Annotated in this window: 92 protein-coding genes, 3 tRNA genes, 1 other RNA gene, 3 pseudogenes and 1 CRISPR repeat array (2 of these 100 running past the window's edge); of the genes and pseudogenes, 40 read left to right on the top strand and 59 right to left on the bottom strand. The window is 61.4% G+C overall.

Annotated elements, in window-relative coordinates:
• A protein-coding gene (locus tag ACKFRT_RS05020) for a branched-chain amino acid aminotransferase (RefSeq protein WP_408925978.1) crosses the window boundary here: on the bottom strand, positions 1 to 1042 show its 5' portion. Its footprint begins 128 nt before the window's first position; 1042 of the gene's 1170 nt are visible here — the first part of the coding sequence; it begins with the start codon at positions 1040 to 1042; its stop codon lies beyond the left edge, outside the window.
• Positions 1043 to 1217: 175 nt separating this feature from the next.
• Here ACKFRT_RS05020 and ACKFRT_RS05025 point away from each other — a divergent pair, with 175 nt between their 5' ends.
• Positions 1218 to 2909: a leucyl aminopeptidase gene (locus ACKFRT_RS05025; RefSeq protein ID WP_408925979.1), complete on the top strand. Its 1692-nt coding sequence runs from the start codon at positions 1218 to 1220 to the stop codon at positions 2907 to 2909.
• Between the two features lie 56 nt (positions 2910 to 2965).
• Here the strand turns inward: ACKFRT_RS05025 and ACKFRT_RS05030 are convergent, their stop codons facing one another.
• The gene (locus ACKFRT_RS05030; protein ID WP_296213646.1) at positions 2966 to 3373 is read right to left on the bottom strand and encodes an oxidoreductase; all 408 of its coding nucleotides are present in this window, start codon (positions 3371 to 3373) and stop codon (positions 2966 to 2968) included.
• 187 nt (positions 3374 to 3560) lie between these two features.
• Here ACKFRT_RS05030 and sucB point away from each other — a divergent pair, with 187 nt between their 5' ends.
• The 4 genes from sucB (at position 3561) to ACKFRT_RS05050 (ending at position 8991) form a co-directional block, all read left to right on the top strand.
• Complete coding sequence (gene sucB, locus ACKFRT_RS05035) at positions 3561 to 5756, top strand: 2-oxoglutarate dehydrogenase, E2 component, dihydrolipoamide succinyltransferase (protein ID WP_408925980.1); 2196 nt, start codon at positions 3561 to 3563, stop codon at positions 5754 to 5756.
• A 497-nt stretch (positions 5757 to 6253) separates the two neighbouring features.
• Positions 6254 to 7018 (top strand): lipoyl(octanoyl) transferase LipB, encoded by a 765-nt coding sequence (gene lipB / locus ACKFRT_RS05040; protein ID WP_408925981.1) that lies wholly within the window; start codon positions 6254 to 6256, stop codon positions 7016 to 7018.
• Between the two features lie 26 nt (positions 7019 to 7044).
• Positions 7045 to 8094 (top strand): lipoyl synthase, encoded by a 1050-nt coding sequence (lipA, locus tag ACKFRT_RS05045; RefSeq protein ID WP_408925982.1) that lies wholly within the window; start codon positions 7045 to 7047, stop codon positions 8092 to 8094.
• 117 nt (positions 8095 to 8211) lie between these two features.
• Positions 8212 to 8991, top strand: coding sequence for a DUF4191 domain-containing protein (locus ACKFRT_RS05050; protein WP_408925983.1), 780 nt, complete (start codon positions 8212 to 8214; stop codon positions 8989 to 8991).
• 37 nt (positions 8992 to 9028) lie between these two features.
• On the opposite strand, the gene ACKFRT_RS05055 is transcribed toward ACKFRT_RS05050, so the two are convergent.
• Positions 9029 to 9505, bottom strand: a complete 477-nt coding sequence (locus tag ACKFRT_RS05055) for an RDD family protein (protein WP_408925984.1) — start codon at positions 9503 to 9505, stop codon at positions 9029 to 9031.
• Positions 9506 to 9659: 154 nt separating this feature from the next.
• Here ACKFRT_RS05055 and glnA point away from each other — a divergent pair, with 154 nt between their 5' ends.
• Positions 9660 to 11096: a type I glutamate--ammonia ligase gene (gene glnA / locus ACKFRT_RS05060; RefSeq protein ID WP_408925985.1), complete on the top strand. Its 1437-nt coding sequence runs from the start codon at positions 9660 to 9662 to the stop codon at positions 11094 to 11096.
• Positions 11097 to 12055: 959 nt separating this feature from the next.
• Here glnA and ACKFRT_RS05065 read toward each other — a convergent pair.
• The 5 genes and pseudogenes from ACKFRT_RS05065 to ACKFRT_RS05085 all read right to left on the bottom strand — a co-directional run bounded on the left by ACKFRT_RS05065 (position 12056) and on the right by ACKFRT_RS05085 (position 19344).
• A pseudogene (locus ACKFRT_RS05065) lies at positions 12056 to 12711 on the bottom strand (VIT1/CCC1 transporter family protein).
• 123 nt (positions 12712 to 12834) lie between these two features.
• Positions 12835 to 13950 (bottom strand): DUF3322 domain-containing protein, encoded by a 1116-nt coding sequence (locus tag ACKFRT_RS05070; RefSeq protein ID WP_347934146.1) that lies wholly within the window; start codon positions 13948 to 13950, stop codon positions 12835 to 12837.
• Positions 13937 to 17287 (bottom strand): ATP-binding protein, encoded by a 3351-nt coding sequence (locus ACKFRT_RS05075; protein WP_408925986.1) that lies wholly within the window; start codon positions 17285 to 17287, stop codon positions 13937 to 13939. The genes ACKFRT_RS05070 and ACKFRT_RS05075 overlap by 14 nt, the downstream gene beginning before the upstream one ends.
• Positions 17284 to 17871, bottom strand: coding sequence for a DUF4194 domain-containing protein (locus ACKFRT_RS05080; RefSeq protein WP_034978096.1), 588 nt, complete (start codon positions 17869 to 17871; stop codon positions 17284 to 17286). The genes ACKFRT_RS05075 and ACKFRT_RS05080 overlap by 4 nt, the downstream gene beginning before the upstream one ends.
• The gene (locus ACKFRT_RS05085) at positions 17872 to 19344 is read right to left on the bottom strand and encodes a DUF3375 domain-containing protein (protein WP_408925987.1); all 1473 of its coding nucleotides are present in this window, start codon (positions 19342 to 19344) and stop codon (positions 17872 to 17874) included.
• 279 nt (positions 19345 to 19623) lie between these two features.
• Here ACKFRT_RS05085 and ACKFRT_RS05090 point away from each other — a divergent pair, with 279 nt between their 5' ends.
• Complete coding sequence (locus ACKFRT_RS05090; protein ID WP_408925988.1) at positions 19624 to 19995, top strand: carboxymuconolactone decarboxylase family protein; 372 nt, start codon at positions 19624 to 19626, stop codon at positions 19993 to 19995.
• A 48-nt stretch (positions 19996 to 20043) separates the two neighbouring features.
• Here ACKFRT_RS05090 and ACKFRT_RS05095 read toward each other — a convergent pair whose 3' ends face one another.
• Positions 20044 to 21957, bottom strand: a complete 1914-nt coding sequence (locus ACKFRT_RS05095; RefSeq protein ID WP_408925989.1) for a hypothetical protein — start codon at positions 21955 to 21957, stop codon at positions 20044 to 20046.
• 214 nt (positions 21958 to 22171) lie between these two features.
• Between ACKFRT_RS05095 and ACKFRT_RS05100 the strand changes: the two genes are divergently transcribed.
• The 3 genes from ACKFRT_RS05100 (at position 22172) to ACKFRT_RS05110 (ending at position 26924) form a co-directional block, all read left to right on the top strand.
• Complete coding sequence (locus ACKFRT_RS05100) at positions 22172 to 23779, top strand: MFS transporter (protein WP_297666280.1); 1608 nt, start codon at positions 22172 to 22174, stop codon at positions 23777 to 23779.
• A gap of 143 nt (positions 23780 to 23922) precedes the next feature.
• On the top strand, positions 23923 to 24792 hold the full coding sequence (locus tag ACKFRT_RS05105; protein ID WP_239201278.1) for an ATP-binding cassette domain-containing protein: 870 nt from the start codon (positions 23923 to 23925) through the stop codon (positions 24790 to 24792).
• Positions 24792 to 26924 carry a YhgE/Pip family protein gene (locus tag ACKFRT_RS05110; protein ID WP_408925990.1) on the top strand — a complete coding sequence of 711 codons (2133 nt, stop codon included), beginning with the start codon at positions 24792 to 24794 and terminating at the stop codon, positions 26922 to 26924. Before ACKFRT_RS05105 ends, ACKFRT_RS05110 begins: the two co-directional genes overlap by 1 nt.
• A gap of 19 nt (positions 26925 to 26943) precedes the next feature.
• Here the strand turns inward: ACKFRT_RS05110 and ACKFRT_RS05115 are convergent, their stop codons facing one another.
• From ACKFRT_RS05115 to ACKFRT_RS05135, 5 genes and pseudogenes are all read right to left on the bottom strand, one after another.
• A complete protein-coding gene (locus tag ACKFRT_RS05115; RefSeq protein ID WP_408925991.1) occupies positions 26944 to 27555 on the bottom strand; it encodes a DUF421 domain-containing protein in 612 nt (203 codons plus the stop codon).
• 162 nt (positions 27556 to 27717) lie between these two features.
• Positions 27718 to 29010 (bottom strand): hypothetical protein, encoded by a 1293-nt coding sequence (locus ACKFRT_RS05120; RefSeq protein WP_408925992.1) that lies wholly within the window; start codon positions 29008 to 29010, stop codon positions 27718 to 27720.
• Between the two features lie 61 nt (positions 29011 to 29071).
• Positions 29072 to 30291, bottom strand: a pseudogene (locus tag ACKFRT_RS05125) (IS30-like element IS1513 family transposase).
• Positions 30292 to 30310: 19 nt separating this feature from the next.
• Positions 30311 to 30760 (bottom strand): annotated as a pseudogene (locus ACKFRT_RS05130) (helix-turn-helix domain-containing protein); the annotation flags it as partial.
• Positions 30761 to 31002: 242 nt separating this feature from the next.
• Positions 31003 to 31797, bottom strand: a complete 795-nt coding sequence (locus ACKFRT_RS05135; RefSeq protein WP_408925993.1) for a fructosamine kinase family protein — start codon at positions 31795 to 31797, stop codon at positions 31003 to 31005.
• Positions 31798 to 31894: 97 nt separating this feature from the next.
• Between ACKFRT_RS05135 and ACKFRT_RS05140 the strand changes: the two genes are divergently transcribed.
• The 5 genes from ACKFRT_RS05140 to ACKFRT_RS05160 all read left to right on the top strand — a co-directional run bounded on the left by ACKFRT_RS05140 (position 31895) and on the right by ACKFRT_RS05160 (position 36438).
• Entirely contained in the window at positions 31895 to 32371 is a 477-nt protein-coding gene (locus ACKFRT_RS05140; RefSeq protein WP_011273306.1) for a cupin domain-containing protein, read from the top strand.
• Positions 32372 to 33038: 667 nt separating this feature from the next.
• Positions 33039 to 34148, top strand: coding sequence for a biotin synthase BioB (bioB, locus tag ACKFRT_RS05145; protein ID WP_408925994.1), 1110 nt, complete (start codon positions 33039 to 33041; stop codon positions 34146 to 34148).
• 19 nt (positions 34149 to 34167) lie between these two features.
• Complete coding sequence (locus ACKFRT_RS05150; protein ID WP_408925995.1) at positions 34168 to 34443, top strand: hypothetical protein; 276 nt, start codon at positions 34168 to 34170, stop codon at positions 34441 to 34443.
• 72 nt (positions 34444 to 34515) lie between these two features.
• Entirely contained in the window at positions 34516 to 35037 is a 522-nt protein-coding gene (locus ACKFRT_RS05155; RefSeq protein ID WP_408925996.1) for an SRPBCC family protein, read from the top strand.
• A 15-nt stretch (positions 35038 to 35052) separates the two neighbouring features.
• Complete coding sequence (locus ACKFRT_RS05160; RefSeq protein ID WP_408925997.1) at positions 35053 to 36438, top strand: hypothetical protein; 1386 nt, start codon at positions 35053 to 35055, stop codon at positions 36436 to 36438.
• Here the strand turns inward: ACKFRT_RS05160 and ACKFRT_RS05165 are convergent.
• Complete coding sequence (locus ACKFRT_RS05165) at positions 36371 to 37639, bottom strand: nitrate/nitrite transporter (RefSeq protein ID WP_408925998.1); 1269 nt, start codon at positions 37637 to 37639, stop codon at positions 36371 to 36373. The genes ACKFRT_RS05160 and ACKFRT_RS05165 overlap by 68 nt on opposite strands.
• 43 nt (positions 37640 to 37682) lie before the next feature.
• Between ACKFRT_RS05165 and ACKFRT_RS05170 the strand changes: the two genes are divergently transcribed.
• On the top strand, positions 37683 to 38471 hold the full coding sequence (locus ACKFRT_RS05170) for a sortase (protein ID WP_408925999.1): 789 nt from the start codon (positions 37683 to 37685) through the stop codon (positions 38469 to 38471).
• Positions 38472 to 38567: 96 nt separating this feature from the next.
• Here ACKFRT_RS05170 and ACKFRT_RS05175 read toward each other — a convergent pair whose 3' ends face one another.
• Both ACKFRT_RS05175 and ACKFRT_RS05180 read right to left on the bottom strand, forming a co-directional pair.
• The gene (locus ACKFRT_RS05175) at positions 38568 to 41630 is read right to left on the bottom strand and encodes a bifunctional [glutamine synthetase] adenylyltransferase/[glutamine synthetase]-adenylyl-L-tyrosine phosphorylase (RefSeq protein WP_408926000.1); all 3063 of its coding nucleotides are present in this window, start codon (positions 41628 to 41630) and stop codon (positions 38568 to 38570) included.
• Between the two features lie 52 nt (positions 41631 to 41682).
• A complete protein-coding gene (locus tag ACKFRT_RS05180; RefSeq protein ID WP_408926001.1) occupies positions 41683 to 43020 on the bottom strand; it encodes a glutamine synthetase family protein in 1338 nt (445 codons plus the stop codon).
• A gap of 135 nt (positions 43021 to 43155) precedes the next feature.
• Between ACKFRT_RS05180 and panB the strand changes: the two genes are divergently transcribed.
• On the top strand, positions 43156 to 44016 hold the full coding sequence (gene panB / locus ACKFRT_RS05185) for a 3-methyl-2-oxobutanoate hydroxymethyltransferase (protein ID WP_408926002.1): 861 nt from the start codon (positions 43156 to 43158) through the stop codon (positions 44014 to 44016).
• A gap of 399 nt (positions 44017 to 44415) precedes the next feature.
• On the opposite strand, the gene ACKFRT_RS05190 is transcribed toward panB, so the two are convergent.
• The 9 genes from ACKFRT_RS05190 to ACKFRT_RS05230 all read right to left on the bottom strand — a co-directional run bounded on the left by ACKFRT_RS05190 (position 44416) and on the right by ACKFRT_RS05230 (position 51985).
• Positions 44416 to 45114 (bottom strand): hypothetical protein, encoded by a 699-nt coding sequence (locus tag ACKFRT_RS05190; protein ID WP_408926003.1) that lies wholly within the window; start codon positions 45112 to 45114, stop codon positions 44416 to 44418.
• 100 nt (positions 45115 to 45214) lie between these two features.
• Positions 45215 to 45625 carry a DUF202 domain-containing protein gene (locus ACKFRT_RS05195; protein ID WP_408926004.1) on the bottom strand — a complete coding sequence of 137 codons (411 nt, stop codon included), beginning with the start codon at positions 45623 to 45625 and terminating at the stop codon, positions 45215 to 45217.
• Complete coding sequence (locus ACKFRT_RS05200; RefSeq protein WP_408926005.1) at positions 45626 to 46072, bottom strand: YidH family protein; 447 nt, start codon at positions 46070 to 46072, stop codon at positions 45626 to 45628.
• Complete coding sequence (locus ACKFRT_RS05205; RefSeq protein ID WP_408926006.1) at positions 46062 to 46250, bottom strand: SPOR domain-containing protein; 189 nt, start codon at positions 46248 to 46250, stop codon at positions 46062 to 46064. The genes ACKFRT_RS05200 and ACKFRT_RS05205 overlap by 11 nt, the downstream gene beginning before the upstream one ends.
• Before the next feature lie 38 nt (positions 46251 to 46288).
• Positions 46289 to 47878, bottom strand: coding sequence for an RNB domain-containing ribonuclease (locus ACKFRT_RS05210; RefSeq protein ID WP_408926007.1), 1590 nt, complete (start codon positions 47876 to 47878; stop codon positions 46289 to 46291).
• A gap of 51 nt (positions 47879 to 47929) precedes the next feature.
• An RNA gene (gene rnpB / locus ACKFRT_RS05215) (RNase P RNA component class A) lies at positions 47930 to 48394 on the bottom strand.
• A 13-nt stretch (positions 48395 to 48407) separates the two neighbouring features.
• On the bottom strand, positions 48408 to 49874 hold the full coding sequence (locus tag ACKFRT_RS05220; protein ID WP_408926008.1) for a histidine phosphatase family protein: 1467 nt from the start codon (positions 49872 to 49874) through the stop codon (positions 48408 to 48410).
• A gap of 98 nt (positions 49875 to 49972) precedes the next feature.
• On the bottom strand, positions 49973 to 50719 hold the full coding sequence (locus tag ACKFRT_RS05225) for a zinc ribbon domain-containing protein (RefSeq protein ID WP_408926009.1): 747 nt from the start codon (positions 50717 to 50719) through the stop codon (positions 49973 to 49975).
• A gap of 33 nt (positions 50720 to 50752) precedes the next feature.
• On the bottom strand, positions 50753 to 51985 hold the full coding sequence (locus ACKFRT_RS05230) for a Nif3-like dinuclear metal center hexameric protein (RefSeq protein WP_408926010.1): 1233 nt from the start codon (positions 51983 to 51985) through the stop codon (positions 50753 to 50755).
• Positions 51986 to 52051: 66 nt separating this feature from the next.
• On the opposite strand from ACKFRT_RS05230, the gene ACKFRT_RS05235 reads away from it, so the two are divergent.
• Both ACKFRT_RS05235 and ACKFRT_RS05240 read left to right on the top strand, forming a co-directional pair.
• Positions 52052 to 52768 (top strand): HAD hydrolase-like protein, encoded by a 717-nt coding sequence (locus ACKFRT_RS05235; protein WP_408926011.1) that lies wholly within the window; start codon positions 52052 to 52054, stop codon positions 52766 to 52768.
• Between the two features lie 129 nt (positions 52769 to 52897).
• Positions 52898 to 53407, top strand: coding sequence for a low molecular weight protein-tyrosine-phosphatase (locus tag ACKFRT_RS05240; protein ID WP_408926012.1), 510 nt, complete (start codon positions 52898 to 52900; stop codon positions 53405 to 53407).
• A 752-nt stretch (positions 53408 to 54159) separates the two neighbouring features.
• On the opposite strand, the gene ACKFRT_RS05245 is transcribed toward ACKFRT_RS05240, so the two are convergent.
• From ACKFRT_RS05245 to ACKFRT_RS05255, 3 genes are all read right to left on the bottom strand, one after another.
• A complete protein-coding gene (locus tag ACKFRT_RS05245; RefSeq protein ID WP_408926013.1) occupies positions 54160 to 55401 on the bottom strand; it encodes an SURF1 family protein in 1242 nt (413 codons plus the stop codon).
• Positions 55402 to 55577: 176 nt separating this feature from the next.
• Positions 55578 to 55653, bottom strand: a tRNA-Val gene (locus tag ACKFRT_RS05250).
• Positions 55654 to 55871: 218 nt separating this feature from the next.
• Entirely contained in the window at positions 55872 to 56351 is a 480-nt protein-coding gene (locus ACKFRT_RS05255) for a DUF3052 domain-containing protein (RefSeq protein ID WP_408926063.1), read from the bottom strand.
• A gap of 255 nt (positions 56352 to 56606) precedes the next feature.
• Between ACKFRT_RS05255 and aceE the strand changes: the two genes are divergently transcribed.
• The gene (gene aceE / locus ACKFRT_RS05260; protein ID WP_408926014.1) at positions 56607 to 59363 is read left to right on the top strand and encodes a pyruvate dehydrogenase (acetyl-transferring), homodimeric type; all 2757 of its coding nucleotides are present in this window, start codon (positions 56607 to 56609) and stop codon (positions 59361 to 59363) included.
• Here the strand turns inward: aceE and ACKFRT_RS05265 are convergent.
• The gene (locus tag ACKFRT_RS05265) at positions 59360 to 60373 is read right to left on the bottom strand and encodes an alpha/beta fold hydrolase (protein WP_408926015.1); all 1014 of its coding nucleotides are present in this window, start codon (positions 60371 to 60373) and stop codon (positions 59360 to 59362) included. The two genes, aceE and ACKFRT_RS05265, sit on opposite strands and share 4 nt — an antisense overlap.
• 161 nt (positions 60374 to 60534) lie before the next feature.
• Here ACKFRT_RS05265 and ACKFRT_RS05270 point away from each other — a divergent pair, with 161 nt between their 5' ends.
• Both ACKFRT_RS05270 and ACKFRT_RS05275 read left to right on the top strand, forming a co-directional pair.
• Positions 60535 to 60882 carry an acyl carrier protein gene (locus ACKFRT_RS05270; RefSeq protein ID WP_408926016.1) on the top strand — a complete coding sequence of 116 codons (348 nt, stop codon included), beginning with the start codon at positions 60535 to 60537 and terminating at the stop codon, positions 60880 to 60882.
• A complete protein-coding gene (locus tag ACKFRT_RS05275) occupies positions 60879 to 61739 on the top strand; it encodes a serine hydrolase domain-containing protein (RefSeq protein ID WP_408926017.1) in 861 nt (286 codons plus the stop codon). Before ACKFRT_RS05270 ends, ACKFRT_RS05275 begins: the two co-directional genes overlap by 4 nt.
• 66 nt (positions 61740 to 61805) lie before the next feature.
• On the opposite strand, the gene ACKFRT_RS05280 is transcribed toward ACKFRT_RS05275, so the two are convergent.
• From ACKFRT_RS05280 to ACKFRT_RS05295, 4 genes are read right to left on the bottom strand one after another with little or no spacing between them, the layout of a single operon-like run.
• Positions 61806 to 62744, bottom strand: a complete 939-nt coding sequence (locus tag ACKFRT_RS05280) for an amino acid ABC transporter permease (RefSeq protein WP_408926018.1) — start codon at positions 62742 to 62744, stop codon at positions 61806 to 61808.
• Positions 62744 to 63430 (bottom strand): amino acid ABC transporter permease, encoded by a 687-nt coding sequence (locus ACKFRT_RS05285; protein WP_293791814.1) that lies wholly within the window; start codon positions 63428 to 63430, stop codon positions 62744 to 62746. Before ACKFRT_RS05285 ends, ACKFRT_RS05280 begins: the two co-directional genes overlap by 1 nt.
• A 17-nt stretch (positions 63431 to 63447) precedes the next feature.
• Positions 63448 to 64344: a glutamate ABC transporter substrate-binding protein gene (locus ACKFRT_RS05290; RefSeq protein ID WP_408926019.1), complete on the bottom strand. Its 897-nt coding sequence runs from the start codon at positions 64342 to 64344 to the stop codon at positions 63448 to 63450.
• A 20-nt stretch (positions 64345 to 64364) separates the two neighbouring features.
• Complete coding sequence (locus ACKFRT_RS05295) at positions 64365 to 65093, bottom strand: amino acid ABC transporter ATP-binding protein (RefSeq protein WP_408926064.1); 729 nt, start codon at positions 65091 to 65093, stop codon at positions 64365 to 64367.
• A 190-nt stretch (positions 65094 to 65283) separates the two neighbouring features.
• Here ACKFRT_RS05295 and ACKFRT_RS05300 point away from each other — a divergent pair, with 190 nt between their 5' ends.
• From ACKFRT_RS05300 to ACKFRT_RS05345, 10 genes are all read left to right on the top strand, one after another.
• The gene (locus ACKFRT_RS05300) at positions 65284 to 65961 is read left to right on the top strand and encodes a nitroreductase (protein WP_408926020.1); all 678 of its coding nucleotides are present in this window, start codon (positions 65284 to 65286) and stop codon (positions 65959 to 65961) included.
• 270 nt (positions 65962 to 66231) lie between these two features.
• Complete coding sequence (gene cas3 / locus ACKFRT_RS05305; protein ID WP_408926021.1) at positions 66232 to 69084, top strand: CRISPR-associated helicase Cas3'; 2853 nt, start codon at positions 66232 to 66234, stop codon at positions 69082 to 69084.
• Between the two features lie 124 nt (positions 69085 to 69208).
• On the top strand, positions 69209 to 70879 hold the full coding sequence (casA, locus tag ACKFRT_RS05310; RefSeq protein ID WP_408926022.1) for a type I-E CRISPR-associated protein Cse1/CasA: 1671 nt from the start codon (positions 69209 to 69211) through the stop codon (positions 70877 to 70879).
• A 9-nt stretch (positions 70880 to 70888) separates the two neighbouring features.
• Entirely contained in the window at positions 70889 to 71536 is a 648-nt protein-coding gene (casB, locus tag ACKFRT_RS05315) for a type I-E CRISPR-associated protein Cse2/CasB (protein WP_408926023.1), read from the top strand.
• 25 nt (positions 71537 to 71561) lie between these two features.
• On the top strand, positions 71562 to 72692 hold the full coding sequence (gene cas7e / locus ACKFRT_RS05320) for a type I-E CRISPR-associated protein Cas7/Cse4/CasC (RefSeq protein WP_408926024.1): 1131 nt from the start codon (positions 71562 to 71564) through the stop codon (positions 72690 to 72692).
• Positions 72692 to 73399 (top strand): type I-E CRISPR-associated protein Cas5/CasD, encoded by a 708-nt coding sequence (gene cas5e, locus ACKFRT_RS05325; protein ID WP_408926025.1) that lies wholly within the window; start codon positions 72692 to 72694, stop codon positions 73397 to 73399. Before cas7e ends, cas5e begins: the two co-directional genes overlap by 1 nt.
• Positions 73396 to 74070, top strand: a complete 675-nt coding sequence (gene cas6e / locus ACKFRT_RS05330; protein WP_408926026.1) for a type I-E CRISPR-associated protein Cas6/Cse3/CasE — start codon at positions 73396 to 73398, stop codon at positions 74068 to 74070. The genes cas5e and cas6e overlap by 4 nt, the downstream gene beginning before the upstream one ends.
• A gap of 15 nt (positions 74071 to 74085) precedes the next feature.
• On the top strand, positions 74086 to 75027 hold the full coding sequence (cas1e, locus tag ACKFRT_RS05335; protein WP_408926027.1) for a type I-E CRISPR-associated endonuclease Cas1e: 942 nt from the start codon (positions 74086 to 74088) through the stop codon (positions 75025 to 75027).
• Positions 75024 to 75347 (top strand): type I-E CRISPR-associated endoribonuclease Cas2e, encoded by a 324-nt coding sequence (gene cas2e / locus ACKFRT_RS05340; RefSeq protein WP_408926028.1) that lies wholly within the window; start codon positions 75024 to 75026, stop codon positions 75345 to 75347. The genes cas1e and cas2e overlap by 4 nt, the downstream gene beginning before the upstream one ends.
• A gap of 102 nt (positions 75348 to 75449) precedes the next feature.
• A CRISPR array of direct repeats spans positions 75450 to 78466; the repeat unit is 28 nt; unit sequence GTGCTCCCCGCGCCAGCGGGGATGAGCC.
• 25 nt (positions 78467 to 78491) lie between these two features.
• Positions 78492 to 78725 (top strand): antitoxin VbhA family protein, encoded by a 234-nt coding sequence (locus ACKFRT_RS05345; protein ID WP_408926029.1) that lies wholly within the window; start codon positions 78492 to 78494, stop codon positions 78723 to 78725.
• A 260-nt stretch (positions 78726 to 78985) separates the two neighbouring features.
• On the opposite strand, the gene ACKFRT_RS05350 is transcribed toward ACKFRT_RS05345, so the two are convergent.
• Positions 78986 to 79062 (bottom strand) — tRNA-Ile (locus tag ACKFRT_RS05350).
• A 234-nt stretch (positions 79063 to 79296) separates the two neighbouring features.
• On the opposite strand from ACKFRT_RS05350, the gene ACKFRT_RS05355 reads away from it, so the two are divergent.
• Positions 79297 to 79369, top strand: a tRNA-Asn gene (locus tag ACKFRT_RS05355).
• Positions 79370 to 79458: 89 nt separating this feature from the next.
• Here the strand turns inward: ACKFRT_RS05355 and ACKFRT_RS05360 are convergent.
• Positions 79459 to 82281, bottom strand: a complete 2823-nt coding sequence (locus tag ACKFRT_RS05360; RefSeq protein ID WP_408926030.1) for an exonuclease domain-containing protein — start codon at positions 82279 to 82281, stop codon at positions 79459 to 79461.
• A 258-nt stretch (positions 82282 to 82539) separates the two neighbouring features.
• Here ACKFRT_RS05360 and ACKFRT_RS05365 point away from each other — a divergent pair, with 258 nt between their 5' ends.
• Positions 82540 to 83151 (top strand): Ltp family lipoprotein, encoded by a 612-nt coding sequence (locus ACKFRT_RS05365; RefSeq protein ID WP_408926031.1) that lies wholly within the window; start codon positions 82540 to 82542, stop codon positions 83149 to 83151.
• 46 nt (positions 83152 to 83197) lie between these two features.
• Here ACKFRT_RS05365 and ACKFRT_RS05370 read toward each other — a convergent pair whose 3' ends face one another.
• From ACKFRT_RS05370 to ACKFRT_RS05385, 4 genes are all read right to left on the bottom strand, one after another.
• Positions 83198 to 83476: a metal-sensitive transcriptional regulator gene (locus tag ACKFRT_RS05370; protein WP_034967151.1), complete on the bottom strand. Its 279-nt coding sequence runs from the start codon at positions 83474 to 83476 to the stop codon at positions 83198 to 83200.
• Positions 83476 to 85620 carry a heavy metal translocating P-type ATPase gene (locus ACKFRT_RS05375; protein WP_408926032.1) on the bottom strand — a complete coding sequence of 715 codons (2145 nt, stop codon included), beginning with the start codon at positions 85618 to 85620 and terminating at the stop codon, positions 83476 to 83478. Before ACKFRT_RS05375 ends, ACKFRT_RS05370 begins: the two co-directional genes overlap by 1 nt.
• A gap of 25 nt (positions 85621 to 85645) precedes the next feature.
• Positions 85646 to 86287, bottom strand: coding sequence for an MBL fold metallo-hydrolase (locus ACKFRT_RS05380; protein WP_408926033.1), 642 nt, complete (start codon positions 86285 to 86287; stop codon positions 85646 to 85648).
• A 78-nt stretch (positions 86288 to 86365) separates the two neighbouring features.
• Entirely contained in the window at positions 86366 to 87466 is a 1101-nt protein-coding gene (locus ACKFRT_RS05385) for an S-(hydroxymethyl)mycothiol dehydrogenase (protein ID WP_408926034.1), read from the bottom strand.
• A 131-nt stretch (positions 87467 to 87597) separates the two neighbouring features.
• Between ACKFRT_RS05385 and ACKFRT_RS05390 the strand changes: the two genes are divergently transcribed.
• Positions 87598 to 87912, top strand: a complete 315-nt coding sequence (locus ACKFRT_RS05390) for a hypothetical protein (RefSeq protein ID WP_408926035.1) — start codon at positions 87598 to 87600, stop codon at positions 87910 to 87912.
• Positions 87913 to 88008: 96 nt separating this feature from the next.
• Here the strand turns inward: ACKFRT_RS05390 and ACKFRT_RS05395 are convergent, their stop codons facing one another.
• Positions 88009 to 88674 carry a hypothetical protein gene (locus ACKFRT_RS05395; RefSeq protein WP_408926036.1) on the bottom strand — a complete coding sequence of 222 codons (666 nt, stop codon included), beginning with the start codon at positions 88672 to 88674 and terminating at the stop codon, positions 88009 to 88011.
• 267 nt (positions 88675 to 88941) lie between these two features.
• Here ACKFRT_RS05395 and ACKFRT_RS05400 point away from each other — a divergent pair, with 267 nt between their 5' ends.
• Positions 88942 to 90846, top strand: a complete 1905-nt coding sequence (locus ACKFRT_RS05400) for a hypothetical protein (protein ID WP_408926037.1) — start codon at positions 88942 to 88944, stop codon at positions 90844 to 90846.
• A gap of 280 nt (positions 90847 to 91126) precedes the next feature.
• Here the strand turns inward: ACKFRT_RS05400 and dnaG are convergent, their stop codons facing one another.
• Positions 91127 to 93100, bottom strand: a complete 1974-nt coding sequence (dnaG, locus tag ACKFRT_RS05405) for a DNA primase (RefSeq protein ID WP_035002039.1) — start codon at positions 93098 to 93100, stop codon at positions 91127 to 91129.
• A gap of 168 nt (positions 93101 to 93268) precedes the next feature.
• Here dnaG and ACKFRT_RS05410 point away from each other — a divergent pair, with 168 nt between their 5' ends.
• The gene (locus ACKFRT_RS05410) at positions 93269 to 95038 is read left to right on the top strand and encodes a GMC oxidoreductase (protein WP_408926038.1); all 1770 of its coding nucleotides are present in this window, start codon (positions 93269 to 93271) and stop codon (positions 95036 to 95038) included.
• Between the two features lie 10 nt (positions 95039 to 95048).
• Positions 95049 to 95522 carry a ribonuclease domain-containing protein gene (locus ACKFRT_RS05415; RefSeq protein ID WP_408926039.1) on the top strand — a complete coding sequence of 158 codons (474 nt, stop codon included), beginning with the start codon at positions 95049 to 95051 and terminating at the stop codon, positions 95520 to 95522.
• A 52-nt stretch (positions 95523 to 95574) separates the two neighbouring features.
• Here the strand turns inward: ACKFRT_RS05415 and ACKFRT_RS05420 are convergent, their stop codons facing one another.
• Both ACKFRT_RS05420 and ACKFRT_RS05425 read right to left on the bottom strand, forming a co-directional pair.
• Positions 95575 to 96873 carry a deoxyguanosinetriphosphate triphosphohydrolase gene (locus ACKFRT_RS05420; RefSeq protein ID WP_408926040.1) on the bottom strand — a complete coding sequence of 433 codons (1299 nt, stop codon included), beginning with the start codon at positions 96871 to 96873 and terminating at the stop codon, positions 95575 to 95577.
• Positions 96874 to 96913: 40 nt separating this feature from the next.
• A complete protein-coding gene (locus ACKFRT_RS05425) occupies positions 96914 to 97537 on the bottom strand; it encodes a YdcF family protein (protein WP_367116718.1) in 624 nt (207 codons plus the stop codon).
• Positions 97538 to 97587: 50 nt separating this feature from the next.
• Here ACKFRT_RS05425 and ACKFRT_RS05430 point away from each other — a divergent pair, with 50 nt between their 5' ends.
• Positions 97588 to 99582 carry a TPM domain-containing protein gene (locus ACKFRT_RS05430; RefSeq protein WP_408926041.1) on the top strand — a complete coding sequence of 665 codons (1995 nt, stop codon included), beginning with the start codon at positions 97588 to 97590 and terminating at the stop codon, positions 99580 to 99582.
• 228 nt (positions 99583 to 99810) lie between these two features.
• Here ACKFRT_RS05430 and ACKFRT_RS05435 read toward each other — a convergent pair whose 3' ends face one another.
• The 3 genes from ACKFRT_RS05435 to ACKFRT_RS05445 form a co-directional block, all read right to left on the bottom strand.
• Entirely contained in the window at positions 99811 to 101391 is a 1581-nt protein-coding gene (locus ACKFRT_RS05435; protein ID WP_408926065.1) for an inorganic phosphate transporter, read from the bottom strand.
• Positions 101392 to 101584: 193 nt separating this feature from the next.
• Positions 101585 to 102196: a hypothetical protein gene (locus ACKFRT_RS05440; RefSeq protein ID WP_408926042.1), complete on the bottom strand. Its 612-nt coding sequence runs from the start codon at positions 102194 to 102196 to the stop codon at positions 101585 to 101587.
• Positions 102197 to 102198: 2 nt separating this feature from the next.
• Positions 102199 to 103578, bottom strand: a complete 1380-nt coding sequence (locus ACKFRT_RS05445) for a glycine--tRNA ligase (protein ID WP_408926043.1) — start codon at positions 103576 to 103578, stop codon at positions 102199 to 102201.
• Between the two features lie 669 nt (positions 103579 to 104247).
• On the opposite strand from ACKFRT_RS05445, the gene ACKFRT_RS05450 reads away from it, so the two are divergent.
• Positions 104248 to 104682, top strand: a complete 435-nt coding sequence (locus ACKFRT_RS05450; RefSeq protein WP_408926044.1) for a Fur family transcriptional regulator — start codon at positions 104248 to 104250, stop codon at positions 104680 to 104682.
• A 46-nt stretch (positions 104683 to 104728) separates the two neighbouring features.
• On the opposite strand, the gene ACKFRT_RS05455 is transcribed toward ACKFRT_RS05450, so the two are convergent.
• The 12 genes from ACKFRT_RS05455 to hrcA form a co-directional block, all read right to left on the bottom strand.
• A complete protein-coding gene (locus ACKFRT_RS05455) occupies positions 104729 to 105829 on the bottom strand; it encodes a VIT1/CCC1 transporter family protein (RefSeq protein ID WP_296215571.1) in 1101 nt (366 codons plus the stop codon).
• Between the two features lie 116 nt (positions 105830 to 105945).
• Positions 105946 to 106617, bottom strand: a complete 672-nt coding sequence (locus ACKFRT_RS05460; RefSeq protein ID WP_408926066.1) for an isoprenyl transferase — start codon at positions 106615 to 106617, stop codon at positions 105946 to 105948.
• 170 nt (positions 106618 to 106787) lie between these two features.
• On the bottom strand, positions 106788 to 107537 hold the full coding sequence (recO, locus tag ACKFRT_RS05465; RefSeq protein ID WP_408926045.1) for a DNA repair protein RecO: 750 nt from the start codon (positions 107535 to 107537) through the stop codon (positions 106788 to 106790).
• Between the two features lie 33 nt (positions 107538 to 107570).
• The gene (locus ACKFRT_RS05470; RefSeq protein ID WP_408926046.1) at positions 107571 to 107957 is read right to left on the bottom strand and encodes a DUF4282 domain-containing protein; all 387 of its coding nucleotides are present in this window, start codon (positions 107955 to 107957) and stop codon (positions 107571 to 107573) included.
• A 3-nt stretch (positions 107958 to 107960) separates the two neighbouring features.
• Positions 107961 to 108671 carry a DUF4282 domain-containing protein gene (locus tag ACKFRT_RS05475; RefSeq protein WP_408926047.1) on the bottom strand — a complete coding sequence of 237 codons (711 nt, stop codon included), beginning with the start codon at positions 108669 to 108671 and terminating at the stop codon, positions 107961 to 107963.
• Positions 108672 to 108859: 188 nt separating this feature from the next.
• The gene (gene era / locus ACKFRT_RS05480) at positions 108860 to 109816 is read right to left on the bottom strand and encodes a GTPase Era (RefSeq protein ID WP_408926067.1); all 957 of its coding nucleotides are present in this window, start codon (positions 109814 to 109816) and stop codon (positions 108860 to 108862) included.
• Between the two features lie 64 nt (positions 109817 to 109880).
• Positions 109881 to 111302, bottom strand: coding sequence for a hemolysin family protein (locus ACKFRT_RS05485; RefSeq protein ID WP_296215495.1), 1422 nt, complete (start codon positions 111300 to 111302; stop codon positions 109881 to 109883).
• Between the two features lie 35 nt (positions 111303 to 111337).
• On the bottom strand, positions 111338 to 111895 hold the full coding sequence (gene ybeY / locus ACKFRT_RS05490) for an rRNA maturation RNase YbeY (protein ID WP_296215497.1): 558 nt from the start codon (positions 111893 to 111895) through the stop codon (positions 111338 to 111340).
• Between the two features lie 77 nt (positions 111896 to 111972).
• On the bottom strand, positions 111973 to 112968 hold the full coding sequence (locus tag ACKFRT_RS05495) for a PhoH family protein (RefSeq protein WP_296215499.1): 996 nt from the start codon (positions 112966 to 112968) through the stop codon (positions 111973 to 111975).
• 11 nt (positions 112969 to 112979) lie between these two features.
• On the bottom strand, positions 112980 to 113783 hold the full coding sequence (locus tag ACKFRT_RS05500) for a 16S rRNA (uracil(1498)-N(3))-methyltransferase (protein WP_408926048.1): 804 nt from the start codon (positions 113781 to 113783) through the stop codon (positions 112980 to 112982).
• Between the two features lie 3 nt (positions 113784 to 113786).
• Positions 113787 to 114932: a molecular chaperone DnaJ gene (gene dnaJ / locus ACKFRT_RS05505; RefSeq protein ID WP_408926049.1), complete on the bottom strand. Its 1146-nt coding sequence runs from the start codon at positions 114930 to 114932 to the stop codon at positions 113787 to 113789.
• A gap of 76 nt (positions 114933 to 115008) precedes the next feature.
• Positions 115009 to 115343 carry the end of a heat-inducible transcriptional repressor HrcA gene (gene hrcA, locus ACKFRT_RS05510; protein ID WP_296215504.1) on the bottom strand. The gene runs 691 nt beyond the window's last position, so 335 of the gene's 1026 nt are visible here — the last part of the coding sequence; its start codon lies off the right edge, out of view; the stop codon is at positions 115009 to 115011.

Consider the following 115343-nt stretch of genomic DNA (forward strand, 5'->3'; position numbering starts at 1 on the left):
CCTGGAACTCGCCGGACTCGTCCTTGACGGTGCCTACCGGGGTGACGACCGCGGCGGTGCCGCAGGCGAACGCTTCGGTCATGGCGCCGGACTTCGCGGCCTCCTTCCACTCGTCGGTGGAGATGCGGCGCTCCTCTACCTTGTAGCCCAGGTCCTGCGCCAGTTCCAGTAGGGAAAGGCGCGTAACGCCCGGCAGTAGCGAACCGGACAGCTCGGGGGTAACCAGCGTGACGTCGTCGGCACTGCCGAAGACGAACGCCAAGTTCATGCCACCCATTTCCTCGATGTACTTGTGCTCAGCTGCGTCCAGCCATACCACCTGGTCGCAGTCCTCCTTCTCGGCGGAAGCCTGGGCCGCCAGAGAGGCCGCGTAGTTGCCGGCGAACTTCGCCGCGCCGGTGCCGCCGGGAGCCGCTCGGGTGTAGTCGGTGGAAAGCCATACGCTCACCGGGTTAATGCCTCCGGAGAAGTAAGCGCCCGCCGGAGAGGCGATAACGAAGTAGGTGTAGCTGCTGGCCGGGTGCACGCCCAGACCCACCTCGCGGGAGATCATAAAGGGGCGCAGGTACAGCGACTCCTCGCCGCCTCCCTGTGGCACCCAGCGCTGGTCGATGTCCACGATCTGGCGCAAGGATTCCAGGAACAGCTCTTCCGGCAGCTCCGGCATGGCGATGCGAGCCGCGGAGTTCTGGAAGCGGCGAGCGTTCTGCTCCGGGCGGAAGGTGACGATCTTGCCACCTTCGCCACGGTAGGCCTTCAGCCCCTCGAAGATGGCCTGGCCGTAGTGAAACACGCTAGAGGCCGGATCCATCTGGATCTGCTGGTAGGGCTCCACGCGGGCATTGTGCCACCCCTCGTCGGCGTTCCAGTCGATGGCGACCATGTGGTCGGTGAAGTACTTGCCGAAGCCCGGGGCGCTCAGGATCTCGGCGATCTGCTCCTCCGTCGCCGGGTTCTGGTTGCGGGTCACGGTGAACTCCACCTGGGAGCCGCTGCGCTGTGCCGGAGTGTTCGTCTGGGGGTTTTCCTTCGGTGTAGTCATGAGTCCCAGAGTACTCTGCCGATTCCCCGTCAGTGTGAGGGGCTTAACAATTGCAGGGGGTTTGTCGCCCTTCAGTCGTCGCACCCGCGTTTCTGGGTAGAGTTAAACCAGCGAATTCAGATTTTGAAGGCTTCGCCCGATTAGTAGTTATTAATAAGGAGCAGTCGATCCCACTATGACCGCCACCAACTCTTCCGCGCCCATCGCCGGCCTGCCCTCCCGCGGCTACATCCCGCAGGTGTCTTTGGTGCAGACCGATTCCGCGCTTGACGATAACGCGACCGAGACACCTTCGGTGATCGATACGCTGGTCATCCCGGTCTTCGAAGGCGAGGCGGGTCTGGAGCTTACTGGTGCTCCTATCGACGCCCTTACGGCCGAACAGCAGCTGGAAATGTGGAAGCTGCTGATCTCCGTCGGCGCCACGGGAACGGCTGGCGAGGTGACGGTGGTTCCTAACCTTCCGGCCGAGTCGCGCAGCGAGGTTGTGGCCACCGGAAACCTGTCCGCTCAGGTGCAAGAATCCACCCAGGAGCCGGGCACGGTGGAGGGTGTTATCGAGGCCGGCGCTGGATCCACCGGCCCGGAGAAGATCCTGGCAATCGGTATGGGGCCGGCCGATGAGGTTTCGGCGGAAGACGTTCGCGTGGCCGCAGGCGTGGCGTCTCGAAGCATTAAGAAGCCCCACCAGAGCGAGGGCGAGCCGCGCGGCGCGCGAGTAGTGAGTGCCCTGGGCCTGCTGGGTGCCGAGGCCGCACTAGTCGGCCACGCTCTGGGCGCTTACGAATACCGCGGGCTGAAGACCACCGCCCCTACCCCGGCGGTCGAGTCGATTGAGGTGCTGACTGCCGAGGATCCGGCGGACACCCTAGAGCACGCCCTAGCTACTGTGCGTGCGGTGGCGCTGGCACGCGACCTGGTTAATACCCCATCTAACGTGCTGTACCCGGAGAGCTACGCGAACATCATCGCGGCAGCCGCGGAACACGCGGACGTGACCGTGGAGGTGCTGGACGAGGCCGCACTGGAGGAGCAAGGTTTCGGCGGCATCCTGGGCGTGGGCCAGGGCTCGGCGCGCGGGCCGCGCCTGGTGCGCCTGGACTACAACCCGGACAAGATTGCCGAAGATTCCCCGCGTGTGGCACTGGTCGGCAAGGGCATCACGTTCGATACCGGCGGGATTTCCCTGAAGCCGCCGGCGAAGATGTGGAACATGATCTCTGACATGGGTGGCTCCGCGGCCGTCGTGGCGGCGGTGATCGCCGCCGCTGAGCTGAACATTCCGGTGCACGTCACCGCCACCGTCCCGCTGGCAGAGAACATGCCCGGCGGAGAAGCCACCCGCCCGGGCGATGTGCTGCGCCACTACGGTGGCACCACCACCGAGGTGCTGAACACCGACGCTGAAGGCCGCCTGGTGCTGGCAGATGCGATCGTGCGTGCCTGCGAGGACAAACCGGACTACCTGATCGAGACCGCCACCCTGACCGGCGCGCAGATGGTGGCGCTGGGCGACCGTACGCCGGGCATCATGGGCTCTATGGACTTCCGCGACCGCGTGGCGATGATTTCCCAGCGCGTGGGCGATGCCGGCTGGCCTATGCCCCTGCCTACGGAGCTGGGCGAGGCGCTGAAGTCGGACGTGGCGGACATCAAGAACATCTCCGGTAACCGCTGGGGTGGCATGTCCGTGGCTGGCCACTACCTGCAAAACTTCGTATCCGAGGGCGTGCAGTGGGTACACATCGACGTCGCGGGCCCGGCCTACAACGACGGTGCCCCGCACGGCTACACCCCCAAGCGCGCCACCGGCTCGCCGGTGCGCACCATCATCGCGGCGCTGGAAGACATCGCCCTCAAGGGCTAGAGCCGGTGAGCTGGCCCGCCCTCAAGGGCTGGAGCCAGTGAGCTGGCGCTGACCCCCTAGTCGCCTGCTTGCCCCTCCTGCTCGGCGCGGCGCCGCTCGAACTGAGCGCGCCGTTCGCGCTGCTCCAAACGCTTCTTAATCATCCGGTCCCGCTCAATACGATCGCGCATCCGCTGCGGGTATCCGGTTTCCTCCGCGAAGTACAGCGGAATACCGACGGTGTGGGCTACCTTATCGATACCCTTCGGCCCGCCGATGCGGCGGCGCGTCCACTCACCCTCGCTATCGACGAGCACCACAGACATCTCGTTGACGATAGTTTCCGGCTCTACGAAGCCCTCCACACCCCGGCGGGAACCGGCCCACTCCTGCAGGTAATTCAGGTCCTTGGGGCGGATCGTCTCCCCCGGCGCACGCGGCGGTCGGGTGGAGCTGTTTTTGTTCCGGCCGAAAAGATTAAACACGCTAAGCGATTCTAGTTCACCTACCCGGCGGTTCCCCAACGGTGTGCGGAGTCGGTGAGGAGGCGTCATCAAAAAGGCAGGGGTGAGGGGTGCGCGACGGCGCAGAGTCAAGGCGCGTAGACTTAGGTAGTATTTCAACCAAATAACCACAGCTGATATCCGTTTAGCTTGAGGAGCTTCAAACACCATGGCGTACTCCGTCGAAATGCCCGAACTGGGCGAGTCCGTAACCGAGGGCACCGTTACTCAGTGGCTGAAGAAGGTCGGAGACAAGGTCTCCGTCGACGAACCGTTGCTGGAGGTATCGACCGACAAGGTTGATACGGAGATTCCTTCCCCTGCGAGTGGTGTGCTGCTAAAGATCATCGCCGACGAGGACGACACTGTGGACGTTGGCGCCGTTATCGCCGAGATCGGTGAGGAGGGCGAGGAGCCTTCTGGTTCGGACGCCGACAGCTCCAACGACGACAACTCCAGCGAAGCGGCCGAGGGTGACGAGGCCGACGCTTCCGAGGAGTCTGGTGCGGAGTCTGGTTCCGCTTCCGAGTCCGCCGGTTCCGGCGAGGCCGAGGACGTCACCATGCCAGAGCTCGGCGAATCCGTCACCGAGGGCACCATCACCCAGTGGCTGAAGAAGGTCGGCGACAAGGTCGAGGTCGACGAGCCACTGCTCGAGGTCTCCACCGACAAGGTCGACACCGAAATCCCCTCCCCGGTCGCAGGCACCCTGGTAGAAATCCTGGCCAACGAGGACGACACCATCGACGTCGGCGAAGTCATCGCCCGCATCGGCGACGAAAACGCAGCCGCTGGCTCCGCCAAGCCCAAGGCCGACGAGGACAAGGCCGACGAGGAGTCCGCTGATTCCTCCGACTCCAGCGAGACCAGCTCCGACGAGTCCGCCAACTCCTCTGATTCTTCCGAGTCCTCCGACGACTCTGGCTCTGCTTCCGAGTCCGCCGGTTCCGGCGAGGCCGAGGACGTTACCATGCCAGAGCTCGGCGAATCCGTCACCGAGGGCACCATCACCCAGTGGCTGAAGAAGGTCGGCGACAAGGTCGAGGTCGACGAGCCACTGCTCGAGGTCTCCACCGACAAGGTCGACACCGAAATCCCCTCCCCGGTCGCAGGCACCCTGGTAGAAATCCTGGCCAACGAGGACGACACCATCGACGTCGGCGAAGTCATCGCCCGCATCGGCGACGAAAACGCAGCCGCAGGCTCCGCCAAGCCCAAGGCCGACGAAGACACGGCCGACAAGGCTGACGAGAAGAAGGAAGACAAGCCGGAGCCAAAGAAGGCTGAGCCTAAGCAGGAAGAAAAGAAGGCCGAGGCTAAGCAGGCCGAGGAGAAGGCTGAGGCCAAGACCGAGACCAAGTCTGAAGCAAAGTCCTCCAAGCCGGCAGCGAAGCAGTCCAAGCCGGCCGAGGGCAACCTGCCGTACGTCACTCCGCTGGTACGCAAGTTGGCTGAGAAGCATGGCGTCGACCTGTCGAGCGTTGAAGGAACCGGCGTCGGCGGCCGTATCCGCAAGCAGGACATCCTGGCCGCAGCGGAAGGCACCTCCGCATCTGGCTCCGCTGCATCTGATTCTTCTGCGAAGTCCGCTTCCCCGGCGGGCCCGCGTGCATCCTCCTACAAGGTTGACCCGGCTAAGCAGGAGCTGCGTGGCACCGTCAAGAAGGTCAGCCGCATCCGCGAGATCACCGCGAAGACCACCCTGGATTCCCTGCACGCTGCAGCCCAGCTGACCCAGGTCCACGAGGTGGACATGACTCGCGTTGCCGAGCTGCGCAAGGCCAACAAGCAGGCTTTCGCCGACAAGCACGGCGTGAACCTGACCTACCTGCCGTTCTTCGCAAAGGCTGCCGTCGAGGCCCTGATCTCCCACCCGAACGTCAACGCTTCCTACAACGCGAAGACCAAGGAGATGACCTACCACGAGCACGTGAACCTGGGCATCGCCGTCGACACGGAGGCTGGCCTGCTGAGCCCGGTTATCCACGACGCGCAGGACATGTCCCTGCCGGAGCTGGCCAAGGCCATCGTGGACATCGCTGACCGCGCACGCAACAAGAAGCTGAAGCCGAACGATCTATCCGGCGGCACCTTCACCATCACCAACATCGGCTCTGAAGGCGCCCTGACCGATACTCCGATTCTGGTTCCGCCGCAGGCCGCCATGATCGGCACCGGCGCCATCGTGAAGCGCCCGGTTGTTCTGAGTGAGGCCGACGGAGAGGCCATCGCTATTCGCCAGATGGTCTTCCTGCCTATGACCTACGACCACCAGGTCATCGACGGCGCTGACGCAGGCCGCTTCATGTCCACCCTGCGCGACCGCCTGGAGAACTCGGACTTCACCGAGGATCTGGAGCTCTAAGTTAGGCTCTAGCTGCAGCCAGCCAGCTACAGCTTTAAGCCAACTGACCAGGCGCAACGCCGGCCCCGTTACCTGCGGGGTCGGCATTTTGTTTTGTTGGGTGCCGAATTGCCACGGGCGGTAGCTCGGCACAGTAGCTCGGGACAGGGGCTCCGGACGGTAGCTCGGCGCAGTAGATCGGGTTACCTCATTCAGCAGACCTAGCTCTATACCCACCTCTGGAGCTCTCCCTCCTACCGCAAAATCCCCCACGAGCAGCCTCCAGAGCCCTTAAATGTCGGAAAAGTTGCAGTTTGTTAATGCTAAAGGTTTTCAATTATGAATATGCGCAGGTCAGGGCGTTTTTGGAAAAGTGGAAACCGATCCCGGTTTGAGAAAATGCAACTTTTCCGACATTTAGCGGCCTCCAGCAGGCGCTGACCACCGGAGGCGCCAGCATCAGCGCCACCATCGGGCACTCGGCAGCACCGCAGCACCACTGGAGTATCATCGCCACCATGGGATTCCAGCAAGGCAGCATCCGCAAAGCAAATACTGGCGCCACTAGCCCCATCGCAGCCAGCTCCGCCACCAACCCCACTACAGCCAGCTCCGCCTCCGCAGCCGACATCGACATCCGCGAACTCGGCACCGTTGACTACGAGGCCACTTGGCACCTCCAGGCAGACCTCGCCGCCCAGCGTGCCGAAGGCAAAATCCCAGACACCATCCTGCTACTCCAGCACCCGCCGACATACACTGCCGGCAAGCGCACCGAGGAATCCGATCGCCCCACCAACGGCCTCCCAGTCGTCGACGTCGACCGCGGAGGCCGCATCACCTGGCATGGACCCGGCCAGCTCGTTGCCTACCCCATCATTCAGCTGGCCGATCCGGTGGACGTAGTCGACTATGTGCGCCGCCTCGAACAGGCGCTAATCCAGACCTGCGAAGACCTAGGCCTCCCAGGCACCGGCCGCGTAGAGGGGCGTTCGGGCGTGTGGCTGCCTGCGGGCGTCGTAAATAATGAGCTTAAGCCCGCGCGTAAGATCGCCGCGATCGGCATCCGCGTCACCCGCGGCGTGACCATGCACGGAGTATCCCTGAACTGCGACAACACCATGGAATACTACGACCACATCGTGCCCTGTGGGCTGGCCGATGCGGGGGTCACGACCCTCACCGAGGAGCTGGGGCACGACGTTAGTGTGTCGGACGCCCACTCGCTGCTGGCCAGGCACCTCGTCGACGCTCTCAACGGCGACTTGCAGGTGGATTCTTAAGTATCCCCCGGCGTAGGCTAGTCGGCATGAGTGTGACCGCAGATGGACGCCGGATGCTCCGCATCGAGGCGAAGAATGCCGAAACCCCCATCGAGTCGAAGCCTCGGTGGATCCGCACGACCGCGAAGGTCGGACCGGAGTATCGGGATATCAAGAATCGCGTGAAGGGCGCTGGCCTACACACCGTGTGCCAAGAGGCCGGCTGCCCGAACATCAACGAGTGCTGGGAAGACCGCGAGGCGACGTTCCTCATCGGAGGCGATACGTGCTCGCGCCGCTGCGATTTCTGCCAGATTAAGTCCGGCCGCCCGTCCCCGCTGGACCTGGACGAGCCGCGCCGCGTGGCGGAGAATGTCCGCGAGATGGGTCTGCGCTACGCCACCATCACCGGCGTGACTCGCGACGACCTGGATGACGAGGGCGCATGGCTATACGCCGAGGTCGTGAAGAAGATCCACGAGCTCAACCCGAACACGGGTGTGGAGAACCTAACGCCGGACTTCTCCAACCGCCCGGAGCTTCTGAAGGTCGTCTTCGACTCCCAGCCCGAGGTGTTCGCACACAACCTGGAGACTGTGCCGCGCATTTTTAAGCGCATCCGCCCGGCGTTCAAGTACGAGCGTTCTCTGGAGGTCATCCAGGCTGCGCACGACTACGGCCTGGTGACGAAGTCCAACCTGATCCTGGGCATGGGTGAAAAGAAGGAGGAGGTTCGCGCTGCCATTAAGGACCTGGCCGACGCTGGCACCGACATCCTGACGATTACGCAGTATCTGCGCCCGTCCTCCATGCACCACCCGATTGAGCGGTGGGTGAAGCCGGAGGAGTTCATGAAGCACTCCGACGCTGCGTACGAGCTTGGCATCAAGGCCGTTATGTCCGGCCCATTGGTGCGTTCCTCCTACCGCGCGGGTCGCCTGTACGCCCAGGCTAAGCAGGCGCGCGGCGAGGCTATTCCGGAGAACTTAAAGCACCTGGAGGAGACTCTGGATTCCACCACTTCGCAGGAGGCCTCTACCCTGCTGGAGCGCTACGGTGCGTCGGAAGATACGCCGGTGACTGCGTCGCGTCGCTAGCTGCGCGATGCGCTGGCGCTTAGGCTAGTGTGCGCTGGCGCTGAGGCTGCGCGTGGCCAGGAGCATCACGGCGGGGCACTTTCGCCCCGCCTTTATTCATGCCTTATTGTTGATCCCATGGCGAAGGATAAAAAGGACGTAAGGGTCAAGGAAGACAAGAAGGCCGCCAAGGCTGCCAAGAAGGAGCAGCGCAAGCAAACGCGCTCCCAGCTGTGGCAGGCCTTTAAGCTGCAAAAGGGGCGGGATAAGAAGCTGATTCCGTTCATGGTGTTGGCTTTCCTGATTCCCGTTGTGCTGTTGCTGCTGCTCAGCCTAGTTTTCGGCTGGTGGTGGCTGAACCTGATCGTCGGCATCATGATCGGTGTGATTGCGGCGATGTGGGTGTTCTCCCGCCGTCTGCAGTCCGGCGTGTACGACCAGATTGAGGGCGAGGCCGGAGCCGCCGCATGGGCTCTGACCAACATGCGTGATGGCGTAGGCATGAAGTGGATCACGGAGCCTGGTGTGGCGTCCAACACCCACATGGACGCAGTGCACCGCGTGGTAGGCACCCCCGGCATCGTGCTGGTCGGCGAGGGTGCACCGCACCGCCTCAAGCCAATGATGGCGCAGGAGCGCAAGAAGCTCGCGCGCATCGTGGGCAAGACCCCGATCTACGACGTGGTCGTCGGCGAAGACGAGGGCCAGGTGCCGGTAAAGAAGCTGCAGAACCACTTGATGCGCCTGCCGCGCAACGTTAAGAAGAATGAGGTAGACGCCCTTAATTCCAAGGTCGAGTCCATTTCGCGACTAAGCAACCCGAGTAACAACATGCCGAAGGGTCCGGTGCCGAAGGGCGCCAAGATGTCCGGCATGAATCGCCGTGCCCGCCGCGCGGCACAGCGCGGAAAGAAGTAGTTCTAGAAACAAGCGCCTGGTGCGGGCCAAGTACCGCCTAGCGCGTGCGAATAACGGCCGTGCCGGTGGCGCGGTCGTGCATACCGCGGCCGTCAGTGTCCTGGATGATCGGGGGGAACAGGAAGACCGTCAGCAGTGTGCGCACTACAGACCGCCACAGGCCCACGCGCTCATCCGGCTGGTCGATGCGTGCCACGCCGAGCCCCACGATGGCGTGCCCCGGCGACTGAGCGAACAGCCAGACGGTGAGCACGCGCCACACAACGAAGAAGATCATCGCGGCGGTGGCGGAATCACCCAGCGCACTCGTCATAGAGACGACGAACCAGGCCAGGCCGTAGCAGGCCAACCAGTCGATCAGTAGGGCGCCGAGTCGGGGGAACAGCGGGGATAGCGAGCCCGGGCCTTCCTTGGGCAGCCCCAGGCGTGCGCCGGGGTACGGGCTGAGTTCGGCGAGATCTTCGTTTTCGCCTGGTACTAGGGGGCCTTCAAGCCAGCTACGCGATTCACTCATGATGGTTTAGAGCCTAGCTTCCCCCAAGTTGGTGGCACAATTTTGTATATTTTTGCCTGAACCTTCGCCCAGTATGCGTAGGATCAATGGTGTTGCTTTTATATGTTGTCGCAACAGTTTGAGATTCCCACTGCAAGGAACGGAAGAAATTACAGTGTCATTCAAGAGTGCAGAAGAAGTCGTCAAGTACATCAAGGACAACGACGTCGAGTTCGTGGACGTTCGCTTCACCGATGTGCCCGGTATCGAGCAGCACTTCACCATCCCTGCTTCGGAATTCGACGAGGATGCGATTGAGGAGGGCTTGGCCTTCGACGGTTCGTCCGTCCGTGGGTTCACGACCATTGAAGAGTCGGACATGAACCTGCTGCCAGATCTGCAGACTGCCCGGATCGATCCGTTCCGCAAGGCTAAGACGCTGAACGTGAAGTTCTTCGTCCACGATCCTTTTACCCGCGAGCCGTTCTCCCGCGACCCGCGTAACGTTGCCCGCAAGGCGGAGCAGTACCTGTCCTCCACGGGCATTGCGGATACCTGCTTCTTCGGTGCTGAGGCAGAGTTCTACCTGTTCGACTCCGCTCGCTTCGAGACGGACACGAACCGTGCGTTCTACGAGCTGGACTCCGTTGAGGGTTGGTGGAACCGCGGTGCGGAGGTCAACCCGGACGGCACCCCGAACCTGGGCTACAAGACCCGCATGAAGGGCGGCTACTTCCCCGTCGCACCGTACGATCACTACCAGGACCTGCGCGACGATATGTCCCGCAACCTGGCAAACGCTGGCTTCAAGCTGGAGCGCGCGCACCACGAGGTCGGCACCGGCGGCCAGCAGGAGATCAACTACGAGTTCAACACCCTGCTGCACGCTGCGGATGACCTGCAGTCCTTCAAGTACATCATCAAGAACACTGCTTGGCAGGCCGGCAAGTCCGCGACCTTCATGCCGAAGCCGCTGGCTGGCGACAATGGTTCGGGTATGCACGCTCACCAGTCCCTGTGGAAGGACGGCGAGCCGCTGTTCTACGACGAGTCCGGTTACGCCGGCCTGTCCGACATTGCCCGCTACTACATCGGCGGCATCCTGAAGCACGCTGGCGCTGTGCTGGCCTTCACGAACCCGACGCTGAACTCTTACCACCGTCTGGTTCCGGGCTTCGAGGCTCCGATTAACCTGGTGTACTCGCAGCGTAACCGTTCCGCTGCAGTCCGCATCCCGATCACGGGCTCCAACGCGAAGGCGAAGCGCATCGAGTTCCGCGCTCCGGACCCGAGTGGTAACCCGTACTTCGGCTTCGCCGCGATGATGCTGGCTGGCCTGGACGGCGTGAAGAACCGCATTGAGCCGCACGCTCCGGTCGATAAGGACCTGTACGAGCTGCCGCCGGAGGAGGCTAAGGATATTCCGCAGGCTCCGACCAGCCTGGAGGCTTCCCTGAAGGCTCTGGAGGAGGACAACGAGTTCCTGACCGAGGGCGGCGTGTTCACCGACGACCTGATCGACACCTACATCGCCTACAAGTACGACAACGAGATCGCACCTGTTCGCCTGCGCCCGACGCCGCAGGAGTTCGAGATGTACTTCGACTGCTAGTTGCTGCTTAAGCTGCTCTAGCTTTTTGACGCCGCCGGCTGCTTATCGGCTGGTGGCGCAAAGCAAGCGGTGATGACCTGCTAGTTGGCAGGTTGTCACCGTTTTTATTTTTATGACGCCACCTCGTGGATGTCGTTCGAAGGGTATTATTCACTCGCCCTCTCCCCTGCTCAACAGAACAGGTTGGTTTGAAGGCGCCGGCGAAGGAACTATTGCGTCGAACTGAAAATCAAGATGAGAAGTGGTGGGTGGGACTTTAAGCTGTGCTTGTCACTCAACGAAAAGCACCACGTGATCACCACTCGTCGTCGTACACTCCTCACTCCAGTTTTCGCCCTCAGCCTCATCAGCGTTTTCGGCCTCACCGCTTGCGGCGGTGAAGACACAACCGCTGAACCGTCCACCACTACTGTCACCAGCGCTCCTTCTAGCGAGTCCGAGAGCTCAGAACCAGAGACCGCCACGGTTACCAGTGCGCCCGAGGACACACCGCCCCCGCCCACCACAGTCACCAGTACGCCGGAACCCGCGCAGCAGAGTAGCCCTGCTGCCGAAGAGAACACGCAGCCAGAGGAGCAGGCTCCAGCTAATCAACCCAGAGCCACTTCTCCAGTGCAAAAGCAACCACCGATGGGTAATCAGGGAGCAAGCCCCGACTGCCCCGCCTACCGCTGTGGCTACGGTACTGCTCCTAATGGAGCTCCGAGTTTGACCAGTGGCGAGAAGCAACAGCTGGCTCGCTGTAATTCGGGCGAGTACAACGCTCCCCAGGTCTGTGCGAATCTGCGCCTCAAGGCCCAGCGGGCGGGACAGAACTAGCTTGGCACAGCGCCACCCTCCAGTGGCCTCTCGGAATCGACGCGGCGCCAAATTTCCTCCGGTTATGCCCCGTGACTGACCTCACTCAGTGTCCGGCACGCCCCCGCACTGGGGCCGATGCCTCGTCGAAGTTGCGGCTCTTAAGCCACTCCACCGAACAGCGCGCCAGCACCGTACGTGAGCGCCAGGCCCAGGCCGCCACCGATGACCAGGCGGACCATCGAACGACCTACGCTCGTGCCGGCGATCTTCGCCGAAATCAGCCCCGTCAGCGCCAGCGAGAAAATCGTCACTGCGGTGACCCCCATGCCTGCGTGCCCGTCGGCGCCAGGAACACCGAAGCCATCGGCAGGGCTGCACCAGCCAGGAAGGACAGCGCGGAGAAGAATGCTGCAGCCCACGCACTGGTCAGCTCGTTCTGGTCAATGCCCAATTCCAGCTGCAAGTGGGCTCGCAGGGCATCCTCCTTATGGATTTCCCGGGCAGCTTCGAGAGCTGTATCCCGGTTAATGCCGTAGCCGGAAAGAATCCCCGCGAGTTCCTCCAGCTCCTCCTCGGGAGCCTCCCGCAACTCCTGCCTCTCCTTGGCCACCAAGAACTGCTCGGAGTCCCGCTGAGCGGACACGGACACAAACTCCCCCAAAGCCATGGACACCGCGCCTGCAATGGTGGCAGCCAGGCCCGCCATCAAGATGGCCTTATCTCCCGCGCCGGTGGCAATCATGCCGATAAGCAGGGCAGCAACGGAAACAATGCCGTCGTTGGCGCCCAAAACTCCGGCACGCAGGGAGTTCATCTTCGCTGCATCACCGGCGTCGTGAAGCTCCTGGTGAGCGCCGGGAACAGTGGAAAAGGGTGGTTTTCCTCATGAGCGGAATATTAGCCGACTGATTCACAAGCTCCGGGTCTACTGCCGCTGCTATGCACCAGTCCCACTGGAACTCACTGCCCGACGCAGCTGCTGCTGCGCATAGTCAAACAAGATTCTTTCCTGCTCAACGCGCAAGCACCCGCCCGCAGAACGCCCCCGGAGATAGTCCAATGCCAAGCGCTCCCCGTAGCTCAACAGCTCAGGCTCGAACCGGCTAGGTTGCGGTTCTTCCACCGCAAGATCAACGTGGTCACGAACCGTATCCAGGTCCATGAGGACAGATCGCGCATGAGGCACGTATCGCCTGACGAGTTCCAGGATATAGAAACCATGCGAATCTAGATCTCCCCAATAAAGAACTTGCTTCGCCTCTAGCGATGGCATCTGCTGGACGATCCTGGCAGCGTTCAATCCACCACCGAAGATCGCGACCGTCGCGGGCAAGTCTGGCAAGGCAAGGAAACTCTGGTGATTTTCAACGATAAGAACTCGCGCCCCCGGGATCTCACGGAGTTCTGCCGCCGGACATGCCAAGTGCCGAAAACCGCCAATTCCCAGTGTCGGGTCAAGGCTGCGGACCTCCACCAACTGGGGCTTCGGCTTGAAGTTCAGTGGCCCGACCACCGCTTCAACGACCGCCCTGTGTGCCTCGAACCATTTGCTATCGACACCAAAGATTGGCAATTCGCGAATATAAAAGTCGCTGACCTCGTGCTCGTGAACCCACCGGACAACAGCAATGAACTGCTCCACAGTCGTATCATTCCAGTCGTCCCACGCAGAAAGTTGCCTGATGAGCTCAGGTCGAACGCTCTCCCCCAATTCCGTGCAGAAACGGTCCAAGACCGTGCGGAGGCGTTGCCAATGATCGAGTTTGCCGGCCACGCGAGCCGCAGTATCCGCGTCCGCGAGAACAACTCGCCGGGGCAGCGAATAAGTCCCCAAATAGCTGAGCTTTTTATCCTCCCACTCGACGGTAATTGAACTGCGGTTCCACTGTGCCACCCAGGCTCTCACGGCAGCGCCGTCATCACGCTCTGCCGACCTTCCAGTCGGCGGATCCAGGTTGATGGTCAGCATCTTGAATTCCCCGGCCAACCAGCTGCGGTGGTTACGTGAATAAAAGACCGCAGCGCGTTGGCGCACCTGATCAGGAGTCTTCATCCTGGACCTCCTCGATCGTCAGAGAACTCGTTCGCGATCGCTTCCGGTCTGGGCATTCCACCATCAGCACACCCCCGATGTAGTCCTGCACGGTCTGCAGCAGCTTCTCGGGCGTGGCCAGAATCATGTGGAAACCAAAGCGGCGAAAGGCCTCCATCGCAGCCCGAGTGAACTCCGCATCCGCACGATCAAAAGCTTCATCCAGAACGATCGTGCCGAATCGCGGATAAATATCCTCCCCCACCCGGACAATGGATTTCTTTTCTTGTGCGGCTGGCAACCCCATCCCAGTCAGCCTGTAACGCAAGGCTGCAGCCAGGCAGAAGGAGGACAGCTTTTGGGCTTGGCCGCCCGAGAGTCCTTCCGACGAGTCATAGACCGCACCGCGCGTTCCATCCTCGCTGTATTCCACTCCCAGGAACTTCACGTGTTGCCTCGTATCCAGACGCAACTGGCGATCACGAGTTGTCGTACCGTCCGAGACCGTCACTGCGTCGATCACCGCCTGCAGCTTATGGAATCGGTGCTCGCTCTCCTCCTGATCAGCTTCATTGATAATCCCTGCTAGTGCGGAATCCAGAAGTTCAACGAAATTGCGGGCGATCGCGGGCTGTGCCTCCCTCACCTCGATCGTCAGGTAAGCACCCGGATAGAACTCGACTTCCGCAAGTGAATCATTAATCATCTGGATCGAGCTGCGAGTCTTCGCTGTCGCGTCACGGATTAAACGGCGCAGCCGACCCAGATGCTTGTGGGTTTCGTCTTGCAGCATGTCCCGGAAACGCTGTTCAAAACGGGGCAAGTCGTCTGCTTCAAGCCTGCCCAGTTCCCGAAGAAAGTCCTGCTCCCACTCCATATCCGCCTTGAGGTCACCCGCCCGATCAGGCCAGCGCACCAAGTAAAGGTTCATTGCGTTGACCAGATCACCACAATATTTGGTGAAGTGCGCATTGAGGTCTGCAAGCTGATCTTCGATACCACGAATGAGGCGATTGTTGAGCGCATCGATGTTATCGGGCCGAATGGTGCGGTCGATAGCCGTGCAACGTTCTGTCAGACGGGTCGCAACGTCCTCAGAGACGGTCTTCCCACCTCGGCGATTCCGAATCTTCTCAAGCGTTTCTTCTGCCTGCTCCAGGCGAACTTTGGAGACACTAAGCTGGTTCCGCTGTGCCATGACCTGCTCCTCGACTTTGTCGAGAGTAGCTTCCACGCCCTTCAACCTCGCTTTCAGTTCAGCCAGCTCCGCGTTTCCATCAGTGAGTTCATCAACGACTCGCTGGGCTTCTGCAAGCTCCTGGGTCACCGATGACACATCGATATCCTGAAAACGTTCCGTCTCCAATAGCCGCTCGATCGTGGCTATTTGGGCACGCCTTTTCTCCTGGCCGGCCGCGATGGCCTTGCGTCGCCGTTCAGCGTCTTCAAGTTTCGCCACGATGTCGCGCACCGCTGTTTGAAGGGCATCGATCTTGTCAGCGAGATTGCCCCACAGCACCCAGTTCGAACGGTCATCGATTCGGCGGCGATCATCCTTAATGTGATCGTTGCGGTTATGTTTCACCTGACCCTTTGCAGTCACCGCCCGCCGGGCAGCACGAAACTCTTCCACAGAGCCGCAGCATAAGTAATCGAACTTCGTAGAAAGTTGGGTCTGGATCCAGTCGTGATACCGCCCGGACTTTACGTTGATTTTCAGCCCCAGTGAGTTCGGTACGAAACGGGACGGGCGCTGTTCTTCCAGATCCCGGGTGAACCTGGTGTAGCTCACTTTCGCACCGAGATAGGTGTCATCGATAGCTGAAGAAACCTGGTCATAGTGCTCGTCTGGGACAAGGATCCGCCGGGCAAACCCGCCCATCACTCGCTCTGCAGTTCCTTGCCAATGGTCTTCACCAGGCTTCATACTCACGAGGTCTGCAATGAATGGAAGGTCAGACTCCCGCACTCCAGACTTCTCTGCAATCAAGGCTCGCGCACGGAGCAACCGGTTATCCATGGCCGATTCGTATTTTCGCAAAGCCTCAAGCTCCGCGACCAGCTTGTCCTTGTTCTCGCCCAGCTCGTAAACGCGCACGTGCGCCTGACCCAGCTTTACGTATTCTGTTTCATATGCAGCACTCAACCGCTTCCGCTCTTCACGCAACTGCAGCACAAGGTTGGTGAATTCCTCGACACTGCCGGGCTTTGCAGCCCCAATGGATTTGAGCCGGGAATTGAATGCCTCTTCCTCTTTGGTCACTCGCTCCAGCCGGTCCTGCAAACGGTCACGCCGAGCCTGTGCAGAAACCAAGGCAGAATCCTGCGCTCCATGAATCAACGTGCGCAGTTGATCTGCTTGCGCCCGGTGTGCATCTCGAACCCCGGTGGCTTCTTCAATCTTCGCGCTGACTGTCTTAATCTCGGAAGTCCACTGATCCCGCTCCTGTTCGGCGAAACGCTGCCGCCACTCGTCGACGAAGGTTTCGACGCCGTCTCGGTCCTCCTTTACCGTGGTCAGCCTGTTTTCGACCCTTGCACGCTTCTCTGCTGCCACGCGCACCGGTGCCAGTTGCTCAATCTGTTCACGAGTTTTCACCACCGACTCATACGCCGTTCGGAGGTCTGTGAAATTCTCCGCTGCTTGCTCCGCGATCTCGAAGGTCTCTGGTTCGGGCAGCATAAAGGTACGCATCAAGTGATTAAGATCGCCGAGCGTTTTAGCCGATTGCGTTCGGTTCAGCAGGTCCAAAGCACCGGCATCGGCGATCCCCACCGCTCGGCGCAGCGCCAAACTGAACTTCGGATGATTTCGACTGACGTGCAGGGCATCGCTGTATGTCTTCTTCGCCTCACTAACCGGCAAGTTCTTCTGTGCCAGATCCTCAAACTCTGTCAGATCGGCGGCCCGAGGGAGCAAAATGTAAAGATCCGTGATTTCCTGGCGCGAATAGGCGTTAGCGGGCAAAAACATCAACCGGCAAGCGGTTACGGTCTCCCCTGCCCCATCGCTATAGCGTAGAGCGACGCCCGTCCACGTCGCACCTGTTCGAAGGTAGGACTGCGTAAGTTCGTCCGCCTCGATCGAGTGCTCGCGGCGCCAGGCACCGCGGCAGTAGGTAACCAAGTTACGGCCCGAGTGTGCTTGGTTATCAGCCGCAGCGTTGAAACGAATCTTGCCGGGCGGAACAAGAATCGTCGAGATCGCATCAATCAGCGTCGACTTACCGGAACCTGAAGGGCCTGTGATGAGGAAGCCCTCCCGCGGCACCTCGACACAGTGAAGGTTGTCGAATGTTCCCCAGTTATAAACCTGGATTTGGGAGAGTCGGAATTGGCCAGGCAGAGTCGTCGTCATTGTTCTTCCTCCAGGAGAGCTCGGAAAGACTCGGTGACAGCGGCGATTTCTTCGCTGGAAAAGATGATGCGCAGCACCGGGGACACCTCGAAACGCCCCTCGGTCGGGGTGCTGGCAATAATCGAGTAGCTCTTCAGCTTGTTCCACGCTGCAGTAAAGCGCTTACGCTGCGTGGACTTGTCCGTGCCGGCGTGGCCTTGATACGGCAGGGTCGCCTCAAAAACCTCACCCTCATCCACGATGGTTCGCTCGTTGGGGCTCGTCGTCACCAGCTCACGGCGCAGGTGGAGAATCACCACCGTGTCCATAAAAGTCAACGACTGTTTGCGTAGCAGCGCACGCTTTTCAGGGACATCCGCTTCCCACGCCTTTGTGTAGGCAACCCCTGCATGCTCGTCGAGAATGAGAGTGAGGAAGAGATTATCCAGCTGTTGGGCAAGAATCTCACGTGAGTTGGATATCGCAGCAAACACATCTGGCGATTTCACGCTCGACACGTATGGGCCGCGGATGAGTTCCGCCAGGGCACGACGCTGCAAGCCTGTCAAGGTTCCAGTGTCGCCTTCATACAGTTTGTTTTCCATTTAGATGCGCCCAACCTTCCTCCGAAATTCGAAACGCTCATACCGCCCTTGATACCTTTTCCCGCTTGGTCTCTCCCACTGCAGGACTTCTGTACCGTCGGATCTTTCGCCGTGATCATGCGCAAGTTTGATGAGCCCCACCACACTCGCTAGCCCCTGAGTGGCAGGGTGCTCTTCCAAGACTTCCCGAATCGATGCTTGCCCCTTTCTGCCGAGCACATCGTTGATTGCGTCGCGCAGTTCCTGCCAGTCAATTTCTGATTCCCGGATACGCCGACGCATCTGTTCGACGTCGATCTCGCCTGACTCGTTGACTTCCATTGACCGCTCGATGCGGTATTCCTTCGGGTTGTGTAATTCCCAACTGGAAAGCGACGTCGGTTGCCGCGTCGTCAGCTCGAGCTCGTAGCCGATCTTCTCGTAGGGCGCGATCCCTCGTTTTGCGAGCTCGAGCGCTTGCTGCTGCGCCTGATTGATTGCCCGTGTGAGGGCCTGCTGCGATTCTGCTTCTCGGGACTGCACGAAGCGCCTTAGGGACCGCGATAGGCCCGTGAGCGAAGTATGCACCTGTCCCGAAGAGGAATCGAGCATGTCTACCAATTGCGCGATCTCGTTCCGCTCTTCCGGGCCGAGCTGCTCCATGAAGTCCCGCGATTGCACTGAATCCATCACGGCATCGAGTTGCTTTGATTGCTCCGGGTCAAGGAAAAGCTCATAGAAGGAGTTGAATGCCCGTCCCGCTTCTGATTCTGCGATCAGATCTACACCACGGAAGACATTGTCCAGTACCTCACCAGCGTTTAGCTGCCCTTCGACGAGCGATTCTCGGAGTTCGTGATCGACATTCTCAACCTCCTCCCGAACGCGGGAGAAGTCGGTGGGCAAATCCCTCGCCAGAGCCAGAATTTCCCGTGCCCTCTCCACTGCCTCTTCGTCGGAAATCACGCCGACACCGTTCATGCGGATGTTGTCGATACGGTCTTGGATCTGATCTCGCTGAGCTTCCAGGCGACCAATCGCTCTCGCTTCGTCGGGATCTGTTTCAGCCGCCAGATCCTGGAGATTATTGAATAGAGTTCCGAGGCGGGATTTGGTCACCACCCGCTGAGGACTGATCAACTGCTGGACATAGTCGATAGCAACGTGCGCGTCCGTGGTGAGCTCGTAAAACTCTTCCCTCGAGCCCTGAGGGCTGCGCCTCGTGAGGTATCCGAGTTTCACCCAGTCATTGATATAAGCCACGGCTGACTTGGGCAGCTCCATATTGGTCTGTTCCCGAATATCGATCAGCAAGGACTCCACTGCTAGGGTGAGCTCGGATCCGGCGATCTGGCGATTACCTGCTTGGAAGACAGCACTTAAGACAGAAAGAACAGCTGGGGCGTTATGGGCACGAAGCATCGCCCAAGCAGGTACCGAGTCCGCAAGGCGGATCATCGCCAACGCATCTGCCACCACAGTTGTCCGATTCATGTGCTCAATCTAACAAGCGCTGCAGACAAGGATTCAAGAATATCGAACATCTCGGCGCCAACTAAGGGTTCGATGCTCATGCGCACGCCCTCAGATTGGCACTGCTGTACGACAAAGGCTTTGGGCAAGTGCACCGGTTAGCCCACGGCTGCCCCGCGTCCTGGTGCGAGAACTTGGGCTAACCTCGGGGCAACCCACCCCGCTCCTGGTGCACGTGTCTGGCTACATCGCCAGCCGGACCTAACCGGAGCGTGGATCCAAAGAGAAAGGCATGCCCCCATGGAACTGAACCGCGACAAGGGCGAAGAATTCGTCCGCGAGACCCAAACCCCAGAATCCGCCGCTGCGTGGAAGAAGCAGCTCGACGAGTTCGCACCCGGCGCGTCCGACTGGGTTGTCGAGGCCGTCTTCGGCGGAACCTACCAGCGCGATGGCATTACTCTCCGCGACCGTCAGGTGCTGAACATGGCTGCCCTGGCTGCGATGGGTGGCGTAGAGCCGCAACTCACTGGCCACATCAAGACCGCTGTGGACGTCGCAGGCATGAGCCCAGAAGAGGTGGCCGAATGCTTCGTGCACCTCATGCCTTACGTCGGCGTGCCGAAGACTTTGGCCGCGATGCGCTGCATGAAGGCCGCCCTCGAGGGTTAATGCTGCCGGGGGGAGGCCTGGCCGCTTATTAGCGCTTGGCAGTCGAGATCAACCCGACTGTTTCTTTCTCCGTTGACGGCGCGAGAAGTACGTCACCGCGGATATAACAACAATGGCCACGAGGCAAACAATGAAAACCCACCACTGCCCAACAGCGGGCAGAAGCGCAAAAAGGCTTGGGACTGCCAGAACTGCGGCTGCTAACGCGATTAATTCATTGCGTTCGTCGCGCCGCTCTTGTTTACGCTTATGAGCGTCTGCCTCGATGCCATCAAGTCTGATACGTGCGAAGTTGTACTGGGTTGTGTAGACGTTCTCACGTATCTCAAGTTCGCCGACGATGTCATCAAAGTCTCCCCGTGCACCTGTCTTTTCCAACATATGCTGCAGAATGGTGGTCGCTACGTCGCGTCCGGGGACTCGCTCGTACCAGAGGTGATCGCGCACATAGACTAGTTCCGCTTGTATCTTTGCGAATTTCCGGAGACTGCCCTGCAGCTTTTGGTCCGCGCCCCTTATCTTCTCGAGGGTTCCAGCATTGCCCTCAGAGCCGGAGCTTTCCAAGACATTGAGCGCTTCCGGACCGAAAGATAGTTGGCGAAGTTGTTCGCTAATGCGCCCCAGATAATTATCTGCTCTAAGCGCTAAAATAGCCAAGTCTACAAAGCGAGTCCCAGCCAGCATAAAGAAATTATTTTGCGAGTTTTCTAGCGGTGCCCGGCGCACCACTGCCAACCCCTCCTCGCAGGAGTGAATAGTCCAATCACGATAGCGGGACACGAGGCTTCTGTTTATAGAGCCATCGCGGAAATAAGGTATTTCTGTTGTGTACCGGTCGAAACGGGAAGCAAAGTACCATGCCCATTGGTCGTTGAGCATCCAGTTCTCCCCCGTCTCCTCAGATGCATCCGCGATGGGGGTTGGCAGGGCAATGTCTGTACGGCCCGGGATAGCCATCGTGACGCAATAAGGTTTAGGAGACTGGCGCCCGTGGTTCGCTTTTGTTCCTCTACCGGGTATTTTGAAGTATCCGCCCTTGGTGAGATCCCACGGAGCGTGAGTTTCCGAGCCAACGAATAGCTGTTTTTCCACAACCTTCACGGCAGCTTCCAATAGGCAAACACTAGCCTTGTTGTTAGTCAGTGGTGAGCCAGTGAGTTCTTCAAGTAGCTCTCTTTGTCTCGCTTCTCCGTTGCCTTCCTCCGCAATCAGGGTCATTTTTTCTCGTGGTTTAGTCAACGACGCAGTAGCTTCCTCCAGCGCTTTTCCGGAGCAATTTTCCGCGACGGCATGGACGACGAGAAAATTCTGTTCGAAGTTACTAGGTTCGCCACTTTCAAGGTCATAAAGGCATGGCCCGGAGTATTGCAAGTACTCGGCACACACAAACTTCAAGGTCGCAAAGGGGTGCCCGGTGTCGTCCAAAGCGAAACGCAGCGGATACGTCTCCATTTCTGGTGCCTGCTGCTTGCCTTCCGTCGTTAGGTCAGGCTCAAAAACGAGGCGATGCGCGACGACCTTGGCAGGATTAGTAGATGCATCTGAGATCCACTCCGCGGGATCCCCACCAGACGTCGGTACAGCATCAACCGCACCCGCCCCCATAGAGCTGGCTAGGGGTTCACGGAAGTACGACCCAGCACTCTTATGGAAAACGCGGGGTACATATTTGTAATCAACTTTATTACCCCAGAACTGGCGAACGAAGTCCCCTTTTTCATCCCGTTCTGCGAACTCAATCTTCTTAATCCCGCGAAAACGACCGGGCACCCAAGCCTCGGGCCAATCGAAAGCCTCCGATAATTCGGGCACTGGAAGAACCACCGCGAAATGCGCAAGGCGCCACTCCGGCTGAGAGCCGTAGACATAACCCTCCGGAAGATGGAACTCCGCTCCCTGGATTTGATACCAGTTGGAATTCCGAGCATTGTTCGCCTCGGTGAACTCGTCGTTTATCCCCATATCACAAAAGCCTCCGTGATCTTCGAACCACCTGTGCCCCAGGCTACAACAGCACTTCAGAAGCCTATCCACTTTGAAACCATCACCACCCCTGAAATAAGGTCACCCTTAGTAGAGCTATGCTTCACTAACGGGAATATCGCGCACGACCGCGCGAAACCGCGCCAGCGCGCAGAACTACACACAGGCGATCCGAAGGAGGGCACGCATCACCGTGGCTGACCAGGACATTCACGCCGCAAACTCACAGCCGGGCAACCCTCGCGGGGACGTGCAGCCGGGCACCCCGGGCCAGAGCACCGCAAACCCCCGCCCCGGCGCGACGGAGGCCACGATCCAGTCCCCCGGCACCTATCCCCCGGGTGAGGACCCGCGCCGCTGGAAAGTTCTGGGCGTCATCCTCACGACGATCTTCATGTCGCTGATCAGCGTGTCCATCATCAACGTCGCCCTGCCCTCCATCCAGCAGGGGCTGGGCGCCACCGAATCGGACATCCAGTGGGTGCTCTCCGGTTACACACTGACCTTCGGAGTGGTCCTCGTCGCCGCTGGTCGCGCTGGCGACCTGCTCGGCCGGGGCGGAATGTACCTCATCGGCCTGAGCGTCTACACCCTGGCCGCCATCACCGCGGGCTTCGCCCCCACCGCGGAAGCCCTGAGCGTCACCCGCTTCATCCAGGGCGTAGGCGCCGGCCTGCTCAACCCGCAGGCCGTGGGCATGATCCAGCAGTTCTTCCGCGGCAAGGAGCGCGGCCGGGCCTTCGGCTGGTTCGGCACCGTCGTGGGCGTGGCCGTGGCCATTGGGCCCGTCTTGGGTGGCTTCCTCATCCGCGTCGGCGGCCCGGAGCACGGCTGGCGCTGGACTTTCCTGGTCAACGTCCCCTTCGGTGTTCTGGCCTTCGTCCTCGCGCTCCTGTGGTTCCCGCGCCCACTGATGGGCCGAGTTAAGGATCCCGCCACCGGCCGTAACGTGGGCGTCATCCGTGCAGTGCGCAGCCTCGACCCCTTCGGCTCCCTCCTGCTTGGCTTGGCCGTCCTGGCCTTCCTCTTCCCATTTGTGGAATCCTCCGGCAGCGCGCGCACCTTCCTGCTCCTGCCCGTCGCCGTCGCCCTTCTGGCCGGGTGGCTGGCCTGGGAACGCCATGTGAAAAAGTCGAAGCCCTTCGACCCGATGGTGGACATGCAGATCTTCCGCTTCCCCAGCTTCCGCTTGGGCACCATGCTGGCGGGAGTGTACTTCATGGGCATGACCAGCATCTGGGTGCTCGTGGCTCTGTACTTCCAAAACGGCCTGGGCTACAGCGCGCTCGTGGCCGGTAGCGTTGGCATTCCTGCTGCGATCAGCAGCTCCTTCGCCGCCAACTGGGCCGGCAAGCGGGTCGCCGACCGAGGTCGCCGCGTTGTCATCGATGGCATCTCCGTGGCGCTGACCGGCATCGTGCTGACCATCCTCGCCCTTGTGCTGCACCACGTCGCAGGCATTTCGGAGTGGTGGATGGTGCCCACCCTCTTCCTCGTCGGCACCGGCCAGGGCGCGGTCATCGGCCCGAACCAAACCCTCACGCTCGCGGACGTTCCACTGAACTACGCGGGTAGCTCCGGCGCGGTTTTGCAAACCGCCCAGCGCATCGGCACCGCGATGGGGCTCGCGCTGATCACCGCGATCGTCTTCGCCAGCTCGCGCGCCATCAACTGGACCCTCGGCACCGCCATCGGCTTCGGCACAATCGGCTCGCTCATCGCCGTCGCCCTCGTCCTCGCGCTCTACGACAATCGCCTGCGCGCCCGCCGCGCTGCAGCTCCCCTGCAAGATTCCCTGTAGATTCGGGGGCTGTAGCGCTATTTCACAACGCCACTGCACCGCGCCGCGAAGGAAATTGACGAAATCGTCAAAATCTACAAAGATGTCCAGGGTGTCTGTTGAAATAGACCGAGCTTCCCTACCCACAGAAATCAGGTAAAGCCATGTCTTCCCTAGCAGTAGAAGCCCAGGATCTCGAGCTAAAAGGTGACGAGGGCCGAGTGTTCGGCCCTCTTTCTTTCGCTATCCCCAACCAGGGTCTAACCAACCTGCTTGGCAAGGGTGGCTCCGGCCGCACGGCCCTGGCTCTGGTTCTTTCTGGCCGAATGAAGCCCACCGGCGGCTCGCTGAACGTACTCGGCGAGTCCAAGCCAAAGCCGATCCGCTCCCGCGTAGCCATCGCGGGCGTGGAGCAGATCGACCTGCTGGAGCGTTCCGTCACGGTCCAGGACGTGCTCACCGAGTCCATGTCCTGGTCGAAGCCGTGGTTCATGCCGATGCGCAAGGCCACTCAAGAGGACCTGGAGCGCTTCTGCAACCACGTCTACGGCGACCGCGACCTGCCCCCGCTGGATGCCTATATCTCCCAGCTGGACAACCTGGATAAAATCATGCTGCGCATCAGCCTGGCCTTGTCGCCCGCCGACAACAAGCCCGTCGAGCTGCTGATCATGGACGACATCGAGCAGGTGCACGAAAACGACGACCGGGCGATTCTGTTGCAGGTGCTCGAGCGCCTTTCGCAGGACATTCCTGTGATCGTGAGCTCGTCGAACCCGATTGTCGGTCCTGTGGAGCCCCACAAGGTTATTGAAATTGACGCCAACGCTGGCCACGCGCACCCGATTCATACCGGACTGCGCGAATACCCTGACCCGGCGGAGGTCGAATCAGGCCAGTACGACCCAGACCAACACTACTCAGACCAGCATGACCCTGAGCTGGACGACCCAGAGCTCGATGATCCAGAACTAGACGACCTGGACATCCCCGAAGACCACACCAACACCACAGAGCAGAAGGAGAACCGTTAATGCTTGCCGGTTTCAAACTCAACAGCGAAATCCGCAGCTTCAAGCGCAACCGGCTCACCCGAGCCGCACTTGTCATCCTTGTGCTTATGCCGCTGCTGTACTCCGCCCTCTACCTGTGGGCATTCTGGAACCCCTTCGGGAACCTGAACAGCCTGCCTGTCGCACTGGTCAACAGTGACAAGGGAACCAACGTTGACGGCAAGGAACTGCGCGCCGGCGACACGGTGATCGAAGGCCTAAAGGAAAACGACCAGATCAGCTGGATCGAAACGGACGCCGAAGATGCCCGCAAGGGCGTGGAATCCGGCCAGTACTACTTCTCCCTCGAGCTGCCGGAGAACTTCTCCGAGGCGGTGGCCTCGCCCACCTCCGATAACCCGGAAAAGGCCAACCTCATCAGCACCTACAACGACGCAAACGGCTACCTGTCCACCATGATCGGCCAGAACGTCATGCGTGAGGTCATCAGCGTGGTGGGCGACAAGATCAGTGCCGAGGCCGTGGACAAGGTCCTCGTCGGCATCGTGGACGCCGGCTCCGGCATGCAAAAGGCCGCCATCGGCGCCGGCAAGCTGGCCGACGGCACCGCCGAACTGAAGGACGGGTCTATCCAATTGGACGACGGCGCGAACAAGCTCGCCGACGGCCTGGCCACCGCCAAGGATGGCTCCGGCAAGCTGCGCAAGGGCGCAACCGATCTAGACGACGGACTCGTCCAACTCCACGACGGCTCGGGCAAACTAGCCGACGGCACTGACGAGCTCGCCACGAAGGTGAACGCTGCCGCCGACAAGCTCAACGGCAAGGCCGGAAAGCTCAACGAGCTGGAAGATGGCGTCAATAAACTCGGCGACGGAGCAAGCCAGGTCAACGACGGAGTACAGCAGCTCAACACCAAACTCGGCGGCGTGACCAAGGCCCAGGGCGACCACGCGGCTAACCTGCGTGGACTCTCCCGCGACCTGCGCGGCACCGGAGTGCCCGCCGCCATCACCGCGGCCGACGAGCTGGACAAGGTGGCCCTCTCCCTGGAAACGCAGGGCCTCGGCCCGAAGTCGCAGAACGCCTCGGACCTGAAGCGCCTGGCCGACGGCAGCGCACAGCTGTCCTACCAGCTCAACGACCCGAACGCGCCATTGCGCAACGGCGTGACCGAGCTGAAGGGCCTGCCGGGGCAGTTCAAGCAACTGCAAGACGGCGTGAACAAGATCAACGACGGCGCGCACACCCTCAACGACAAGTTGGGCGATGCCTCCGACGGCGCAGGCAAGCTGAAGGATGGCGTGATCAAGCTGGACGACGGCAACACCAAGCTGAAGGACGGCGCGGACAAGCTGACGGAGGGCACTGCGAAGGCCAAGGACGGCACTGCGAAGCTCAATGACGGTGCCTCCGAGCTGCACGACAAGCTCTACGACGGCGCAAACCAGGTTCCGAAGTGGAACGATGGTCAGCGCTTGGCCACCGCCTCCACTATCGGTGGGCCCGTGGACTTGAAGAGCGATAACGACTCTGGCACCCACACCTTCGGCGCCGGCATGGCTCCGTTCTTCTTCAGCATGGCGCTATTCATCGGCGGCATCATGGTTTACGTGATGATCAAGCCGCTGCAGGCACGCACCGTGAACTCTGGCGTGCACTCCTGGCGTGCGGCATTCTCCGGATTCCTGCCCACCGGTCTACTCGCCATCGGTCAGGCAGCGGTCGTGGTCGGCGTGACCGTCTGGGGCGTGGGCATGGATGTCGATAACCTGCCGGGCCTCTTCCTCTTCGCAGCCCTCGTGGCGATGGTGTGGATGTTGATGAACCAAATGTTCATCGCGTTCCTCGGCCCCGGACCCGGCCGCGTGACTGCCCTAGCGGTGCTCATGCTCATGATCGTCGCATCAGGAGGTCTCTATCCCGTCGAGACCCAAAACAAGTTCTTCCAATTCCTGCATCCGTTCGACCCAATGACGTACACGGTCAACGGCTTCAGGCAGCTGATCTACGGCTTCTACGATGAACGCCTACCGATCGCAGTCGGAGTACTCTCCCTCGTCGGCCTCGGATGCTTCCTGGTCACCACGCTATCGGCCCGCAGCCAGCAAACGTGGACCATGAAGCGACTGCACCCGGTGCTGAACGCCTAAAGTTCGATGGAGCGGGGCGTCACAAAACCTTTTCGGCTCCCTCGACACCCTGCAACAGCGTAGGGTCGATCTTTTCCCCCGCGCGCAGGGTAGAGATCGACCCGTTGGATTCCAGAATCATGCACGCGACCTCGCTGAGGTCGCGCACTCCAGCCTTACGCGCGGCCGTAGCAATCGCGGCCTCGGTGATGTGATTGCGCTTCAGCATCTCCTCCACCACCTCGCCGTGGGCAATCAGCACCGTCGGGGGCGGGTTAATGGTGCGGCGCAGCCCCACGACATCTTGCACGGCGCCAAAGATGGCCTCCATGCACATGAGCGTGAGCAGGCCAATAACTCCCGCGGCGAGTGACGGCGGGTGGCCAAGGACAGCACGGCCTGCAACGGCGCCGAACATGAAGATAACGACAGCATCGAAGCCGCCGAGGGTGCTAAGGATGCGCTGTCCGAATAGGCGCACGGCCACCAGGAACGTCAGGTAGATGCCGATGGCGGCGACCACCACGACGGGGATGCGCCATAAGTCGATGCCGAGCTGTTCCTTCAGCACCGGCCCCCAGCCCTGTGGTGGAGTGAAATCCGCAGCACTTATCGCAGCTGTTGATAATGCGTCGTGTAATCCGCCGAACATGAATACTTATTATACGCCCAGGTAGAGGGGGCACTGGCGTGGGCGTTGGCGAAGCCTAGGCGGAACCGCGCGGTGTGGTGTGCCTTAGGGGGCGCGCGGGGTGGTGTGCCGTAGAGTGCGCGCGGTGCGGTGTGCCGTAGAGTGCGCGCGGTGTGGTGTGGGCTATTTGTCGGTGACCTTGCGCGCCGTCGCGTCTTTAGAGTCGGCGCTTGCGTCTTCCAGATCCGAATCCGGGATCTCGTCCTTCACCTCATCGGTGATGGTCTCGTGCAGCGTCTTGTCGTCGATGTGGGACTCGCCAACCAGCTTGCGCATTTCCTTGCGATCCTCCTCGGTGTACTCCTCCGCCTCATGTTCCCGGGCGTGGGCGAGCTCGTGGATACGATCGCGGCGCTTAGATTCCAGCGCGATGCGGGCGCGGGAGCGGATCCACCAGGCAATCATGACGGCAATCATGACCATACCGATGTAGCCAATAACCGGGTAGACGTACGTCATGAGGGTTTCGAAGCCGACGAAGCTGATGCCGTAACCAATCAGCGTCACTACAACGAACACCGGACGGAAGGACTTATCGGTGCTTGCCGTCAGGCGCTTACCCAGCGCGTAGAACATGCCGATGGCGGTGTTGAAGATCATGAAGAAGATGATGATTGCCATGATCACGCCCAGGACCGGGCTGATGTCGTCCATCATCGCCAGCATCGGCACGTCGCTGCCCTGCACCGTTTCGATGTTCAGGTACAAGGTGATGGCCGCGATGATCAACATGACGGTGTACAACACGCCACCCATCAGACCGCCCAGGCCGGCCTCCTTCGGTGAGGCGTAGTTGCCGCCGATAACCAGAGACATGGACACACCCAGCAGCAAGGCCAGGCCGTTGTAGTTCAGAGCAGAAAGAAACCACGGAGACACCGGAGAGGCCTCCCCCATCGCGGTCTCGCTCAGGTGCGAGGTGTCGGCGGGCATGTTGATCATTGTGTAGACGAAGGCAAAAACCACGGCGACGATGATCAGTGGTGTTAGCGCGCCGATCACCTGGCTGACCTTCTTCACATCCAGCATGCCGGCTGCCAGCACCACGCCCGTCATAATCAGCGCGCCTGCCCATGCTGGCAGGCCAAACTGCTGTTCCAGGTTGGAGCCCGCACCGGCGAGCATCACGAAACCGACGGCGAACAGGGTGAGCGTCACGGAGACATCCAGGAAGCGCGAGACGATCGGGTGCGCCACGTTGCGGAACACCATGCGGTGCTCGTCGGCCAGGAAGTAGCTTCCGACCTGCAGGATCACACTGCCGGCGATGGTCATCACAATGCCGGCCAGCACTGCGCCCCAGATACCGTTGAGGCCGAAGGACACGAAGTATTGGATCACTTCTTGGCCAGTTGCAAAGCCCGCGCCGACGGTCAGCCCGACGAAGGCCATAGCGATAGAAAATGTTCTCTTCACGCTAGAGAGGCTCCTTCACGAATGAATCACAAAAACAAAACACGAATACACAAGGGCGGAATCAAGCGGTGGATGCGCCACGCTTGAATAGTTCGTTAAGTATTTCACGTGGGGTTGCGCCGCCGAGGATTTGTCGGGGTGTTTCGTTGAGCTCATTTTGCACCCACGCGACATGTTCGGGTGTGACGGTGGCAAAGTCGGTGCCCTTTTTGTAGAACCTGCGCCTGATCTCGCCGTTGGTGTTCTCGTTGGTTGGTCTCTGCCACGGTGAGTGCGGTTCACAGAAAAACACCTGGCAGCCGTCTTTAATCTGGACTTGTGCTGTGACAGCCATTTCTGCGCCTTGGTCCCATGTGATGGTCTTTAGCTGCTCGGTGTTGAGGTCTTTGACCATGTCCTGCAGGGTTGCGACCACGGTGTGTGAACTGTGCTCATCGGGAAGGTGTCCAAGCAGGGTGTAACGGCTGGTGCGCTCTACTAGGGTAATCAGCGCGCTTTTGCCACCTTTACCAATAACAAGGTCGCCCTCCCAGTGCCCGGGAATAGCCCTGTCATCAGCTTCCGGGCTGCGGTGGGTGATCTCAGCACCTTTGATCCAAGGGCGACCGGTTAACACGCCAGCGTTTCGGGCACGACGCTTGCGTGTTGAGCCGCCGCGGATAAGTACGTCTTTAGTCTTCATGACTTCTTCAAGCTCGGCTCGCAGGCTGCCTTTGCCTTGAATGTATAAGGCACTGTAGATCGCTTCGTGGGAAATACGCATGCTTTCATCATCGCTGAAAGCATGCTCAAGCCATGCACTAATGCGCCCAGGTGACCACCTGCGGGCAAGGCAATCGACTACTACACCCCGAAGCGTTGGGCTTTCATCGAGCTTGCGTAGTTTTGGCCGCACCATCCGACCAGCAGTAGAAACAGCAGCGTTGTGGGCGTTATACCGCAGCTGCTCTGTGCCGTCCTCATCGACGATCTTCCAACCATTACGGGTGATTTCACGAGCGACGACACTGTGGTGCCTATTTATTTTCTGCGCGATGGCTCGTGCCGAATCACCGACACGACATCCCGCTTCAATAGCAACACGGTCTTCAACAGTAAGCCTGCGACCACGCCCTACTAAGGCGTGTTTGTCGAATACGCCGCTAGGAAATCCATCAACGGCTTGAGTTTTCATCGGTGCTGGCATAACAGAATCTTTACCCAGCTTCTTGCCTGTATCTGGCAAAGACACCACCGCCTCATCAGGCGTTCGACGATGTCGCTGCCGGCGTAACTTCGCATACCGCTGCTTCCTTATCCACCCATACACGGTAGAAGGATGCACACCGATAGCATCAGCCACTGTCTGACAGCTCTCACCAGCAAGCACTCGCTCCACGGCCTGGGCACGTTTATCAGGTGACAAGTGGGCGCGTCTAGGCCGCACTTCGATTACACCAGCTTTCTTTAACCTGCTGTGAAGCAAGCCAGTCGATATTCCAACAGTCTGTGCTGCTTGACTGATCGACATACCTGCACGCACCAACCCAACAGCCTCACGGACAAACGGATCACGCAAACGACTCGCACGCCTGCCTGGAGGTTCGACACCTCTTACCCTCAACCAACCGTAAACCGATTCGGGGCCTACACCCACATCACGCGCGACCAGGCTAACTGCCTCGCCTGCCACCACGCGCTCAACAGCAGCATCCTTAACATCCTTCGGAGTCCAACGCGTCACAACTACCTCCCGGTCGAAGTGGCGCATTCACCCCTTGACAGCACGAAGAACGGAAAAATATGTCCGTTTTGTCCGAATTTAGACTGTACTCCGTTGCCTTTTGCGCAGCATGCTCGCTACCCGCACCTGGGTCGCACCTCACAGTCGGCCGCTGATCCGCTCACGTTCCGCCGGCTTTTCGCTCATGTTCCGCCGACTTTCAGCTCACGTTCCGCCGGCTTTCAGCTCACGTTCCGCCGGCTTTCGCTCACGTTCCGCCGGCTTTCCGCTCACAGTCCGCGCACAACACGCCGCGCTCCCGCGACTGCCTCGCCCACATAGCCGCCGCCGAACACCGCCGCATGGAGCCACAGCAGATGCTGTTGGTGCAGGTCAATGCTCTGCGCTCCTGTTCCCCACCCGTGCACGCAAGGGCTCGCCTCCCAGTACGCCCCCTCAATGCTGTCGAGGTGCGGCGCGCCGAACAGTCGCAGCGCCGCCAGGTCCGCCCGCGGATGGCCGCCATGCGCGCTCGGGTCGATAAGGACTGCTTCTTCTTTATTTCTTGACGCCACCTTCCCCCACAGGACATTCCCCGCCCACAGATCACCGTGGATGCGAGCCGGAGGTGTGCCGTCATCCAGCCGCCCGGCGCGCAGAGCCTCCAGCAGCTGGGAGACCTCGGCAGGCACGTCCGCGGCTGAAACACCGCCGAAAACTCGCGCAACCAGCGGGCTCAAGCACACCTCCGCGTAGAAGCTCCCCCAGCTTTCGGAGGGTTGCAGGGGAAGTTCCAGGAGGTTGTCATTCGGTCCTTGGAACCCGGGCTCCCCCGTCGGCGAGAACCCGAAGTGGGGCGCCCCCGCGGCATGTGTAGCTGCTAGCTTTCGGCCGAAATCCTCGGCCATGGCGCGTGTGGGCGTCATCGGCTCTACCCGATCAATCCCGAACCCCCGAGCATCGTGCTTATGAACAGCAACGACCGGGGCGCCACCCGGAGCTTCGGCCAGCCAGCGTAGGCCTGCGACCTCCCAGGCTCCGGGGCGGCCAGGGTTACTCTTCCAATAAAAGTCAGAAACAGCCATGGCTCCAGTGTTACCGCGCTCAGCTGAAACGCGCCTGAAAGCCCAGGAAAATCGACCTACACTGGGAAGTGAAGGATGTCGAACCGGAAGGAACATCATGAAGATCGTAGACAACGGACCAGAGGCCAACGTCTTTGACATTGAAACCGCCACCCGAGAGAACACGAACTACCGCACGACCGCATGGACGGGCAAGTACCTGCAGGTGACCCTCATGTCCATCGCCCCCGGCGATTCCATTGGCCTGGAGGTTCACCACGATACCGACCAGTTCCTGCGCCTAGACGCAGGTGTTGGCAAGTGCATCATGGGGCCTGACAAGGACAACATGACCATCCAGCAGGAAGTTTCCGACGGCTGGGCTGTGCAGGTTCCGGCTGGTGTGTGGCACGACATCATCAACACCGGTGACGAGCCGATGCAGGTGTACGCGGTCTACGCACCGAGCCACCACGCCAAGGGCATCGTCCAGGAGACGGCCGAGCAGGCAGAGCAGGACGAAGAGTCCGGCAAGGACGTTCCGCCGGAGTGGACCGTTCAGCCTCCGAAGCAGCAAGCCGACGAGCACGCCTAAAACTGGGATGAGCCGTCTTGAGCTGGGATGAGCTGTCTTGAGCTTGGTTGAGCCGGGTTGAGCCGGCTACGCCGAACCAGCTGGGTTAAGCCGGCAACAGTGGCACCTCCCCGTGGGGTGGCACTGTTCTTTTGCCCTGCGCCGTGTGGCATCCACCGCGCGGCTTTCACCGTGCGACCTCCACCTGGCGGCATGCACCACGCAGCCTCCGCCGCGTGATATCCACCGCATAGCCTCCACAGCGCCGGAACCGCCCACGCCACTCACGCCACATGCACCCCTGATGCCCCATAAACTCCACAGTCACGAGCGGGCTACAACGCCAATGTCCCAAATCTACGAGTTATTGAAAGTAGCAGGCGTGCAGCCAATTTCGACAACACGCTGACCTGCACAAACAGAATAGTTATATTCTAAGACGTGGAATTTGGGACATTCCCCTCGCGCCATGCACCCAACCCCGGAATTCCAGGCGCCCAACACCCGCGCCACGCGTCTAACACCCCCTCGAAACTCCCTAACCCCTCGGCGTACCGCATACTGCGCCCGCGGTGCGTTAGCATGTGAAACTAAACAGCGTTCAAGAGTGATACGCCCACATAGTCGCGTTATAACTCGCTCGAGAAGGCGCATGAGAAGTTTCACAAGAGCTTTGAGGAGACTGACGATGACCACCGCTGAGACGAAGCAGCCCACCGGAACCCCAGCAACCACCCAGGCCACCCAGCCCACCGGAACCCCAGCAACCACCCAGGCCACCCAGCCCACCGGAACCCCAGCAACCCCAGAGATCCTGGATCTCGCCCGCACGAAAGTACTGGAAAACGGCGAACCCCTGAACTACGAGGAAACCCTCCAGGTACTGCAACTCGGCGACGAGCACCTGGATGCCCTCCTGGACCTCGCCCACCAGGTACGACTGAAGTGGTGCGGAGATGCTGTGGAGATGGAAGGCATCATCTCCCTGCAAACCGGCGGTTGCCCCGAGGACTGCCACTTCTGCGCGCAGTCCGGCCTGTTCGAGTCCCCGGTCCGCTCCATCCAGCTGGACATCGCCCAGCTGATCGAGGCCGCGAAGCAGACCGCCAAGACCGGCGCCACGGAGTTCTGCATCGTCGCCGCCGTGAAGGGCCCGGACGAGGATCTGATGAACCAGATGGCCAAGGCCATCGCCGCCATCCAGGCGGAGGTCGACATCAACATCGCGGCCTCCATCGGCATCCTTACCCAGGAGCAGGTCGATCGCCTGAAGGAGCTCGGCGTGCACCGCTACAACCACAACCTCGAGACCTGCAAGAGCTACTTCCCCGAGGTCGTTACCACCCACACCTGGGAGGAGCGCACCTCCACCCTGGAGATGGTTCGCGACGCTGGCATGGAGGTCTGCTGTGGCGGCATCGTCGGCATGGGCGAGACGGTCGAGCAGCGCGCCGAGTTCGCCATCGACCTGCAGAACCTGAATCCCACAGAGGTTCCCCTGAACTTCTTCGACCCCCGCCCGGGCACCCCGTTCGCGGATATCGAGCCGATGGCCGTTAACGATGCCCTCCGCACGATCGGCGCCTTCCGCCTGGCTCTGCCCCGCCAGCTGCTGCGCTTTGCCGGCGGCCGCGAGCTGACCTTGGGCGATCTGGGTGCAGAGAAGGGCCTGCTGGGCGGCATCAACGCCGTCATTGTGGGCAACTATCTGACCACCCTGGGCCGCCCGGCGGAGCGCGATGTAGACATGCTCGGCAAGCTGCAGCTGCCGATCAAGGCCCTGAACGCAACTCTGTAGGCACACCGTGACCCCCTCGATGCCTTTAAGCGAACTCACCGCCCTTTTTGTCTTGGGCGGTACCCCTTTATATGACGCCCACACGGGCCAGCCACTCGACTCTTCAGACGAGACCTTGCGCGTCGGCCGGGGAGCTCTTGCGCAGGCAAGCCGCGGAGCACTGGCGGGTTTAGAGCCGCCGCGTTTCTGCCCGCTGTGCGGGCGCCGGATGAAGGTGCAGGTAAATCCCATGGGCTGGACGGCAGAGTGCTCCCGGCATGGCGATGTGGATTCTTCGATTGTGGTGGATGTGTAGCTTCCAGCACGTAGTGTGGAAGCACCGCTAGTTGCGGCAACAAAACTTTCACTGATTAGAGGCACCACAAACATGGCAGCACCGGAGATTTCCGCCAGCACCACCGTCAATGCATCCGCTAGCAAGGTCTGGCAGCGGGTTACCGACCTTTCAGCGATGGGCCAGCGCAGCCCGCAGTGCAAGAAGATGATCCTGCTGCCGCGTGGCAGCAGCTCCAGCAACAGCAGCGCAGCGGACGCGGGTAGCGCAGCCGGAACCGCACCGACCCCGGGCACCGTTACCATCAACTTCAACCGCCAGGGCCTGCTCTGGTGGCCCACCTGGGCGGTCGTCACAGAGGTCGAACCGGAAAAGCTCTTCGAGTTCAAAATCCCCCTGAACGGCACGCGCTGGCGCTTCGAGCTCACCCCCGCCACCGACGGCACTCAGACGATCCTCACGGAGAAACGTCTGATTCCCGATGGCAACACTTCCCTGGTTTCCCGAGTTTTGGTCGCAGCCGTCCTCGGCGGGGAGGAAAAGTTCGAGGCGAGCCTGCAGGAAGGAATCCAGCAGACCATCCGTGCGCTTGCTAGGGAAGCTGAAAACTTTTAGGTACAGTTCACTTCCGTGAGTGATCAGACCAACCCTACCGCCACCCCCTGGCCCCGCTCGAGAATCATCGCGGCATGGGCGCTGGTGCAAGCGGTTATCGTGGGACTTCTGATCTTCTGGCCTTTCGCCAATGGCGACCCGGTATATTACTTCGAGAACTCGGTGGACGAACAGCCCCACCCGAGCCACGGGGCCCTTCCCCTAAGCGAGTATCCGGATGCTGGCCTGTGGCCCGTGCGCGCCATCATTCTTATCAGCGGCAAGAACCCGCAGGTGTTCCTCACCCTGTTCTCCGGGGTTTTCATCGCCCTGAGCACGGCATTCTTTTTCTATCTGCTGCGCCATAGCCACCGCGCCGCCTTATTCTGGACCGCCTTTACCGCCGCCGCGGGGCCGATTACCTACTCCCGTCTGGACCTCATTCCCGGCCTGCTGGTAGCCCTTGCCGCGGCCGCACTGTTCTCCCACCCCAAGGTGGCCTCCGCACTGCTGGGCTTCGCGGCCATGTCAAAGCTGTGGCCTGCGGCTCTGGCCGCCGGGCTGGTGGATAAGTGGAACCGCGCGGCCACCTGGTCGCGCCTGGCCACGTTCGTCGGCACCTTGGTCGTGGTTGGCGCGATCACGGTGGTTACCTCCGGCTGGGATCGTCTGGTTTCGCCACTGACGTACCAGGACGTCCGCGGCTTGCAGATCGAATCGATCCTCGCCACCCCCTTGATGGTCGCCGCCACGGTCTTCCCCGGTGTCTGGCACATCAACAAAGCCCCCTCGAAGAGCTACGAGGTCTTCGGGCCGGGCGTGGAGCAGTTCCTAACCGCCAGCACCTTCGTGATGGCCTGCACTGTGTTATTCGGCGTGGGCTGGGCCCTGTGGCATTTTCTTGATGACGCCTGGTCTCCCCGCAGCACCGCCCCTTTCCTGCTGACCATGGTGCTCCTGCTGATCGTCTCCAACAAAGTGTTCTCGCCACAGTACGTCGTATGGTTCGGCCCACTGCTGGCAGTAATGATCGCGAAGCTACGAGGCGACGGGAAAGACCCGCAGGCCGACCGTGCAGACACCAGCGGGGCAATCCTGCTGGACAAGTTAGATGCCCTGCTGGACAGGTTAGCTGCGTTGAGTGTGCTGGCTGCCGCCCTGACGACGGTGGTGTTCCCCCTCACCTACAACCTGCTGTTCGAAGGTCCGCACTGGTTCGCAGCCTTGGCGCTCGCGGCACGGAATATCCTCATCGTCTACATCACCTACCTAGCACTTCGGCTCGCCATCCACGAGGGACTGCGTGCCCGGGCCTCTCAGCAGCGCGATACTGAGGGCGTCCAAAAGAAAGAGCCTAAAAACGACGAACGTTTCGATCGCGTGAGAGCCACATTCCGCAGAATCCAAACGCCCACACGGTAGCCACCGCGATCCAGGCTATGCCGAAGTCGTCCCACGTATAGTTTCCGTCCGGAGCCTGCATGTTCAGCAGCACCCCTACGGCTTGGGCGCCGATCATGCCCGCGATCCAGCCGCCCATGTTCGCCAACCCGGTGCCGGTGGCCACGAAGCGGCGGTCCACCTTCTCGCGCACAGAGTCGAAGCCCAGGTTCGCGACCGGACCAGTGAAGCCCATGATGAGGTTCATCAGGCACGCCGCCCACAGCACGCCCGTCGGTGCAGACGTGAAGAACCACAGCCAGCCCAGCCAGCCGGTGACGGAAAATAGCATTACGACCTGCATGCGGCGGTTGTAGAAGCGGGCGGACAACAAGCCCACGATCGGGCCAACCGCTACCGAAGCAAGCGTGCCGAGCGACAGCGCCAGGCCGGATTTGTCGGCGGGCAGGCCGAGGCCCAGCGTCATGATCGGCAGGCCCCACAGCAGCGTAAACACCACCAGGGCGCCCAGGCCCGTCCAGTGGACGAAGAAGCCGTGCCAGCACACGCGGTTGGTCAGCACGTTGGCCAGAATCGTCTTCACGGGTAGGCGGGCGGGTTGGGATGGCTGGGCTGGCTCCTGTGCCTTCTCTGCATCTTCCGGCGAGTCCTTCACCAGCACACCCGCCGCCATCGCCAGCAGCGCGCCCACCGCGCCGAGGCTCACAAAGCCCACCTGCCAGCTCGTGGCGTGCAGCAACCCCAGGAAGGGCACAGCCGAAAGGAACTGGCCGAACTGCCCAACTGCACCGGTTAGCTGCCCCAGCAGCGGGGCATGGCGCAGCGGAATCCACGCGGGGATCAGGCGCATCACGGATAGGAAGGCCGTCGCATCACCCGCGCCGATCAGCATGCGCGCACCGATGGCCACCGGATAACTCGAGGTGAAGGCCAGGATGACCTGCCCCAAAGCCATCACGAAGGCACCGGCGACCATCAGCTTGCGCGGCCCGAAGCGGTCTACCAGCAGCCCCACTGGGATCTGTGCGAAGGCGTACACCGCCAGCTGCAGCGCGGTGAAGACGGCCAGCTGCGCGGCGTTGATGTGGAAGCGGTCGATCGCATCCACGCTGGCCACACCGAAGGACGTGCGGCCCGTCACCGCCAGGGTGTAACACAAAACCCCGGCGCCCCACACCAGCAGTGCGCGACTGCTGAGCTTGTCTTTATCTGTCGCTGTCACCTGTTCCACGCTACTCGGCCGGATATGGATAAACTTATTCACCATGAGCTTTACCCGCCCCTTCACCAATCGCCGCCGTATCGTGGCCGCCGTTGTGGCTCTACTGGTCGTGATCGCCCTTGTGGCTTGGGCCATCGCGGGTTTGTGGGGTAATGACGCCCCCTCGGGGACAACCGCAAACAACTCCAGCGAAGGCTCTAGCAGCTCCGCCTCGAGCTCGGCGAAGCCCAGCGAAAAGAATAAGCCGAAGAAAGACGACAAGCGGGAGGACGAGGATGACCCTTCGGTGGTTCCGGGTGCGGTCGGCGGAACGGGGTCGTTCACCATGGACGGCCCGGCGCCGGTGCAGGGGGCAACGTTCGCCTCTATGCCCTACGCCCTGCCGCTGAACCCGGCGGGTCCGCAGAACACGATGGTGCGCTGGGTCGATGGCTGGGGTGTGTCGCCGAAGGATGCAGAAAAGGGCACGATGTACATCCTGGGGCATGCGTGGGGCGCGGCTCCGCTGGTGTTTAACCCGCTCAGCGAGGCTGTGACGGCGGACGTGGACTTAAACGCCCCGCCGAAGAGCGTGACGGGTACGGATGGCAAGCCGGTCAAGCGCTACACCTCCGACGTGCTGAATGGCGCGCGGATCAAGATGCGCGACGAGGCGAACCACCAGAAGACCTGGAAGGTTACCCGCAGCTGGCTGGTGGATAAAAACGAGGCCATCGTGGATCCGGACATCATGGCCGACGAGCGGAAGGGACGGATTGTGCTGATCGCCTGCTCGGTATCCGGTAGTGCCGACCTGGGCTATAACGTGATCGTCGAGGGCGAGCTGGTCTAGCCGGCTGGCGGCTGGCGACCCTGGTCCCTGATCCCCGGTCCTTGGTCCATAGTCCCTGGTCTAGCCGGCTGGCGGCCCTGGTCCCTGATCCCCGGTCTAGCCGCCGTAGTCGATGCCGACGTCCTCGCCCCAGAACACCCGGTCCACCACTCGGTGGGCCTTGCGGGTTTTCTTGAGGTAGTCGTCCAGGAACTCCTGGGCCTGTTCCGGGGCCCAGTGGGCTGCCGCCGCGACGTGTCGAAGCTGATCGCCGTGGCTGGGCAGTTGATCTTTTCGCTTGCCCTTAACCAGCACAATCGCGTTGCGGGCGATGGTGGCGGTGATCCAGGCATCGCGCAGAATCTCGGCATCGGATTCGGCGATGTATTCGCCGCTGGCGAGCTCGCGCAGCGTTTCCAGGGTAGAGGTGTTGCGCAGATTCTGCGCATCGTCGCCGTGCTGCATGGTGAGCAGCTGCACGGTCCACTCCACGTCCGTCAAAGCACCACGGCCCAGCTTGGTGTGGGTTTTGCGATCCGCTCCGCGCGGCAGGCGCTCGGAATCCACCCGCGCCTTCATGCGGCGCACTTCCTGGACGACCTTGTCGTCCACCCCGCCTGGCGGATAGCGGAAGTCGTCGATCATGCGCAAGAACTCGATGCCGAGATCCTTGTCGCCCGCGATCCACGTGGCACGCAACAAGGCCTGCATCTCCCACGTCTCTCCCCACTGCTGGTAGTAGCGACGGTAGGAATCCAGGGTGCGCACCACCGGGCCATTGCGCCCCTCCGGGCGCAGGTCAATGTCCACGTCCAGGGGCGGATCCTGGCTGGGCCTGCCCAGCCGGGTGCGCACCGAATCACAGATGCCGGTGGCCCACTTCAGCGCCTCTGATTCATCCGCTCCGTCGACGGGCTGGGCGACGAACATCACGTCGGCGTCCGAACCATACCCCAGCTCCGCACCGCCCAAGCGCCCCATGCCGATCACGGTGATGCGCGCGGGCGCGTTGGCCACGTGCTCGTCCTCCCAGTAGCGAATCTCCGCGCGCAGGGCGGCTTCCAGTACCGCGTCCCAGACCCAGGACAGCGATACGCAGACCTGCTCCACGTCCATAAAGCCCAGCAAATCCGCCGCGGCGATGCGGGCCAGCTCCGCGCGCCGCAGCGAACGGGCAACAGCGATGGCTTTGTCCGGGTTGCGGTGGCGGCCGGCGGCAGCCACTAGGGAGTGGGTAACGACCTGCGGCTCGCGTTCCAAAAACTTCGGGCCGGTCGCGCCGTCCGACAGGATCTTCACCGAATCCACGGAGTTGAGGAACAGCTCCGAGACGTAGGGCGAGGTGCCGAGGATGTGCATCAGGCGTTTACCCACGATGTTCTCGTCGCGCAGCAGCCGCAAGAACCAGCTGAAGTCGTGCGCGGCCTCCGAGAGCTTGCGGTAGTTCAGCAGCCCTGCGTCCGGGTCCACCGTCTCGCCCAGCCACTCCAGCAGCGTGGGCAGGATGATGGCCTGCAGCTTCGCCTTGCGGCTGCTGCCTGCAGCCAGGGCACTCAAGTGCTCGAACGCGCGGTCCGGGTAGGCGTAGCCCAGTGCTGCCAGCTGGCGTTTCGCGGCCTCCGGCGACAAGCGAATCGCATCGGCCTGCATCGCCGCCACAGAGGAAAGCAGCGGGCGGTAGAACAGCTTCGAGTGCAGCTGGCTGATCTCTAGGCTCACACGCTTGACGTCCGCCGCCAGCTGCTCGTCCATAGAATTTGTGCCCTGCGGGCGGCAGCCGGAGGTACGCCCCAACCACACGCGCGCGGCCTTGTCTTCCTTCGGCGGTAGCGTGTGGGTGCGCTTCAGCCGCTGCAGCTGCAGGCGGTGCTCTAGCAGGCGCATGAAGGCGTAGTTGTCCTGCAGGTTTTGGCAGTCCGCGCGGCCGATGTAGCCGCCCTCCGCCAGGGCATCCAGCGCCGCGACGGTGGAGCGAGTGCGCAGCGATTCGTCCGTGCGCCCGTGCACCATCTGCAACAGCTGGACGGCGAACTCGATGTCGCGCAGTCCCCCGGGGCCCAGTTTTAGTTCGCGGGCACGGATTTCGTCCGGGATGTTCTCGATCACTCGTCGGCGCATGGCCTGCACGTCCTGCACGAAGTCCTCGCGCTCAGCGGCGGACCATACCTTCGATGCCAGCGCGTCGACGTACTCCTGGCCCAGCTCCAGGTCGCCGGTCATAGGGCGCGCCTTCAGCTGGGCCTGGAATTCCCAGGTCTCCGCCCAGCGATTGTAGTACTTCACGTGGGATTCCAGGGTGCGCACCAGGGCGCCACTCTTGCCTTCGGGCCGCAGGGCAGCGTCTACCTCGAAGAACACGCGGCTGCCGACGTTCACAAATTCGCCCGCCCAGCGCGTGGCTTTCGGATCCGCAGGTTCGGCGACAAAGATAACGTCCACGTCAGAGATGTAATTCAACTCCTGCGCACCACACTTGCCCATTGCTAGTACGGCCAGGCGGGCGGGTTGTTCGTCTTCGTCATAGACCTGCGCGCATGCTACGGCCAGGGCGGCGGTCAGCGCTGCGTCCGCGGCATCCGACAAGCGCCGGGAAACGAGCTCGAACGTGACGGGCTCGCTGGCCTGCACGCCACGCTGCACGAATGTGCCCGCCACGTCTACGGCGGCGATGCGCGCGAGGATGGTGCGGTAGGTGCGGCGCATTGCCTCGTCGGCTTCCGGTCCAGTGACGCCCGCCCGAAACACCCGCTCCCCCGCGCCCGCAACTGGCGTTGCCGAGACGCTGCCGAGCATAAGCTCCATCATCTCCTCGGCGGAGGGCATACCGTCTTCCAGGTGCCTCCATTCCGCCGGGTTGGCCACAATGTGGTCGCCCAGCATGGAGGACGCCCCGAATAGGCTCAGCAGGCGGACGGCGAATGTGCGGGATTCATCGATGCGTGCCAAAAGCTCGGCGCTAGAGCCGCAGGCCTCACCGGCTTGGTCCAGGGCCTCAACCAGGCGGATCAAGTTGTTCAGCGCCAGATCCGGGTCACCCGTTGCGGCCAGGATCCACATTTGCTCAGCGTGCGCGGCATCGACCCAGCCCAACTGCTCAAGGTCCTCCTGCGCCTTGGGGTGAGTCAGGCCCAAATTGCGGGCGGTCGGCACGGAAGAACGCGAACTGCGGGGGCGGGTCATGGGGTACTAGTGCTCCTGGGGAATAAAACCTGGGGAATAAAGAGGAAGGTGGCTAGAAGGAAAGGTTGTTCCGCAGTTCCCACGGCGTGATCTGCGACTGGTACTCGTACCACTCGCGCCATTTATTGCGCAGGAAGAACTCGAAGACGTGCTCGCCGAGGGCATCAGCGACCAACTCGGAACGCTCCATCTCGCGCAGCGCACTGTTCAAGTCCGAGGGCAGATCCTTGTAACCGGCGGCGATGCGTTCGCGACGGGTCATGCGGGAGACGTCCTCCTCCGCGGGGGCGGGCAGCTCGTAGCCCTCCTCAATACCCTTCAAGCCCGCAGCCAGCAGCACCGAATAGGCCAGGTACGGGTTGCACGCGCTATCCGGCGAGCGAACCTCTACGCGGCGGGAAGCCGCCTTGTTCTGCGTGTACATCGGCAGGCGCACCATCGCCGACCGGTTCGAGGCACCCCACGCCGCCGCGCGCGGAGCCTCATCACCAGACGTGATGCGCTTGTAGGAGTTCACCCACTGGTTCGTCACGGCCGTGATCTCCGGGGCGTGCTCCAGGATGCCCGCGATGAAGGACTTCGCAGTGCCGGACAAGCGCAGCTCATCGTCCGGGTCGTGGAAAGCGTTGCTCTCTCCCTCGAACAGCGACATATGGGTGTGCATCGCTGAACCCGCATGCTGGTGGAAAGGCTTGGGCATGAACGTGGCGGCCACACCGTTGCGACGGGCTACCTGCTTAATCAGGTAGCGGAAGGTCATCACGTTATCCGCCATCGTCAAGGCATCGGCGTAGCGCAGGTCGATCTCCTGCTGCCCCGGCGCATTCTCGTGGTGGGAAAACTCCACGGAAATGCCCATGTGCTCCAGCGCGCTGATCGCGTGGGCGCGGAAGGCCGGCGCATCGTCGGTGACGGCCTGATCAAAATAACCGCCGTTATCGGTCGGCACCGGCGGGTACCCTTCCGTCTCTAGCTCCTTGACCAGGAAGAACTCGATCTCCGGGTGCACGTAGCAGCTAAATCCTTGGTCAGCCGCGGACTTCATCTGACGGCGCAGCACCTGGCGCGGATCCGCCCACGACGGCGTGCCATCGGGCATCGCAATATCGCAGAACATTCGCGCGGACAGCTCGCCGGTGTCGGTGTTGAACGGCAAGATCTGGAACGTCGACGGGTCCGGCTGGGCGATCGTGTCGGACTCCGCGATACGGGAGAACCCCTCGATCGCTGAGCCGTCAAATCCGATGCCCTCCTGGAAGGCCCCCTCCAGTTCCGCGGGCACCACCGCCACCGACTTCAAGTACCCCTGGATATCCGTGAACCAAAGGCGAACGAAGCGGATGTCGCGTTCTTCCAGCGTGCGCAGAACATATTCCTGTTGGCGATTCATAGAACCCATTGTAGGAGTTCCACCCCGAGCTGCGCCCCTGTTTGCGCTAGGCCGCGCCCCCCGTTTGCGCTAGGCCGCGCCCCCCGTCTGCGCTAGTCGGCGGTTTAGCGATTGGGGTTGAGGGCGTCACATAGAATGAACAGCATGACTGCAACATCTGGACAATCGGGCACCACCCCCACGGGTTACTTGGTCCCCACCAAGAAGGTGCGCATCGCTGATTTGAAGGCACGCAAGGGCTCCGGCGAGCCGTTCGCGATGCTGACTGCTTACGACTACTCCACCGCCGTGGCCTTCGCCGAGGCTGGGGTGGAGATAATGCTGGTGGGCGATTCTGCCGCGAATGTGGTCTTTGGCTACGACACCACCCAGCGCATCAGTATGGATGAAATGGTCTACCTGGCCGCGGGCGTTGTCCGCGGTGCTGGCAACGCCGTCGTGGTTGCTGACCTGCCCTTTGGCACCTATGAAGCCTCGGATGAGCAGGCCGTGGAGTCCGCCACCGAGATGCTGCATCGCACGGGCGCTCACGCGGTGAAGATCGAAGGTGGGGTGCGGATGGCAGATCGGATTCGCGCTATTACGAGCGCCGGCGTTTCCGTCTGTGCACACATCGGCTTTACTCCGCAGTCCGTCAACCAGCTGGGCGGCTTCAAGGTGCAGGGCCGCGGGGACGGGGCCGAGCAGTTGCTGGCCGATGCACGTGCCGTGCAGGAAGCCGGTGCTGACATGGTGGTGCTGGAGATGGTGCCCGCGGACGTCGCTGCTTCGGTGACTGAGGAGCTGGCCATCCCGACCATCGGCATTGGCGCAGGCCCCGACTGTGATGGGCAGGTTCTGGTGTGGCACGACATGGTTGCGTTCCCGGCCGGTGGGCACCGTCCGCGCTTCGCTAAGCAGTGGGCTTCGGTGGGTGCAGATATGACCGCCGCTGCGGCGGCCTACAAGCGAGAGGTTGCTGAAGGCGAGTTCCCGGCGGAGGAGCACTGCTTCTAGACCGGCTAGGTCTGCAGGGCCTGTACCCCCAACACCCGCTCCATCCTTCCGCCGTGTCACACCAGCCCCACGGGCCACTCTGACACCCCACGGGGCCACTCTGACACCCCACGGGGCCACTCTCAGACCATTCCGGCGGGCTGGCGCCCCCTCATAAACCACTAAGTGTCGTAAAAGTGGGAATTCGTCCTCCCGAAAAAATTTTTCCAAAAGTGAAAACTGTACTGACCTGCGGTTTTGCATTATCTGCAATCGTTACCAGTAACGCATTCCCACTTTAACGACATTTAGCACGCCAGCAGCCACCAGTCACCACGCCCACGCCAGCAGCCACCAGTCACCACGCCCACGCCAGCAACCGCCAGTCACCACGCCCACACCAGCCGCTGTCAGTCACCACTAGCTTCGCTCAGTAATGTAAACCGATAGCCGAACCGGCATGCCGCCGCCAGGTGAGTTTTCTAAATCCATCCCCTCTCTTTCTCGAATAGATTCTGGCCTCTCCCCAAAATGAAAATGGGGTTTTAACGAAAACTCTTTCCCTCCCTTAACAGCATAAATACCGGAATCCATATAGCCACCACAGAAGATTGACTTCTCATGCTTGTCATCCCCCTGATCCCTACATCCCACAAGGTCATACTGCATTAACTCTGGGTCACTAGACAAAGCGTCTTGAACCTCTCGATGGTACTTCTCCAAAAATGTCTTCTTGGCGTGATCCATTCTCACTGTGTTTATTGGGGAATCTTCCGTCACCATTGGAACTGCCCTCCCGTTCCCATATTTATCCAGCGCGTAGATCCTGGAGGATATTTCACCCGGGAACAGTATTAATTTGAAGGACAACGGAACAGAAATCACGTATACCGAAAAGGACAAAGCAAAGAAAAATGTCCACATACGGGTTTGTCTGCCAGGGTTCTTTTTTCTCCATATCGATCTGGAAATCAAAATTATGATTGCCACCCAGGCCATAATGCTGGACAGAACAGTAAAGAGGATCAATCCATAAAAGATGAAATCCAAGACATTAGCCCCTGGGGCAACATCAGAAACGTCAAAAGTCCGATAGAAAACATTTACGTCCACGTCCACCAGCTTTTGCCCCCTCTTTTCTCACTGCACACAGCGGCTCACCTTGAACGGTGTGCTTTATCAACACTTAGGACAGTACAACAATATTGAGCAGCTGGGGCTAGATGGCGTCCAGAATAACGAAGGTGGTGGCGACCACGCCGCAGATCAAGACAGCCGCAGTCACTGCGACGACCGAGCCGACGTTTGCGGTGAGGCGTTCGGCGCGCAGGCCGGCGCTAAAACGCAGATAGCGGCGCCGTTGGGTCAGCAGAATCAGCGCCGCAAGCAGCACCAACACTCCCGCGGCGGGCAGGACGATCACGCCGTAGCGGCCGATCCACCGGAACAGCATCGCGCTAACGACCAGCAGCGCCAGCACGGTGCGCTGCCACGACAGGCTGGTGCGCTCCGGCTGAAGCCCCAGGTCAGAGTGCGGGCGCACTGGCGCGGACTGTCCTGCGTGCGCGTCTGGCTCAAGGGCGCGCACAGACCGCGCAAAAGCGTGGCGCTCAGAGCTCTCGCGCGCCATCTACAGCTCCATCCCGAAATCGCCGAAGAGCACAAAGCCCAGCACAACCGCGCAAGCCACCACTGCCACGCCCGCTATGAAAGGCACGATCGCAGGTACGGGCAGAGCCTTGCCCGTGCGCATGGCACGCTCCACGCGCAGCCAGCGCACCGCCGCGCCGAGCCCGATCAGCATGCCAATTACTAGCACCAGGACCGCAGCGCCGCTCCACAGATGTTCGGGAACATCCGGCGAACGAAATGCCTCCAGCGCCACGCCACCAGCCAGAAACGCCAGACTCGTGCGGATCCACGCCAAGAAGGTGCGTTCGTTCGCCAGGGTGAAGCGCGGGTCCGGCTCCTTCCCCTCCGGCAGCAGAGTGCGCGCCAACCAGGAGCGCCCGGCCTCGTCGCCTACGCCACCGCCCGCGTCGCCTACGCGACTGCTCCCGGAGTTCTTAGTCGTCATCTTCCGCGTCGTATTCCTCGGCTTCCTTGGTGCGCTGCTGGGCGGTCTCGATGGCCGCCTGGGCCTCCTCGCGAGAGTCGTAAGGCCCCATGCGGTTCTCCCACGCACCATCCTTACCCTGGCTCACCTGGCCAGTCTTCGTGTCGTAGTACCACTTCTGCGCATCGTTTTCGCTCATACGCTCATGTGTACCACACGCGCCAGACAACCCCCGTCCTAATCCGCTGGCCAGGCGAAACGCACCTTTCGCGCTGCGGGTTCGGCTTCTATCAGGGTTACCTTTATTGTGGACGCCTCGTCTGGGCCGCCAACACAAGTCGTCAAGATCGGCGGCTGTTCGACGAGAATCTTCGCCTTGTCTCCGCCGTCGCTATGCAGCACGGTCGCGTTGAAGTTCTGACCCACCCACGGCTGCAGCACAACCGCCTCGGTGAGGTTCAGGCACGCACGGTCGACGGCGCTGGCCGTCTGGCCGCTGGACTTCATGGTGCTGAGGATCTGATTTACGTTGGCGGTCACCCATTCCGGGATGGGCTCAGAGTTTGCAATGGCCAAGCAGATCTCCGTGGCGAAACGGTCCACCAGTCGGCGCAGCGGCGCGGTGACGTGCGCATAGTGCCCGCCGATTCCTGCGTGGATGTTCGGCTGCTCGCCGTCCGCACCTTCCGAGCCCGCACCTTCCGAGCCCGTGCTCTCAGAGCCCTCCCCGGCGCCACCGGGCTCGGATGCGCCAGGCTCAGCACTCCCTCCGACCAGCCCGAAATGCTGGTACCCCGCCCCACGCAGAAGAGTCTGCGCGTCGCGCATAAGCGCCATGCCGCGCGGCGTAGAGGCGTCTATACCAGCCAGCAACTCCCCGATCGAGCGACCGGAGCGATCAAACCCCAAAGCGTGCGCGGCCTGGTCGAAGGCGGCGATCTCCTTGTCTCCGGCGGGCGGCAGGGTGCGCAGAATGCCCACACCCGCGCGCACCATCATCTCGCCTGCACACATGCCCGCCAGTAGGGAAAGCTCGGCGTTGAAGTCGTTCATCTGCTGGCGCTTGTCGATGTCCAGTACGTAACGCTCGGCGCCGTCGTCGTCCTGGGTGCGCTCCACGGAAATGGATGGCAGACGCAAGTTAATGGCCTTTCGGCGCAGGTCAGACGACTGGCGCGCACGGCCAACCTCCGGCAGCTGGGCAATGGCGGGGTGCAGCGTGCCGCCGTTCATATCAGCCTCCACCTCGGCATAATCGAAGCGCTTCACGGAGCGCACCAGCGCGCGGTAGACGGTACAGTCCGCAACCTCGCCGTCCTCGCGCAGCAGGATATCCCACACCACGGCGGGGCGGGTCTGGTCCGGCAGCAGTGAGGCGCTGCCCTCCGACAGTTCCGCGGGGTGCAGGCGGATCGGCTCGTCGGGCAGATACATGGTCTGGCCGCGCCGGAGGGATTCCGCCATCAGCGCTCCGGCCGGGTCTACGAACGCGGCGACATCCGCAATGGCGTAGAGCACACGCCACCGTGCTGCGCCGGCCGTGCCTGCCGTGCCTGCTGTGCCTGCTGTGCCTGCCGTGCTCGCCGGGCCTGCCGTGCCTGCCGCACCCACGCCATCGGCGTCCTGAATATTCACCGCCTGGTCCAGGTCCATCGACCCCGCCGGGTCGATCGTCACAAACGGAACATCTCGCAGGTCACGGCGCTTATCGGAAAAGCGGTCGGTGGCTTGTAGCGCTTCGGCGTGCACGTCCTCCGGAAAGTGCTCCGGCAGGTCAAACTCCTCCGCAATGGTGCGGAAGTTCAGTTCGGCGGCGAAAAGTTTCATGCCTCAAGGGTGGCACAACCGCGCCAGCCCACGCACCCCCAAAAAAATTTTGCGTCGAGACGACCTGTGAGCCGGATTCTGTCCTATCCCCCGCTCCACCCCGCAGCACCAAAGGCACACGAGGGGGCGCGAAGGACGAGGCGATCATCCATCTGAGCTCACCATTGCTGGTGGCTTCAAGCGGCCTACCTGCTCATCGTTGGGCGGGCAGCCCTAGAGCTACGCCGCACGCTTGCACACCATCTGGGATGGCGCGCGTGCGGGCACCTTGACCTTGCTCCCGGTGGGGTTTACCTAGCCACCCCAGTCACCTGGGGCCCTGGTGCGCTCTTACCGCACCTTTTCACCCTTACCCGCACGTGGCGGGCGGTTTATTTTCTGTGGCACTGTTCCCGCGGGTCACCCCGGGTTGCTGTTAGCAACCACCGTTGCCCTGTGGAGTCCGGACTTTCCTCCGCGCCCGGCCTACCCCGTGTGCGGGGTGGTTCCGCGCGCCGCGATCGCCCGGCCGTCTCGACAAGGCCTTACTCTAGCGCACTGTTTCTGCAACCAGGAAGTGCGTGTCGTTCACCCGTCGCACTACTGCGCTGTCTTTGTTGCTGCCCTTATTCTGGACGCCCATTTCTCCACCGCGACCCGCCCCATCGGCACCGAAAATTTCGATGACGGAAAGCCCCGCCAAGTCCAGGTGGAGTGTGCGGTAGAGGGCGCCGCTGGCACACAGCGCGTGGCGCAGCATGGACTTGATGGGAGTCACGTGGCTGACCACCACCACGTCCTCGCCCGGGTGGTTGCGGGCGACATCGCGGAGGAAGGGGCGCACGCGGGCGAACACGTCGTCCGGACTTTCGCCGCCGCTGGGGGCTGCGGAGCTGTCCCACAAGCAGGCATCGTGCTCCAGGGGGAATTCGTCCATGACCTCGGCGAAGGTGCGGCCCTCCCAGTCTCCGAAGTCCATCTCGATAAGGGCCTCCGTGACGCGGATGCGCGGCTTGGCGGCACTACCGCCAGAGCTGCCCGCGCCGGAGCTGTCCGTGCTGGAGCTGTCCGTGCCGCCGAGGCTGCCCGTGTCAGAGCTGTCCGCGCCGCTGGAGCCGCCGACCTGGACCAAAGCCTCGGCCACCGCCTCCGCGGTCTGGCGCGTACGCTTCAGCGGGGAGCTGTACACGGCCACCGCGCCGGTGCCCGCCAACTGCTCGGCTACGTAGGCCGCCGCCCGCTGCGCCTGGTCGCGCCCGTGGGCGGTCAGCTCCGGGTCGGAGAGCCCAGAGAACTGCTTCTGCACGCTCATCTCCGTCTGCCCGTGCCGCAGCACCCACAGTCGGGTCGGGTTCCCGCCGGGGTGCCATTCCGGCGCGCTCGCGGCATCGGCCACGGCCTCCGCGCCGGTGCCCGTGGCCTCCGCGCCCGGGCCCACAATCCCCGCAGCCCCCTCACCCGCCGAGGCAGCCGCCTCCTCCGCGCCCGTGCTCTCATTGCCCGCAGCCCCCGCAGGCCCGGGCGCAGCATCCCCACCGGCCTCGGCTGAACTGGCGGCAGGTTGGAACGAGAGGGCGTCATCAAACCAACGACCCCCAACCTGGTCATCCATGGCGCGATTGGCCAGCTCGTCGGCGCGCTTGTTCTGCGCTCGCGGCACCCAGTTATACGACACGGCGGCGAGGGTGGCCTCCAGCTCCTTCACCCGCGCAGCCAGGGGCTTCATGTCCGGGTGCTTGATCTTCCAGCGGCCACTCATCTGCTCGACAACCAGCTTGGAATCCATCCGCACCTGGATCTCCAGCTCCGCAGGCGACACGCCCCGCATTCCCGCGACGTCTATGGCCAGCTCCAGAGCATTAATAAGCCCCTGGTACTCCGCCACATTGTTGGTGGCCTTGGAAATGAATTCCCAGCGTGCGGCTACTTCCTGATCGCCATCCAGAACCGAACTGCCACAGCCGGCAATGCCCGGGTTACCGCGGGAACCTCCGTCGCATTCCACGTCCAAGCGCATGATTCATCACCTCGTCTACCTACACGCTGTCTACCTACACGCCGTCTGCGTGTGCGCCGTCCGGCTGCGCACCGTCTGCCTGTGTACTTCACGCCACTTTATCGCAGCAGCAAGACATTACATTCAGGGCAGCGCGGCACCTCCCCGCCACCGCTAGCCGCCAGTGCATCCAGCTCCTTCATCGACAGCGGATCTAACTCCATAAAGCACGCCTGGCACGTCCGCCCCTTCAGGGGTGCAGCTCCCACACCATGCTCGGAGAGCTGCTGATCGTAGGCTCGCAGCAGCTCGGAATTCGTATCCTCCAGAGCTGTACGGCGCTGAGCCAGGCGGGACTTGATCGCGGAAATGTCCGCGTGCAGGGCACTGGTGGCCCGCTCCAGGTCAGTCCTTGCGGTCGCGATGTCCTCGTCGATCTGCGCGTGCGTCTGGCTATCGGCCTCGTCGGCGGCAGAGTTTGTGTCGCTGAACAGCGCCTGCACCCGGTTCGATCGCTCCAGCCGGTGTTCGAGGTCCTGCAGCCGATCGCGAGTGCTGTGTAGGTCGTGCTTTAAGTCGCGCCGCCGCTCCGGATCCGTCTGCGCGCCGAGTCCCGCGACATTCGCCCGCTCGCGCTGCTTCAACTTCGCCACGTCCTGCCGCAACCTCTTGATGGTGGCCTGGTCGCTTCGGAGCTGCGCGTTGTTCAGCACCTGTTGGCGGTGGTCCTCCCGCTTCTGGGCCTGCAGTTCCTCCAGCTTGGCCTGCTCGGGCAGAGAATCCAGGCGTGCCTGTGCGATGCTCAGCTCCTCCTGGTCTCGCGCTAGGTCAGTCAGTGTTTTCCGGTCCTCGGTCGTCCAGCGCATCGCAGTTGCCCTCCTGTTTATAGCTTTTTGTGTTTATTGCGTTTTCTCGTGCACGGTCCACGGGTCGGTGCGCACATCGATTACTGTGGTCTGTGCTTGAGTTGCCTTCTTAATGACGCCCTCCGCTTGGAAGCACCACGGAAACTCGCTGGCCCAGTGGGCGGTATCGATAACGGGGCACCCGCCCATACGCAGGTGCTCGTCCACTGGGTGGTGGCGCAGGTCGGAGGTGACAAAGCAGTCCACGTCCATTTTTGCGACTTGGCCCAGGAAGCTGTCGCCGGCGCCACTGGCGACGGCGACGGTGCGAACCATGGCATCCGGATCCCCGGCGGCCCGCACGCCCCATTCGGTGACGGGCAGACGCTCGGCCACCCGAGCGGTGAACTCCCGCAAGGTCATGGGGGTATCCAGCTCGCCTACGCGCCCGATACCTAGTTGTTGGTCGGCGGGCGTGGGTAGGGAGGTTTCCACGCAGTCGTAGGCGGGTTCCTCGTAAGGATGAGCCTTAATCAGGGCAGTACGGATGGCCTCCCGCTGCGCGGCGGGGGCTACGAACTCGATGCGGACCTCCTGCACCGTCTCGACCTCTCCCACCGTGCCGAGGTGCGGGTTTGCGCCGTCGGTAGGTAGGAACTGGCCGGTGACGGTGAACTCAAAGCAAGCCTGCTCATAGTCGCCCTGTGCGCCGCCGCCTGCGGAAAAGATGGCGGTTTTCACCGCGGGGGCGTCTATAAGAGGCACCGTGAACCCCCACTTATCGGTGCCGGAAGGGATCGGCCGCAACGGTGCACCTGGGGTGATGCCGAGGATCTCTGCGAGGCGATCGTTAACGCCGGGGCGGGCCGAATCCGCGTTGGTGTGCGCGGCAAACAGGGCTATGCCATGGCGGATAAGCTTGTGGACGATGCGGCCCTTCGGCGAGTTGGTGGGGACTGCCGTTACGCCGCGGAGCAAAAGCGGATGGTGGACGACGAGCATCTGCGCTCCCTGCTCGATGGCGGCATCCACGACGGTATCGGTGCAGTCCAGGGCGAAGGCCACCTTGTTGGCGGGCTCGGCGGGGTCGCCACAGATCAGGCCGACTGCGTCCCAGGATTCGGCAAGATGGGGCGGGTAGGCGGCCTCTAGCGCGGCGACCACGTCGGCGACGGTGGTGCCTGTGTCGGCGGCGGGGGTTTCGGCGCTGTCAGTCTCCACGGGAGCGGGGGTGTCGGTGTCCACGGTGCCTGTGTCGGCGGCGGGGGCGGTAGATGGCTCGGGCACGGATCCTCCTGGGGTACTGCTTTTTGCTGCCCCACCCAGCCTAGCCAGATCTGACAGACTGTAGGGGTGCGAAATTTACCAATTCTGCTTGTAGACGTAGACGGAACGCTGATGGATAGCTACCCCGGCATCCGCGCTAGCTTCGTGGCGGCGCTAGAGGCTCACGGGGTTCCAGTGCCTGACGAGGAGCGCGTGCGGCAGATCCCCGGCCCGCCGATGGTGGAGACCTTGGCTGACATCGGATTGGAAGGCGAACTGCTGCAGAAGGTCTTTGACACTTACCTGGCTGACCAGGAAAACGGGCGTTGGCAGGAGGCCACCCCGTTCCCAGGCATGCGCGACCTGCTGGAGAAATGGTCCAGCGAGGGCATTGTGCTGTCCACTGCAACGTCGAAGTCCGAGGTCTCGGCGGAGCGGATCCTGCGCGAGCACGACATGATGAAGTACTTCGCGGTACTCGGCGCCGCCCAGGAGGACGGCACCCGCCGGTCCAAGGCCGCCGTGATCGAATACGCGCTGGAGCAGCTGAAGAATGCCCCCGAAGTGCGCGAGGTGCTGGCACACATGAGCGCCGAGGAAGGCCTGCAGGCCCTCGACCCAACAAAGATGCTGTTAATCGGCGATCGCATTCACGACGTGGAGGGCGCCGCACAGTCTGGTATTCCGACGGTGTTGGTGAGCTGGGGCTACGGCTCCGAGGAAGAGCACGCGAAGGCCGCCTACAGTGTGAGCACGCCCGAGGAACTGGATGCCCTGGTGCAGCGCTGGGCCAACGAAGGCTAGCCGGGCACGGTAAAAGCCGGGCCAACGAAGGCTAGTCGGACCCGGGGAGAGCCGGGCCAACGAAGGCTAGTCGGACCCGGGGAGAGCCGGGAAAGCCTGGAAGCAACTGAGAAGAAGACAAGGAAGACAATGCACATCACGGTCGTATGCACAGGCAACATCTGCCGCTCCCCGATGGGCGAGGTGATCTTGCGGGCCGGCCTCGAGGAAGCTGGCATCGCCACCCGTCACTCCTCTGCCGCTGAAACCCCTGGTTCCAGCGATGCGCCGGTGACCCTGAACTCCTGCGGACTCGGCGGCTGGCACATCGGCGACGGTGCTGATGGTCGGGCGGTGGACGAGTTGGCGTCACTAGGCTACGACGGTACGAAGCACCGCGCGGCACAGCTCGGGCCGGAGCATATGGGCGCTGACCTCTTCCTGGCGATGGATAGCGGGCATGTGCGCGGGTTGCGCAATGCGGGTGTTGCCCCGGAGCGCATTCGGTTGTTCCGTAGCTTCGACGCCAACTCCCCCGCCGGTGCCGAAGTCGCCGACCCATACTACGGCCACCGCTCGGACTTTACCGAGGTAGGGCAGCAGATTGAGGCTTCCGTGCCGGGGATTGTGGAGTTTGTGCGGGAGCAGCTGGGGCGGTAGTGAGTCTTTCCGCCGCTTAAGTGCCTTTCCGCCGCTTAGGTGCCTTCTGCCGCCTGAATGTCGGAAAAGCTGCAAAACGCCAGGGGCTGCAGGCCTCCGACCCCCACCGTTGGCCCCTAAATGCCGGAAAAGTTGCACAAGCCAAGGGCTACAGGCCTCCGACCCCCACCGTTGGCCCCTAAATGTCGGAAAAGTTGCAAAACGTTATTGCAGACAATTTTCAATACTGTAAACATACAGGTCAGGGCGTTTTGTTCGTGTGCTGACTGCTTGCCGGTTTTCCGTTCTGCAACTTTTCCGACATTTAACCCTTCCTGCCCCCATAACTCTTCCTGCCCCACCAACTGCCATCGGGTTGGTCATTCTCAACCACTCCACATAGCCCAACGCCATGGGCTGCAGACCTCCGATCCCCACCGTCGGCCCCTAAATGTCGCAAAAGTTGCAAAACATTATTGCAGACAATTTTCAATACTACAAATATGCAGTTCAGAGCGTTTTGTTCGCGTGCTGACTGCTTGCCGGTTTTCCGTTTTGCAACTTTTCCGACATTTAACCCTTCCTGCCCCCTCATAACCCTTCCTGCCCCACCAAATACCATCAAGTTGGACATTCTCAACCACTTCACATAGCCAAATGTCAACGGATCGAGTCCTCAGAACTATTTCAGACAGCCAAATGTCGCTAAAACAGGAATCCTGAGCCACCTCAGGCGGACGAATGCAGCTAGAAAGCCAGGAGGTTAATGGGAACTAGAAGCGCTCCTTGCCGCGCTTTTCCGCGCGGCGCTCCTCGAAGCGGGAGCGAGTGCCTCCATAGCGGTCGGCGAGGTCGGAACGCTTCCGAGGCTTCGGCTTCTCGGTGTTGCTGGGCTTCAACTTTTCAGAGTCGGTCGACTTGGGCTTAGCGGTAGCGTCGCCAGCACCATCACCGGCGGCTGCATCGGAACCCGCGCTAGACGATGAACCGTCAGCTCCGGCGCCAGCATCAGCATCACCGGCTCCGCCACCAGCACCATCACCATCACCAGCACCAGGATCTCGGCTACCGGCACCATCGGTGAACTGGGCGTTTAGGCGGGCAATCTCGGCGCTTTCCTCGCGCTCACGCCGGCGCTCGCGCATCTCCGCATACACAAACCAGCCCAAGCCCACCGGCGCCAAAATGCCGAACGCAATCCATTGAATTCCGTAGGACAGGTTCGTGCCGCCATCCAGGTGTGGCAGGGGTAGCGCTCGCAGATCCGGCGCATCGCCATCACCAGCACTGCCGGTATCACCGCTGGCACCAGCGCCACCAGCACCATCAGCGCTACCTCCAGCGTTTCCACCAGCACCAGCACTGCCACCAGCACTGCCACCACCGGCCATGCCGTTCAGCCGATCCACGCTTTCCGAATCCAACTGCACATAGTCGGCCGCCAGATCTTCGCCCGTCACCTCGGAGATCTGCTCCGTCGACATTCCCGTGACCTGCGTGTATCCCTGAGATTCCGTCGGCTCAGCATTCGGCACGGCCTCGCTCATCCGGATAAAGCCGGTCACCTTCACGTCGCCGCGTGGCGCATCCTTCAACTTCGGCGCAGCCCCGTCCCCCTCCACGGCAACCCACCCGCGATGCACCAATACGGTCTGGCCACTGTCGAGACGAAAGGGCGTCAGCGATTGATAAGAATGAGCCGATTCGACCGGGCGGTTGCGCAGCAGCACCTCTTTGTCTGGCAGGAATTGGCCCTGTAGTGCGACCCTGGTCCATTCTTTTTGGACGCCCACTGATCCCCCGTCGCCCGGAATCACATCGGTGATCGGAACGGGGTCTACTTGCAGGGATTGTTCGAGGCGCTGGTTAAAGGCGTTCTTATCCTTGTTCTTTCCAAGCTGCCAAGGGGCCAGGAAGCTGAATGCAGCGTAGGTAAAGGCGAGGACCAGGATGGCCGTGATAACCCACCCGGGTGTGAGGAAGTTTCGCCAGCCGCTGCGCTTCGTGGATGTCATGGGCTCCATTATTGCCTCGGCTTGTGGGGGCGGCCAAATAGGCAGAGCGGAGTCGAGCGGTGCGGAGCCGAGCGAAGCGGAGGAGAGCCGAGCGGAGCGGAGGGGAGCCGAGCGGAGCCGGGAATGCAACAACCCCGCGGCCAGTTCAAGGTGGCCACGGAGCTGTAAAAAATTTTTGGTGCGCCCTGACGGGTTCGAACCGCCGACCTGCTGGGTGTAAACCAGCTGCTCTTCCAGCTGAGCTAAAGGCGCGTACTGCTTCTGCCTGCTGCCTCGAGTGAATCGAAACTGCGTGTTCGCTTGAAGCGTTAATGACTCTAGCACGTCCACCCGCAAACAACGAAACCACAGGTCAAGCGCGGTGCGGAGCAACCAGCGCGGTGCGGAGCAACCAGCACCGCTATGCAACGAGCACCGGGTGTGCGGCAAGCGGCGCCGCTAAGCAAGCAGCGCCGCGTGCCAGCGTGCGGCTAGCGCTTGGTGCCGGAGGAGACCAGGCAGGCGCCCTGCCAGTCGCCCAGGCGCTCCGACTTGGTCTGCACCAGGCCCGCCAGCTGGGCGGACTCGGCGATCACGCCCGGTTCCACGCGGCCAGCGCCGGCCTTGGCGGGGGTCAGCAGCCAGATGCGGCCGTCGTCCCCCAGGCTGCGGGTCGCGTCGACCAGACCGTCGACCAGGTCGCCGTCCTCGTCGCGCCACCACAGAAGCACAACATCGACGACCTCGTCAGTGTCGATATCCAACAGGGCATCGCCGATAGCGTCTTCCAGGGCTTCGCTGATGCTATTGTCGCAGTCTTCGTCCCAGCCGATCTCCTGGATCAGGTGGTCGGACTCGACATTGAGCAGGTCTGCCCAGTCGTGTCCATCCTGCGACTGCGCACCCTGTGCGCCATTGCCTTGTGCACCGCCAGCGGAGCCTGTAGAGCTCGGAGCCGAACCGGGGGCCATTGCCACTGTTATTTCGTACCTTTCTAAGAAAACCAGCCCGTCGCACAACCACCGGTGCCTCGCGCCCGTTCTATACGGCCGCTACATGCCCCTGAAGTTATCGCAGCTGGTGTGGTTAAAAGTCTGCATTTTTGAACCTAACACAATCAGGCCATCAGCGACGGTTTTCTAACACGAGTTTGACGTAGTGTGGGAACCACATGGGGCTTACCCTCAAAGCACCCCGAAACCCGTGGATTTTAGGAGGACGAACCAGTGTCCGCTTCGGCAGAAGAAAACAACAGCGCATACGATGCCAGCAACTTTGCTTTGATTCGAGACGGAGTGGCCTCTTACCTGGCCGATTCCGACCCGGAGGAAACCCAAGAGTGGATGGATTCCCTCGACGGGCTGCTGGAATCCGCAGGCCCGGATCGCGGCCGCTACCTGATGCTGCGCCTGCTGGAGCGTGCCACTGCCAAGCGCGTCCCCCTCCCGCCGTTGCTGTCCACCGACTACGTGAACACCATCCCCACCACCCAGGAGCCGGAATTCCCCGGCGATGAGGAGATCGAGAAGCGCTACCGCCGCTGGATCCGCTGGAACGCCGCCATCATGGTGCACCGCGCCCAGCGCCCCGGCATTGGGGTGGGTGGCCACATCTCCACCTACGCCGGCGCAGCCCCGCTGTACGAGGTCGGCCTGAATCACTTCTTCCGCGGCAAGGATCACCCGGGCGGCGGCGATCAGATTTTCTTCCAGGGTCACTCCTCCCCCGGCATGTACGCCCGCGCCTTCCTGGAGGGTCGCCTTAGCGAGGAAGACTTGGATGCCTTCCGCCAGGAGGCCTCCAAGCCGGGCCACGGTCTGCCTTCCTACCCGCACCCGCACGGTATGCCGGAGTTCTGGGAATTCCCGACCGTCTCCATGGGTCTGGGCCCCATGGATGCCATCTACCAGGCGCGCTTCAACCGCTACCTGCACGACCGCGGCATCAAGGACACGTCCGACCAGCACGTCTGGGCGTTCCTCGGCGATGGCGAAATGGACGAGCCGGAATCCCGCGGCCTGATCCAGATGGCTGCGCTGAACAACCTGGATAACCTGACCTTCGTCATCAACTGCAACCTGCAGCGCCTGGACGGCCCGGTGCGCGGTAACACGAAGATCATTCAGGAACTAGAAAGCTTCTTCCGCGGCGCGGGCTGGAACGTCATCAAGGTCGTCTGGGGCCGCGAGTGGGACGATCTGTTCGCCCGCGACGAAGATGGCGCCCTGGTTCACGCCATGAACACCACCCCGGATGGCGACTTCCAGACGTTTAAGGCCAACGACGGCGCCTACGTCCGCGAGTACTTCTTTAACAAGGACCCGCGCACCGCCAAGCTGGTGGAGAACATGACGGACGAGGAGATCTGGCACCTGCGCCGCGGCGGCCACGACTACCGCAAGATCTATGCCGCCTACAAGCGTGCCCTGGAGACCAAGGACCAGCCGACCGTCATCCTGGCGCACACCATTAAGGGCTACGGCCTGGGCCACAACTTCGAGGGCCGCAATGCTACCCACCAGATGAAGAAGCTCACGCTGGAGGATCTGAAGCTCTTCCGCGATAAGCAGGACATCCCAATCTCCGACGAGGAGCTGGAGAAGGACCCGTACCTGCCGCCGTACTTCCACCCCGGCCCGGATGCCGAGGAGATCAAGTACATGGTGAACCGCCGCAAGGAACTCGGTGGCTTCCTGCCGGAGCGCCGCGAAAAGTTCACCCCGCTGAAGATGCCGGATCTATCCATCGCCAAGCTGGCTCGCAAGGGTTCCGGCAAGCAGGATGTTGCCACCACGATGGCGCTGGTTCGCGTGTTTAAGGATCTTATGCGCGACGATGAGCTGAAGAAGCGCATCGTGCCGATCGTGCCGGATGAGGCGCGTACCTTCGGCATGGATTCCTGGTTCCCGACGTTGAAGATCTACAACCCGCACGGCCAGAACTACACGCCGGTGGACCACGACCTGATGCTTTCCTACCGCGAGGCCACCGACGGCCACATCCTGCACGAGGGCATCTCGGAGGCCGGTTCTCTGGCCTCCTTCATTGCCGCGGGCACCAGCTACGCCACGCACGGCGAGGTCATGATCCCGCTGTACATCTTCTACTCCATGTTCGGCTTCCAGCGCGTCGGCGATGAAATCTGGGCCGCGGGAGACCAGATGTCTCGCGGATTCCTGATCGGCGCCACCGCAGGCCGCACCACACTGACAGGCGAGGGCTTGCAGCATATGGACGGCAACTCCCCCGTGTTGGCGTCCACAAACCCCGCAGTAGTGACCTACGACCCTGCGTTTGCCTACGAGATCGCCCACATCGTGCACCGTGGCATCGAGCGCATGTACGGCGAGAACAGCAACGATGGCCGCGGCGAGGACGTGATCTACTACCTCACCGCCTACAATGAGCCGATCCACCAGCCGGCGGAGCCAGACGACCTCGATGTGGAGGGGCTGCACAAGGGTATTTACCTTTATGACGCCGCCTCGGATTCAGCGGAGCTGCAGGCCAATATTCTGGCTTCTGGCGTGGCCATGACGGCAGCGTTGAAGGCGAAGGAACTGCTGCAGGAGTTCAACGTAGACGCGAACGTGTTCTCTGTGACCAGCTGGAATGAGCTGGCCCGCGATGGCCAGGCCGTGGAGTTGGAGCAGCTGCGCGATCCGTCGGCAGAGCCGCGCACGGCGTTTATCACTCAGCAGCTAGAGGCCGCCGAGGGTCCGTTCGTGGCCGTCAGCGACTATGCCACCACCGTGGCCGAGCAGGTGCGCAAGTGGGTGCCGGGCGAGTTCGTGGTGCTGGGCGCCGATGGCTTTGGTTTTGCGGATACCCGCGAGGCCGCGCGCCGGTACTTCAACGTGGATGCGGAGTCCATCGTGGTGGGCGTGCTGCTGGGGCTGGCGCGCGAGGGCAAGATCGATCGCTCTTTGGCTGCGGAGGCGGCCGAGCGTTTCCAGATCGACGACCCGACCGCTACCAACTAGCCCAGCAGGTTTAGTAGCGCCCGGTTGACATCCTCCGGGCGCTCGACGGGGAGCATGTGCCCGGATTCCGGGTACTCGTGCAGGTCGGCGCGGGGCCACAGCTCGTGAATGCGTCGGCTCTGGCTGGGCGGGGTGACATCATCCATCGCGCCGACCAGAATTTCCCCGGGGATGTCGGCAAGCAGCTTGGCGGCGGCGTGCTCGTCGTGGTCCGTCAGGTCGTCCAGGTAGCCCAGCAGGGTGGGCATGGGGGTGTTGGCGATCTCGTTGGCGTGGAACGTCAGCACGTCGAAGTCATCGGACTCTCCCTCGTCCAGCGCACCGTGGTAGATGAAGGCGGCGATCACGGGCTTGATGGCCCACTCCACCAGGCTTTTTGCCCATGCCAATTGGGTGGGGCTCTGCGCTCCCAGCCAGCGAACCGCGCGCACCAGGTGGGAGTGCAGAATCTGCGATACGCCCTTAGAGGCGAAGGTATCGATCGCGCCGTTGACCAGTGCGATGCCACCGATCCGCTTTCGGTCTTCCTTACTTAGGTGGCGCAATACGCCCAGGACGGTCATCGCGCCCATCGAGTGGCCAGCCAGGATCAGCCTGCCCATGGGCGCAAGCGTGCGGATGGTTTCGGCTAAGTCGATGGCGGTGCGTTCAATGTCCAAGCCCGGCATGGGCTGCGGCCCATTCGGCCCAGGTGTCGTTTCGCTGGCGCCGTGTCCACGCAGATCCGGCAGCAAGATGCGGAGGTTCGGTTGCTCGCGCACCGCGGCCAGTTGGAAGAACCAGGAGGCGGCCGTCAGGTTGAAGCCGTGTACGAGGATGAGGGTGGTGGGTGCGGACGAGGGGGCGCTCTCAACAGAAAAAGAGTAAGAACGCACCTCGTGAACCGCGACCTTGGCGCCGTCGTCCATGGCGAGGCGGTGGATCCACCGGGCGCGTGGCAGTCCGGGGACGGCGGGCGGGTCGCGCAGCACAATGCTGGCGAGGTTGCGGACGGCGGTGGTAAGACGCATGGGAAGGACCTCCGCAAGATTGTTAGGATGAGTGTACAAACGCCAAAGCACGCACGGCTTGGTCGAGCTGAAGCGAGCTATAGCGAACTATGGGTTGCTTTAGATTTTGTAGCTTAGTGCGCGGCGCGCGGGTCGCGTTAGTTGCAGGAGGAGGAACGAAGATGGCTGAGGAAAACAACCAGCTGGCGGCGGCGCTGTCGAAGAAGCTGGAGAAGGACAGTGCCACCGCCGAGGCAGGCAATAAGGCTGACAGCAAGGCTAACTCTGCAGGCAAGGCCGATAAAGCAGATAAGCGCGGAACCGTGCTGAACATCGTGGAAGACGCGACGGGCATCGAGCGCGACGAGTTGGAAGGCTCGAAACGCTTGGGCGATGACCTGAACATCGACTCGCTCTCCCTGATGGATATTGCCGTGCGCTTGGAAGAGGAGTTCGGTGTGGAGGTGCCGGACGAGGACATCAACCGAGTGAAGACCATCGACGAGCTGGTTGGCTTGGTGGATAAGTGAGTGTGGAGGCGGCTGGCACGGCCAGCGCTGTAGAGAACATTCTCGGCGAGCTGCAGGAATGGCCCGCAGACAACGTAGCCGCGGCGGCGCTGTGGGAGGGCACTACGGCGACCTATGGCGATACGGCAGTGCAGTTTCCTCTGGCCAGCGTAAGCAAGCTGATCACCGCCTATGCCGCCCTCTTGGCCGTGGAGGAAGGCGCCTTCGAGCTGGATCAGCAGGTCCCGGCGGAGTTGCTGCCCGAGTTCGACGACCTGCCGACGGTGCGCGAATTGTTGGCGCACACGAGTGGCATTGGTTTCCGCGGCCGCTCCCCAGAAAAGCCACGCGGTGCTCGGAGGATCTACTCTTCGGCGGGCTACGAGGTGCTGGCGGACTTCATCGCCGCGGAAGCCGACATGCCTTTCGCGGACTACGTGGCCGAAGGCGTGTGCGCACCGTTGGGGATCGAGGTCACGGTCGAGGGCAGCGCGGGGCACGGTTTTTCCGCTTCGGTTGGCGCCCTTTCGGCGCTGTGTTCGGAATTCTTGACGCCCACAGTGCTGGCTCCCACCACCCTGCGCGAGGCGCTGGAACCGCAGTGGCCGGAGCTTTCCGGAGTGGTCCCCGGCTATGGAATGCAGAAGCCCTGCCCGTGGGGACTGGGCTTTGAACTGCACGGTGAAAAGTCGCCGCACTGGTTGGGCGAAAAGATGCCTGCGACGGTAGCGGGGCACTTCGGACAGTCGGGAACATTCTTGTGGTTCCACCCGGAAACAAAGAAAGCCGCCGTCGTCCTCACGGATGAGGACTTCGGCGACTGGGCCAAGCAGCGCTGGGATGGTTTCAACCAGCGCCTGTGGGAGGCCATGGGTTAGGCCGGCGAGGGCCAGAGGCTGAGCCGGCCGGGGGTTATGCCGGCTGGGGGGGATTCCGGCTGAGGTTTATTCGAAGGTGGTACGCAGGTCCTTGTGGCCCTCTGCATGCCAGTCCACGTAGGCATTGTCCTTCGTCTCGATACCCTGCTCCTTCTGGTGCGGCACCTTGGCCACGATATTGCGGCGTGCACGGCCAGAGCGTAGCTGCGATTCGATACGCTCGGCCAGCTTCGCCAGACCCATGTTGATCAGGATCATGATTACCGCAATCAGAATTAGTGCCGGGATCATCGCACCGTAGTACTCGCCCAGCTGGCGGCCAGAGCGGACAACCTCCACGAAGCCGATCATGTAACCCAGCGCGGAGTCCTTTAGTGCAATGACCATCTGGGAGATGATCGCAGGCAACATAGCTGCCACCGCCTGCGGCAACAGGATCAGGAAGATGGACTGGCGGTGGCTCAAGCCCAAAGCGATAGCGGCTTCGCGCTGGCCGCGCGGTAGCGATTCGATACCCGAGCGCAGGGTCTCGGCGATCACGGAGCCGTTGTACATCGTCAGGCCGAACACCACTGCCGTGAAGCCTAGCCAGTTAGAAGGCACCAGCTGCAGCAGGGAGAATACGGCGTAGGCGAAAAGCATCAGCACCAGCACCGGGATGGAGCGGAAGAATTCCACGATGATGCCGCAGATCCAGCGGACCGGAGCAGCCATGGATAGGCGCCCCACGCCCAGCAGAGCGCCGATAACCATAGCTAGAACGATGGAGGCCACGGCCGCACCGATGGTGGAGATCAAGCCGGGGATGATGTACGTCGTCCAGGTTGATCCTTCCAGGAAGAAGGACCACTTTGCGGATTCGAACTGGCCTTTCTCGTTGAGCTTCAAGCCAACTAGAACCAGGATCGCCGCGACTACTACGACCGTGACCACGGTCAGGATTGAGTTGAGCCTGCGGCCTTTGGGGCCTGGGGCGTCATACAAAACAGTTGCGCGTACAGACATTAGCGCTTCACCGCCCATCGCTTACCTGCCCAACCGAAGAACAAACCGGTAGGGAGCGTCAAGATAATAAACCCGATTGCGATGACTCCGAAGATCACCAGGATGTCGCTGGCGTAGTCCTCCGTCAGGGTCTTCATCAACAGGGAGGCTTCGGCCACACCAATCACGGATGCGATGGTGGTGTTCTTCGTCAACGCGATCAGAGTGTTGCCCAGCGGCACGATCGCGCCGCGCAGAGCCTGCGGGAAGATCACGTGGCGGAAGTTCTGGCCAAAGCTAAGGCCCAGGGAACGGGCGGCTTCGGCCTGGCCGAAGGGCACGGTATTGATGCCGGAGCGTAGTGACTCGGCGACGAAGCAGGAGGTGTAGGCCACGAAGGCCAGAACCGCCAGCCGGAAGTTCTGCTTTTCGATGAAGGAATCGTTCTCCACCGCCAGCAGCAGGCCGAGGTTGTAGTACAGGCCCATGGAGGCCAGCAAAATGATCAAGGTCAGCGGGGTATTGCGAACGATGTTGATGTACCACGCGGACAGGTTGCGCAGAATGGCCACGGGGCTCACGCGCATTGCGGTCAGGATGATTCCGAAGATCATTGATCCCACCGCAGAGAAGAACGTCAACTTGATGGTTACCCAGAATGCCGGTAGCAGTTCGGGCTTCATCTCGGACCATAGTTCGGGATTCATAGTGCGTTCCTCCTTCCCTACTTCTTATCGACGAACGACAGGTCGCCGATCTCCGGCTTTTCGCCGAGATCCACGTTGTCGCCCAGGTTCTTGGCGACGATCTTTTGGAACTCGCCGGAATCGTGCATTTCGTTCAGCGCTTCGTTGACCTCAGCCTTGGCTTCATCATCGCCCTTGGGCAGGCCGATGCCGTAGCGCTCGTTGGTCCAGTAGCTGCCGTCGTCCTTCTTGAGCTGGATGACGCTGTACTCTTCGCCGAAACGATCCTTGTAGCGCTGTGCGAAGCCAGCCAGAATGGTCGCGTCCGTCGTGGTTGCATCCACCACGCCCTGCTTCAGGCCCTCTGCACACGCGGCGTAGGTGTCGAACTCCTGCAGCTGCACTTCTGGCAGTGCGTCCTTCACCTTCTGTGCCGGGGTGGAGCCGGATACGGAGCACAGGCGGGTGCCCGGCGCGATGTCGTTCAGTCCCTTGATGCCGGAATCTTCGCGGACCAGCAGCGCCTGGTGGGTGACCAGGTACGGCCCCGCGAAGTCCACGGCCTTCAGGCGACCTTTGTTGATGGAGTACGTGGCGGTGATCATGTTGACCTCACCGTTGTTGATGAGGGTCTCGCGCTGCGCGGATGGAGTTTCGCGCCACTTGATTTCTGGCACTGCCCAGCCGTGCTTCTTTGCGATGTATTCCACCACGTAGCGGGATACGTCGGTATCCAGCCCGGCGAACTGCTTGTCCGGGGTGCGCTCACCCAGGTTCGGTTGGTCGTACTTGGTGCCCATTACGACGTGGCCGGATTCAATATCCGCCAGCAAGTCGCGGGCACCGCCAGAGCCGCACGCGGTCAGCGCCACCACGCTTGCGGTGGCAACCACTGCAGCCGTGAGGCGCTTGAGTGCGCTTGTGAAGGTAGACATGTGCAAACTCGCTTCCCGAACTAGTGGCCTACGATTTTCGCCAGGAAGTCCTTGGCGCGATCGGATTGCGGGTTCGTGAAGAAAGTCTCCGGGTCGGTGTCCTCGACGACGGCGCCCTCGGCCATGAACAGGATGCGGTCGGCCACGCGGCGCGCGAAGCTCATCTCGTGGGTGACGACCACCATAGTCATGCCGCCCTGAGCCAGGTCGGTCATGACGTCCAGGACCTCGTTGATCATCTCTGGATCCAGTGCGGAGGTCGGCTCGTCGAAGAGCATCACCTTCGGATCCATGGCCAGGGCGCGGGCGATGGCCACGCGCTGCTGCTGGCCGCCAGAGAGCTGGGCCGGGTACTTGTCGGCCTGGGCTGCGATGCCCACGCGATCCAACAGCTTCTCGGCGGTTTTGCGTGCCTCTTCCTTGCTGACCTTGCGGACCTTGGTGGGAGCCAGCGTGACGTTATCGCGAATGGTCATGTGGCTGAATAGGTTGAACTGCTGGAACACCATGCCAACTTCTGCGCGCAGTTTGGCAAGTTCCTTGCCCTCTTCTGGCAGCAGGTCGCCGTCGATGCGGATTTCGCCCTTATCGATGGTTTCAAGACGGTTGATGGTGCGGCACAGCGTGGACTTACCGGATCCGGAGGGGCCGAGGATGACGACGACCTGACCTGCCGGTACTTCGAGGTTGATGTCTCGAAGGGCGTGGTACTCACCGAAGTGCTTGTTCACTCCTTTGAGCTCAATCATTGGCTTAGAAACAGTGGGTGTAGACATGAGACACATATTAAGTAATGCGGATCACTTTCAAGTAATCAAAGGAAGATGGCTCACCCTTGTTCGGCAGTGTGTGGCGTTTTGGCTCTTCAAACGGGGACGATGCCGGCGGGCAATGGCGGGGTCGATACTCAATTGACCGGGGAAGCGTACGGTGGCGTCCATGAATTTCTCTGAATTTATACGTAACCGTCACTCCCCTCGCGCGTTCCTGCCGGACCCTATCCCGGCGGCGGACATCAAGGAGATTCTTCTTGACGCCCAATCCGCGCCCTCGAACTCCAACACACAGCCGTGGAATGTCCACGTGATTGGTGGCCAGAAGCTGAAGGATTTGAGTGCCGCCCTGATTGAGGAGTTCGACACCAATGGCCTGAACCCTGACTTCACTATTGACTATGGCCAGGGTGTGCATCCGCAGCGGTCGCAGGAGCTGGCGGCGAAGATGTACGGGCTGCTGGGCATTGCGCGTGAGGATAAGGAGGCGCGCACGGAGTTCGTCCGCGAGAACCTGCGTTTCTTTGGCGCGCCACACTCGGCTTTGATGTTTATTCCGCCGATGGGCGATCGCATTCGCGCGGCGTTTGACCAGGGAACGTACGCGGAGAACTTCCTACTTTCCCTGACTGCCCACGGCTACCACGGTGTGCCGCAGGGTATGATCTCGCTGCTGGCGCCGACGGTGCGCGAGTTCCTAGGCGTGGATGAGGAGTACAAGCTGGTGACGGCACTGACCTTCGGCCGGGCGGATGAATCAAGCCCGGTGTTCAATACGAACCCGGGCCGTGTTGCACTGTCCGAAACGGTGACGGTGCACGGGATTGAAGGGCTGAGCCTTTAGGGCGTTAAGCCGGCACGGGGAAACGACGCAACAACTAAAAAGCCCCGCTGACGCGGGGAACAAAGTGGATCCCTGCACTGAACCATGCAAAGCCAACGGCTCATCCCCGCTAGCGCGGGGAAGCATGGGCGCCACTAACCCCCACCCTACAAAAACAGCAAGTTTCACCAAGGTCGAGGTATGCGAAAAATTTTTCCAACTTGGTATTGCATGGTTTAAGAAGCGCTGCTAAGTTTGTTTGTACACACAACACTACGAAAGTCAGCAGACATGACAGACCACAATTCCGCACCATCGTTCGATTTAGAATCCTGGAACGGAGTAATTAATAACTTCTCCCCCATAGCCAGCGCGTTCTTAGCCAAATCTGGCGACGAAACCGGCCCTATGTCACTCGTCCAGCACCTTGTCGATTCCGGCGCGGTTGCGACCTACCTTTGGGATTCCTGGCTCTCCCCGCAGATCAAGGACTTCCTCAGCCGCACTACACGACTCTCCCTCGATCAAGTTCGCTCACTGACCGTATTCCTCGTAGCAAGCCACGACCTCGGAAAAATTAGCAGCCCGTTCTTACGTAAGCTTCGCTCCCCCGAAACCAATACCCCGCTTCTCTTCCCGCTAGAGAACGCCGGCGTCCCCATCCCAGACCTCGACGCAGATGAGGAAGTTGCAGCCCTGGCTCACCCACTATATTCGCGGGAGTTGTTGGCCCGCTGGCTCGGGGAACATGGGCTCAAACCACGGGTCGCTTTGTCCCTGACTCAAGCGGTTGAAGCTCACCATGGATGGCTCGATACTAGCGGTCGACAAGCCGTTGTTTCGTTCGTAGACAACTATCCTCCCGAGTGGCAGGCTGCCGTCAACGAGATTTTGGATAGCCTCGCAAACACTACAAACGTCCAAACAGCTCTGAACTCACTCGGCCAGAGATTGCCTACCACGGTAGTGCAGATCATCACCGGGTTCATGGTGATGTGCGATTGGCTGGCCTCAAACACCAACTTCTTTCCACTCCGCTTCAGCGACTCACAGTCTGACCGCATCACGCAGGGAATGAGGTTGGCAGAGTTCAATCTCCACACAGAGTTCAAACAGCTAGATGGCGATCCTTCCAGCATCGCTTACAACTACCGCACCAGTTTCTCTTGGCCGGAAAGTTCCACACCGCGCCCCGTGCAACTCGCAACAGCGGAGTTGCTCAGGGACAAAGCCCCCGGACCTTCGCTGCTTATCATCGAAGCCCCAACCGGCGAGGGGAAAACCGAAGCCGCACTCTACGCTGCTCAACAGTTTGCCCAGCTCAATAAAGCTACAGGCGCGATACTGGCAGCCCCCACTATGGCAACCGCAAATGGCCTGTTCAAGCGTTTCTCTCGCTGGGTAGAGAACATCACTGAAAACTCAGCCGTCTCCTCCCTCTACCTCGCCCATGGCAAGAATCAACTCAACAGCGATTACCGAAAGCTCCGCTACAGCGACATCGGTGAGGACTGCGCCGACCATGGCACAGTCATTGCTACTGACTGGCTTTCCGGACGCAAAAGCGGACTACTTTCAAACTTCGCTGTCGGAACCATCGATCAAGTCCTGATGATGGCTCTGCAGATCCGACACTCCATGCTGCGGCACCTGGCGCTTGCCGGGAAGGTCGTAATCTTCGATGAAGTCCACGCCTACTCGACGTACACCAACGAATACCTGGCTGAAACCCTGCGTTGGTTGGCCGCTTACGGTGTACCCGTTATCTTGTTGTCAGCCACACTGCCGACCAGTCGAAAAAATGAACTCGTGTCCGCCTATAGCGGCCAGCTTAAGAAGCAAGACCACACGCTGACCAATGAAGGGTATCCCCTTCTCACCCTGGTTGATACGGACGGAGTCTGTGAGCAAGCCGTCTTACCTCGGCCAGACGACATGCATGCGCACGTGGAGCTCATCGACGACTCTGTCGAAGACCTCACGCGCCTCCTTAAAGAACTCTGTTCCGAGGGCGGCGTAGCTCTCGTCATATGCAACACCATCAAACGAGCTCAGGAAGCATTCGCCGCACTGGAATCAGCATTCCCTGGTGAGGTTCGCCTCCACCACTCTGCCTTCACCGGCCTCGATCGCACGCGCCATGAAGAAGAGCTCTTAAACGAACTGGGACCGGCGTCGCATAAGGAACAAGGGCGCCCCACCCTGCGCATCGTATGCGGTACCCAAACCCTGGAACAGAGCCTTGATATCGACGCCGACGTCTTGATCACTGACATTGCCCCAATGGATCTAATCATTCAGCGGGCAGGGCGCCTACACCGTCACCAGCGGCCGGACAGTGACCGGCCGGCGAAGCTACGCGATGCTCACATCTATATCCGCGGAATCTCAAACACCTCCCCACAGCCTGAGTGGGATTCCGGCACGGCTCACATTTACGACGACGCGTTGTTGCTCACGACCTACAGGTTGCTCTCCACAGAAGTATCGGAGAAAGGATTCCGACGTCCTTCCGATGTACCACACCTAGTTCAGAAGGCCTACGACTTTGAAGCGAATCATGACTTCCCAGAAGCCTGGTCAGATCGCTGGGACAATTCACGCACGAAATCGCTCGCGACTCACTCTGCTGATTTGTCCAGGTCCAGAGTCTTTAGGATTCCAAGCCCCGGGAAGACGGGGAACCGACTGGATAGCCTTTATGAGCAGTTAGTCCGGGATAGATCGCAGGAAGAGGTCAAAGCCACAGCATCTGTACGCGATGCTGAAAGCAGTATCGAGGTTATCCCCATTATCGACAGCGAGTATGGATACTCCACTCTCCATCTGGCAGACGACAGCCAGCAACCTGGAGTGTTGGAGGACACGACAATCCCGGACTTTGATACGGCCTTCCGTCTTGCCGCATCCACAGTGCGCTTGCCTGCGATGTTCACCCGTTTTGACGACGTGTGGGATCGGACGGTCGACCGGCTGGAGGAGCAAACCCCCGAAGGATGGGCTGACCACTACCTGCTGAGAGGCCAGGTCGCACTGCGTCTTAACCAAAACCTGGAGGCCACATTGACCGGCGTGAAGGTCAGTTATTCCGAGCTACTCGGACTTCAAACTGAAGGCTTTCCAGATTTACGAAAAGACACCTAAATGTTTGCCATACGGATAACTTCAAGGAAAACAAGAACTTCAACCCGCCCTCCCTAGGCCTAGTACACCCCGGCAATTGCCTCGACAACAACCAACTGAAGCTACACAGAAAGGAAGGTTTAACGTGACGGAGAGCTTTAGCCTTCTGGATCAACCGTGGATTATCACGACGCTGACGGATGGCTCCACTGCCGAGCTCAGCCTGCGCGAAATCTTCGACGGTTCCCATTCAATTGCAACCATTCGCGGTGACAGTCCACTGCAGGACGTAGCCATTTATCGCCTTTTACTGGCCATTTACTGGTGTGCCTACCGCGAACAGCTTGAGTTCGCCCCAGGCGAAGAACTGGACATGGTCGACTGGATTTCTGACCGTTTGGAAGCTGCCGAAGAAAACCAAGCGGATACCACCGTGCTGGAATACCTGGAGCGATTCGCAGACCGCTTCGACCTACTGGATCCGAAGAAACCGTTTATGCAGGTAGCTGACCTGCATACAAGCAAGAATGCAACATCCGATGTGCGTCGGCTCGTGCCGGATTTTGAGGATGATTACTTCACACTCCGCGCTGGCGAAGGCGCACTGTCTCTTACCTATGCCGAAGCGGCACGTTGGCTCATCTACGTCCAGGCCTACGACTATTCCGGTATCAAATCAGGTGCCGTTGGCGACCCGCGCGTCAAAGGCGGGAGAGGCTACCCAATCGGCACTGGTTGGACTGGAGCGATCACCGCGACAATCATTCTCGGGTCGAACCTGCAGGAAACCCTCGCCTTAAACACCACCACAACGGCTCTCCAGGCCGAAGGTGATCTACCAGTGTGGGAACGCGAACCAGACACCTCTGCACAACGTCTGGATCCTACGAACAAAGACGGTATCTACCCCAAGGGGCCGGTTGAGATTGTTACTTGGCAATCCCGGCGAGTTCGCCTCTTCCCGGAGGATGGGCGTATTACTCAAGTTCTCGTATCGAATGGGGATCGTATCCCCCACGCGAACGCGAACGTTAAAGATGACCCGACGACGCCCTATCGGTTCAGTAAGAACAAGTCCACCAAGAGTACCGATGTCTACTACCCCAAGCCGCTCGAGGCAGAGCGAACAATGTGGCGCAGCTTGGAGCCACTGATTGCTTTGGAAACCGACCCGGTCTACGACAAGAAGAACCGGGCTCCTGAACGCCCCAAGACGATCGATCAGCTCGCTGATTTGAAAGAAAACGGAGTTGAGCTCCCGGAAACCCTGAACGTTTCCATGTCCTCCCTGCAGTACGGCTCAAATAGCTCGGTCGTGGGCATCAGCATTAGTACAAAAATCGCGCTGCCACTGGAGCTGCTTCCCCAACCCGCTGTTAAACAGCGTCAATCAATACTCAACCTCGCTGCAGCGACAAGCCAAGCAGGAACCATGCTAGGCAGCTTTGCCGGTCAGCTTTTCCAAGCTGCAGGTGGTGACTACGAGTTCCAGCCCTCTGCCACCGACACTCTGCTGGCCGAGCTCGAGCCGAAGTTTAGCGAGTGGATGAAAACCCTCCACGAGGCGGATCTGGAAACGCGTCTTACGGCTTGGGAGTTAATTGTTCGCGACGCTGTACTGCGGCACGCGGATGTACTCCTTGTCGGAGCCGGCCCCAAAGCACTTGTTGGCAGGATTCTTGAATCCAACGGCGACGAGCGCTTCGTTTCCGCAGGAACGGTTATGAGCTGGTTAAAGAAGAAGCTACGCGAGATTCTTCCTCGTACCGTTCGGTACGAAGATCGTCCAAAACCCAGTAATACTCACCAAGAATAGGAATTAACCATGGACCAACTCACTGAAGAGCAGCCACGGCTGAGTTCATCGGTCGCTGCAACATGTAGCCAATTGCAGGCCGATTATCTGGGTCGTACTGGCTACCCCAACCAGGCTCAGGCTCGGGGAACACTCGCTGAGCTGCGGAAGTCCGCTGGTCAACCGGCACTTCAGAGTCCACTCGTTTTCGAGCGCGTTCTCTCTTCGCTAGTTCAGCCGCTGTCTGCAAAAGAGCTAGGTCATGGAGACGCCCCCTCGCCATCCGAGGAAGCTGCATTCCACGCACTCGCCTTCTTCGCCCTCCACATGCAGGGCGCCACCCACGAGGCACACGACAGCTCACGTTCCTTTGCCACTGCCTGTGGCCAACTTGCGCATGCCAGCGAATCAAAGTCCATCAAGGGTCGCTTCGATGCCCTAGTGCTTGCTCGTACAGCACAGTCCCGACTGATTCAGACACGCTCGTTGATCTCCCTACTCCGTTCGAAGGGGCTTCGTTTCAACTACGGATGGTTCGCAGCGGATCTGCGCAAGCTTTCTAACCCACGCACCCGGAACGGCGTATTGCTGCGATGGGGACGTGACTTCGCCTTTGCCATGTACGCACGCGACGCCGACCGCTCCTCCGCTTCCGAAGAAAACCAAACAGAAAACTAAACCCCCATTTTAAAAGGATTGTCCCATGTCCATCACCATTGATTTCCACGCCCTTCAGACCCTTCCTCCGAGCCTCATCAACCGTGATGACACCGGTGCTCCGAAAACCGCAATCTTCGGTGGCGCACCCCGTCAGCGCGTGTCCTCTCAGGCATGGAAGCGCGCCATCCGCAAGGACTTCGGCGAAAAGTTCCCTACCGGCTTCGTGGGATACCGCACACGCCGCGCAATCGAACTGCTAGCGGACCGTATCCAGGAGCTGGATGCATCCATCGAGGAAGCCGAAGCTACCACGCTGGCAGAAAATATCTTCACAGCTGCTGGCTTCAAGCTGACTAAGCGGAAGTCTGCCAAGTCCGATGCTGAAAATGACGAGCAAAAGAATGAACTTGGCTACCTGCTCTTCCTGAGCGTCCGCCAGGTCAACAACCTCGCCGAATACGCAATCAAACACCGCGAGGAGAAAAAGTTCACCAAGAAGGACGTAAGCGCGCTCTTCGACCAGGAACATGGCGTGGACATCAGCATGTTCGGTCGCATGGTTGCCGATGCCCCTGACTTTAACGTCGACGCATCCGTCCAGGTCGCCCACGCAATCGGTGTCCATGAGTCCGAACCGGAATTTGACTTCTACACCGCGGTCGACGACATGGTGGAGGCTGACGAGGAGGTCGGCGCAGCCATGATGGGCACGGTGCAGATGATGTCCTCTACGCTGTACCGATTCGCCACGATCGATGTCGACTCTCTGGCTGAGAATCTTGGTGACAAGGCAGTTACAGCCGAAGCTATCAAGGCTTTCACCGAAAGCTTCATTACGTCTCTGCCCACGGGTAAGCAAAACACCTTTGCCCACAACAGCGTGCCGGAGCTCGTTTACGTCACCGTACGCGATGATCGCTCCATCTCCCTGGTCAATGCCTTCGAAGAACCCGTCGTGTCCGAAAATAACCAGGGTCGTCGCAAGTCCGCAGCCGACCGCCTAGCGCGTGAAGCGGAGCAGATCCAGAACACCTACGGCTTCTACCCGAAAGCTGCTTTCGTAATGTCTCTCGGCGACCTGGCCGATGCCTTCGTTGAGCAGAACCTGGCTCAAAAGACAACCCTGCCCGAGCTGATCGACGCGGTCGTAGAAGCTTCCGCCCAGGAGCACTAATGCCTTCCACACTTCTACTTAGGCTTTCTGGCCCTATGCAATCGTGGGGTGCCAGCAGCCGATTCAAGCAACGCGCAACCGAGCAAGCACCCACCAAGTCCGGTGTGTTGGGGCTCCTCGCCGCTGCGCAGGGACGTCAACGCTCGGACGATCTGCAAGACCTTGCGGCGCTAACGTTCGCCGTCCGCGTGGATCAGCCGGGTTCACTCCTACGGGATTATCAGACGGCTCAGCCGTGGCAGACACGGCCGAAGGATAACGCGAGCCTGGTCACGCGCTACTACCTGGAAGATGCCATCTTCGTCGCTGCCGTTGAGTCAGACGATGACTCATTCATCGGCGAACTGGCGAAGGCTGTTCGGCGACCACGTTTCCCACTTTTCCTCGGACGCCGCTCTTGCCCTGCTCCCCCGAACCTTTTCCTCGGAACGTTTGATGGTTCAGCAATCGAGGCACTACGTGCAACCGAATGGCAAGCTACCCGCGCGCACAGGAAGACAAGGGCGCCGAAGCTCTCGCTGCCCATTTTTCGTGACGCCACCAGGGGGGAAACCGGCATTGCCACACGAGACGTACCGATTTCCTTTTCTCAAGAGCACCGAGAGTACGGATGGCGAGAAGTCGTCCAAGACAAGACTGGGGTGCCCGTTGAGAACGACCTCGGTTCAACCAACGATCCATTCATGGAGGCGGTGATGCAGGCATGACGACGTTTACTCGTCTTCACCTAGATCCCAAAGGCCGACAAGCTCGAAAGCTGTTGGGAAATCCGCAGGCCATGCACGCCGCGGTTCTAAGTTGCTTTCCCAAAGAGGTTGGCGACAAGGAACGTATTCTCTGGCGCCATGACGGCAAGATTCGGGGCTCCGACGAACATGCTGTGTACATCGTCGGTCCCGATAGCTGTGACCCCAGCAAGATCGCAGAGCAGACTGGTTCCGAGAATGTACCGCAGAAGGCGAGCTATGACCGCCTACTCGATGCACTGGCGAACGGGCAGCAATGGCATTTCGAGGTAGTTCTTAACCCCGTCGCGGCCAAGAAGACTCCCGGAGCGCCGCGGGGAACCCGCGGTAAGCTCACCGCGCTGGTGGGCGAGGAAGCTCAGTTGGAATGGTTTAGTACCAAGGCCAAGAGCTGTGGTTTCACTCCCCTGGAAACACTGATCGTTGAGCGTAAGACACTGCGTTTCTCTAAATTGGCGACTAACCCCAAGGGACGACAGGTGGTCATTGGAACCGTGCGTTACCGTGGCACTTTGCAGATCGACGATGCTGAGATGTTCAAGAAATCCCTCGTCGAAGGCATTGGCCGTGGCAAGGCCTACGGCTGTGGCCTGTTGACACTGGCCAAGCCCAAAACCAGCACGTCGGCCTAAGTAAGGGATTGAGCCATGGCACAACATCCTTCGAAGTCGCCTATGGATCGCCCCATCCTGCCTCGGGTACAGGACAGAATCTCTTTCCTATACGCCGAGCGCTGCGTTGTAAACCGCGATAACAATGCAGTCACACTGGCAGACGAACGCGGAATCACCCACGTACCGGCGACGGGGATCGCAGCCTTGCTCCTTGGTCCGGGTACGAAGGTAACTTATGCCGCCATGGCACTGTTAGGGGATTCCGGGGTCTCTGTTGTGTGGGTTGGGGAGAAAGGGGTGCGCTATTACGCATCCGGGCGTTCGCTTTCGAACTCATCGGCAGCGGCGGAGGCGCAGGCGTCAATAGTAAGTAACCAGCGCCGCCGGCTATTCTGCGCGCGACAGATGTACGCCATGCGCTTCCCTGGCGAAGATATTTCGCGTGCGACGATGGCGCAGCTTCGCGGACGTGAAGGATCTCGGATGAAGAAGATCTATCAGGCCGAGGCCGCGCGGACCGGTGTGACTTGGAAGAAACGGAATTACGATCCGCAGAATTTTTCTAGTGGCGACCCGATCAATCGAACTCTAACCGCGGCGAATGCGGCGCTGTACGGCGTGGCACATGCGGTCATTGCATCGTTAGGGTTCGTTCCATCGCTTGGGGTGGTCCACCAAGGTACGGAGCGCGCTTTCGTTTACGACATTGCAGATCTGTACAAGGCCGAAGTGTCGATTCCGGCAGCTTTCGACGCGGTAGCAGAAAATGAGCTAACCGCCGACGTGAATATTCGGCGCGTGATCCGGGACTACGTGGTGAAGAAAAACCTCATTCCAACCATGGTTCGGGATGTCATGTTCCTTATGGAGATGAGCTCCGAAGCTCAGAACATTGACGCCGAATTGGTGCTGTGGTCTGACCTGGAGGTTGTTTCGTCAGGGCATAACTGGGCAGACGAGGGGCCTATCGGATGATGGTTCTGGTAGTTTCTGCCTGCCCGGCGGGTCTTCGTGGTGACCTCACAAGGTGGCTGTTGGAGATTTCTCCCGGCGTGTTTGTAGGGCGCCCCAGTGCCAGGGTGCGCGACCAGGTTTGGGAGCGAACATGCGACCTGGTGAAGGACGGACGCGCAATCATGGTTTTTCAGGCCGCGAACGAGCAAGGCTTTGACTTCAAGACCCACCGACATAACTGGGTTCCAACTGATTTTGACGGCGTGAACTTAATTACGCGGCCAAATAATAGGGCGGATTCGCCACGGCGACGTGGTTGGAGCAAGGCACGGCGACGATAAGAGGATTTCCGGCTGCTCGGCACCGACGGCTCCGATGATCTAGAGGAAAACAAGTTGAACTAGAATCGGCTTTACGGCTCAAAGAACCACAGCTCAGCGAGTGTGCTCCCCGCGCCAGCGGGGATGAGCCGATTCGACCCCGCCAGCACAACACCCACCAGGCGTGCTCCCCGCGCCAGCGGGGATGAGCCCAGGGCGTCATCGTCGACGTCTTCCGCCTTGCCGTGCTCCCCGCGCCAGCGGGGATGAGCCGGGTGCACGCCCGCAACCTATTGAGCGTCCGAGGTGCTCCCCGCGCCAGCGGGGATGAGCCGACCTCGAGGATGGCCAGGTCATCGTTGAGGGTGTGCTCCCCGCGCCAGCGGGGATGAGCCTCACATTCTCCGCGCTCCCATGCTCCCGATCACGTGCTCCCCGCGCCAGCGGGGATGAGCCCAACGGTACCCGTCTAGCCTCACCCCCCGCCCGGTGCTCCCCGCGCCAGCGGGGATGAGCCCCATTACCTTTACCTGGCCACTTAGTTGTTGTGTGCTCCCCGCGCCAGCGGGGATGAGCCGGTGCGGAAGCGAAGCTACGCGGCCTGGGCAATGTGCTCCCCGCGCCAGCGGGGATGAGCCGAAGTCGCTAGGTGAGGCTAACGGCCATGCTGAGTGCTCCCCGCGCCAGCGGGGATGAGCCCTCGCTAATGCTTGGGTTGTTATTAAGCCAAGTGTGCTCCCCGCGCCAGCGGGGATGAGCCCTTCGCAGCAGTGAACAGAGCGTCATCGTCGACGTGCTCCCCGCGCCAGCGGGGATGAGCCTGAGCGGGGCAATGAGTTCCGTCTCGTCGTTCCGTGCTCCCCGCGCCAGCGGGGATGAGCCCCTCCGCCTTAGCCTCCTTGTCCTTGATGCTGCGTGCTCCCCGCGCCAGCGGGGATGAGCCCATGCTTCAGCTCCGCGCTTTTGCTTTCCCGGAGTGCTCCCCGCGCCAGCGGGGATGAGCCGACTAAGAAGGTGAACATGCACAGTGGTCAGAAGTGCTCCCCGCGCCAGCGGGGATGAGCCCAATAGCCGGGCCATTCCCCTCAGACAGCAACAGTGCTCCCCGCGCCAGCGGGGATGAGCCCAGCCCCCTCGGCAGCGATAATTTCCCGTGCCTGTGCTCCCCGCGCCAGCGGGGATGAGCCCAGCTCATAAGCCTTCGACACCTGCCCACCGCTGTGCTCCCCGCGCCAGCGGGGATGAGCCCAAGGCCGCGACGAGCATGCAAGCACTGATCGGGTGCTCCCCGCGCCAGCGGGGATGAGCCCTGCTCCATGAGGGGGACGGCGGGCGTAGAGATGTGCTCCCCGCGCCAGCGGGGATGAGCCCGAATAACCCAACACAGTCGGCTATTACCATCCGTGCTCCCCGCGCCAGCGGGGATGAGCCCTCGATTGGCGTTGGCGGGGATATTGCGGAGATGTGCTCCCCGCGCCAGCGGGGATGAGCCCGGCTTCGTCGTGGAATCCGGCACCATAGATAAGTGCTCCCCGCGCCAGCGGGGATGAGCCGTCTGCCGATTCCGACCGACACACTCATAGTGGGTGCTCCCCGCGCCAGCGGGGATGAGCCATTGCGCGAATGAGCTCGAGCTTTACTGGGCTCTGTGCTCCGCGCGCCAGCGGGGATGAGCCTAAAACCTTGAAGCGTGGCGCGTTGGCTGCGGGGTGCTCCCCGCGCCAGCGGGGATGAGCCCTTCAGCAGCTCATCGGTGAGCTTCACCCCACCGTGCTCCCCGCGCCAGCGGGGATGAGCCCCCCTCGGTAGTATTTCGGCGGCCAGGTGACCTGTGCTCCCCGCGCCAGCGGGGATGAGCCGCAAGAAAAACTCACTGCAAGAGAGGACATGAGGTGCTCCCCGCGCCAGCGGGGATGAGCCCTCCAACCGGAGTAGAGAATCCCGCAACTTCCAGTGCTCCCCGCGCCAGCGGGGATGAGCCCGCAAAACCTGCCTATGAATCCCCGCTAAATCGGTGCTCCCCGCGCCAGCGGGGATGAGCCCGACATTGTGCACTTGCCCGACGGCACGTACCTGTGCTCCCCGCGCCAGCGGGGATGAGCCGAAATCCAGCCCAGCAGGGGGAGTACATATGGCGTGCTCCCCGCGCCAGCGGGGATGAGCCTCAGCATCCATGCACCTATCCAGCGCCGTGTAGGTGCTCCCCGCGCCAGCGGGGATGAGCCGGGTGGTCAGGATACCGTTAAGGGCTTCGGTAAGTGCTCCCCGCGCCAGCGGGGATGAGCCGAAGGCTGTGGAGTCCCTGCCGGATGACGTCGCGTGCTCCCCGCGCCAGCGGGGATGAGCCGTTGTGGGTGCGAAACACTGGCGGTATGTAGTGGTGCTCCCCGCGCCAGCGGGGATGAGCCCCTACCCGCCCTGACACTGAACCCCATCGAGCTGTGCTCCCCGCGCCAGCGGGGATGAGCCCCTACCCGCCCTGACACTGAACCCCATCGAGCTGTGCTCCCCGCGCCAGCGGGGATGAGCCTGGGGTGCGCCCGGCTGGTTCGAGCCCAGTTGGGTGCTCCCCGCGCCAGCGGGGATGAGCCCACTATGGAATTTCTGCATGGAAATTAAGGAAAGTGCTCCCCGCGCCAGCGGGGATGAGCCGGGTACACTATAGCGCTACACGTAACGCCATGCGTGCTCCCCGCGCCAGCGGGGATGAGCCCGCGACGCCTCCGTGCTCGCTCCTCCGGGCGGCGTGCTCCCCGCGCCAGCGGGGATGAGCCTGAGTAGGTTCACCGTGGCCTTGGAGGTGATGTGTGCTCCCCGCGCCAGCGGGGATGAGCCCACCGCCGTGAGCGGGTCATTAGCCGTGTCACTGTGCTCCCCGCGCCAGCGGGGATGAGCCTAAGCCCGCGTAGCTCTACCCGCCTAAACGCCTGTGCTCCCCGCGCCAGCGGGGATGAGCCTATGGGAATATTTTCGTAGTGGTTGAGCGCCCTGTGCTCCCCGCGCCAGCGGGGATGAGCCTATGCCCGTTGAGAAAAGGAGCCCCCGCCCCTGGTGCTCCCCGCGCCAGCGGGGATGAGCCGAACTGGGTAACCAGTGATTTCGTGCCCGCTGGGTGCTCCCTGCGCCAGAGGGGATGAACCCGCCGACTCAAAAGGAGTAAGGACTATGACCACCGATAACCGCACCGAAGATCAGAAGGTCGCTGCCGTCCGCGCCTCCATGACGATGGCCGGATACACCATGACAGACCAAGATGAAGAAGACATTCGCCGCATCTTCCGAGGAGAACTCACCGGCGACGAAGCCGTACTGCAAGTACTGGAACGCGATGGCTACGGCGACAGCGAACGCGCCGAAGTCCTCCGCCAGCGCATCGCCAAGGCAAAAAACACGGAGTAGTGAAAAAGAAAAGCACCCTAGCACCAGACAAGCTCTTTGGTATCACTGACATTGATGACCTCGAAAAGGTCGCGGCAAAGTGTGCAACTCGCCAGCGGAGATACCCCTGGGAAACTGGCCTCAAGCCCCCTACCCCACCTGCACCTCGCGTCGCAGGAATGCTAACTGCTCCTCAATGATCCGCGAGAACAACGTCTCCACATACGGATCCGAAGTGTTCACCGGTGCACACCCACCCAAGTGCACACCTTCCTTGTTTATGGTGGGGCCAGCGGGGCTCGAACCCGCGACCAGCGGATTATGAGTCCGCGGCTCTAACCGACTGAGCTATAGCCCCAGTGAAGCCAAACCACTCTAACCGAGTGGCTTGCTCACAAAAGATTCAACCACACCGCTCGGCACCGGCACTCATATACCCCGCTTTCGGCGCATCCAACCCCGACCGCACTCCTATCTATCCCCCAGAAATGAACTCTTGAGCAGCCGATTTGTCTGTTTACACCACTGGCATATAGAGTATGTTCTCGTTGCACAGGGCAAGGGAATTAACCCCCGAGCTCACACAACTTAATCCCCTATAGCTCAGTTGGCAGAGCATTCGACTGTTAATCGAAAGGTCACTGGTTCGAGCCCAGTTGGGGGAGCAACTTACAAGCCCCGATCGGCTGCACACGCGGACGGTCGGGGCGTTCGCGTTCGAGCGGTAGCCACGGCGGAAGCTGCTACGTCCCCACTACACCCACAGCCCCTCAAGCACATCTACCACTTCACTTGCACCCCGGTGGCGGACCCGCGCCAGAATCTTGCGCCGTGGCGCGTCTGAACGCAAGCCCAGAGCCTGGGCAATCCGAGCCTCCAGTTCCGCTTCCGTTCCCTCCGGCGATTCACCCATGTACTCTGCTACTCCGGCCAGTCCTGTAGCACCCGTCAGCCCCGCAGCACGGCGCACCTCAAACCACTGCCCCTCGTGTACGTCAACCCAGGCGCGGTCACCCGGTTGCAAGCCAAGGGCGTCACAAAACCGCTTAATAGACCCCAAAGTATGCATGGTCGCCCAATAGACCTTCTGCGGGCCCAATTCACTCGGTATCTCCAGCGGCTCCCCGTAGCGCACATCCAGCATGGCGGTCAGACCACTCGGCACCGGACAACCGGATCCACGCAGGTGATCCGGGGTGACCGTCAGCAGTAGCTGCCACCGGCCATCGCGCATGTACATGCGATCAGATTCCTCGGGCGTGCCATTATTCACGTTTTCCGATACTCGGGGAATCACTAGGCCATCCACCAGTTCAAAGTCGCCCTCCCCGGCGTAGACCCGAACCGAATTCTCGGCCACCCCAAATTTCTTCGGCAGCTCATCCAGTAGGTCGGCCAACGGCACACCAGCCTCGCCGGCGTCCACGGCTCGCTGCACGCGCAGCCCAATGGCATCCTTCAAAGAGGAATACTCCTCGCCACCCCAGCGTCGCAGCGCCCACTCGTCCATGCTCGTGCGCATCAACTCGTCGTTCGCATTCAGCGCGTTGCGGAACGACCGCTCCGTGCGCCCCTGCCCCACGGCCTTATAGATTTCAGCCACACTCATTGGCACACCCCGGATGGAAAGGATGCCCGCTGCCCGCGCCGGGAGTGAACCGACGCGCGTCAGCACATGGCTCTCCAGCACTTGGTAGCCGCACTGCCGCAGCCATTCTGTCAGCAGCGCCGGGGTTAGATCCGTCTGCAGCTCGTCCAACCGCACCACGCCCTCCGCGTTCGTGCGTTCCTGCAGTAGCTCCTTCGTCCGTGATGCAGCGGTCTTGAGATCCGGGAAGCACACCCAGCCCTTCTCCACCAGGAAGGAATCGTCTAACCGGTCCAAAATCAGCCATAAGGGCGCACCCCACCATTCCACCTGTTCGTCCAACTCGGGGTGGCTGTCCACGATCTGCTGCAGCGTACTTACCGGGTAGGCCTGAGCACGAATCGCCTCAATCAGCTCCGCGACTGGCCCGGCCTTCGCAACCTCCTTCAGCCGCTTCAGCACAGCCTTTTCGATCTGTCGCACGCGCTCACGCGTCACGCCAATCTTTAGCCCCAGCTGATCTAACGTCTTTGGCTTCACAGCTGCGAAGCGCTCCTGCAGGATAAGCTGTTCGCGCGCATCCGCATTCGCAAAGAACTCCGCCAGCACGACCACCGCCGGTGCTTCCTCGTCGCTGTAAGTAGCTTCTTCAGGCTCTTCGTAGAATGACGCCCCCTCGCCCGCGTCTTCGTACAAATTCCACTGAAGGGCGCCGACCGCATCCACCTGCACAGAGGAGGCACGGTCCGCCACGTCCATCTCACCGAGCAAGCGTGCGAAGGCAGCCTCGTTGACGATGGGCACACCGATCTCGAGTGCCTTACGGGCTTTCCCGCTACGCGACTCCGGGTCTGCGGCGACCAATAGTTTCGACTTTTTCGTCACTCCTCCAACTGTCAGCCCAGCTTCGACTGCGCGAGTTTCCCACGTCTCACGCGGCAGCTCCATCGCCCCAGTGAAGGTCACCCGGTCGCCCACTTTAAGTGCGAATTTCTCTGTCCAGGAATCGGCCTCGACCTCTGGCTGGCATACCTTAGACTCAACGACGCTCGACCCTTGCAGAACCTCATCTACAACGCTCTGATCCACCCCGAGGGATTCCGCTACCCCCTCCAGCTCGGTGCGCTCGTCATTTGTGACCACACCATCAGCCCATGCCAACAGACCTAGCTGGCGCACGAAGTTCACGTGAAGTTCGCGGGCCTCTTCTTGCCCAATTCCCAGATCTCGGGCTGATTCCTTTAACTGCTCAATTTCGCCAGCTGTGAGTATCCGGTCCAACATTGCGCGTTCCAGCAGCTCCAAGTAGCTGTCCACGTTCGGGAAGCCCTTAAATGGCACGCCGGAGGCGAGATCGCGTACCCACGCGCCCGGCTGTGTCCGCCCTTCCCCACGCGGCACCGGTGTGGCCACCGGCAGAGATGCTCCCAGCGCTCGCAGTGCCTCCACCGGCTGTACGCCATTGATGCGCACATTGCCGGTGGCGATGTAGTGACCGAGGAGTTCCGCCGTCGCCATCGCATCGCCCAGTGCAGAGTGGGGCCAGTCGTTGCTCAGGCCGGCGTAGGCAAGCGCGGAGTCCAAGCTACGCCCCGACGATCGGTGCACCCGGCCGGTGATAAGCATCGTGCACAGGAAATTATCGATCAGGTTCAGTCCGCGGATGCCAGCCCGCTCGAATTCCTGGCGCACCATGCGCGCATCGAAGGCAGCGTTGTGAGCCACGAAGATGCGTCCATCCAGCTCATGCGACAGAGCCGAGGCAATGTCGTCGAACGTCGGCGCTGTGGCCACGTCGACCGCCTTGATCCCATGCACCCACGAGTTGGAGATGTCCCGCTCTGGGTTGATGAGGGTAGACCAGGTTTTGGTTACGGAACCTGTGGCGTCAACATGAACAACAGCGACCTCCACAATCCGATCGTGTTTGCCGAAGCCCGTCGTCTCCACGTCGAGAACTGCAAACTGGGGTTGGGTGGGGCTGGACATGTGAGTGTTTTTCGCTTTCTGCCGTATCGGAAGCCCGCATGAAAGGGCACCATTTGGGTGGGTAGTCGTGGAGCTCTGATTCAAAATGATATGAAAATCACCTAATAGTCAACCACCAAACCAGTACAACTTGTTGGTAAAGAGCCAGCCACCGGGAACAAAACACCCCGCCCAGCGAATCCTTAACTACAGCCGGGCAATGTGCCTGCGCCACTTGCCCCCCCTACTCCCCCTTTCGAACCCCAGGAATCTAGACAGATGAACTCCCCCGACAAAGCACCTAAAAACAAGCTCGCTTTCCTACTCATCGGCGCCATTGTCCTTATCGGCATTGCTGTCGCCGCAGTTTGGTACACGACGAACGAGAAAGACCACAGCCAGGACGGCGAGGCGAAACCCGCTGTGTCGTCCACTGAGAACTCAGACGGTGGCACAGACGGCGAAACCTCCGAAGTTAACAGTGGCGCCATGGATTCCACTGCTTCCACGGCTCCCGCCGCTCCAGCAGCTTCCGGTGCGACGTCCGGCATTCCGGGAATTCCCACCGACTTGGAAGATCCGAATCTCATCCCGCCCGTCGACGAATCCAAGACTCAGCAAGAAGCCGATGATGCCGCCCAGATGGCTCTAGATTTCTTCTCTTCCGAAAAGATGCTTCGCTTCCAATTGAAAATGCAAGGCTTCTCCGAAGAGCAGATTAAAAAGTCCATCGAAAAACTCGCCCCAGACTGGAACCAGCAAGCTCTAAAGGCCGCGCGCAAGATCAACGAGCAGGGTCCGCCGCTGCCGAAAGACCAGCTCAAGTACATGCTGAAGGTTCATCAACGCTTTACCGAGGAGCAGGCTCAGTACGCCATCGACCACCTGTAACGCAGCCCTGCCCCCTGCCCCTGCTAACCCCTACCTACCCAGCAACCTACCGAACCAACCGCTTCACGGCCTGGGATACCTCCGCCAGCTTCTCCTCGGCTTCCTCTCCCCCAGCCTCCGCGGCGTGCCGCACACAATGGTTCATGTGGTCGTCCAGCAACCCCAGCGCCACGCCCTTCAACGCAGACTGCAGCGCGCTGACCTGCGTGAGGATGTCGATGCAATACTGCTCCTCATCCACCATCCGCTGCAGCCCGCGCACCTGACCTTCGATCCGCTTCAGCCGCGCCAGGTAACGCTCCTTGTCGCTCAAGTAACCGTGCATTATTTGAATCCTTTCAACCGCAGACTGTTGCTCACCACAAACACACTGGATAGCGCCATCGCCGCCCCGGCCAGCATCGGGTTTAGCAGCCCGAATGCGGCCAGCGGGATCGCCGCCACATTGTAGGCAAACGCCCAGAACAGGTTCATCTTGATCGTCCGCAGCGTCTTTCGTGCCAGTCGCAGCGCATCAGCCACGGCCAGCAGATCGTCGCGCATCACCGTGATGTCCGCCGCCTCGATCGCCGCGTCCGTCCCCGAACCCATCGCGATGCCCAGGTCGGCAGTTGCCAATGCCGCCGCGTCGTTCACGCCGTCGCCAACCATCGCCACATTCTCCAGCGAGCGGATGTGCGCCACCTTGTCCTCCGGCATCACCCCGGCGATCACCTCGTCGATGCCGACCTCGCGCGCCACGGCGTCCGCCACCTGCTGATTGTCGCCGGTCAGCAGCACGGTCTTTAGACCCATCTGGTGCATCTTCCGCACCGCTTCGGCACTGGTGGGGCGCACCGTATCGGCCACGCTGATGGTGCCGATCGCTCGGCCATCTGCGCTCACGTTGACTGTGGTTGCCTTGTTTGTGGACGCCCCCTCGTCTCCACGGCCAACCCGTATCAGCTGGCCGTCGACGGTTCCCTCTACGCCGTGCCCAGGCAGATTCCTAAAGCCAGTGACCTCCGGCAGGCCACCAAACTCCTCCCGGCCGGCCTCTGCAATGGCCCGGCCGATGGGGTGCTCCGAGTACGCCTCCACCGCCGCCGCAGCGCGCAGAACATCCTCACGGGTGCCGCCTGCCGGCTCCACGTCGACTACCCGCATTGTGCCCGTCGTCACCGTGCCAGTCTTATCCATCACAACGGTGGTGATGGCATGCGCGCCCTCTAGAACCTCGGGTCCGCGAATCAGAATGCCCTGCTCGGCCCCGCGGCCCGTGCCAACCAGCAAGGCTGTGGGCGTCGCCAAACCAAGGGCGCAAGGGCACGCGATGATCAGCACCGCGACCGCATTGCTAAAGCCCGCGAACAGCAGCGTAATCAGCGCGATAACGATGACCACCGGAACGAAAATGCCGGAGACCTTATCGGCCAGGCGCTGCACGTCGGCCTTGCCCGATTGAGCTTCGTCGATCAGCCTGGCCATCTGTGCGAGCTTCGTCTGCTCGCCCACACGGGTAGCTTCCACGACCAGGCGGCCGGAGGTGTTGATGGTGGCTCCCGTGACCTCGTCGCCGGGGCCGACATCGACGGGCACCGACTCGCCGGTAAGCATGGACTCGTCCACTGCAGAGAGGCCGTCGAGGATGCGCCCGTCCGTGGCGATCTTCTCCCCCGGGCGAGCCAGGAAGTGGTCGCCGACCTGCAGCTGCTCGATGGGGATCAGCTGCTCCTGCACACCGGCACCACCAGCGCTATCCACGCCATCTCGCAGCACCGTGACCTGCTTGGCGCCCATATCTGTCAGCGCACGAATGGCATCCCCGGCGCGCTGTTTAGCACGTTTCTCGAAGTACCGGCCCGCCAGCACGAAGGTCACCACGCCCGCAGCGACCTCGAAGTATATGTCCCCCATCGGGTCGCCCGCGTGGTTCAGAATGGACCAGCCGTGGCGCATGCCGGGATCGCCCGCATGGCCGAAGAACAGCGCATACAGCGACCACAGGTAAGCCGCCGAGGTGCCGACGGTGATGAGGGTATCCATCGTCGCCGCGCCGTGCTTCAGGTTCACCCACGTGGCCTTGTGGAAAGGCCAGCCCGCCCACAGGATCACCGGGGTGGCCAGGGCGAAGCTGACCCACTGCCAGTAGTCGAACTGCAGCGGCGGGATCATCGCCAGCAGGATAACCGGGGTGGCCAACGCGATGGCGACCACTAGGCGGCGCTTCAGGCCGCGCAGCTCCTTGGCGGCCGGGTCGTCCGCGGGGGCTACCGGCGCGGGCACGCTGCCTCCGTAGCCGAGCTTCTCCACGATGGCGATGTACGAATCCGCCTCGGCGGGTGCGCCTTCCCCGGTTTCGATGTGCGCCTTCTCGGTGGCGTAGTTAACCGTGGCGGTCACGCCCTCCTGCTTGTTCAGCTTCTTTTCGATGCGGTTCGCGCAGGAGGCGCACGTCATGCCAGTGATGTCGAGGTCAATTACAGCCATGCCCCCATTATACCCCTAGGGGGTATCAGTATCCACGTTCGATGTACTCCTCGATGCGCGCGGCCTCGGCACCCACTGTAGTGGTATCGCCGTGGCCGGGGTACACCTTCATATCGTGCGGCAGCTTAAACACCGTCGACTGCAGCGATTCGATGATCGTCGGGAAGCTGGAGTATTTGCGTCCCGTTGCTCCCGGTCCACCGTTGAACAGCGTGTCGCCGGATAGCAGCGCGTTACGCGCCGGCACCTCCACCACAATGCAGCCCGGGGAGTGGCCCGGGGTGTGGAACAGGCGCACGCCCCAATTGGCCCAGCGCGGATCTTCCACGTCGATCGGGATGAACGGAGCATCGCCGTTGGATTCCTCCCACAGCATCCGATCGTCCGGGTGCAGATAAACCCGCACACCCCACTTCTGCGCCAGCTCCGGGGCCAGCTCGCAGTGGTCGTTGTGCGCATGGGTCAGCAGAATCGCCTCCACGGTGCGGTCACCTACGTGGTCGATCACCGCCTGCGCGTCGTGTGCCGGATCCACCACGATGCAACGGTCGCCCTCGACCAGCAGGTACACGTTGTTATCCACGTCCCACTCGCCGCCGTCCAGGCGGAACTTTCCGGAGGTTACGAACTGCTCGATCTGCGGGTTTTCAAACTTGTGCTCGCTCATGCTTTCCTCTCTGCAAGTCTAAACTCTGCAAGTCTGGACTCTGCTTGTTTGAACTCTGCTTGTTTGAACTCGCGCTGCTTACTTGAACTCCACCACGGAGCGCAGAACCTCGCCCTGCTTCATCTTCTCGAAGGCCTCTTCCACGCCATCGATTCCGATGCGCTCATCCACGAAGCGATCCAGCGGGAAGCGACCCTCCTGGTACAGGTCCACGTACATCGGGAAGTCGCGCTCCGGCAGGCAGTCGCCATACCACGAGGACTTCAGCGCACCACCGTGGCTGAACACGTCCAGGAACGGCAGCTCCAGAGTCATCTCCGGGGTCGGCACACCCACCAGCACCACACGGCCAGCCAGGTCGCGCAGGTAGAACGCCTGCTTGAACGTCTTGGGCACGCCCACGGCGTCTACCACAACGTCCACGCCGAATCCCCCGTTGATCTCCTGGACCTTCTCTATCAGTTCTTCGTCCGAAAGTTCCGAGCTATTGATCGTGTGGGTTGCACCGAACTCCTCAACGGCACGGGCGAGTTTGGCGTCCGAAATATCGATAGCAATGATCTTCGTCGCACCAGCAACGGCCGCACCGGCGATCGCGGCCATGCCCACGCCACCTACGCCGATGACGGCGATGGACTCGCCGCGCTTGACCTCACCGGTGTTCACGGCGGCGCCGAGGCCGGCCATGACGCCACATCCCAGCAGACCCGCAACGGCAGGATCGGCATCCGGGTTCACCTTGGTGCACTGTCCTTCGTGAACCAGCGTCTTTTCAGCGAAAGCGCCGATGCCCAGGGCGGCCTCTAGCTCCGTGCCGTCGGTGAGGGTCATCTTCTTCGATGCATTGTGCGTGTCGAAGCAGTACTTCGGCTCGCCCTTCTTGCAGGCACGGCACTGGCCGCACACGGCGCGCCAGTTCAGCACCACATAGTCGCCGACCTCCACGTGAGTCACGCGGTCGCCGATCTGCTCCACCACGCCGGCGGCCTCGTGGCCCAGCAGGAATGGGTAATCGTCGGTGATGCCGCCATCGCGGTAGGCCAGGTCGGTGTGGCACACGCCGCAAGCCTGGATGCGCACAATCACGTCGTTTTCGCCCGGGTCGGGAATCACAATGTCAGTCAGTTCGACGGGTTCGTTCTTCGCGCGGGAAATTACCGCTTTAACAGTTGTAGTCATGTCACCCACTGTACGAGCTTCTATTGCCTCGGGGGATTCGCGTAAGCTGGGGGCATTAACGTTTGAACGAACGCTTTGCGCTTAGGCGCGTTAAGTAGCACAACCTCCAACGCAACCTCCTAGGAGCCAACATGATCCAGCTCGTCGTCGGCGCCGCCGCGGGTTACTTGATGGGCACGAAGGCCGGTCGCCGTCGCTACGAACAGATCCGCCGTGGCTATCAGACCGCAGTGAACTCGGATATCACCAAGGCCGTTGTGCGTTCCGGCCGTAAGGCACTGGCCAACCGGCTGGATCCGGAACCGCGCATGCACGAGGTCCGCGATCTGAACCGCTCTACCCGCAATTCCCTGGGCGAGGGCCACACCATCGTCGAGGCGGATGATGTGCACCCAAATGACCGCATTGAACCGTCCAAAAGGGCGCCAAAGAACCCCTTTAAGTGAACATCGGAACACTCGCGCTCGCGACGTGAGTGGTTCAAATGAAGTATCTCTGGTTCGGAACTAAACCCAGGGCGCTTCATCTGCGGGTGAAAGAATTTAAAGCGACCAATAGTTGCGAACTAAAGGACTGTTTCGCGGGTCTTGTTTACGCTGCGCTTGGGTGACACGCATTTCCACTACCTTCTCTTCGTTGACGACTTGCCTATAAAAGACGAGGTAGCGGCCCCAGTGGTCAATAATCATGTCCGTTGAACTGAAACCATCGAGAGATGTGCATCGAACGATGGTAAATCCAATTGGTAGATACCACGCCTCGGTGGGAACTAGGCGTTCTGGTGAAGAGTTGTTGATCTGCCCCCATATTGGAAGCCTTTGGAAGAACACCAACGAGGGCGGAGTGTGCATATCGCCTCTTGGAACGTAGGTGCGGTTCCCCTGCGTAGAACCGTGGTGAGGGTTTGACCAAGGCGTCGGGAGTAGATCAAGGTTTGAACGGGGATCGCGCCCCTCAATGGTGTATTCAAACAGGCTGGTTAAGGGCGAAGCTAGTAATGTAAATGCTTTCGAATCAGAGTATGTGTCGAGCCAGATGGTGCCTTTAAGTTCCACGCTGAAATCCTCTGAGGGCTTCATGAAGTCTCCAACTACGTCCGCGATTGGAACGGCCCGTGGCTGGAGGTATTCACTATTTTCATCCCACCCCCTAGTAGCGGCCATTTTCTGAGCTAGTGAAATAGTTGCCTCGATGCCGTGTTTATTCATTGGAGAGCCAGTCTATAGATGAGTGTCAACGGGCTCTGACCAAGTACATGCATTAGCTGGTGCGTTGGCATCATACTCTGGGCACATATAGCGCCCGGTGGTGATACCCAAGGTTTTACCGCCTGACCAGTCGCGTGCATTCAAATTGTAATTCTTCGAGGGAATATCGATTATGTTGTTCATCAGCTCTACGAAGTAGGTCCCTTCCCTGGAAGGCAAGAGAATATTAAAACACTCCACTGCAAACCAAAAGGTTAAACTGGCGAAATGACCATGTCCATTGACTATGCGCGCTGGATTGGAATTGCAGCGTGGACCAGTGGTTTAGCCATCCCACGAAACTGCCAGGCGTTGGCTGTTGTTCCGGGGGATTCTCCCGGAAGAATCTTGATCCAGAGCGCCGGGGGACGCGCCACAACATTCGAAGACATTGAGCGTGAGTACACACATATCCAGTGGTTGCTAGCCGGAGCTCCTAGTGATGAATCTGTGCTGGATTATGTGTACTACCAGCAGCTCTGCTTAACGCATTATGAGCTCCTCGACCATGACTTCGCCATCCTGGATGTCAGCGATGTCGCGTGCGAGAGCAAGAACCACGCCTTCAGGCACTCGTCTGCCACTGATCGCCGCCCCGACTACAGTCCCAAGGCAGCACTAGCTGCAGCTCAGCGCCTCAGCAACTCCGCAATAGGATCGGCTCTTTCAGAACATCTTCCTGCCTGGAATGTGGCCGAGTCATTAGGGCTGCTAGCTCTTGCTGTTCGTGAATACTTCACGGGCGCGGTGGTACGGGAACTAACTCGGAAGTATGTAAAGGATCTTCGTTCGGATTCTCTAAACACCCAGGAAGTTCTCGGTTGTGGCCGCCTCGCCTATAGCGTGGCGTTTAAAGTTAATGATGACTCTGCAACCACCACTCCGGTGATCACCCTGCACGTTCAGAAAGATGATCCTCTTTTCACAGAATCTGTGTTGAGGCACATCGTTGACCGGGCACAGGCCTTCGCTAGCGCATGCGGAAGTGGCGTTCATTGTGGGGCGGTATTCCAGAACATCATTTTCCACCAGGCGTTCCCTAGCACCGTCCATGAACCGGATGCTGAAGAAACGCCAATCATTCTGTACCGGATCCCGCTCAGCACTGATCTTCTCCCTGTCCAATCCTTAACGCAGGTGTTGGGTGACAGCGCCGCCCGCACAGCCGATGACGCACTGAGAGAACCTCCCCAACGGACTTCGCTCAGTATTCGTCGGCTCCCAGATAGCGGCATCATCCGGGTACGCCGCTTCATCCCAGGAACAAGCATCGTCGATCGTGCAATTCACCGCGGCGGCTATCTCGCATCATCGGAACTTGTTTCTAAGTTACAACAGGAAAAGGCGATGGCTGATCCTGATTGTCTCGCCGCAGCTGTAACACCGGCGCTGATCTGGGAATCTCTCAGCACTTGGGGTCTCGCATCCGGCAGCACCGCAAGTTCAGTGTGTTCCGTGCTTAGCGTGCATGCCAATAGCATCTCCGCTGTGGAAGGTTCCATTCATCAACCACTGTTGACAGTTGAGATCGATGCGCAGGCGCCACTCGGCACTGTGGCACATGACGTGTGTGATGTTCTCGGTGACCTGGGCATCGATTCCTTTACGGACTTCCCGATTGAGTTACTGTGGTTCGATCCGCAGAAACAGGCCGGCGTCAGCACTTCCTCTCCCAACGCTTCACCCGCACCACAGGCCACGTCGCTGGAACTCCCCGTCTTATGGCCCCGTGCGTTAGGGGCACGATCAATAGCTGCCACAAATCAGGCGGTCGCGCTCGCCGCCGTTCGCCGAGCTCTGCGCCACTGTTGCACTAAAGGCCTGTCATGGATCGGGGTTGCTCATGCTAGAAAAACCTCTGCCTGTGGAAGGCATCTGATTAGGGTGGCGGTCGCGTTCGAGTCTGAATACGCAGACAGAGTGGCTGTCAATCAGGAATTGTCCCTCGCAGTGAATGCGGTTCTTGCCGAAAACTCTATCGGTCCACATGTCACGTGCGAGGTTATCGATGCTAACCAAATAACCGACGTTTCAGCGTGGGTCACGGCGACTGGGTATCATCCCGTTACTGGTTTCCTGCCTGCATATATTCAGCTTGAACACCTCAACACCGGCTATGCACCAAATTCTTGATCGCTATCACCCGAGGTCAGATACCCATGCTGGGGTGGTCTGAGAATTAGGGGCAGTAGGCTTAAGCGACTGCCTGCTGTTCCTTCTTCCAATTCTCTGTATACCTGCCCGGGCTGAGATAGCCCAACGCCGAGTGCGGATGTTCAGTATTGTACCGGCGGGATAAATGCCATGATCGGCAACATCAACCATCCAGGTGCGGATGGAACCGCGATCGAGTGGCGCTACAGGATTTGAATTAAGAAGAAGCGTTAGCGCATAAGTTTTCCTAGCAGTTTTACTAGCGCGTAAAGTCGCCGAAATCCGCCGCGCGCTCATGCAGCGAGCGTCGGTATTTCTCCAGTGCAATCACATCCGCAAACAGCGCGTTGTACTCCTCTTTCTGCAGGTCGGGGCGCATACGCTGCATTCTGGACTTCATATCCGCGATCTCGCTGCCCACCCAGCGTTCCTGCATCCGCGCCATGATCGCATCGGCGTAATAGGGCAGCCGTTCCGGCGGGCAATGCAGATCCTCCACCGCCAGCTCCGAAACCACAGCCGCCCCCATCGGGTCCTGCATCTGGGTTGCGATCTTTTCAATCCAACCTGGCCCACCGTCGTTGTTCGCCGCCCCTCCGAGCGACGCCACCGCCTCCGCCATCGCCACGTATGTCGGATGCACAAAGCTCTCCGGGGGCATGAGGTCGAAAATGGTGGAAGCCAGCTGCGGTTCCTGCAAAGCTAGCTTCATTACCTCGCGCGGACCTTCCAAAAAGTCATCGTTCGGATTGGGGCGTTCCATGCCCTTGACCACGTGCAAGTTGGGGCCGGTTGCATTTCCTGCACCGCCAGCGCCAGTACCACTCTGGGTTGCCACGCCATTAGCCTGGCCGGCGCCCTTCTTCAGCTTAAGGTTAGGCCGCTGTCCGCCGGACTTTCGCGCCTCCTTGCGCACCTCGTCCAGAACATCATTGGGGTTATCCCAGCCCACCCAGCCCGCGGCCTGGCGCGCGTATTCATCGCGCAGCGCCTCATCCTTAATTCCCGCGAGCACCGGCACCATGCGCCGCAATGCGTGCACTCGGCCATCAATGCTGGCCGTATCGTAATCCGCGATAAGCGTGCGGATCACGAACTCGAACATCGGAATGCGGGAGGCCACCAGCTCACGTACTGCCGCATCCCCGCGCTTAATGCGCACATCACAGGGATCCTGCCCGCCCGGTGCGACCGTCACATAGCTCCGACCTGCGAATTGCTGGTCCCCCTCGAAGGCACGCATCGCTGCCTTTTGTCCGGCCTCATCACCGTCGAAGGTGTAAATGATCTCTCCGCGGAAGAACTGGTCGTCCAGCATAAACCTCCGCAGGGCTGCCAAGTGCTCCCCACCGAACGCGGTGCCACAGGCAGCCACGGCGGTATCCACCCCGGCGGCGTGCATGGCCATAACATCCGTGTAGCCCTCCACCACTACGGCCTGGTGCTTGGCCACGATATTTCGCTTCGCCTGGTCGATACCAAACAGCACCTTCGACTTCTTGTACAGCATCGTCTCTGGTGTATTCAGATATTTGCCCAGCTTGTCATCGTCGAAGAGCTTGCGGGCACCGAAGCCAATCACATCGCCACTGACCGAGCGAATAGGCCACAGCAGGCGACGGTGGAAGCGGTCGATCGGGCCACGCTTTCCCATGCGACCCAGACCCGCCGCCTCGATCTCCTTGAAAGAAAAACCCTTCTGCTGCAGATGCTTGGTCAGCCGATCCCACCCGGCTGGTGCATACCCGCAGCCAAACTGCTCAGCGTGCTCCAGGGTGAAACCTCGCTCCAAAAGGAAATTACGGGCAACGTCCGCGCCTTCGGCGTCACCAAGAAACTCCTTGCGGTAGAAGTCAAAGGCCGCCTTGTTCGCGGCGACCAACCTGCGCCGCGTACCGGGCTCCTCCCGGTTGCCCGGCCCGCCGCCTTCGTAGTTGATGCGGTAGCCGATGCGCTCGGCGCACGCCTCCACGGCCTCGGGGAAGGACATGTGTTCCATCAGCATAAGGAACTTGAAGACGTCGCCGCCCTGGTCGGTGGAGAAACAGTGGAAGTAGCCGTGGTTCGGGCGGACGTGGAACGAGGGAGTCTTTTCGTCCTTAAAGGGGCTAAGGCCCTTCATGGAATCGACGCCACCCGGTTTGAGCTGCACATACTCCCCCACTACCTCTTCGATGGGGGTTTGCTCTCGAATTGCTTCGATATCCCGCTCCGGAATCCTGCCCTTAGCCATAGCCACATGCTAGTACAACCCCCAGACGTCCCCCGGGAGTCCCAGATCGGCGACCGTCACAACCTATACAACCTATTTTCTACAAACAACACACCGCGACAGAACCGGGCGCTAACGTGTTCAAAATAGGATCTACGTCACACTGCAATAACACGAAGGACCACTCCCATGACTGAATCGCAGGCCACCCCGCAGGCTGAATCGCAGGCCACCGGCAACTCCTCCACCCACTACGACGTGCTGATCATCGGCTCTGGCTTCGGCGGCTCCACCACCGCCCTGCGCCTGGTGGAGAAGGGTTACAAGGTCGGCATCCTCGAGGCTGGCCGCCGCTTCAAGGACGAAGAGTTCGCCAAGAACTCCTGGCACCTCAAGGACTTCCTATGGATGCCGCAAATCGGTCTGTACGGCATCCAGCGCATCCACCTGCTCAAGGATGTGATGATCCTCGCCGGCGCGGGGGTCGGCGGCGGCTCGCTGAACTACGCGAACACGCTCTATAAGCCGGGCGAGGACTACTTTAACGACAAGCAGTGGAACACCATCACCGACTGGGAAGACGAGCTCACCCCCTACTACCAGCAGGCACAAAAGATGCTGGGCGTGGTGGAAAACCCCACAATGACCCCCGCCGATGTCTATTCCAAGAAGGTAGCCGAGGAGATGGGCGTGGGCCACACATTCCGCATGGCTCCCGTCGGAGTCTTCTTTGGAGAAAAGATCGGGTTGAAAGGCAAGCCGCGGGAGACTGTGGCCGACCCCTACTTTGGTGGCGTCGGACCCGATAGAACCGCCTGCCACGAGTGCGGCGAGTGCATGACCGGCTGCCGTCACGGCGCGAAAAACACCCTGCTGAAGAACTACCTCTACCTGGCCGAAAAAGGTGGGGCGAAGGTGCACGACCGCACCACCGTCACGGACATTACCTTCGACGGAACCACGTGGACCGTGCAGGCCAAGCAGACCGGGCCGATCACCAAACGCAACCCCCAAACCAGCACGTTTACCGCCGATAATCTTGTGGTTGCCGCAGGCACTTGGGGTACCCAGAACCTGTTGCACCGCCAGAAGGCCAATGGCAACCTGCCGAAGCTGTCGGACAAACTGGGGCACCTCACACGCACGAACTCCGAAGCACTGCTGGGCGCGAATCGCTCCAATTACTCCCCCGACACGGATTTCTCAGAGGGCGTGGCCATCACCTCCTCCTACTTCCCCGCCCCGGATACGCACATCGAGCCGGTTCGCTACGGCAAGGGCTCCAACGCCATGGGCTTGCTGCAGACCCTGATGACCGATGGCGATAAGTTGCAGCCGCGCATCCTGGAGTTCATCAAGCAGATTTTCCTGCAGTACAAAGCCATTCCGCGCCTGATTAACCTCAACAGGTGGTCGCAGCGCACCGTCATCAACCTGGTGATGCAGACCCGAGATAACTCGCTGCGCACGTTCCTGCGCAAGGTCGGCCCGTTCAACATGCTGAGCTCCGAACAAGGCACCGGCGAGCCCAACCCCACATGGATCCCAGAGGGCAACGCCGCCACCCGCATCCTCGCGAAGATGCTGCCGAAGGGCGTGGCCGGTGGCGTGTGGTCGGAGGTCTTTAATATCCCGCTGACCGCACACTTCCTGGGCGGCTGCGTAATCGGCTCTTCTCCTGAGCACGGCGTGGTGGACCCCTACCACCGTGCGTGGGGCTATCCGAGCTTGTTCATCACCGACGGTTCAGCCATTACCGCCAACCCGGGCGTGAACCCATCCCTTTCCATTACGGCCAATGCCGAACGCGCCGCCGCCATGTGGCCGAACAAGGGCGAGGCCGACCCGCGCCCGCCGCAGTCCGACGGCTACCGGCGTATCGACCCAGTACAGCCGAAGAATCCGATGGTTCCAGACGACGCTCCAGCCGCTCTTCGCCTGCCTCTGCGCGTGCTCTAAACTCTTCCCTATGTCTCAGGGAAGTAAGCAAGGCCCCTTGCCCAAAAAGTGGGCCAAGTACGCCACCCCGGTCGTTGGCGCGGCAATTGTCGCGGCTGGCTGGTTCGGGCTACAAGGCGACGATGGAGCCGATGGAAACAGCGGAAACGATGGTGCGGCTTCTGGTGTTTCTAGCAATGACGCCGACACCTGCGCCGTTGACACCCTCCCGCCGGAGGCCAAGAAACAGATCGACGATATTTTGCAGGGCGCCCCGCCGGACGATGGAGAGGCCGACGGCAAGCACTTCGGCAACTACGAGGGCCTGCTGCCGAAGGAAAAGGGCAGCTACTACCGCGAATACACGGTAAGGACTCCGGGGATCAACCACCGCGGAGAGCGCCGCATCGTCGTCGGCGGGGGCACGGAGACGGACCCGGAGGTGTGGTACTACACGTCCGACCACTTCGAAAGCTTCTGCTCCATACCCGACGCGGAGGACTAGCTGGGGCTCGACACGACTCCAGAGCACTGGAAGCGCGAGCGACTGCGCCCAGCTAAGCCCAGGCGGCGCTGATCCCGCTGGCTCGCTTGTCCAACCGCTCCAGCCGGGATTCCGTCAGCGACGCAACCTGGTCAATGATGACGCGGAGTGCCTCGCGGTTGGACGTTGCGGCGTGGAACCACGACGCAAACATCGGGTCCAGCGCGCCCGAGCCGCCGCGCCACAGGTAGTCCGCGACGCGAAAGATGCGCTCGCGCTGGCGCTGCTGGTTAGCCAGGTGCTGGGTCTCATCCATCACGTAAAGCACTGCGACGGACTTCAGCAGCGTGACCTCCGCCTGCACCGACTCGGGAATCACCAGGTCGGCAGCGTAGCGACCCAGCGCCCCCTGACCGAACTGCCGCCGGGTGCCCGTCACGGCGGCGGTGACGAAGCGGGAAACCAGCTCGGACGTCATGGCCTTCAATGCCGCGAGGTCCTGCATAGAGCCACCGAAATCCGCCGCCCGGGAAACCAACGTCATGGCACGCAGGCGATCGGCTGCCTCCAATAGCTCCTCCGGCGTGCCACCGAACACGCGGGCCCCCTTCTCCGCCAGCGCTGCCAGCTCCACCAGGTCCCAGAGCACGTTCAGGTCGATGCGACCGGAAAGAATGCCATCCTCCACGTCGTGCACCGAGTACGCCACGTCGTCGGACCAGTCCATGATCTGCGCTTCCAGACACTTCCGCCCCTCCGGGGCGCCCTGGCGAATCCAAGTCAGGGCCTCCACGTCCTCGGCATACGCGGAATACTTGGCGCGCTTGTTGCCGTGCTCGTCGATCGGACCCCACGGGTACTTACAGGCTGCATCCAGGCTAGCGCGGGTGAGGTTCAAACCATAGGAGACCGGCGCGGCCGGCTCTGTGCCCGCCCCGGCCGCTAGCACCTTCGGCTCCAGCCGCGCCAAAATACGCAACGTCTGCGCGTTGCCCTCGAAGCCCCCGCAGTCGGCGGCCGCCTCGTCCAGTGCGCGCTCGCCATTGTGGCCATACGGCGGGTGGCCGATGTCGTGGCTCAGCCCCGCCAGCTCCGTCAAGTCCGGATCCGCGCCGAGGGTCTTGCCGATCCCGCGGGCGATCTGCGCCACCTCCAGCGAGTGTGTTAGCCGCGTGCGCGGCGTATCCCCCGACCCCGGCCCCACAACCTGCGTCTTATCCGCCAGCCGCCGCAGCGCCGCGGAGTGCAGCACGCGCGCCCTATCTCGGTCGAAGCTATCGCGCCCGTCCACCACTGCCCCTGGCAACCCCAGAGTCTTCGGCCGGTCCGGCAGCCGCCGCTGCTGGTCGTGATCGCTATATGGGTAACGCATATCTACTTTCTTTACTTCTCCGCTTGCTCCACTTTCCTTGCTATTTCTCTACTGCCTGGTAGTACAGCATCCCCAACGTCTCGTGCATGATCGAGTTGAACTGTGAGCTGCGGGTGAACACCGACGGCCCTTGGCGAGTGGGGCTCGCCCACGCCCCCAGCCCCTGATCCCGCACCATGCGGGTGGCGCGCAGCGAGTGCGCCGGGTCCGTGACCACCACCGACGTCTGCCACCCATTATCCCCCGCCACCTGTGCAAAAGCCTTCGCAGACTGCAGCGTGTCCGCACCTTCTTCCACCGGCACCACCGCAGACTCCGGGATGTCGAAGTTCTGCACCAGGTAGTTCTTCCCCGCGACTGCCTCCGTGTACATGTCGCCCTCCGCCTTGCCACCAACGGTAACGATCGTCGGCGCCACGCCCTGCTGGTACAGCTCCGCGGCGTGGTTCAGCCTGGAAGCAAACCAGTTCGAGGGGTTGCCGCCGTACTGCGCTGCCCCCAACACGAAGATCGTGTCCGCCGGGCGCCTATCGTCCGCCCGTGCGAAGTACCAGATCTGGAATGCCGTCACACCAAATACCGCCGCCGCCACCAGGGCGATCGTCAGCAGCGCGATGAGGACATACTTCACCGCGCGCTGCACCGGATTACGTGATAAGGCCATGCGCCAAACCATACGCGGTTTCCCCTTCTTTTTTGGTTAAGGTGGGCTGTATGAAACCGACTTTTTCCCCCACCCGCTTCCTGGCGATCCTGGCCGCCGGCGCCGTGCTCGGATTTGGCTCTTTTCTTGTGGACGCCCCCTCGGCTACAGCTGCCACCACTACCAGCGAGGTGAAGCTAACATCCCAGCTCGTGGACGAGTCCGGGGTGTTGTCTGAGAAGGAAAAAACGGACATCACGGCGTCCTTAAAAGAAGCAACCAAAGAATCCGGAAAGAAGCTCTACATCGTTTTCGTCCCGACTGCGCCAGACAGCATTAATGCAATGGCCGAGCAGCTACGGGACCAGGACGGCACCGACAACGTCATCGTGCTGGCAGTGGCCACCGAAACGCGGCAGATCGGCTACGCCGCCGGGCCTAAGGTAAAGACTAGCGAGGCAGAGAAGCTGCAGGACGCGGCACGAAAGCACTTCGCCGACGACGACTGGGCCGGCGGCGCGCAAGCTGCGGCGGACAAGCTGCAGGGTAAGACATCCACGGCAACGAAGGCGTGGATGGGCGCCGGGGCGGTGGGCGTGATTGGCGCTGGTGCGGGCGCATTCGTATGGACCCGTCGTAATCGGAAGAAGACACACGCCCAGCAACTGGCCACGGCCCGCGAGATCGACCCGGGCAACGTCGACGACCTGTACAAGCAGCCCACTGAGGTGCTGCGCGAGCTGGCGGACGAGGAGCTGCATAGCACCGACGAATCCATCCGCAAGGGCGATGAAGAGCTGGCAGTGGCGCGTGGCGAATTCGGCGAGGAGCGTACCCGCGACCTAGCCAAGGCGTTGCAGCACAGCCGCAACACGCTGAACAAGGCGTACTCGATGAACGAGCGTCTGCGCTCTGGGCTGGTAACGACCGAGCCGGAGCAGCGCGACCTGCTAATCGAAATCGTTTCTACTTGCGGGCAAGCAGACGACAATCTGGACAGCCAGGCGGCGCGCTTTGCGGAGCTGCGCCAGAAGTTGATGAACGCGCCCGAGCTGGTGGAGAAACTGCGGCAGACCAGCATTAGCCTGCACAGCCGTATCCCGAACGCGCGGGAGATCCTCAGCGATGCCGAGACGCGCGTGGACCCAGAACTGCTGGAATCCGTGCGCCACAACCCGGACGTGGCCGAGGACGAGGTGGCAGAGGCCGAGAAGGCACTGGATACGGCGCGCGGTCTGCTGGACAAGCCGGCCGGGCAGCAGGGCGGATTGATCGACGCCCTGGGTGCGGCGCGGATGGCGCTGCAGCAGGCGGATTCGCAGCTGCTGGCGGTGGAGCGCGCGGAGGAGCACTTGCGCTCGGCACAGTCCAACCTGCCGGCGCTGATATCCGAGGTGGAAGACGAAATCGCCGAGGCTGGGCAGCTGGATAAGTCCGGGGCAGACCTGGACCGAAAGGCTTTGCATTCGGCTGTGGGGCAGGCACGAGAGGCACTGGAGAGGGCGCGGGCAAAGGGGGCTGCGGACCCGCTGGGCTGCTACTCCGAGCTGCTGGAGGCCGATGGTGCGCTGGATATTCAGCTGGACGAGGCCCGCGGCAAGGCCAACGACTTTGCCCGGACAGTGAACATGGTGGATCGCACCATTGCGGATGTGTCCCAGCGCTTGGAGGCTGTGGAGGATCTGATTCGAAACCGCCGACGGATCATTGGTGTGGATGCTCGCACGGCCGCGCAGGCCTCGCGAGCGGCACTGGATGAGGCTGCACAGCTGCGCACCGGGGATCCGAAGCGGGCGCTGCGTTCCGCGCAGCGAGCTAGCCAGCTGGCGCAGCAAGCCACGCGGCAGGCACGCAAAGATATCGATGACTTCAACCGACGCAACGGCGGGGGCTACGGAGGTTACGGCGGTTACCGCGGCGGCAGCGGCAACTTTGTAACAGGCATGGTGCTTGGCTCGCTGCTGAGCGGTAACGGTGGTTTCGGAGGCGGCTTCGGCGGAGGCTTCGGCGGCGGCGGTTTTGGCGGCGGTGGAGGCTTCGGCGGCAGCGGCTCCTCTAGCTTCTAGACCTAGCTTCTAGACCGGGGCTTTACCGGGCTTTCATGCCTAGCTCGACTCTTCGGATCCACCAAGACAGAAGACCCGAATCTCGGAACCACTCGAGCAAGCGCCCCGCATTCTGGCGCCCCCGCATTCTCCGGGCAGCAAAAAGGCGCCCGCCCCCGAAGGGCGGGCGCCTTAACCTTTGTAGCCCACGCCGGGCACGCAGCGGTGAGCCGCCCCCAGCATTTAGTTTTAGAAGACCACGCGCAGAACGGAGACCGTACCACCAGCGATGACTGCGGCGGCCGGCAGGGTAATAACCCAAGCCAGGGCGATGGGCTTCATCAGACCCCAGTTAGCGTCCTTGTTGACCAGGCCGACACCCAGGACGGCACCGATCAGGATGTGGGTGGAGGAAACCGGCAGACCCAGCACGGATGCGCCCATAACCACAGCCGCCGCAGATAGCTCTGCAGCGAAGCCGGAAGCTGGGTGCATCTTGGTCAGACCGGAGCCCACGGTGCGGATAACGAAGCGGCCGATGAACCACAGGCCGGAGATCAGAGCAACACCCATCGCAACCATCACGGGCAGTGCCACGCCAGATTCCTCAGAGATGGTGTTGGTCTTCAGCACGTCCAGCACTGCAACGAACGGTCCAAGCGCGTTAGCGATGTCATTGGAGCCGTGGCTGAATGCGAAAGCAGACGCGGTGAACACCTGCATCCAGCTGAACAGCAGGAAGGTAGAGCGGCTCAGAGCCTGCTTCTTCAGGGTGCGGGAGAAGATGTACACGGCCATCCACACAACCGCCGCGATCATGCCCATGATTAGAACGTTGCCCAGGCTGGACAGCTCCAGGTTCATGTTCTTCAAGCCCTTGAACAGCAGCATCGCGGAGATGATGATGGAACCACCGGCAGCCAGCAGCGGCACCCAGGTATCCAGGGCGTGGTGAGCCTCAACGCTCTCAGCAGACTTGTTGATGCGGTGCAGCTTCTTGTAGTAATCCGTTTCCAGATCCTCTTCAGACCAGTCATCCTCACGCATGGTGGTCGAGTCGCGAATCATGGAGTCCGTCAGATCCAGCTGCTCTTCCTTACTCAGCTTGCCGAAGGCAATCTTGTGCTGAATGTTCAGCTCTTTCTTTTCCTTCTTGATCTCTTCCAGCTTCTGATCCGCCAGGTCGTTGTAGACCAAGATGCCGCGCTTAATTGCGCCGTACAGCAGGAAGGCAACTGCGCCGCCCAGTGCCGGGGACAGAACCCAGGAGATGGCGATCTTGCCAACCGCACCCCACTGCACCATGGACCAGCCACCGGTGCCGGTAATGAAGCCAACGGTCAGAGCCGCACCGACGATACCGCCGACGATGGAGTGGGTAGTGGAAACCGGCCAGCCCATGCGGGTGGCAACCAGCAGCCAGACAGCCGCGCCCAGCAGGGAGGCCATCATGATGTAGCCGAAGTCCATCGGATCCAGGTTGTCGATGGCGCCTAGATCCACAATGCCGGAACGCACCGTGTCTGTAACCTCGCCACCGGCCAGGACTGCACCGGAGACCTCGAAGATCGCCGCGACAACCAGAGCCTGCTTCATGCTCAGCGTGCCCGCACCCACGGAAGTACCGAAGGAGTTGGCAACGTCGTTACCGCCGATGTTGAACGCCATGAAAATGGCGAAGATGATGGTGGTCAGCAGAACGATAAGGCTAGCGTTCTCGCCGACGTAGTCGTGTGCCCACAGGCTGAAGGTCACCAGCGTGATGGCCATGAGGCCACCGAAGAACAGGTGCCACCAGGTGTTTTTCCCTTCTTCGGGCAATGGGTTAATGCCCTTGGCCGAGGCTGGTGCGGCCGTATCGGTTGTCGTCGACAAGATTCCTCCAAAACGTCAAGATGTCAGACCAAAGACACTTTGCTCCACGGAGGTAAAAGAAACGGGTGCCACAGGTGAACCACAGGTAAACTTCAAGGGAAATCTCGACATACCCTTAGCTTCTGTTAAGCACCCCTTAAATACGCTCTTAAACGAACCCAATCCAGTAGAGAACGACGATCGGGATGCATAGCAGCAACGCGATGGTGACCGCCCACGAGGAGCTAATCATCCGCGTTTCCATGCACAGCCGCGCCGCCCACGAAATAAACACGCGCACGTCGATCGGCAGCTTCTCCCCTGCCCCTTCGAACTCCACGTGAAGGTTCCGCAGACCACGGTTTTCGCTGGTGAACTGCCCCACCTTTTCGCCATCGATGTCGAGCACGAAGTTCTTTTTCGTCTCCGCGATGATCGCAATGTGGTGCCGATCGGCCCGCACCTCGTAGCGGTCGGACTTGCCGAAGCTCTTGCCGTTGCCGGTCACCGTCCACGTGCCCGTCTGGGTAGTCGCCGACGCGGTCGGGTTCTTATCGACGCCGCCGTCTCTGGCGTTGCGGTCATTGCTGGCCTTGCCGGCATTGCTGGCGTTGCTGTCTTCGGGGCCATGCAACTGCCACGTGTCGCCGCCGAAGCGGATGTTTGTCACCCCGCGCTCGTCGGCGAACTCCGCCACTTTCACCAAATCATTGCTGGGACCTTCGTAGATGGGAAACGTGTGCCCATCGCTCGGCAACCCCCAGCGGATGTCACTCGACATGCTTAGCAGCCCGCCAGTCGCTCGGCGAAGTAGCTCTGCAGATCCTCGATGTTCACACGCTCCTGCTCCATCGTGTCGCGCTCGCGAACCGTCACCGCGTTGTCCTCCAGGGTGTCAAAGTCGACGGTCACGCAGAACGGCGTGCCGATCTCGTCTTGGCGGCGGTAGCGGCGGCCGATGGCACCGGAGGTGTCGTAATCCACGTTCCAGAAGCCACGCAGCTGGTCGGCAACCTTCTCCGCGGTCGGTGTGAGCGTTTCCTTCTTGGACAGCGGCAGAACTGCGATCTTCACGGGGGCTAGACGACGGTCCAGCTTCAGTACCGTGCGGGTATCGGTACCTCCCTTTGCATTCGGTACTTCTTCTTCCGTGTAGGCGTCCACAAGAAAGGCCATCATCGCACGGCCCAGGCCGGCGGCGGGCTCGATGGTGTACGGGATCCAACGCTCCTCCGCAGCCTGGTCGTAGTAGCTGAGGTCCTCGCCCGAGCCCTCGGAGTGAACGCGCAGGTCGTAGTCGGTGCGGTTGGCCACACCCTCTAGCTCACCCCACTTGGAACCATTGAAGTGGAAGGCGTACTCCACGTCGACGGTGCGCTTGGAGTAGTGGGACAGCTTCTCCTTCGGGTGCTCGTACAGACGCAGATTATCGGGGTTGATACCCAGGTCGATGTACCACTGGTGGCGGTCATCGATCCAGTACTGGTGCCACTCTTCGTCCTCGCCCGGCTTGACGAAGAACTCCATCTCCATCTGCTCGAACTCGCGGGTACGGAAGATGAAGTTACCCGGGGTGATCTCGTTGCGGAAAGATTTACCAACCTGCGCGATACCGAACGGCGGCTTCTGACGAGAGGTCGTCATCACGTTCTTGAAGTTCGTGAAGATACCCTGCGCGGTCTCCGGGCGCAGGTAGTGCAGCCCCTCCTTGTCGTCCACCGGCCCCAGGAAGGTCTTTAGCAGGCCAGAGAAGGCCTTCGGCTCGGTCCAGGCGCCGGGCTGGCCGGTCTCCGGGTCGTTAATGTCGGCCAGGCCGTTCTCCGGCGGGTGGCCATGCTTCTCCTCGTACGCCTCCAGCAGGTGGTCGGCACGGTAGCGCTTATGGGTGTGCAGAGACTCAACCAGCGGGTCGGTGAAGACCTCAACGTGCCCGGAGACTTCCCAGACCCGCTTCGGCAGGATCACGGAAGAATCCAGGCCGACAACATCACGGCGAGAGGTGACCATGTGGCGCCACCACTGGCGCTTGATGTTCTCTTTCAGCTCCACGCCAAGCGGGCCATAATCCCAGGCGGAGCGGGTGCCGCCGTAAATCTCGCCGCAGGGATACACCAGCCCCCTGCGCTTGGCTAGGTTAACGACGGAATCGATGGTGCTTGCCATGGTTGGCGTGTCTCCTTGGTCGAGATGTGCTTCAAGATGTGCAGGTTCAGCTTTGCAGCTGTCGTGCCCCACATCTTAGCCTGTCCCAGGTAAAAGCCAACGATCGGGGTGCAGCCCTGATGGTGAACGAGGCGTGGGAAGGAGCCGAAAGAGGGGCGTTAATAAAAATAAAAAAGAACCCGCGGTTAGGGGGGGTAAATACCGCGGGTTCCGGCCACGCTTTCCTCGTAAAGAGAATGGGGCCTGTTCCCTTTAGCTGGGAGCTGCGAGGGGGGGGGATTACGCACGCTCCCAAGGGAACTGCCTTAAATGTAGCCCGCGGGTTTCTAGAAAGTCAAGCGTCTGGAACACATTGATGCGCACATATTTTCCGGCCCCGTTGCTGCCGCTGGTAGACCCCCTCAACCGCCTCGTCGCCACCCCGTCGCCACTCCGTTCCCACCCCGCTACTACCCCGCCATCACCCGGCCACTGCCTCGCCATCACCCGGCCACTGACCCGCCATCCCCACAGCCAGCTTCTCGGAAAAAGACCTAGAAAACGCCACCGAACCGCGACTTATCGAAACCTTATTGAAAATTGTCCGCAAGAGCTTTAGGGTTGATACATATCGCAGAGCAGCCTCACCTTTCACTTATTAACCCACCCCGCACAAGGAGCCAGCTCACAGTGAGCACGCAAGTGACCAGCAAAATTCCTAAGATCGGCCAACGCAACACCCGCCAACGACGCGCGGTGGCAGAGGTTCTCGACGGGCTCACTACGTTCTGCAGCGCCCAGGACATTCACCAGAAACTGCTGGTCAACGACCACAAGGTCGGACTAACCACCGTGTACCGCACCCTGCAGCAGATGGCGGACGCGGGTGCGATCGATACGCTCCACGACGATTCCGGCGAAACCCTGTACCGCGCTTGCGCCACCGACGATCACCACCACCACCTTGTGTGCACCTCGTGCCGCCGCACGGTAGAGATCGACGGCGGCCCCGTCGAGGCGTGGGCCGCGGAGACCGCCAAGAAGTTCGGCTACGAGAAATCTGGCCACACCGCCGAGATCTTTGGCCTGTGCGGCGACTGCCAGAAGAAGGCAACCGACAACTAAAGCGCGGGACGTTAGACGTGAAGCGCCAGACGTGCAGCGCTCCCCGTCAGACGTTGAACAGTGAGCCGAGCAGATACGTCGCCCCGGCGGCACCGAAACCGATAAGCAATTGACGCAAGGCGCGTCGCCCCGGTTCCACGCCAGACAACAAGCCCACCACAGAGCCGGTAAACATCAAGGCTAGGCCCACCAGCACGCAGGCGACGATCGCCGCGGTGGAGCCGGACAGCCCAACGATGTACGGCAGCACCGGGATCAAGGCGCCGACGGCGAAGCAGAGGAAGCTAGACACCGCAGCGGACAAGCCGGAGCCGCCGTCCTCGTGTTCGGGAGCCGCGTGCTCCACCATGCTCTCCCCGGCGCCCTGCGCGGACACAGTACCAACCTTCTCTGCGTCGAAGGGCTGCTCCCCCACCTGCCGGTTCGTCTCGATGATGGAATCGAAAACCCGGCGGGCGCGCGCGGCGGCCTCTTCCTCACTCATGCCACGAGCGCGATACACCAGCGCCAGCTCGTTTTGGTTCACATCCAGGTTCGGCAACGAACGGCTGGCATTCGGATCCGGGGCATTTGCCCCCAGCAACTCCTTCTGCGAGGTCACGGAGACGTACTCGCCCGCAGCCATCGATAGCGCACCGGCCAACAGACCCGCGATACCTGTGACCAGCACCAGGTGGGACGATCCGCCCGTGCCAACCATGCCCAGCACCAGGGCCAGGTTGGAAACCAATCCATCATTTGCACCGAAGATCGCCGCGCGGAAATCGCCCGACATGCGGGCACGACCGCGGGCAGCCAGGCCGCGGACAACCTCGGCGTGAATCGCCTCGTCGGCCGCGAGCTGGTCTGCGGCATCATCATCAGAAATATATTCGTTGCGCTGCTCCGAGGACTGCATTAGCGCCAGCACGAACACCGACCCAAAGCGCCGTGCCATCCACGCCTTCATGCGGGTATCCAGGCTGGCTTTGCGGGGCAAGCCCACGTATTCGCCCAGGCGGTTCTTCCAATACGCCTCGTGCCGCGCCTCCGCTTCGGCCAGCCCCAGCAGGATGTCGCGCTCCTCGCCGGTTCGCTTGCGTGCCAGCTCGCGGTACACGGCGCCCTCCGCGCGCTCGTTAGCTAGGTACTGCTGCCAGCGTGCGATCTGTCGCTTTGTTGGCTCTGCCTGCGGCTGGCCGCCTTCTGCCTGTGGCTGGCCGCCCTCTGCCTGCGACTGCTCGCCCTCTGCCTGCGGCTGCTCGCCAGTGCCACCCGCATCGCTCACTTCACGCCTCCGAACCGCCGGTCGCGCTTCGCGAACTCCAGCACCGCCGCCCGCAGGTGGTTCGGCGTGTAATCCGGAAAGAGCACGTCCTGGTACACCATCTCCGCGTAGGTCGACTGCCACGGCAGGAAGTTCGAAGTTCGCATCTCTCCCGACGGCCGCAAGAAAAGATCCACGTCCGGCATGTCGGGCTCGTCCAGGTAGCGGGCGAACGTCTTCTCGTTCACCTGTCGCGGCTTCAACCGACCAGCCTGCACGTCCTGGGCAATCCCGCGGGCTGCATCCGCGATCTCCGCGCGACCGCCGTAGTTCACGCACATGCCCAAGGTCATGGTCGTGTTATCCTTCGTCAGCTCCTCGGCCTGCTCCAGCTCCGAGATCACGGTGCGCCACAATCGCGGGCGGCGCCCCACCCAGCGAATGCGCACGCCCAGGCTGTTTAGGTAATCGCGCTGCCTGCGCAATACGTCGCGGTTAAAGCCCATCAGGAAGCGCACCTCGTCCGCCGAGCGGCGCCAGTTCTCGGTGGAGAATGCGTAGGCAGAAAGGTAATCCACGCCCAGCTCGATGCATTCCTCAACCAGGGACATCAATACGGCCTCACCCCGGCGGTGCCCCTCGGTGCGAACCATCCCGCGCTCCTCGGCCCAGCGCCCATTGCCGTCCATCACCAGCGCGATGTGTTTGGGGCGCAGCTCCAGCGGAATCTCGGAGCGGTCCACGTGCGGATATTCGGTGCTACTCACCCCAACCATTTTGCCACACGCCCGCGACCTCCCCATACCCCACTGCTGCCTCCCCAGCTCTCGCATACTCCCGTTTACTCCCCCGCCATGCCCTACAGCGCCGCATACGCCGGACATCCGACCTCTAGTTGCTGCCGCACGTGTGCCAGCAGCAGGCGGTGCGCGGTAGCCGCGATGCCTTGCCCCTGCTGGTCGCGGATTTCTTGCGCTGCTTGGGTATGACGCCCCATTTTCAGCAACCACAACACGTGCACCGCCGCCGACGGAGGCGTGAACGCCCCGGGCGGCCTACACGTCACACACACCGCACCCCCGGCCGCCGGATGAAAGGCCCGGTGGGGGCCGCGCTTCCCACACTGCGCACAGTCGACCAGGCTCGGTTGCCAACCGGCAATGTCCAGCCCGTGCAGCACGAACTCGTCCGCCACGCTGACCGGTGGGAGGGCTGAGGTGGTGAGCTGCTGGAGTGCGGCGTCTAAAAGTAAAAAGACCGAATGCGACGACGAAGGCTCGGCGGCGAAGACCTGGGCCATCTCCAGCATCGCCGCGCCCGCGTAGTAGCGATCGACGTCCGCGACGATCGGCGAGGCGTATGTGGCGACAGTGGCGGCATCGGTGACGTTGGCCAGCGAGCGGCCGGGGTAAATCTGCACGTCCACGCGCGAGAAGCGATCCAGGCGGGCGCCGAAGCGGGAACGGGCCTTGCGGATCCCCTTCGCGACAGCGCGGATCAGGCCGTGATCCTTGGTGAGCAGGACGAGGATTAGGTCGGCCTCGCCGAGTTTGTAGGTGCGAAGAACAAAGGCCTCGTCCCGGAAGCTGGGACGAGACCTTCTACTCATAGGCAGCAAGTATAGCGCTAATGCACTAGAGCACTAAAGCTGCATGCCCCGCTGCTTAATGCGACCCCACGCAGCGGCAATAGCCACAAGCGCTTGAAAAATCTCCAAACTAATGCGAATCATCACTAGGTTGACCAGCGCCATGATGATAGCGATCAACGTCTGGACCAAAATCGTTGGAATCAAGTTGATGCTGAAGGTAGCCGACTGCTGCTCTTCTTCGTTCGCGCCGACAGCAGCTTCATTGATCATGGAGACATCGAATACCGTCACCACGCCCCACGTGCTGAGGATCGACAGCACCAGGTTTAGACCGATCACTATGATCGCGATGATGTACAGCACTCGCAGGAAAGGCCGCGAGATGTACTTCTGAAAACTAACGTCGAAAAGCCCGGAAAGAAAAGATTCGTTTCCCATGGCCTAGCTCCCATTGGTGGAGTTACGCGCCTGACGCTCGTCGATGGACTGCACCGACTGGGCAGTGCGGATGACGGAGATAGCAACCTCCAGGCCAACGCGGTAGAAGGCCAGCCATGCGATCCCGCCGAGACCTGCCAGCGGCAGACCGATGAGCAGGACGAGGATCGCGGAACCGTCCTCGGTCAGGGCAGCCAGGCCAGCGATCAGAATCAGCAGCAGGAACAGCACCACGACAATCATCAGCAGTACGTACAGAACCTTCACCACGGATGGGGTGGCGTAGCGGGTGAAGCTGAAGTCGAACAGGGCGGAGAAGAAACCGTCTTTGTCCACACCGGTGGTGTTGGCCATCTGCTGGTTTGGGTAGGCGGCGAAACCAGGGGCGCCCTGCGGCTGAGCGGTCTGGTTGTACTGGTCCGCCTGGCCGAACTGGTCGTACTGGGCGGTCTGGTCCGTCTGGCCGTACGGATCCTGCTGGGAGAACTGGCTGGAGTCGTACTGACCAAAGCCCTGGGAGTAGTCCTGGGTCTGGTCTGGAGTCTGGTTCTGGGCAGTTCCGTAGTCTGCGCCGTAGCCAGCATCGTTGCCAGTGCCGTAATTAGCGCCGTAGTCTGCGCCGTTGTTAGCTACGTTGTCGGCAGCGTTGTCCGCACCGTCTGCTGCGTGTTTGCCGGGTTCTTCGGAACCGTAGGGGTTAGACGGGGTAGTCACGAGTAAGCCCTTTCTGGTGGCGCTGGTAGCGGCGCCGGGTGTGGGGCGCATAATGCGCCATGAAACGTGCGAGTTAATTACATTCGATCGTCAACATAGGCAACTACTTAAGGCCTTTGAAGCGTTCGATAGAACTAATTTATCGCATTTCCCTACTGCGCACCGGCGGAAACACAGCCGGTAATCGGCTAGAACCCCATCCGTCCCAGTTGCTTCGGGTCGGACTGCCAGTTCTTCGCTACCTTGATGTGCACGTCTAGATAGATATTCTGGTCCAGCATCTTGATGATCTCCAACCGCGAGCGGTGCACGATGCGCGACAGGCGCCGCCCATCCTTGCCGCGCAGGATAGCCTTCTGCCCCTCACGTTCCACGTAAATCACGGCATGCACATCCAACACGCCCTCGCGCTGCGGGTTCGGCACGACCTCCTCGATCTGCACGGCCACGGAGTGCGGCAATTCGTCGTGCAGACCATCCAGCGCGGCCTCGCGGATCAGCTCTGCCATGCGGGTATCCCGGTCGTCGTCGGTCACGTGGTCATCCGGGTAGAACTTTGGCCCCTCCGGCAGCTGGTCGCGCAGGACGTTCAGCAGCACGTCCAACTGCACCTGTTTAGTAGAGGAAACCGGCACTACGTCCGCCCCGCCCAACAGCTCGTGCAGCGCCAGTAGCTGCGCGCCGACCTGATCCTTGGAGACCTTATCTAGCTTGGTTACCACACCGATAAGGGGCGTCTTCGGAGCCACGGCACGCACCGCGTCCACAATCCAGCGATCCCCCGGGCCGATCTTCTCGTCCGCCGGGACGCACATCGCAATAACGTCCACGTCCGAATACGTCTCCTTAACCACCTCGTTCAACCGCTCGCCTAGCAGCGTGCGTGGGCGGTGCAGGCCGGGGGTATCCACCACGATGATCTGCGCGTCCTCGCGGTGCACGATGCCCCGGATCGGGTGGCGGGTGGTCTCTGGCTGGTCCGCTGTGATGGCGATCTTCTCCCCCACCAGCGCATTCGTCAGCGTGGACTTGCCGGTGTTCGGGCGGCCAACGAAGCTCACGAAACCGGAGCGGAAGCCCACCGGGGCGCGGTATTCCTCCGGCACCTCCATGTCCTCCGGCGCCACGCCCGCACCGTAGGGCATGCCTGCAGCCGGGTCGAAGGGATCTTCGGGGATGTAAGGATCGTTCATGGTCATCAAGTATCCCCTATCGCTGTTCTTTATCGCTAGCGCTGTTTCTTGTAGACGCCGCCACGGCCTTCCCCTCCGCTGCCTCACCATCGCGACCCGCAATGTCCGTGGCGCTGGCGGAGGCATCCCCAGTCTCACCCGCGCTGTTAGCCCGCTGCTCGCGATTAACCACCGCAGAGCGAATCTTCACGCGCCCGCGACGGTCACGACCACCTTCGTAGCGGAAGTGCAAGCCCGCAGTGGAGATCTCCGTCCCTGGGATCGGCACCCTCCCCAGCTCGAACGCACCCAGGCCGTAGACGGTATCCACTTCCTCATGCTGTTCGTCGCTGAACTCTACGTCCTCGTACAGTTCCTCCAGCTCCTCCAGGGACAGGCGCGCCTGCACCCGGTAGGTGCCGTCCTCCAGCGGCTCAATCGGTGCCTGCTCAGATACGTCGTACTCGTCGGTGATCTCGCCAACAATCTCCTCGAGGATGTCTTCGATGGAGATCAGCCCGGCCACCGCGCCGTACTCGTCGATGAGCATCGCGATGTGCACCTGGTCGCGCTGCATGTCCTCCAGAAGGTCGTCCAGCTTCTTCGAGTCCGGCACGAATACCGCAGGGCGCATGCAGTCCCGCACCAGGGTGGAGCTGCCGCCGTCAGTCAGGTGATAGGTCTCTGCGATTAGGTCTTTGAGGTAGATAACGCCCACAATGTCGTCCACGTCCTCGCCCACCACGGGCAGGCGGGAAAGACCGGTGCGCACGCACAGGCTGGTGGCTTGGCCTGCGGTCTTGTCCGCCTCGATCCACACCATCTCCGGGCGCGGCACCATCACAGAGCGAGCTGAGGTGTCGGCCAGGTCGAACACGGACTGGATCATCTTCCGCTCGTCGTTTTGCACCACGCCACGCTCGGAGGCGATGTCCACCATCTCGCGCAGCTCGATTTCAGAGGCGAAGGGACCGTTGCGGAAGCCACGGCCGGGGGTCAGCACGTTACCCGCGCCCACCAGCAGCCTGGCGATGGGTCCCAGCAGCTTGGACAGCCCCAGCAGGATCGGGGCGGTGGCCAGGCTGATTGTGTACGGGTTTTGACGGCCGAGCGTGCGCGAGAGCACACCGATCAAGATGAATGTCAGCAAGGTGACGATCAGAATGGCCGTGGCGAAGGCCCAGCCGCGCGAGCCCATCAGCTCCACGCAGGCGGAAGCTGCCAGCACCGCTCCGGAGACCTCGCAGATGGTACGCAGCAGCACCAGAAGGTTGATGTGTCCGGCACGCCCCTCGAGCACACGCACTAGCCGGGGCGCGCCCGCGCGATCCTCCTTCACCAAGTTTTCTACTCGGGCGGCGGATAGTGAGGATACGGCTGTCTCTACCAGCGAAAGCACGCCGCCGAGGAAGAGCGCCAGGATTGCGAAGGGGATGGATAAGGGGATGTCGATTGTCATCGTGTGGGGTTTCTAGATCTTCCTAGGTGCTATTTCTAGTTATCGTCATTCTGAGTATCGTCGCGGTCTGCGGCGCTGGGGAATGCACCCGCACCCGACGGCTTCGGCGCGAAGCTCACGCCGCGTTCCTCCTGGGAGTCGTACCAGTTCGCCAGAATCTCGTTCTGCAGGGCGAACATCTTCTGCTCTTCGTCCGGGGTGACATGATCGAAGCCCAGCAGGTGCAGCACGCCGTGGACGGTCAGCAGGTCCAGCTCGTGAGCCAGGGAGTGGCCCGCGCGCGTGGCCTGCCCCTCCGCGAAGTCGGGGCACAGCATGATGTCGCCCAGCATCGCCGGGGATGGTTCCGCTGCATCCTTGCGACCCCAACCGGGAGTCAATTCGTCCATGGGAAAGCTCATCACATCGGTCGGGCCGGGCAGATCCATCCAACGAACGTGCAGGTCCTCGATGGTTTCCAGGTCGACAATGTGGATGGATAGCTCGGCGGCCGGGTGAACGTCTAGGGTCCACAGGGCATAGCGGGCAACGTCGATCAACTCTTCCTCGTTGACCTCGCCGCGGCCGGATTCGTTAAAAACTTCGATGCTCATGGGGGTGCTTGCCTCTTTTACTTGTGCTTGCCTGTGCTTTGCAGTTGCATGCCGGTGCGGGCCGGTAATTGTCGGCGCTAGATTTCGTTCTCCATCTCATAGGTTCCGTAGGCCTCCACGATCTTAGAGACCAAGCGGTGGCGTACCACGTCGTCGGAATCCAGGTTGATGATCGACACTCCATCCACCCCCTGCAGCACTCGGTGCGCAACTTTCAGACCGGATTCCTGCCGGTTCGGTAGATCCACCTGGCTTAAGTCCCCGGTGACCACCATCTTGGAGCCGAAGCCCAGGCGGGTAAGGAACATCTTCATCTGCGCCGGAGTGGTGTTCTGTGCCTCGTCCAGCACCACAAAAGAATCGTTGAGAGTGCGGCCGCGCATATAAGCCAGGGGCGCAACCTCGATCACACCGGTATCCATCAGCCGCGGGATCGTCTCTGGATCCACCATCTCCCGCAGCGCATCGTGCAGCGGGCGCAAGTAAGGGTCGATCTTGTCGCTCAGCGTGCCGGGCAGAAAACCCAGCTTCTCTCCCGCTTCCACGGCCGGGCGGGTGAGGATGATGCGGTTTACTTCCTTGGACTGCAAGGCCTGCACCGCCTTAGCCATCGCCAGGTACGTCTTACCGGTACCGGCCGGGCCGATGCCGAACACGATGGCATCGTCGTCGATGGCCTCTACGTAGTCCCGCTGGCCGGGGGTCTTCGGGCGCACGGTCTTGCCGCGATAAGAGACGATCGGCGCCACGTCGCTGCTGGAAACCAGTGCCGGAGCCTGCTTTTCCACCAACGTGATCGCCCGCTTCGTGGCGGCTGCGTCCACAACATGGCCACGATCGACCAGGTTGATCATCTCCTGCAACACCCGGCGCGCCTGGGAGACCTCGGAGGCCTCGCCGCGGATCGTCACGCGGTTACCGCGGGTCAGGATGTCCGCGTCGAAGGCATGCTCCAGCACCCGCAGGTTCTCATCTGCCGGTCCGGCGACGGCCACGATCGAATCCGGGTCTAGCTCCACGGTAGAACTGGCGACGCGGGGGCGTGGCGACCGGGCGGAATTGGTAGACGTCATGTGTATAGATCCTACCGCCAACGCTCGGTAACAGCGCCGATGGCGCCCAGCGCCACCGCCGCAGCAGTTGCGGTGCGCAGAACCTCCGGACCCAGGCGGACTGGGGTGGCCCCCAACTGCTCAAACTCGGCCAGTTCCTCGGGGCCAATGCCGCCCTCGGGGCCAACGACGAGAACCAACTCGGTGGCGCCTGCTCCGCTGGCGCTGCTAGCGCCGCCGTTTACTGCAGCGGTCACTACTGCAGGCAGGGGCTCTGTCGCCTCCTCGTGGAGCACCAGGACGCGGATGGAGCCAGCGCTAGTCTCGCTGGCACCGGCCTTATCAGCAGAGCGCAACCCCAGCACCCGTGCCAGTTCCTGCGGACTGCGCACCAGCTGGGTGACCTCCGGGATCTGCAGGCGGCGGGACTGCTTAGCTGCCGCACGGGCGGCGTTCTCCCACTTCGCGTGAGCCTTAACCTCCTTGCCATCCCACTTGGCAATCGCCCTGCGAGCCGCCCAGGGCACAATCCGATCCGCGCCCGCCTGCACCATCAAATCCACGGCCAGCTCCGCCCGATCAGATTTGGGAATCGCCTGCACTACCGTTACCCGCGGGTTCGGCACGGGAAGGTCGAGGATGTCAGCGACCTCCACGGTGGCGTCCCCAAGAAAAGAACCTTGCACCGCGCGCGTGGTGCCGTCGGTGACGACCACCCCCTCGCCTACCTCGAGGCGCTTAACGGAGGCGTGCTTGGCCTCCGTGCCAGTCAGGCGGAAGCGATCCCCGACGGCGACCGGCTCGGGAATGGGGTGGATGAACACCGGATCCGTCATGGGCTAACGGCCAAACTTGGAACGCAGGCGGGAGAAGAAGCCGCTGTGGGACTCGTCCTTGGTGGCCACGCCCGCGTTCTGGGAGCTGGCCTCGCGCAGCTTCTCCAGCAGATCGCGCTGCTTGTGGCTCAGGTCGGTGGGGATCATGACCTCCACGTGGGCGATCAGCGAACCGTGGCCCTCGCGGCGCAGGTGCGGCATGCCCTTGTCCGACAGGCGGATGGTGGCATCCGGCTGAGTGCCGGGGGCGATATCGACGGTAGCGATGGAATCGTCCAACAGCTTGACTTCCACGGAGGTGCCCAGGGCTGCCTCTACTGCCGGAACCTGCAGGTTCACGTGCAGGTCGTCAGACTCGCGGATGAAGTATGGGTGGTCGGTGGTGTGTACCTCCACGTACAGGTCACCGGCCGGGCCGCCGCCGGGACCAACCTCGCCCTTGCCGCTCATGCGTAGGCGCATGCCGTCAGAGATACCCGCGGGGATAGAGACCTTGAGGGTCTGGCGGTCGCGTACGCGCCCGTCGCCCGCGCAGTTCTCGCAAGGATCCTGGATAACCTCGCCGGTGCCCGCGCAGCGGTGGCAGGCGCGGCGCACCTGCACGCGCCCCAGCATGGAGTTCTGCAGCTCCATAACCTCACCCGCACCCTGGCACGTCGGGCACGTCACCGGCTGGGCCTTAGAAGCCGAACCCGAGCCGTCGCACACGTCGCACAGCACGGCAGTTTCTACGGTGATCTCGCGGTCGATGCCCGCGTAGACCTCCTCCAAAGTGGCCTCCATGCGCACTAGCGCATCGTTGCCGCGGCGCACACGGGACTCGCGCGGGCCGCGTGCGCCGCCCCCGCCGCCGAAGAATGCGTCGAAGATGTCGCCCAGGCCGCCTCCGCCGAAGCCACCGAAGCCACCCGCGCCCGGCTGGCCGAAGCCCTGCTCTTCCGGGTCGCCACCAGCATCCACGATCTGGCGCTTCTGCGGGTCCGTCAGCACTTCTTGAGCCAGGGAGGCCTCGCGGAACTTCTCCGCAGCCTCCTCGGACGGGTTGACGTCGGGGTGGTACTTGCGCGCCAGTCGGCGGTACGCCTTTTTAATTTCGGCATCCGTAGCGTCGCGATCCACGCCGAGGATTCCGTAATAGTCTCGAGCCACGTTCAGCGGGTCCTTTTCACGTCTGCTTTACTCTGGGCTTCACAGCCCCTAAACCAACTGCACCAGTCTACTATTCCTACTCTTCGCTCAAAATCCGCGAGACGTAGTGCGCCACGGCCATCACCGAGGAAATCGTGCCCGGGTAGTCCAGGTGCGTCGGCCCGACCACGCCCATTCCGCCCAGCACCGCATTCGCGTTGCCGTAGCCGGTGGATACAACGGAGGCGCCGCGCAGCTCCTCGTCCTCGTTTTCCTCGCCGATACTCACCTGCACCTGCAAGTCGCGCACGCTGTTCAGTAGCTTTAGCACCACCACTTGCTCTTCCAGTGCCTCCACCACGGGGCTCAGCTCGTTGGTACGCATCAAGTTGGGTGTGCCCGCCAAGATCAGCCGGTCGTTAGGTCGCTCTA

The organism is Corynebacterium jamesii, from assembly GCF_046097395.1.
In the GTDB taxonomy this organism is placed as follows: domain Bacteria; phylum Actinomycetota; class Actinomycetes; order Mycobacteriales; family Mycobacteriaceae; genus Corynebacterium.

Coding starts and splice junctions, on each gene's coding strand:
- ACKFRT_RS05025 (WP_408925979.1), top strand. CDS start 1,218: ATGACCGCCACCAACTCTTCCGCGCCCATCGCCGGCCTGCCCTCCCGC.
- sucB (WP_408925980.1), top strand. CDS start 3,561: ATGGCGTACTCCGTCGAAATGCCCGAACTGGGCGAGTCCGTAACCGAG.
- lipB (WP_408925981.1), top strand. CDS start 6,254: ATGGGATTCCAGCAAGGCAGCATCCGCAAAGCAAATACTGGCGCCACT.
- lipA (WP_408925982.1), top strand. CDS start 7,045: ATGAGTGTGACCGCAGATGGACGCCGGATGCTCCGCATCGAGGCGAAG.
- ACKFRT_RS05050 (WP_408925983.1), top strand. CDS start 8,212: ATGGCGAAGGATAAAAAGGACGTAAGGGTCAAGGAAGACAAGAAGGCC.
- ACKFRT_RS05055 (WP_408925984.1), bottom strand. CDS start 9,505: ATGAGTGAATCGCGTAGCTGGCTTGAAGGCCCCCTAGTACCAGGCGAA.
- ACKFRT_RS05070 (WP_347934146.1), bottom strand. CDS start 13,950: ATGAAGACTCCTGATCAGGTGCGCCAACGCGCTGCGGTCTTTTATTCA.
- ACKFRT_RS05075 (WP_408925986.1), bottom strand. CDS start 17,287: ATGACGACGACTCTGCCTGGCCAATTCCGACTCTCCCAAATCCAGGTT.
- ACKFRT_RS05080 (WP_034978096.1), bottom strand. CDS start 17,871: ATGGAAAACAAACTGTATGAAGGCGACACTGGAACCTTGACAGGCTTG.
- ACKFRT_RS05085 (WP_408925987.1), bottom strand. CDS start 19,344: ATGAATCGGACAACTGTGGTGGCAGATGCGTTGGCGATGATCCGCCTT.
- ACKFRT_RS05090 (WP_408925988.1), top strand. CDS start 19,624: ATGGAACTGAACCGCGACAAGGGCGAAGAATTCGTCCGCGAGACCCAA.
- ACKFRT_RS05095 (WP_408925989.1), bottom strand. CDS start 21,957: ATGGGGATAAACGACGAGTTCACCGAGGCGAACAATGCTCGGAATTCC.
- ACKFRT_RS05105 (WP_239201278.1), top strand. CDS start 23,923: ATGTCTTCCCTAGCAGTAGAAGCCCAGGATCTCGAGCTAAAAGGTGAC.
- ACKFRT_RS05110 (WP_408925990.1), top strand. CDS start 24,792: ATGCTTGCCGGTTTCAAACTCAACAGCGAAATCCGCAGCTTCAAGCGC.
- ACKFRT_RS05115 (WP_408925991.1), bottom strand. CDS start 27,555: ATGTTCGGCGGATTACACGACGCATTATCAACAGCTGCGATAAGTGCT.
- ACKFRT_RS05135 (WP_408925993.1), bottom strand. CDS start 31,797: ATGGCTGTTTCTGACTTTTATTGGAAGAGTAACCCTGGCCGCCCCGGA.
- ACKFRT_RS05140 (WP_011273306.1), top strand. CDS start 31,895: ATGAAGATCGTAGACAACGGACCAGAGGCCAACGTCTTTGACATTGAA.
- bioB (WP_408925994.1), top strand. CDS start 33,039: ATGACCACCGCTGAGACGAAGCAGCCCACCGGAACCCCAGCAACCACC.
- ACKFRT_RS05150 (WP_408925995.1), top strand. CDS start 34,168: ATGCCTTTAAGCGAACTCACCGCCCTTTTTGTCTTGGGCGGTACCCCT.
- ACKFRT_RS05155 (WP_408925996.1), top strand. CDS start 34,516: ATGGCAGCACCGGAGATTTCCGCCAGCACCACCGTCAATGCATCCGCT.
- ACKFRT_RS05170 (WP_408925999.1), top strand. CDS start 37,683: ATGAGCTTTACCCGCCCCTTCACCAATCGCCGCCGTATCGTGGCCGCC.
- ACKFRT_RS05175 (WP_408926000.1), bottom strand. CDS start 41,630: ATGACCCGCCCCCGCAGTTCGCGTTCTTCCGTGCCGACCGCCCGCAAT.
- ACKFRT_RS05180 (WP_408926001.1), bottom strand. CDS start 43,020: ATGAATCGCCAACAGGAATATGTTCTGCGCACGCTGGAAGAACGCGAC.
- panB (WP_408926002.1), top strand. CDS start 43,156: ATGAACAGCATGACTGCAACATCTGGACAATCGGGCACCACCCCCACG.
- ACKFRT_RS05195 (WP_408926004.1), bottom strand. CDS start 45,625: ATGGCGCGCGAGAGCTCTGAGCGCCACGCTTTTGCGCGGTCTGTGCGC.
- ACKFRT_RS05200 (WP_408926005.1), bottom strand. CDS start 46,072: ATGACGACTAAGAACTCCGGGAGCAGTCGCGTAGGCGACGCGGGCGGT.
- ACKFRT_RS05205 (WP_408926006.1), bottom strand. CDS start 46,250: ATGAGCGAAAACGATGCGCAGAAGTGGTACTACGACACGAAGACTGGC.
- ACKFRT_RS05210 (WP_408926007.1), bottom strand. CDS start 47,878: ATGAAACTTTTCGCCGCCGAACTGAACTTCCGCACCATTGCGGAGGAG.
- ACKFRT_RS05220 (WP_408926008.1), bottom strand. CDS start 49,874: ATGCGCTTGGACGTGGAATGCGACGGAGGTTCCCGCGGTAACCCGGGC.
- ACKFRT_RS05225 (WP_408926009.1), bottom strand. CDS start 50,719: ATGCGCTGGACGACCGAGGACCGGAAAACACTGACTGACCTAGCGCGA.
- ACKFRT_RS05240 (WP_408926012.1), top strand. CDS start 52,898: ATGCACATCACGGTCGTATGCACAGGCAACATCTGCCGCTCCCCGATG.
- ACKFRT_RS05245 (WP_408926013.1), bottom strand. CDS start 55,401: ATGACATCCACGAAGCGCAGCGGCTGGCGAAACTTCCTCACACCCGGG.
- ACKFRT_RS05255 (WP_408926063.1), bottom strand. CDS start 56,351: ATGGCCCCCGGTTCGGCTCCGAGCTCTACAGGCTCCGCTGGCGGTGCA.
- ACKFRT_RS05265 (WP_408926015.1), bottom strand. CDS start 60,373: ATGCGTCTTACCACCGCCGTCCGCAACCTCGCCAGCATTGTGCTGCGC.
- ACKFRT_RS05270 (WP_408926016.1), top strand. CDS start 60,535: ATGGCTGAGGAAAACAACCAGCTGGCGGCGGCGCTGTCGAAGAAGCTG.
- ACKFRT_RS05280 (WP_408926018.1), bottom strand. CDS start 62,744: ATGTCTGTACGCGCAACTGTTTTGTATGACGCCCCAGGCCCCAAAGGC.
- ACKFRT_RS05285 (WP_293791814.1), bottom strand. CDS start 63,430: ATGAATCCCGAACTATGGTCCGAGATGAAGCCCGAACTGCTACCGGCA.
- ACKFRT_RS05290 (WP_408926019.1), bottom strand. CDS start 64,344: ATGTCTACCTTCACAAGCGCACTCAAGCGCCTCACGGCTGCAGTGGTT.
- ACKFRT_RS05295 (WP_408926064.1), bottom strand. CDS start 65,093: ATGATTGAGCTCAAAGGAGTGAACAAGCACTTCGGTGAGTACCACGCC.
- ACKFRT_RS05300 (WP_408926020.1), top strand. CDS start 65,284: ATGAATTTCTCTGAATTTATACGTAACCGTCACTCCCCTCGCGCGTTC.
- cas3 (WP_408926021.1), top strand. CDS start 66,232: ATGACAGACCACAATTCCGCACCATCGTTCGATTTAGAATCCTGGAAC.
- casB (WP_408926023.1), top strand. CDS start 70,889: ATGGACCAACTCACTGAAGAGCAGCCACGGCTGAGTTCATCGGTCGCT.
- cas7e (WP_408926024.1), top strand. CDS start 71,562: ATGTCCATCACCATTGATTTCCACGCCCTTCAGACCCTTCCTCCGAGC.
- cas5e (WP_408926025.1), top strand. CDS start 72,692: ATGCCTTCCACACTTCTACTTAGGCTTTCTGGCCCTATGCAATCGTGG.
- cas6e (WP_408926026.1), top strand. CDS start 73,396: ATGACGACGTTTACTCGTCTTCACCTAGATCCCAAAGGCCGACAAGCT.
- cas1e (WP_408926027.1), top strand. CDS start 74,086: ATGGCACAACATCCTTCGAAGTCGCCTATGGATCGCCCCATCCTGCCT.
- cas2e (WP_408926028.1), top strand. CDS start 75,024: ATGATGGTTCTGGTAGTTTCTGCCTGCCCGGCGGGTCTTCGTGGTGAC.
- ACKFRT_RS05345 (WP_408926029.1), top strand. CDS start 78,492: ATGACCACCGATAACCGCACCGAAGATCAGAAGGTCGCTGCCGTCCGC.
- ACKFRT_RS05360 (WP_408926030.1), bottom strand. CDS start 82,281: ATGTCCAGCCCCACCCAACCCCAGTTTGCAGTTCTCGACGTGGAGACG.
- ACKFRT_RS05365 (WP_408926031.1), top strand. CDS start 82,540: ATGAACTCCCCCGACAAAGCACCTAAAAACAAGCTCGCTTTCCTACTC.
- ACKFRT_RS05370 (WP_034967151.1), bottom strand. CDS start 83,476: ATGCACGGTTACTTGAGCGACAAGGAGCGTTACCTGGCGCGGCTGAAG.
- ACKFRT_RS05375 (WP_408926032.1), bottom strand. CDS start 85,620: ATGGCTGTAATTGACCTCGACATCACTGGCATGACGTGCGCCTCCTGC.
- ACKFRT_RS05380 (WP_408926033.1), bottom strand. CDS start 86,287: ATGAGCGAGCACAAGTTTGAAAACCCGCAGATCGAGCAGTTCGTAACC.
- ACKFRT_RS05385 (WP_408926034.1), bottom strand. CDS start 87,466: ATGACTACAACTGTTAAAGCGGTAATTTCCCGCGCGAAGAACGAACCC.
- ACKFRT_RS05390 (WP_408926035.1), top strand. CDS start 87,598: ATGATCCAGCTCGTCGTCGGCGCCGCCGCGGGTTACTTGATGGGCACG.
- ACKFRT_RS05395 (WP_408926036.1), bottom strand. CDS start 88,674: ATGAATAAACACGGCATCGAGGCAACTATTTCACTAGCTCAGAAAATG.
- ACKFRT_RS05400 (WP_408926037.1), top strand. CDS start 88,942: ATGACCATGTCCATTGACTATGCGCGCTGGATTGGAATTGCAGCGTGG.
- dnaG (WP_035002039.1), bottom strand. CDS start 93,100: ATGGCTAAGGGCAGGATTCCGGAGCGGGATATCGAAGCAATTCGAGAG.
- ACKFRT_RS05410 (WP_408926038.1), top strand. CDS start 93,269: ATGACTGAATCGCAGGCCACCCCGCAGGCTGAATCGCAGGCCACCGGC.
- ACKFRT_RS05415 (WP_408926039.1), top strand. CDS start 95,049: ATGTCTCAGGGAAGTAAGCAAGGCCCCTTGCCCAAAAAGTGGGCCAAG.
- ACKFRT_RS05420 (WP_408926040.1), bottom strand. CDS start 96,873: ATGCGTTACCCATATAGCGATCACGACCAGCAGCGGCGGCTGCCGGAC.
- ACKFRT_RS05425 (WP_367116718.1), bottom strand. CDS start 97,537: ATGGCCTTATCACGTAATCCGGTGCAGCGCGCGGTGAAGTATGTCCTC.
- ACKFRT_RS05430 (WP_408926041.1), top strand. CDS start 97,588: ATGAAACCGACTTTTTCCCCCACCCGCTTCCTGGCGATCCTGGCCGCC.
- ACKFRT_RS05440 (WP_408926042.1), bottom strand. CDS start 102,196: ATGTCGAGTGACATCCGCTGGGGGTTGCCGAGCGATGGGCACACGTTT.
- ACKFRT_RS05445 (WP_408926043.1), bottom strand. CDS start 103,578: ATGGCAAGCACCATCGATTCCGTCGTTAACCTAGCCAAGCGCAGGGGG.
- ACKFRT_RS05460 (WP_408926066.1), bottom strand. CDS start 106,617: ATGGACGGCAATGGGCGCTGGGCCGAGGAGCGCGGGATGGTTCGCACC.
- recO (WP_408926045.1), bottom strand. CDS start 107,537: ATGAGTAGAAGGTCTCGTCCCAGCTTCCGGGACGAGGCCTTTGTTCTT.
- ACKFRT_RS05470 (WP_408926046.1), bottom strand. CDS start 107,957: ATGGGAAACGAATCTTTTCTTTCCGGGCTTTTCGACGTTAGTTTTCAG.
- era (WP_408926067.1), bottom strand. CDS start 109,816: ATGCCCTACGGTGCGGGCGTGGCGCCGGAGGACATGGAGGTGCCGGAG.
- ACKFRT_RS05485 (WP_296215495.1), bottom strand. CDS start 111,302: ATGACAATCGACATCCCCTTATCCATCCCCTTCGCAATCCTGGCGCTC.
- ybeY (WP_296215497.1), bottom strand. CDS start 111,895: ATGAGCATCGAAGTTTTTAACGAATCCGGCCGCGGCGAGGTCAACGAG.
- ACKFRT_RS05495 (WP_296215499.1), bottom strand. CDS start 112,968: ATGACGTCTACCAATTCCGCCCGGTCGCCACGCCCCCGCGTCGCCAGT.
- ACKFRT_RS05500 (WP_408926048.1), bottom strand. CDS start 113,783: ATGACGGATCCGGTGTTCATCCACCCCATTCCCGAGCCGGTCGCCGTC.